A 115,343-nucleotide genomic window follows, 5' to 3' on the forward strand; every position below is an offset into this window, starting at 1 on the left:
AGTCCCGTCCAAAAAATCTATCGCCGTGTGCCGTTTACGTTACAGATGGTTGAAGTAGAAAGCGATCAGGTACAATCCGTCGTAGACAACTTCATGACACCATTCTCATTACATCAAGCACCTCTAATGAGAGCAAAAGTGGCAAAGCTGTCTGATGACAAATATGTGTTCATGATGGATATGCACCATATCATCGCAGACGGAGTGACACGCAGGCTACTTATTCAAGAATTAGCGGAGTTGTATGAGCATAAGACGTTATCGCCAGTTCAGTTGCACTACAAGGATTATGCGGTATGGCAGCAAGAGGAAGAGCAGCAAGCAGCACTTGAAAAACAGCGGCAGTATTGGCTGGAGCAATATGCACAGCCGCCAGAAGACTTGGCACTTCCGCTTGATTTCCCTCGGCCTAGTGTGCAGTCATTTGCAGGAGATCGGGTTGATAGATGGCTGTCTGCTGAAAAGGCGCAGCATATCAAAGCGTTCATGGCTGAAAAAAATGTGAGTTTGAACATGGTGATGCAAACGGCCTTTGCCATTCTCCTTCATAAATTGACTGGGCAGCATGACATCGTCATAGGGGCTGTAACGGCTGGACGTACACATGCGTCAATCGAACGGATTCCGGGCATGTTTGTGAATACACTGGCCCTTCGACATGACGTTCAGTTAGAAGAAACTGCAGAGCATCTGCTAGAAAAAATAAGAGATCACAATCTATCAGCTTATGAACATCAAGGATTCCCATTTGAGGATTTGGTCGCGCAGTTAGACCTTCCGAAAGACACGAGCCGCAACCCGTTGTTTAGTGTCATGATGACAACGGATGAGCGTGATCTGACGTTACCGGATTTGAATGGACTTACGCTGTCGCACAAACAGCAAGAAGCCGTTCAGGCAAAATTTGATTTAACGCTCGGTGTCTTTGAGGAACAAGATCAAGTGGGCTTGCGCTTTGAATATGCAGCGGCACTATTTAAAAAGAGTACCATTCAGCGATGGAGTCAATATTTTGAGCGAATCATAGACGAAATGCTTGCGAAATTGAATCAGTCGATCTCGACCATCTCCATCTTAACAAAAGAAGAAGAGCGACATCTGCTTGATGATTGGTCCGGCCCTTATCTAAATGTCCCGACAGATCAAACGGTTCATGCATTGATTGAGACAAAGTCACAAGAAGTACCTGATCAAAAAGCCGCAACTTTCTGCGGCACAAGCTGGACGTATGAAGAACTGAACAACCGGGCGAATACAGTCGCCGCAAGACTTATGTCCAGTGGCACAAAACCGGGAGACCGCATCGGCATTCTCACGCGTCCATCACTCGAGATGACAGCCGCTGTTCTCGGAGTTCTCAAGGCAGGTGCGGCATTTGTGCCGATTGATGCCGATTATCCAGCGCAGCGCATTGCCTACATGCTGGAAGATGGCGGGGCAGAGGTCCTTCTGATTCAGAAAGGGCTCACTGCACCACCTTCTTTCACAGGTCATACCCTCTTCATAGAAGAGGCAGTAGAAGGAGAAGCACACGAGATTCAGGTTCCTATCAAACCAACGGATCTCGCCTATATGATTTACACATCTGGAACGACTGGACAGCCGAAGGGTGTCATGGTCGAGCACCAGTCCCTTGTCAATCTTGCTTTTTGGCACAATGATGCTTTCCAGGTGACGAAACAAGACCGAACCGCCAAATATGCCGGCTTTGGCTTTGATGCCTCCATTTGGGAGATGTTCCCGACGTGGATGGCCGGCGCAGAGCTCCATATCATCGACGAAGCGATTCGCCTCGATATGATCAAGCTCAATACGTATTTCAATGACGAAGGCATCACCATCGCGTTCCTGCCAACACAGCTATGTGAGCAGTTTATGTCGATGGACAATCATTCTCTCCGTTACTTACTGACAGGCGGGGACAAGCTGAAACAGGTGAAGCCCGTTCCATACAAACTCGTCAATAACTACGGCCCAACAGAAAATACGGTCGTGGCGACAAGCGGGATCATTGATCCAGATCAAGGCACGCTTCCTATCGGAACAGCGATTGCCAATACTCGTTTTTACATTATGGGTTCGTTATATGACCTCTCGCCGCAAGGCGTACCGGGTGAGCTCGTGATTGCGGGGAAAGGACTGGCAAGAGGCTACTGGAATCTCCCAGAGGAAACGGACAAACGGTTTGTCCCAGATCCGTTTTATCCAGGAGAGCGTATGTACCGTACAGGTGATTTGGTGAAGTGGACAGAGGATGGCGAACTGATCTATCTCGGTAGAAAAGACCATCAAGTGAACATCCGCGGATTCCGGATTGAGCTATCAGAAATTGAAGCACAGCTCCTTGCGCTAAATGAAGTGAAAGAAGCCGTCGTGACAACGGTCAAAGACGCAAGTGATCAAGACGCTCTTGTCGCTTACGCCATCACAGATGAAGAAGGGGCCACTTTGAAAGAAAGCTTAAAGCGCACCTTGCCTGAATATATGGTGCCATCATGGATCATCAAGCTAGACCAACTGCCGATGACGGCAAATGGCAAAGTGGATCTCAAAGCACTGCCAGCACCTGATATGGAAGCGAATCAAACAGCATATGAAGCCCCAAGAGATGAAGTGGAAGCACTGCTTTGCGGTATTTGGAAAGATGTGCTTGGCGTCAGCCAAGTTGGTATTCACGACCATTTCTTCTTCTTTGGCGGAGATTCGATTAAAGGCATCCAAATGGCAAGCAGACTCACGCAAGAAGGCTGGAAGCTCGATATGAAACTGCTTTTCCAATATCCAACGATTGCGGAGCTTCGCCCATATATCGAAGAAGCGGATCTTCTCACAGCTGATCAATCACCTGTCGAAGGGGAAGTCATTTTAACACCGATTCAGCGCTGGTTCTTTGAACGTAACTTTGATCACCAGCACCACTGGAATCTCTCAATGATGCTTCATGCGCCAAAAGGGTTTGACTTGGCTGTCACAGAACAAGTTCTACAAAGACTGCTCTCACATCATGATGCACTGCGCATGGTGTTCAGACAGGAGCATGATGACAATCTGCAATACAATCAGCGGGAGCTGACAGAACCATTTTCAATTATTTCTTGTGATGTTTCAAAAGCGCAAGATGTGAAACAGGCGATTTCCACATACGCCAATGAGTATCAGCGTCAACTGAATCTTGAAAAAGGTCCATTGATGAAAGTGATTTGTTTCCATACAGAAAACGGTGATCACTTACTCATCATCACCCATCATCTTGTGATTGACGGCGTTTCTTGCCGGATTTTACTAGAAGACTTTATGTCTCTTTATCATCAGGAAGAAAAAGGAGAAACGATGGTTCTGCCGCCAAAAACGCACTCTTTCAAAGAATGGGCAGAAGCGGTTGAACGATACGCGCAGTCACAGCTGCTAAAAAACCAGAAGGAGTATTGGGCAGCGATTGAAAATAGACCGTTTACGACTTTACCTGTTGACCATGAAGTAAAAGAAAGAAAAGTCGCGGATACGAAAGCGGTCAAAATGCAGTTGACAGAAGCAGAAACCGAGCATCTGTTAACGAATATCCATCTTCCGTACACAACAGAAATGAATGATATTCTTCTATGTGCGCTCGGGCTGGCCGTTCAGGAATGGACAGGTCAATCTCATGTACATGTACAGCTTGAAGGTCATGGAAGAGAGGACATTTTATCAGGATTAGATATATCCCGCACAGTTGGCTGGTTTACGAGCATGTATCCAGTCGTTCTTGAAGCGAAACCGAATCAGACCATTGCAGACGCTATCAAAGGAACGAAAGAGATGCTGCGGCGTGTACCGAATAAAGGGATTGGTTACGGTATTTTAAGATACATGACACCATCCGAACCGTCAGTTAAACACGTGCAGCCTGAAATCAGCTTGAACTATCTCGGGCAGATAGATCAGGAAGTGACGACAGAACTCTTTGGACCTTCAACCTATGATATGGGCCGTCAAGCAAGCCCTGAATCAGAAGCTGTTTATAAGCTGAACCTCAGCGGTCTTGTTCAGCACAATCAATTCATTCTGTCGTGCTCATATTGTGCAAGTGAATATGAAGAACAAACGATACAGCAGTTCATCGCATTGTTGAAGGAGAAAATCAGATCCATCATCACTCATTGCTTAGCGCATCAAGAGCGAGAATTTACGCCAAGTGATTTCTCGGCTGCAGACCTTGAAATGGATGAAATGGACGATATCTTTGACATGCTCGAGGAGAAATTGACCTAACACCACTAGATCAGTCATGAAAAAGGAAAGGAGGAATGAAATAGATGAGTCAATTTAAAAGGGATCAAGTTCAAGATATGTACTATCTGTCACCGATGCAAGAAGGAATGCTGTTTCATACCCTCCATCATCAAGAAAAAGGCTTTTATGTAGAACAAATGGATATGAACGTGAAGGGGACACTTCGGTCTGATCTGCTTGAGAAAAGCATGAATATCATCGTGGAACGGTACGATATTTTTCGTACCGTGTTCCTCCACGAAAAAGTGAAGCGTCCTGTCCAAGTTGTATTAAAGAATCGACCTTTCCAGCTTGATATTGTGGACATACAGGATCTTTCTGAAAGTGAACAGCTTGAACGTATCGATCGTTTTAAACAAAAGGATCAGCTGAGAGGATTTGATCTCTCGAAGGATCTGCTCATGCGGGCCTCTGTTTTTCAAACGGGTCCTTCAAGCTATCGCTGGATATGGAGCTATCACCATATCCTTCTAGATGGCTGGTGTTTTGGCCTAGTTGTACAGGAATTGTTTGCGATTTATCATGCACTTTTGCATGACATCCCTTACAGGCTGGAGCCAGTCAAGCCATATAAAGAATATATTCAATGGCTGGAAAAACAAGATAAACAAGCCTCACTTGAATATTGGACGCAATCTTTGGCGGGCTTTGAGGGGCAATCGACTTTTAAAGAACAGCGAAAGCAAACAAATGAGCATGAATTAGGCGAAATCGAATGGGCTATGAGTAAAGAAGAAACAGCTGCTTTATCAGAGTTAGCCTTGCAGCAGAATGCCACGTTAAGCAGTGCGCTTCAATCGGTTTGGTCTATCTTACTCAGCAGGTATCAGCGCTCAAACGATGTGTTGTTTGGAACGGTTGTGTCAGGACGTCCGGCAGATTTGGCTGGTGTGGACCGAATGGTGGGATTGTTCATCAATGTCATTCCAAGACGAATTCAGCTGACAGACCAAATGACGTTCCGTTCTCTATTATCAGAGACGCAGCAGCAGTCTTTAGCGGCTGAACCGCACCAATATATCCCGATTTATGATATTCAGGCTAAAGCAGGTCAGCAGCAGCTCATTGATCATATTGTGGTGTTTGAGAACGTCCCTGCTGCAAAGAAAGACGAGCAGGAGTCACTGCTTGGCTTTACAGTAGAAGACATGAATGTCTATGAAAAATCGAACTATGATCTCAATTTACTTGCATCACCTGGGGAACAATTGCAGCTGAAGCTGGCCTTTAATCAGCGTGCATTTGATCCTGCATTTGTCCATAAATTAAAGGATCAGCTGACCCTTTTGATCAAAGGGACCATCAAACATCCAGATCAGTCAGTTCATACACTGACACTTGTGACTAAGCAGGAAAAGCAGCGAATGTTAGAGGAATGGAATGCACCTGAGCTGGAGCATGATCAGCTTTATTTGACAAAGTGGTTTGAACATAATGTTCGAAAACAGCCGAATGCAGTGGCATTATCAGCAGGTGATCACACGATGACATATGCGGAGCTGAACGAACAAGCCAATCGACTGGCAAGGCATTTGCAAAAAAATGGGGTCAATCATCAAACGGTGACCGCCATTTTAGCAGAAAGGACACCTGAACTCATTGTCAGCTTACTCGCTGTCTTAAAAGCAGGTGCCACCTATGTGCCGATTGATCCAGATTATCCAGAAAGCCGTATCCAATATATGCTGAAAGACAGTGGAGCGACGCATCTTCTGACTCATTCATCCTTTATCAGTCAGACGAGGTCACTCGCATTTGATGGCACGTATCTTTTTGCAGATGATCAAGAAATTTTACTGATGAGCTCAGAGAATCTGCCACTTGAAGCTGGTTTAGATGATACGGCATACATCATGTATACATCTGGAACAACCGGACAGCCAAAAGGCATCATGACGACCCATTCCAATATTGCCCGGGTGGTCAAAAATACGAATTATTTAACCATTTTAGAAACAGATACATTGCTGTCGTTATCAAATAGCGTATTTGATGGCTTTACATTTGATGTATATGGTGCGCTTTTAAACGGAGCAAAGCTTGTCCTGCCGCAAAAAGAAACCATTTTAGATATGGGGAAGCTCACTGAGCTGATAAAAGGAGAGCATATTTCTGTCATGTTTGTTCCAACGGCTTTATTCCATCTTCTCGTTGATGAAGGAACAGACTGGATGCGCAGTGTGCGTAAGGTACTGTTTGGAGGAGAGAGGGCATCGGTTCAGCATGTGAGAAAAGCCTTTGATGTGATGGGAAAAGGCAGATTGTTGAATGTATACGGACCAACCGAATCAACGGTTTTTGCCACATATTATCCGATAGATGAAGCGATCCCTTTAGAGGCACATTCTATTCCAATTGGGAAGCCGCTCAACCAGACGGGCGCTTATATATTAAGTGAGCACAGGCAGCTTCAGCCGATTGGAATGGTTGGAGAGCTTTGTCTGAGCGGCAAAGGACTGGCAAAAGGATATTTGAATCGTCCTGATCTGACAAAACAAGTGTTTATTCCTCATCCTTTCGCTTCGGGTGAGCGCCTGTATCGCACAGGGGATTTAGCTTACTTTCGAGAAGACGGTCTGATTGAGTATGCAGGCAGAGTTGATGATCAGGTAAAAATTCGAGGACACCGAATTGAACTGACCGAAATTGAAGCCAACCTTCTCATGCACCCAGGTGTAAAACAAGCTGTACTCCTAGCGGATCATGATGAAACCAATCATACAAGGCTGCTTGCCTATATCACGTGTGATGATGCATGGAAAGGCAAACTCGATGACATCAAATCAAGGCTGAAAGAGCGTCTTCCAGCTTATATGCTGCCTCATGAGCTGATTGAACTGGAGAACCTCCCACTTACGCCAAACGGGAAGGTTGATAAACGCCAGCTACCAAAACCAGAGGCACCGCAAGGAAACCGCCGTGTGAAACTGCCCGCAAATGAAGTGGAACAAAAGCTGTTGGTGATGTGGCGGGAAGTACTTGAACGAGAGGATATTAGCACAGATGACCATTTCTTTGAGCTTGGCGGACATTCTTTAAAAGCGATGTCTCTTTTGTCCAAAGTATCAAAAGAGTTTGAGGTTCAGGTGCCAATCCATTTGTTGTTTGAGACCCCGACGATTGAAGCGCTTAGTCATTATATTCAGCATCAGGACGGGGAAACCGCTGGCTATCTTGTATTCAATGAATCTCAAACATCAACAGTCTTTGCTCTTCCGCCATTACCAGGCTACGGCTTTATCTATCAGGAAGCAGCAAAAACGCTTGATGATGTCCGGTTGATCGCCTTTGATTTTATTGAAACGAATAACCGAATGGCGCAGTACGTTCAGCATATTCAGCACCTTCAGCCAAAGGGGCCGCTGACGTTGATGGGGTACTCAGGCGGATGTTACCTCGCCTTTGAGCTTGTTCAAGCGCTTGAACAAGGAGGACGGACAGTCGAGAAAGTCATCATGATCGATTCCTATAAGAAAATTGGAGAAAGTGATTTAGAAGGGCGATCCATTGATGATGATATTGAAGCGATTGTTCATCAAACGAAACAAAGCGAACTTGCTCAAGGGGAGATCGTTCAAGAAGCGCTTGCCCAAAAGACGCGCGCCTACTATGAAACGTTTGTTAAGGGGGTGAATCAAGGCAAAATACAGGCAGATATTACGTTCATCCAATCTGAAGAACAAATAGCGATCCCGGACTGGATGGAAGAGTGGACACAGGCAACGACCGGATCTTTTACCCAATACCAAGGCTATGGCCGGCATGCTGATATGTTCAAACATAAAGAATGTGCAGCTCAAAATGCAAAGCTGATCAAACATATTGTCAATCAAACAAATAGAGAACGAGTCTTGTAAACTTTAGATTAGGCAGGATGCAGCCTTGCAGTCCTGCCTAACAAAAAAGGAAAGGAACTCATATGAAACCATCAACCATTAACCAAACGAGTATACATGAATCAATGGATGCGATTTTACAAGATGTAAAGACAACCATTTTACAAACCAACGAAATCGAACGCTTCGCTGTTTTTTCACGTGAAAAAACCATTCGACCGCGGCCGTATCACCTCTCTCATTTATTTCTCGACAAGCACATTGAGCAGGAGGCCGCAGCGGAAGCGATACAGACGCAAACGGCTGTACCTGCTTTGGCCGACATGCCGCCCGCTCTTTCCTATGGAGGGGATCTCGACGTCACACAAGGCGCACAGACCTTACAGGAAGTCTTAACAGAGGCTGCAAAAACGACAAATGGGCTTACGTATATCGTGAATAGCAAGAACGAACTCACACAATCTTATGCACAGTTACAAGGAGACGCCGAGAGGGTTCTGACTGGTTTAAGGGCACTGGGGCTTAAGGCAGGCGATCCTGTTTTCTTTCAATTCTCATCGAATCATGCCATGGTCACTGCCTTTTGGGCATGTGTATTAGGCGGATTTGTTCCAACGCTTGTGTCGGCTGCCCCAACCTATCGGGAGATGAATGCTGCAGTGAAGAAGCTTCATCATGCTTGGAAGCTGCTCGAGCATCCACTCATCCTAACAGATGACTCACTGATCGAGGAGGTGCAAGGGTTAGCCTTACTGTGGCACACAGACCAATTACGTGTCGCAGCAGTTGAGCCGATGCTGACATTAGAAAGAGATACAGCCGCTCACCCTGCCGCGCCGGATGATTCCGTCTTCTTTATCTTAACGTCTGGAAGTACAGGGATGCCAAAGTGTGTAGAGCATTCCCATAGAAGTGTGCTGGCGAACGTCAAAGGAACAGTGGCAGCGAATCAATTTACACAAGAGGATGTCTCGTTAGACTGGATGCCTTTAGATCATATTGGTGGCATCGTGATGTTCCACCTTGTCAATGTGTACACAGGCTGCGAGCAGATTCGGGCAAGAACAGATGACTTTATCGCTCAGCCGCTGAGGTGGCTTGACTGGATGGACCGCTACCGTGCAACGAAGACGTGGGCACCTAACTTTGCATTTGCGATGATCAATGATTATGAGAAAGAGATTTCATCAGGGTCTTGGGATCTGTCGGCGATGACCTGCATGATCAATGGGGCAGAGGCGGTCGTTCCAAAAACCATCCACCGATTTCTACACCTGCTTGCTCCGCACGGCTTAAAGGGAGATGTGATTAGACCGGCTTTCGGCATGTCTGAAATCTCATCAGCGGTTGTGTTTTCCTTTGCGATTGAGCGTGGAGATGAAAACAGCGGGGTTCTGACCTTTGAGGAAACATCGCTGACAGAGCAGCTAAGACCAGCAGAAGCACGTGAGACAGGAACCGTCAGCTTTACAGAGTTGGGCAAACCGATTCCAGGTATCACGATACGCATCGTCAATCATCAGCATGAGCTTCTTCCAGAAGATCATATTGGCCGTGTGCAAATAAAAGGCCCAACCACCATGAAGGGCTATTACCGGAATGACGAAGCGAATCAAGAAGTATTTCAAGCGGATGGCTGGTTTCACACGGGTGATTTAGGTTTCCTGCACGAAGGAAGGCTGACACTAACCGGTAGAGAAAAAGACATGATTATCATCAACGGGAAAAACTATCACAACTATGAAATTGAAGCCATAGCAGAGGAAGTACCGGGAGTAGAAACGAGCTTTGTGGCTGCTTGTTCCGTCCGAATGGAGGCTTCTGCATCCGATGAACTGATTCTCTTTTTTACACCGAAGCTGTATGAGCCGGCTTATATTATGAGGGCAAGTCAGCACATTAAATCCCATATTGCAACAAAAATGGGCTTGTCTGCATCTCGCATCATTCCTGTCCAGAAGCATGCATTTCCCAAAACAAGCTCTGGAAAAATAGAAAGGGCACAGCTCAAGACAAGATGGCAAGAAGGCGAATTTGATGAAATGATCATGGAAATGGACATGAGACTTGAAAATGAACATACCTTGCCTGATTGGAGTTATCAAAAGAAGTGGATACCTGCTCCACTTGATGCAGCTGACAAGCAGATCATAGGGGACGTTGTGATCTTTGCAGATCCATTAGGACTGGCAGATCAATTGAAATCTTTTGCAAACAGTGAACAAACATACATTACGGTTGAACCGGGTCAAGCGTTCAAACAACTCACACACACTCACTTCATCATCCACCCGAATCGGCCGTCTGACTACGAACAACTCTTTGAGACGCTCCGTTCGTATGGCGTTTCGGTGAAACACATCATTCACCTTTGGAACTATACAAACCAAGAAGACAAGCTTTATGTGGCCAAGGCGAAACAAGCGCAGAAAACGGGCAGCATGAGTGCATTATTTTTAACAAAAGCCATTTCCGTCTATGAGGAGCAGGTGGCCATCACTTTTGTCTCAGCCCATGCGATGAATGTGCCAGGGGATCATATCCACGATGTAGAAAAAGCAACGACAGCCGGACTGATGACAGCAGTTCAGCATGAATGGCCGTTTATCAAGGTGCAATGTCTTGATTTTTCTCTAGCAGAATCGGTATCTAGTCATTCCCATGCAATGGCGATTATGGCAGAACTCACACATGACCAAGACTGTCATGTCGCTGCTTATCGTCAAGGTGTTCGTTATATTCCCTTTTTAGCACCTCTTCATTTGGAAAAGGAACAGAAAAGGAAAGAGCCGCCATTTGAATCATCTGGGCTTTATGTCATAACAGGCGGGCTAGGCGGAATTGGACGTTTAGTCAGTGAACACCTACTGACATCTTATCAAGCACATCTCGTGTTGCTTGGAAGGAAAGAGAGAGAGGCACTTTCTAGTGACCAGCAAGAGACATTGTCTTTGCTAGAAAAGCAGGCAAAAGTGCATGGCGGCAAGGTTCTGTATGAGAAAGCTGACATCACGGCTGAAAAAGAGGTGGAAGCGATCATCTCTAGACATGAGGTCGCTGGAAATCAAAGGCTGGATGGCATCATTCATTTCGCAGGTATTATTCAAGAAGAACTGCTTGCTGATATGACATCTGTGTCTCTGAATGACATGTACGAAGCGAAGGTATATGGAACGATTGCGCTCCATGAAGCTGCCTCCAAACGCAGGAATGTTTTATTTCTTTCCAGCTCGTCAGCCCGAACGCTAAAGGGTGGTATGACTGTCGGCGCCTATTGCGCTGCCAATGAGTTCGTGGAACAATTTGCTCATTATCAGAAGCTGACATCTACAGTGAAGCCATATTGCTTTAGTTTCAGCATGTGGGACGAGATTGGTATGAGTGAAGGCTCCATGATAAAAGGCATGTTAAAAGAAAGAGGTTATCTTCCAATTTCAAAGCAGGCAGGCTTCCAAACGATGCTCGCATGTCTGATGACAGATGCTCCGCTCATTTATGCGGGATTGGATCGATCGAAGAAAGAGATTCACGAGATGATCCATGCGGATGCGGAGATGCAAACAGAGCAGACCTTTTACGTCTTTTTCAAAACTGATCAAACAAAGGCGGTGGAAGAGCGGCTTTATCAATCGATTCATACATGTTTACAGTCCCGTCTATCTGGTGAATATGCCGTACATTTGTTTCCTGAGGAATATTGGAAAGAAACAGAAGATGGATCGCCAGACGAGGCATATTTTCATGAATTAATAGAGGAAAGCGGAATGGATGCAGACAACAGAGCACCTCACACAGAAACGGAGAAACTGCTCGCACACATTTGGTCAGAGCTGCTCGGTGTCCCAGATGTCAACTGCGGCGATCATTTCTTTCTACTAGGAGGTCATTCGCTGAAGGCGACGCAAATGCTGTCTGCGGTTAGGCAAAAAACAGGGTTTGACGTGCCGCTTGCTGTGTTGTTTGAACATACGAGACTCGGAGAATTAGCAGACTGGATCGATTCAAATGCCAAAGCAGATGAAGTGATTCCGATGAGAAAAATGGAGAAGGGTCAGGACATTCCGATGTCTTATGCCCAGCAAAGACAGTGGTTCCTCTATCAATTAGAGCCGGATCTGCCATTTTACAATAATACAATTTCGTTTCGGATGAATGGGCCTTTAGATATCAAGGTGCTTCAGGAAAGTCTGCATCATATGGTGGAAAGACATGAATCGCTCAGAACGTCCTTTACGATGAGCGGGGATGAACCGGTACAGGTCATTCATGAACAGATGGCCCTGCCAGAGCTTGAGGTGATGGACCTTTCAGGCATAGCGTCACAGGAAGAGAAAGAACAAAAAGCGACTGAATGGGCGAAAGAAGAGGCATCCACACCTTTTCAATTAGAACACGAAGCGCTCTTTCGAGTGAAGCTGATTCGACTTTCATCCGCAGAGCATATCTTGCTTATGTCCATTCACCACATCGTGTCAGATGGCTGGTCGATTGGCATTGTTGCAAGAGAATTATCTGAGTGGTATACAGCGGCGATCGAAGGGCGAGAGCCTCACTTGCCGGCACTGCCTATTCAATATGCGGATTACGCACTGTGGCAGAAGGAGTATTTGACAGGAGAACCATTGCGTAAGCAGCTTGCCTATTGGAAGGAGCAATTTGCGGCGCCTGTTGAAGATTTGGTATTGCCGTATGATCATCCGCGGCCGGCAGTTCAATCCTACAAAGGGAAGACGAAAACATATCAGCTGTCGAAGTCACTGTCTAAAAAGATTGCGGCGCTATCCAAGAAAACAGACAGCACACTGTATATGACCTTGCTGTCGGCTTTCTCTACCCTTTTACATCGATTGTCTTCACAGGATGAGTTTGTCATTGGCTCGGTCATTGCTGGGAGAAATCGAACGGAAATGGAGCATTTAATCGGATTTTTCGTGAATACATTGGCGCTTCGGATCGACCATAGCGGGAATCCAGCCTTTACGGAATTATTAGAGCGAGTGAAGGAGACAACCGTCGGTGCTTATGCACACCAGGATGTGCCGTTTGAGATGGTGGTCGATGAATTGAATATTGTGCGTGATGTCAGTAAGCAGCCGCTGTTTCAGGTCATGTTTGTTCTGCAAAACCTACCGCTTGAAGCTTCTCCAATGGGGGAGGCGACGTCGGTTTTAGCCATTGAAGATAATGATACAGCGAAATTTGATCTCTCCCTGTTTGTGTTTGAAGGAGCTGAAGGTCTTCAATTAAAACTGGAGTATCATGCGGATTTATTTTCTGATGACACGATGGAGCGATTCCTCGCATACTACGAGCACCTGCTTGAAAGCATTTGTGAAAATCCAGCGCAGCCGATCAGACAAGTGAATTTCCTGCCAGAGAAAGAAAAGCATCAATTGCTCTATGAATGGAGCGGAAAGACTGATCAACCAAAAGGTCCGCTGCTTATGACGGAACGATTTGAAGCGCAAGTGAAAAAGACACCTCATGCAGTGGCGCTCGAGTTCCAGGGAGATGAGTGGACGTACCAAGAGTTACATGAGAAAGTCGATCGTCTAGCAGCCTATTTGCAGCAACGAGGCGTGACGCCGCATGAACCAGTTGGACTGCTCATCGACAGATCGCCTGAAATGATTCTTGGGGTGCTGGCCATTGTGAAAGCAGGAGGGGCTTATGTGCCAATTGATCCTGAATATCCAGATGCCCGCATTGATTATATGCTGAGAGATACAGGGATTCAGCTTTTACTGACAAAAAATGAATGGCTGAAAAAAGTATCCATCCATCAAACGGAACTCATTTGTCTTGATCAAGGGTATGAAGAATTCTTACCAGAAGCAGAGGTCATGCCCGCTGCACTAAGACCTGATGGACTTGCTTATATCAATTACACATCGGGGTCAACTGGACAGCCAAAAGGAGTACTGATCCCGCATCAAGCGGTCGTCCGGCTTGTGTGTGAAACAGACTATGTCACCCTTAATGAACAAACGCGCATTTTACAAATCGCCAGCTTCTCTTTTGATGCTTTTACGTATGAAATATGGGGTGCCCTTTTAAACGGGGGAAGGCTCATACTGACGGATCGAAATACCATTTTATCAATGGATACATTAGCGGAAGCACTAAAAACTTATCAGATTACAACAGGGTTCTTGACTGTGCCGCTGTTCAACCGTTTAACAGAAGAACATCCAGAAGCTTTATCTGGACTTCATGCATTATTGGTCGGCGGAGATGCCTTATCAGCCGCTCATATCCGAAAAGCACTGCCGTATTTGCCTGAAGGGCTTTTAAATGGTTATGGACCAACAGAGAATACAACATTCTCCTGTGTGCATCATATTCGGGCACTGGAAGAAGATCAGGCGACGGTCCCGATTGGACAGCCTATTGCTTATTCACAAGCTTATGTATTAGATGACCAAATGCAGCCAGTTCCGCAAGGCGTCATCGGCGAAATTTATGTTGGCGGCATAGGGCTAGCACTTGGTTACCTTGGAGATGAAGAAAAAACAGCATCATCATTTATCCCGCATCCTTTCCAAGAAGGAGCGCGTTTATATAAAACAGGCGATATGGGCCGCTGGCTGTCAAATGGCATCATTGACTGTCTTGGAAGAATCGATCATCAAGTGAAAATTCGTGGACACCGCGTGGAATGCGGAGAAATTGAAGCTGCTATGCTGACATTTGATGACATCACAGAATGTGCCGTTATCCCGCATCAGCATGAGAGTGGTCATAAGCGATTGATCGGTTATTTTGTCCAAACAGGCGGCATGACCACGCAAGACATTCGCCATAACTTAAAAGACATTCTGCCAGATTATATGGTGCCAAGCCTATTAATAGAGCTGGATGAATTACCGCTCACGCCAAATGGCAAGGTAGACCAAAAGCGTCTTCCGCCGCCAGAGTGGAGACAAGAAGAAGTAGAAACAGCCATTGACAAAGCAGCTACTGAGGAAGAACGTGTGTTAGAAAAAGTGTGGTCTCAGCTGCTAGGCGTTCCTTCTATTGGCGTCCATGATAACTACTTTGAGCTTGGCGGAGATTCCATTATTGTCATACAAATGGTGGCACGCTTAGCACAGGAAGGCTACGTCATCCAGCCGAGAGATGTATTTGAAAAACAGACCATCTCACAACTCGCACAAGTGATGAGAAAGGCAGAGGTCTCTACGGTCTATGATCAATCACCTGTGACAGGAGAGGTTCGTCTTCTCCCGATTCAATCTTGGTTCTTTGAGCAATCGATGACCAATCAAGATTATTGGAATCTATCGGCGCATATTGAAATGAAGCGATCTGTTCCACATGAACAGTTAACACAGGTTCTTTCAAAACTGGTCGATCATCACGATATGCTGAGAGCTATCTATACAAAAGAGGCAGATGGCACATGGATTCAAACCATTCGTGAGCCTGGTGTCACACCATGTGTCACATTCTTTGATGTGACGGATGTATCTCAGGAGGAAGCACGGGAACAAATCCGCTTGGAGACAAGTGCCTGTCAAGGAACATTGTCATTAGAGCGCGGAGAAGTGATCAAAGCGATTCTTTTTCATACAGGTGAAGACACGTCTGAGCTCTTTATTGCTGCACACCATCTCGTCATGGATGGCATATCATGGCGCATGATACAAGAAGATGTACTAAATGGATTGAAACAGCTTGCTACGGGGCAGGACATCATATTTGCGAAAAAAACCGCCTCCTATAAGCAGTGGGCAGATGCCTTATATGAATATGCACAAACAGATCAATTACAAGCGCAGGCCTCTTTTTGGCAAAAAATCAAGGATCAAGAGGAAGAAGGTTCTCCTTTCCAACTGCCTGCGCTTTCTAATATAGAAGAACATGCAGAGATCCTGTCGGTTCAGCTCACAAAGGAACAAACAGATATGTTACTTAGACAGGCCTCACAAGCATACCGAACAGAGATTAACGATTTACTGTTATCAGGCCTCACGCAAGCCATTGGAAAGCCAATGCTCATCACGTTAGAAGGGCATGGACGCGAGGATTTATTTGAACAGATGGATTTGTCACGGACAGTCGGCTGGTTTACAAGCTCTTATCCTATTTTTATTCCTTTTATACAAACCGATGTTGCAAGACAAATCAAAGACGTCAAAGAAACCTTACGAGCTGTGCCGCAAAAGGGAATCGGCTATGGTTTGCTTCAATACATGACAGAATCTCGTTTACTCAAAACGGTAACGCCGCAGATGAGTTTTAATTACCTCGGTCAGTTAGATCAGGCAGATGGCGAAGCCAAGCTTTATATCGCAGACGAACGAAATGGACATGTTCACGATCCGAAAGCAGAAAGACAGCATTTGATCGATGTGTATGGATATGTGACAGATGGTCAGTTGCAGATGAACTTTATGATCAATCGGGAACTGCTGCAAGATCAAGAGGTGCGGTTGTTACCTGAACGTTTTAAAGAAAAAATGGAGATCATCTTGACGCATTGTGTTGAAACGAGCGGCGGCTTTACACCATCTGATTTTCCAATGGTTCAGCTCACGCAAAAGCAAATAGATGAACTTCCAGACAATGTAGTCGATGTGTATCCGCTGTCTCCAATGCAGCAAGGAATGCTGTTTCATGCACTGCTAGATCAAGCCTCACAAGCTTATTTTGGTCAGGTGCATATGACGCTCCAAGGCTTAACAAACGGTGATGCCTATGAACAAGCTTGGAACCTTCTTGTAGAACGTCATTCGATTTTGAGAACAAAATTCGCTTGGGAAGGGCTGAAGGAGCCTGTTCAGTTCATTCAATCAGAAGGAAGCATCCACCTCACTCAGCACGATGTGCGCCACCTGAGTGACGCGGAGCAAGAAGAGACAATCGAACACTTTTTAGTATCTGATCGTTCAAAGGATTTCAATTTAGACCATATAGATGAACCGCTGATTCGGATTGCTTTATTCCGTTGTGATGAGGAAAGATGCACGTTTGTCTTTAGTTTTCATCACATTTTAATCGATGGCTGGAGTTTGTTCAGTTTTATTCAGGAATCTTTTGCGCTGTATCGCTCTCTTGTGGACGAACGAGAGATCAGTCTTTCTACAGTCCGTCCATATAAAGATTTTATCGAATGGCTGAAGAAGCAGGATCAAGAGAAGGCGCAAGAATTCTGGCAGCGTTACATGTCAGGCGTAGAGGAAGCGACACCGCTTCCAGGAGACGGCGAAGAACATGCTTCAGACCAAGAAGCAAGCATGGCGCAGTCCAGCGTCAAATTGACGCCAGAGATGCAGCAGAAGCTGGAGAAGATGACTGGCAAGCAGAAGGTCACGATGAGCACACTGATTCAATCAGCGTGGGGATTGCTCTTGCACCTTCATTCGGGCGCAGAGGATGTCATATTTGGGGTGACCGTATCTGGCCGGCCAGCCGACTTACCAGAAGTGGAAAGCATGACAGGGCTCTTTATTAACACATTGCCGCTTCGTCTACCGATCCATTCGGACTGGACGATTGCGCGATTGCTCGCCTATACACAGGAAACCGTTTTTCAGATGAGAGAATACGAGTATACCGTACTGCCAGATATTCAGCAGATGACGGAAATTCCAAATGGAGAGGCATTGTTTCACAGCATTGTCGTGTTTGAAAACTATCCGATTGAGTCCATTGAGCCGTATGGCGTACGCATTTTAGACATCGCCAGTCATGAAGAAACAAATTATGACTTAACCCTTGTCGCAGTGCCGGGAGATACGCTGGAGCTTCGGATCACATACAACTTAAATCAATATACAGAAAAGCAAATACAAACGCTGATGCAGCAGCTGATTCACACCCTTGAAGCCATGACAGAACAAGTGGATACGCCGCTATCTTCCTTCACACTTGTGACAAGTGAGGAAAAAGAGCGGATGATCAGTGATTGGGCGAAAAACGCACATGTCAGCGTGCTATACCCAGACCAAGAAGAAGTTTATGCAGGCGTACATGATCCTGCCTATGAAACGGAAATATATGTCCTGAATGAAGAACATCAGCTCATGCCGATTGGATTTCCTGGAGATATTTTTATCGGCGCCAAAGAGATCAAAGCACTTTTTGGAGAGCTAGCCGATTGGATGGAGGCGCATAAAATTCCGCATCCATTCAAACATCAAACAGGCGAATACCTTTATCCGACAGGGGATGTCGGCGTTTGGACGGAAGAAAGCAAGATTCAGATTTTGGATTGGATGTAGGAGGAGAAGAAGAATGCTAGTTAGTAGACGAAAAGGAAATGCAGCAAATCATATTGTCAGGATCAATGGAAAACGAATCGATCTCAAAGCATTAGAGAAAGTCTTCATGCTTCACTTTCCACTAAAGGAATGTGCGCTCATCCCGAAGAAAAATCAAGAAGGAGGCCTATCGCTTGTGCTGTTTGCACAGGCGAAGGACCCTTCGTTGACAAGAGAGGATATGATGAAAGGCCCGCTTCATCCTGATGAAGTGCCAGCCGCACTCGTCCTCGTCCCTTCCTTGCCGCGAAAAGAAAGAGGAGCGGTCGATACCGAGGCGCTGCTTGCCATTGATGTACTAGATGAAGAGGAACGAAGAAAGATAGAAGAACGCACGAAAGCCATAGATGGAGTAGAGGAAGCAGCCGTTTTGATAGAGAGTCAGACAGAAAAACAAACACCCTATCATTTAGATGACCTCTTCCCAGATAGACAGCGTACAAATGGAAACGAATCGTTTTCAAAAGATGAAGTCAGCCAAACCATACAATCCTCCGTACAAGAAAAACCACCAGCCCTTGTTTATGGAGGTGATGTGATCAGAAAACCAGGTACACCAGTCACATTGACAGAGGTACTGATCCGAGCCGCCTTTATGTCACCAAATCGCGGAGTCACGTATCTCAAAGAAGGCGGTCATGAGGTGATCCAGACTTACCCGGAATTACTCACAGGAGCGGAACGTGTCCTATCTGGATTAAGGGCAGCCGGACTTTCAAACGGCGATCAAGTGCTGCTTCAATTGAAAGACCATCAAGATTTTATCACGGTATTCTGGGGCTGTATTCTCGGTGGAATCATTCCAACCCCAGTCTCTGTACCGCCTGTGTATGATGAAATGAATCAAGGTGTGAACAAGCTCAAGGGCGTGTTTCAGCTGCAAAATGAACCATTCATTATTACAAACGAAGCGAGTGCTGAGGACATTGTAGGGCTACGTAAAACGTTTGAATCAAAAGCGATTCCGATTTTAACAATCGAAACATTACTTGCCTGTGACCCAGATGAACAGCATTATGAGCCAGAGCCGGATGAGCCTGTGCTTCAGCTGCTGTCCTCAGGAAGTACGGGTGTGCCAAAGTGTATCCGGCACAACCATCAAAGCATTTTATCTAGAATCATTTCCTTTGAGCAGGCAAATGGTTTCACGCATGAGGATGTATCAATGAACTGGATGCCGCTTGATCATGTAGGGGGCATTGTCATGTTTCATGTCCATGATGTCTACCTCGGCTGCCAGCAAATTAGTCCATCCATTGATCAATTTATCGAACGGCCGATGGTGTGGCTGGATTGGGTAGAAAGATACGGTGTCACAAGGACGTGGGCGCCAAACTTTGCCTTTGCGATGATGAATGAATATGAAGACGACATTCGCAAAGGGAGCTGGGATCTCTCCACCTTGACCTATATCATGAACGCCGCCGAAGCAGTTGTTCCTAAAGTGACGCAGCGTTTCATGCACATCATGGGTGAGCACGGATTAAGCCGCCATGCGATGGTGCCGGCTTATGGCATGTCAGAAACATCATCAGCCATTGTCCAGTCAAAAGAATTCATGCGTCATGATGATCAGGGTGGACAACTGACCATTGATCAGACCTCATTAACAAGTGAGATTCAATATGTGACGCACGATCATCCGCACAAGATGACTTTTACAGAAGTCGGTGCACCAATCCCTTCTGTATGGATTCGGATTGTAGACGAGCATCACCAAGTGTTGCCAGAAGATCAAGTCGGCCGCTTGCAGGTGAAGAGTCCAACGATTATGATGGGCTACTATCAAAATGAGGAAGCCAATGAAGAAGTATTTGCGGAAAACGGCTGGTTTCATACAGGAGATTTAGGATTTATTCATGAAGGGCGCCTAGTCCTCACAGGACGGGAAAAGGATATCATCGTCATCAACGGAGCGAACTATTTGAATTACGAAATTGAAGCCGTTGTGGAAGAAGTTGAGGGGGTTGAAGTCACCTTTGCCGCTGCGTACGGCATTTACAATCCCGAATCAAGTAATGACACACTCGCTGTCTTTTTTGTCACGCAGAAGGATTCGATAGAGGATCAAATCACAATGATTCAGCAGATTAGAGAGAGCATCATTCGCAAAATGGGAATCGAACCTGACCATATCATTCCGGTGAAAAAAGACCAATTTCCGAAAACAGAAAGCGGAAAAATCCAACGTGCCCAACTAGGTGCGGCACTGAAAGATGGGGTATTTCATGACATTGAACGTGCACTTGATCTTGCTTCGGAAAATGAACAAACCCTCCCAGATTGGTTCTTTAAACGTATTTGGGTAAAAGAGAATATCGGTCCATCTCAGCCAGTCTCCACTGATCATGTACTCGTATTTGAGGATGAAAAAGGGCTTTATCAATCGCTTTATACACAATTTGAACAAATGAACCTGCCTTATGTTTCTGTGAAAAAGGGTTATGAATTTTTACGCCTGTCAAAAGGGATGTATCAGATGAACCCTCGAATTAAGGGGGATTACGTCAGGCTTGTGGCGGCGCTTGAAGCCGATGAATTAAAAATTGACCGTATGCTCCACTTGTGGAATGTATCAGACAGGGAGATGATTGCGAGCCCTGCGCAGTTCAAAGAACTGAATGCAAGCACTAGCCAATCCATTTTGTATTTGTATCAAGCATTGAGACAAGCAAATAAAGAGCCGATGCGTCTCGTTGTTGTCACAAAAGGTGGTCAATTTGTAAAACCGCAAGATGAGCTTCATGTGGAGAAAACGTCTCTTGCCGGATTATTAAAAACCATCCCGCAAGAATGGGAAGGGGCAGAAGTGTCTCACCTTGATATTGAAGCGGAGAATGTGGAACAGGATGCCAAGCATATTACGGACGAACTAGGTGCGATTCATTTGAAAGCAGAAGTGTCTTACCGGCATGGCCAGCGCCTCGTACCAAAGCTGGAAAAAGTGAATATGATGACGGCACCTCAGACAGAAGGGTTTTTAGAATATGAAGGCTTGTACTTGCTGACTGGCGGGCTTGGCGGTATTGGATTTGAACTGTCTAAGCAAATGCTCCAATTTGGCTTGAAGCTCGTGTTAATTGGACGGACATCCCTTGAAGAAGACAGAGAAAAAGAGGCGTCATTCTCACAACTGAAAGATCAGGGAGACGTTCTTTATGTACAAGCCGATGTGACGAATTTATGTGACGTCGAGCGGGCTATTTATGAAGCAGAAAAGCATTTCGGACAGTCGATCCGAGGAGCGCTTCATTTAGCCGGTGCTGGCAATGTATCTGAGCACTTTCAGCATGTGGATACGTACACACTGGCTCATACAACAGAAGAAGTTTTCGTCAAAGAACTTTCAGGGAAGGCAGATGGTGCTTGGGTGCTGCAGGAAGCTTTCAAGCATGATCCGTCAGTTCCACTCGTCTTTTTTGGATCAGTGAATGGCTTTTTTGGCGGCACCACATTTGGCGCATATTCTGCGGCAAACAGCTTTTTAGATGGACTCGCACATGCCCTTACCTATCATGAGGGAAGAAGAGCGATTTCGTTGAATTTCAGCATGTGGGATAATCTTGGTTTGTCTAAGGGACATACTGGGGCCGCGCTAACCGTTCGCAAGGGCTTTCAATTGATTGGAAAAAAACAAGGACTCCATTCATTATGTCTAGGTGTTCGGCTGAATGAAGCGCATCTATTTATTGGCCTAGATGGGGCGAATCAAGAAATCGCTGAACATCTTCAACCAGCACCAATCCCACATTTTGAAAAGAAACTGTACTATACGGTGCAATTAGGCAAAGAAGTGGGTGCTGACAAGATCACAGACATCATAGAGGGGAAATGGGACATCAGGCAAGTGGATGATATACCGAAAAAACAAGATGGCTCTATTGATCATGAAGCCCTCAAACAGTTCCATCACAAACACGCACAGCCGTTTGAAAAGCAATTGCCAGAAACGAAGACAGAGCAGGTGCTTGCGGCCATATGGGAGGATATTTTAGAGGTCGATCGTGTGTACAAAGAGGATCAATTCTTTGACCTTGGTGGACATTCATTAAAGGCCACTCAAACGATTTCTCGTATTAATCATGAGTTTTCAATAAAGGCACCGCTAAAAATATTATTTGAAAGCAAGAATCTGGCACACTTGGCACAAATGGTCGATGACATCAATGGAGCACCAACCATTCAGGAAGCCAGCATTCCAAAGCTGGAAAAACGAACAAGCTATGAGCTGTCACACGCTCAAAAGCGAATTTGGTTCTTATCTACATTAGAAAAGAGCCATCATTACAATATATTAGGTGCTTGGAAGCTGATGGGCCAATTACACATCCAAACGTTAACAAAGGCGATCGGTCTCTTAACAAAACGTCATGAAGCACTGCGCGCAACATTTCAAACCATTGGCGGCAAGCCGGTTCAAGTCATCCGTGAAGACCTTCCGCCATCAGTAACCGTTGCGAATTTCTCATTATTTAATGAAAAAACAAGAGCGAGAAGATTGGAACAGCTGATTCAGCAAGAGGCGAACCGCATCTATGACTTAGAACGGGGACCGCTTGCACAATGGACAATTGTTGATATGGGGAAAGAGGAATATTACTTGCTTTGTGCGCAGCATCATATCATTTCCGATGCATGGTCTCTCAGCCTGCTTATTCAAGAATTAGAAGTCGTGTATGGTGCGCTATTATCAGAGAGAACGCCTGAGTTACCTGCACTTGAGATTGAATGGACCGATTATGTTCATTGGGAGAATGAGCAATTAAAGAACCACCATGAGGCTCAGAGCTATTGGCTAGAAACGTTACAAGGAGAGTTGCCGGTATTAGAGCTCCCGTTTGACCGTCCTCGTCCGCCGGTTCAAACATTTAATGGGGCTACAGAGCAAATCGTGATAGATGAACCGCTTGTTCGTCGTTTACATGCCTTGTCGAGACAACAGGGGACAACACTATTTATGACGATGTTGTCAGCCTATTATGTCCTACTTCACAAGTTGTCTGGACAAACAGATGTCATTGTTGGATCGCCGATCGCTGGCCGTGATGTCGAACAATCAGAGAAGCTCGTCGGCATGTTTGTCAATACGTTGGCGCTGAGACAGGACGTTTCAAAAGCCGATACCTTTGCCGATTTACTGGCAAAGGTGAAAGAAATGACGTTAAAAGCCTTTGAGCATCAGCATTATCCATTCGACAAGCTTGTGGATGACCTTTCAATGGATAGAGACCTAAGTCGTTCACCAATTTTCCAAGTCGCCATGGGGTATGTCACTGATTCGCTGGATATCAACCTAAAAGGACTGACATCGGAACAAGTGATGGTCCATCATACCGTCTCTAAATTTGATCTCACCTTGCATGTATTTGAGCAGGAGGACAAGCTGTCTATCCATGTGGAATATAATACGGATTTATTTGAGCAAGAAACGATCCACCGTATGATGAATTATTATCTCAATTTGTTAGATGGCATGACGGCTCAGCCTGAACGGACATTTGCTGACTTTTGCGTCATGGACAAAACAGAACAGGATGCCATGATCATAGGGAAAAATCAAACTGACACGCCTTATCCAAAGCGTACGCTGCAAGAATTATTTGAAGAACAAGTGCAGCGTGATCCGCACCGGATTGCTGTATCCTATATGGAAGAGCATATGACATATCAAGATTTAGACGAGAAGGCGACAAAACTGGCTGCCTATTTACAGTCAAAAGGTGTTGGACCAGGTTCACTTGTCCCAATGCTGTTTGATCGTTCGTTTGACATGATGGTCTCAGTTCTAGGGATCGTCAAGTCGGGTGCTGCTTATGTACCGATGTCACCTGAGTATCCAGATGCCCGCATCGGTCTGATCGTTCGCGATACACAAAGCGATATCATCTTAACCCAGTCGCATCTGATCAATCGTTTAGACGATCTGAGCGGCACAAAGATTGAAATGGACAAGCCGTTACCAGAAACAGGCGCAGTGTATCAAAGGGAAAAATCGATTGTAGGAGAAGACCAGCTTGCCTATGTTAACTACACTTCAGGCTCAACAGGCACACCAAAAGGCGTGATGCTTCCTCATGCAGGAGTGGTCCGCTTAGTGAAAGAAACAAACTATATTGAGCTTGGTTCAGAAGATAAAATGCTTCAGCTGTCTAACTATGCATTTGATGCCTTTACCTTTGAATTATGGGGAATGCTGCTCAATGGCGGTCAGCTGGTTCTGATCCCGAAATATGCTGCTCTGAATATGGACGAATTAACTCGTTTAATCAAAACGCATCAAGTCACAGCCAACTGTTTGCCAACTGCATTATTCAACCGGCTGATTGAGCATGATCCAAAAAGTGTGGCTGGATACCGTACATTACTTGTTGGCGGAGAAGCCATGTCTAGTGAGCATGCACGAAAGGCATTGCCACATATGAAGGGGGTGCTGATCAATGCTTACGGTCCAACAGAAAACACAACATTAGCGACCACTTATCAAGTCACACACGTACCCGAGGATGCAAGATCAGTGCCAATCGGTGTGCCAGTCGCCAACTCAACGGTTGTCATACTTGATGATGACCTCAATCCAGTACCTACAGGCGTCAAAGGAGAAATCTATATCGGCGGAACAGGGCTGGCAAAAGGATATCTGCATGACCCAGAGCGCACACAGGAGCGGTTTATTGACAATCCATTCCCGGCATTAAAAGGGGACAAACTGTATCGTTCCGGTGACCTAGGGAAATGGCGGTCTGATGGCAGTATTGAATACCTTGGCCGAAAAGACAACTTGGTCAAAATTAGAGGCTACCGAATTGAATGTGGAGAAATTGAGACAGCCCTGCTCAAACATCCACAAGTAAAAGAATGTACCGTCATTGCTAAAACGTACGGCAGCTCAAAACGGTTGGCAGCCTACCTTGTCACAGATGGGGGAGAGCCTGTTCCCGGATGGAAAGCATTTTTACAGGAAAGCCTGCCAGGCTATATGATTCCAAGTTACTTTATCGTACTTGACGCAATTCCTGTCACAACAAATGGGAAGGTCGATCAAAAAGCATTGCCGGAGCCGACAGACGCAGTCTCTTCCTCACATGAAGACGATCAACCGGCAACAGAAACACAGCAGCTGATTGTGACAGCTTTCAGTGAAGTGCTTGGTGTCAAACGAGTAGGAATTCATGATTCATTCTTTGATTTAGGTGGAGATTCCATTATGAGTATTCAAGCCGTTGCCAAATTAAAAGAAAAAGGTGTCCGTGTTGATCCGAAATGGATTTTCATGCACCCAGCGCCAGCGCAGTTAGCGGCATATTTGGACACAGTGCCAGAAACAGGCGAGCCTGTCGAAAGAGCGCCGAAAGACTATGTGATCGAGTTGAAAAAAGGGGATCCGGCTGAACCGAGAATTTTCTTTGCACCGCCTGCTGGTGGAACGGTGATGGGGTATATCGATGTGGCCAAGCTCATGACACATGAAGGAGCTGTTTACGCCTTGCAGTCTCCAGGCTTGTATGAGGATGAAGAACCACAATTCCTTCATTATACAGAGCTTGTCACCATTTTTATTGAAGCCATTGAGACATTCTATCGACCAGGCATTGATTATTTGGCAGGGCATTCCATGGGCGGACATCTTGCTTACGGAATGAATCAGAGACTCTGTCATGCAGGAAAAGCGCCAAAAGGATTGATCATTTTAGATACGGTTCCGGTATTAAGAGATGAGGCAGATCAAGCGCTTCATGCCGATATGAACGAAGAAGAAGTGAAAATGCTGGCCCTCGTCCTGGGTATGGGGAACCTCGTCGGCATCAAACCAGAAGCATTACAAGGGCTCAGCTTCCAAGAAGTGAAGCAGAAAATCCTCAAAGAAGCAGAAAAGGATGAAGTCGTTCATCAATTTATGAATGATCACTATTTAGATAAATACTTGCAAATGCAGACTCATAATACCATCATGTCACAAGCCATTGAATTAGAAAAAGACCCATTCTCTGTGCCGTTTTATATTATACAAAGCAGCGATCACGCCACAGATTTCCAGAAGAAATTTGCCGATTGGGAAGCTTACACGAGAGAAACGTGCTCGTATTATCAAATAAAAGGCGACCATGTGACCATGATGAAAAGACCGCAGGCAGATCAACTTGCGCAGATTCTTGAAACGATCGTAAAGGGGTAAGGACGTATGAACCAATTATTTAAAACCTTTGAAAAAAAATCAGATCTCATTCAGCTTATTTGTTTTCCTTTTGCAGGCGGATATTCCGCCTCTTACCGTCCGCTCTTTGAACAGCTGAAGGACACGGCCGAAGTGACAGCAGCAGAGCCTCCGGGTCATGGAACGAACCTCATGCCGCTTGAAACAAGCATTGACCGGCTGGCTGAATTGTATAAAGAAGAACTGACAGGCAAATTAAACCGTCCATTTATTTTGTTCGGACATTCCATGGGCGGACTTGTGGTGTACAGGCTGACTCAGCTGCTAGAAAAGGAAGGCATCGATCCGGCAGCAGTTGTCATTTCTGCCATTCAGCCACCGCAAACAAAAAGACAAATATTGACCCATTTATCGAATGAAGCATTTGTTCAGCATATCGCTGAAATGGGCGGGATTCCAAAAGAATTGTTAGAGAACAAACCAATGATGGATTACTTTACACCATCCTTACGTGCCGACTATCAAGCATTAGAATCCTTCCAGCACACAGACAAAACAATCATTGAATCACCCGTTTATTTATTGAACGGAAAGCAAGATAAGAAATGCATGGAAGACGCAGACGGCTGGCTAACATGGGCAAACGCCATCGAACGCACTGATTTCGAAGGAGGCCACATGTATATCAACACACATCTCGAGCAGTTCGCAGAACATATGAGGCATGTCATTGAGCAGACAACAAAAAGGCAATTCATCAGCCAATAAAAGAAAACAACGGCCCCGTCAAACGAGGGCCGTTTTCTTTATGAATTCCCCTTCCTCACCACATTCCCGCCAATCACTCCGCCAATGACGAGCACAGCCCCGATGATGTGAAGCATATCAATCGTTTCATGTAAAATAAGGACGCCAGCGGCAATGGTAATGAAAGCAGAAAGATTGTTAAAGATACTCACCTTTGCTGCTTCAAGGTGGGAAAGAGCATAGTTTGATAAATACGCTGTGAGCAGTGATGAGAGAATGCCTAAAAAGAGCATAGACCATACAAAGGATGGCTGCGTAAACGGACTGAAAAACTGCGGTAGTGTAGCATTTACCGAGTGCCGAATGAGAGCAGCAGCATTAAAGAAGACAAATCCAAAGAATGTCATCACGAAAGTCAGTTCAATGACATGGAATCGCCGTGTCATCACCCTGGCAAATACGCTATAGGCACTGGATGATAAGGCTGAAAGTAAGATCAGCACATAACCAATGAGATGAGAATGTTTCACATCAATTCCCTTCACCACAAAGAGGAGCATCACCCCGGACACAGAAAGAATGGTAAACAGCACTTGAATCGAGGTAGGACGTTCCTTTAAACACCATGCTGCAAGCACCATTGTCAAAATAGGGATGGTCGCCTGAATAATGCCGGCCTCTGATGAAGAGGTAAACATCAGCCCCCACACTTGAAATGCAAAAAACAACACAGGATAAAGCAAGGAAAATGGCACAATGTAAATGAGATCACGCCATTGAATGGAAAAACGGTACTTTTTTCGTAAAAATGGAAATAACAAAAGAGCGGCTGCGAAAGAAACAGTAAATCGGTGTGCCAATACATCAATTGGATTCGCTGATGCTAAGGCCACTTTGACAAACAAGAATGAAAAACCAATAATACAGGCGTATGCGATCGAAGCAGCATACGCTTTTTGTTTTGACATATCCATCAGAATTCTCCTTACACGAGCATGCATGCTTCAGTTGAATTGACCGGTTCTGTCTTTTTATCGTAAACGGATCAAGTAAGGTGTACAATAAGAGTTATTGATATCTGTACCGGTACAAGGAGGGTAGTACTGTGAGGAAATATGATCAGCTTGTGTTGAATATAAAAAACAAAATCGAGAGCGGTGAATACAATGCTGGAATGAAAATTCCATCCATTCGTCACTTAGCGGCTCAATATGCTGTGAGCAAAAGCACTGTCATAAAAGCACTAGACACATTAGAGCGTGAACACTTGCTGTACTCTGTAGAAAGAAGTGGCTATTTTGTCGTGAAAACCAATCAGTCAGCCGTTAAGAAGGGCAGCACATGGATTGATTTTGCTTCCTCTGCGCCTGATCCCATTGTATTTCCATATGTCGATTTTCAGCACTGCATCAATCAAGCGATTGATCTGTATCAAAATGATTTATTTATCTATGGCACCACCAATGGATTACCATCTTTACTGCCAATCATTTCAAAGCGTTTAACGGATTATCAAGTGTTTGCCTCTCCAGAACAGATCGTCATGACTTCTGGTATTCAGCTGGCTTTATCGATTTTAAGCACCATCCCGTTTCCAAATGGAAAACAGACCATATTGGTCGAACAGCCAGGCTATCACCTATTCCTCCAATACTTAGAGAAAAACCAGCTGCCTGTCCGGGGGATTCAGCGGACGGAAAACGGACTCGACCTTCAGGAATTGGAGCGTATCTTCCGAGAGGAGGATATTCGCTTTTTCTATACGATGCCAAGGTTTCAAAACCCGCTTGGAACGAGTCTGTCGAAACAAGAAAAAATAGCGATTGCAGCCCTTGCCGAAGCATATGATGTCTACATCGTTGAAGACGATTATTTGGCTGATTTAGAATTCGATACAAAAAGAGACCCGATCTATTCATATGATCAGGCGGGGAAGGTCATTTATTTAAAAAGCTTCTCAAAAATCATTTTTCCGGGGCTTAGAACAGGTGCTGTCGTCTTACCAAACGAGCTGATTGGCCCCTTTAGTGAACATAAACGGCTTATTGATATCGACAGCTCGATGCTCTCGCAGGCTGCTTTAGAAATTTATTTGAAAAGCGGGATGTTTGAGCGTCATAGAGAAAGGATGCAGGCGACCTATAGAGGTCGATCCAAACAACTTGTGGCCTGTTTGAAAAATGATCAAGGCGCTTATGAGCTGGGAGAAGAGGAGCCAGCTACTCATACCCACGTTCGTGTCGACCGGTCCATTCCGATGAATCAGCTCATTCAGCAGCTAAAAAAGGCTTCTGTGATGGTTCAGCTGATCGACCGCCATTTCATTTCTACTTATCAAAAGGAGCCTATACTTCAGCTGAACATTTGGCATGTAAAAGAAGAGGAAATCGCACGAGGCGTCGATTTGCTAAAGTCATCACTTCAACAAATCACACGTTATTAAGGCGAGACAGCATGTTCTCACAAGTGAGTTTCTCGACATGCTCAGCCGCAGCGGGTTTTCTTGTACAAACCGCCATTTGGTAGGCAGGATCAAGTGAATATGTTTGGACAACGCAAGGGGCTTCGTGATCAGGTAATCTCAAAGTAGCCTGGCCATCCTTTGACAAGCGAGCGGTAAAGGATGAGAGACCATAGGATATTCCCTTCCCTGTCAGCTTGATAAAAGCCTCCTTCATGGACCATAAATGAAAGAAATAGGCTTCCTGCCGTTCTGCCGGCTGTGAGAGTAAATCTTGATATTCGTCAGCTGAAAAAAATCGTTTGGCAATGGCTAAATCAATCGGTTTAATCTCTTCAATATCAATGCCAACAGGCGCATCATCTACTGCGCCCACGACCCAATCACCAGAGTGAGAAAGATTAAAATGAAAAGAAGGAATTTGCCGGACAACAGGCTTTCCATTCCCTTCTGTTTCAAAAATGATCTGTTCCATAGGCAGTGCGTACATCTCATGAATGATGTGACGAATCAGTACCTCACCTAAAAGCGTTCTTCTTGCATCGATCAAAAAACGAAAGCGCTCAGCGGCGGCGCGTTTTTCAAATGACACAAAAGGCTTCAGCTGTTCTATTTGTTTTCGTGCATTTTTATCATCTAAAGGTTGTAATTGAATAGCGAAAATCTTCATAACGGACCTCAATTTTTTACATTTATTGTACCATTGGATGAACCTCTGCAAAAGAGAAACAGACATCCTGTTCAATGAAAGCACAAAATGACAGGAAGGTGCGGGCGGTTCTCGATATAGTGGAAGAGGAAGGAGAGGGAAAAATGATTCACTTGATCATGGATAGTATCAATTATATGGAAGAGAGGCTGGATCAGCCTTTGCAGATCGAAGAAGTGGCAGAGGCCGCCTGTATGTCTAAATTTCATTATCAGCGGCTATTCCATATGCTGACGGGAATTGCAGTAGCAGAATATATTCGCAAAAGACGATTAACCCTTGCGGCAGAAGAATTCATGACCAAGCAAGTGAAAGTCATTGATGCGGCGGTGAAGTATGGCTATGAAACCCCAGAGTCGTTTGCGAAAGCCTTCAAGCGGCATCACGGATATACACCGGCAGCAGTGAAAACAGGCGAGTATACAGTGAAAGCCTACCCCCGTCTCTCCTTCGAACTACAAATAAAAGGAGTTGAACCGATGCATTATCGAATTGTGGAAAAGGATTCATTTTCAATCATGGGCAGAAGACTAAAGACAACAACAAAGAATAGCCAAAACAAACAGGATATTCCCGCCTTTTGGAAGCGTGTCAATCAAGAAGGATGGACGGATTCACTGGCTCATGCAGCTGGAGAACTCGGATATATCGGTGTATGTGCGCATTTTGATGAAACGCTTGAAACATTTGACTATATCATTGGGATTGAGCAAGGTGAGGAAGAACCAGATTCGACCATGACAGTCGAGCAGATTCCGGCCAGTACATGGGCTGTATTTCAGGCAAAGGGGCCTGTCGAAACCGCTGTGCATTCAACATGGACACGTATTTTCACAGAATGGTTTCCTGCCTCAGGATATGAGCATGCTGGGGGAATGGAGATGGAAACGTACCCTTTAGATGGAGAGATACATTCTCCAGATCATGTGACATTGATTTGGATTCCAATCCGTAAACAATCATAAAAAAGGCAGCGTATCTCGCTGCTTTTTATCCTTGTTTGAGGACGTGAACACCGTTTGGATCGGTCGTATTCATCCCATGAGAATCCATCATCTTCACTTCAAGTAAAGAGAGACGTTCTCCTTTTTTCCAATGAATAGGTTGTGTCAAACCGTCCAGCAACTGATCGACCGCAGGTGTATGAGTCAAATCAGGTACTGCGATCGTCATCTCGGCAATTGCTTCTTCACCAGTTTCAATCACATCTGTCCGCCGCTGCAATTCAAGCCTTAAGCGCATCGGTGTAGAAAGAAACGTTCTTCGCTCCCCGGTCTGGATTGCCCAGTTTCTCTTTTGCGCTTGTACCAGCAGCTGATCATATTCATCATCAGTCACTAGAAAGCCGATGTGATCAAAAAGGACTTTTTTACTATAACCAAATGTGATATTGATCTGTCCCTTTCTCATCTCAATGATTCGGAAAGAGGGCTTCTTCTCTCTAAAATCATCCCATGTCTGCGGAGGAGGAAAGGAACCTTCCTTTGCGAAACGACCCTTTACTTCAAAGCCTAATGAAGTGTACGCCTGCTCCGTCTCCTCAACAAATGGTGTCCAGTAATGATAATGGAAAAGCTGCATCAGAGGATCATCTCCTGTTTTAAGAATATTTCGTCTATTTAGTTTAGCACAAAACAAGCCATTCTTTTAGTAGAATGGCTTGTTCTTATCGGGTAAGGGTTTGAACAGGTTTCTCCGCTGTTTTTGTAATGAGCAGCTGCAAGAGCCGTGTCGATTGTGGCAATGAAAAGCGAAGGACGAGTCCAGTAAAGATGGCCGTCAGAATCGTTCCAATGCCAATCGGGCCGCCGAGCATCCATGCAAATAGAAGCACGGTTAACTCAATACCATTTCGAACCCACTGTACGTTCAGCCCCGTTTTTGCTGAGATGAGCAGCATTAATGAATCTCTTGGCCCAGCGCCAAGATTAGCTGAGACATAAATGCCAACGCCATACCCAGACACAATCACGCCCGTAATAAATACATATAAAGCAGGTAAATACCCATGTGGTGCAGGTAATACTGCATTAAAGAAATCAATAAACACGCCAATCAGCACCATATTGAGAAGGGCGCCGATCTTTGGAAAAGATTTCGTGAAAACAGATGTCAGTGTCACAATGAGTGCACCAATAATGATCGACCATTGTCCAATGGTTAAACCAAAATGCTGAAACAGTCCATAATGAAAAGCGTCCCACGGACCAATGCCAAGGATCTTTCCCTTCACTGTCAGCGATAGTCCAAAAGCAAGTACAATCAATCCAACAAAATAAAAAAACCAACGTAAAAGATGTTCCCGCTTCAAAAGCTTTCCCTTCTTTCTTAAACACTCGATTTCAATCGTAACATACTCGCACGCCCCTTTAAATGGCTTTGCTCAATTGTAATCGCTTACTCGATAAAAAGAATTTTTTCCATAAAAAGAGCAGAGAACATCAAATTTTGGAGCAAGACTTTTGCCTTGTTTTTTTTAACAAAGTGAACCAATAATTAACAATTTTTATGAAAATAAGAAAAAAATTCAATATAAAATGACAAAAAAACAACCTTTATCCAATTAAAGAATATTCAAGATAAATTAGAATAGATTGTATGTAAATTGCGCCGTTAGGCCTGTTTTTATTGATAGATAAAATATTTAATACACGATAAAAAAACTTGTTTTATTGGAAAAAACATAGATGGATCAGATGTCGAAAGCTGTATATGACAAAAGGGCTATTTTTGTCGAAAATAGTCTTTTAGTCATGTTGAGGGTTCTGAAATGTTACTGATATTCTTTACCAAAGTGTGGGAGGTGAACTGGTACATACCATTATGATTTAGAGCAGGGAAAAGGGGATGTCAAAAAATGAACATATTAAAAAGAACGAGTCAATTATTTCTAATATTGGTGCTGATTGCTGGGAATTTATTAACAGTTTCGCCACCTGTTACGAAAGCCGCTGGGACAGTGGTTGTCAATAACGCAGATTCCTACATGATTGGAAATGGGAAGTTAGTTCTTTATCAGCTTGATGGGCAAAATCCAACAAACGTAAAGGCTAGTGTACAGGTGAAGGGAATTAATTCGACTGTAGTGAACGGTGTTGCTGTGAATGATCAAGAAAACACTGTGTATGCAACTACGACAGCAAGTGGAGAGCCAGTTCTTTATAAAATAAATGCGACCACTGGACAAGCAGAGCGTGTAGGTGTTTTAGGCGGAAGAGCGCCTAATGCCGTTGTTTATAACGGTAAATATATTCATTCGTATGCGGTTGATGGAGAACCCTACCTTGCAACGTACGACTTAGCAACTGGTCAAAAAACGTCCAAGAAAATTGTCGGTTATGACGTTGGCCCTGGCATTGGCGGAGACATTGGCGGAGACCTTGTCGTCGATAAGGATGGCTATCTTTGGTTCGCATCTAATACCAGTGGGTCCATTGCGCAAATGAATCCTGAAACAGCTGAAGTCATTCGAGTGATTCCAATCACAAATGCAGATGGTAAACCGATTGAGGGAGGAGTACGAGGAATTAGCTTTTTGCCCAATGGACAAATGCTATTACAATCAGGAAAAGATGACTCTATTGGTCATTCTACTCTTTTTACACTTGATGCGAAAACATTAAGTACAACATATATGGGCACTGTAGGTGATTCATTATCTTACGACTTAGCTTCAAGGGTGAAACCTGAATTCGATCCATATCCTCCTAACCTTGAATCAGAAAAATCTGTTACTTTACAGAAAAAAGCAGAAGGCAACACAGATGAAAAGCATCCAGAAGTAGGCGACACTTTGCTTTATACAATTAGAGCAAAAAATACGGTGCAATTCGGCATTCTTAAAAATCTGATCATATCAGATAATCTTCCGAGCAGCTTAACCTATGTTTCTGGATCTCTTAAGGTAGATGGCACAAGCGTAACAGATGCAAAGGATCAAGACAAAGGTGATTTTACAAACGGTACTGTGACAGGTCAAATAGGTGATGTGAAAGACACCGATTGGCACACTGTGACATTTGAAGCGAAAGTAGCAAAAGGGCAAGCTGGTAAAGATATTCAAAATACAGCGAATGTCAAAGGGGAAAACACACCGCCAGACAATCCAACAACAAACATAGAAATTTATCCTCGTGATCCGAAGCTTGAATCAGAAAAATCAGCGGTCTTACAGAAAAAAGCAGATGGGAATACAGATGAGAAACACCCAGAAGTAGGGGACACATTGCTGTATACCATTCAAGCCCGTAACGCTATTGAAGATAGTGTAATAGAAGACCTTGTGATTTCTGACAAGTTACCTCAAGGATTATCTTATGTACCAAATTCACTTCAGGTAGATGGAAATCCGGTCACAGATGTAAAAGATGACGACAACGGTGATATGACAGATGGAACTGTCACTGGAACGTTCGGTGAAGTGAAAGATACGAAATGGCATACCGTGACGTTTGAAGTCACAGTTGAAAAAGGCCAGGCAGGCAAAGATATTCAAAATACAGCGAGTGTCACAACCGGCAACACACCGCCAGACGAGCCGACAACGAATGTAGAGATCTATCCTCGTGACCCAAAGCTGACTTCTGAAAAATCAGCGGTCTTGCAGAAAAAAGCAGATGGCAATACAGATGAGAAGCATCCAGAGGTCGGTGATACACTTCTTTATACGATTAAAACAAAGAATACGATAGAAGACAGTCTCGTTGAAAATTTAGTGATCTCAGACGAACTGCCGGAAGGATTAGCGTATGTGCCGGATTCACTTCAAGTGGATGGAGAGGCAGTCACTGACGCAAAGGATGACGATAACGGAGACTTCACAGATGGTACCATATCAGGACAATTTGGTGACATTCAAGATACAGATTGGCATACTGTGACATTTGAAGTGACGGTTGAAAAAGGACAATCTGGCAAAGACATTCAAAATACAGCGAGTGTCACAGGTGAAAACACACCACCAGACGATCCGACAACAAAAACAGAAATCTATCCTCGTGATCCAAAGCTAGAATCAGAAAAATCAGCGGTCTTGCAGAAAAAAGCTGAAGGTAACAAAGATGAGAAGCATCCAGAAGTAGGAGATACCCTGCTTTATACAATTAAAACAAAGAACACGATAGAAGACAGCCTTGTGGAAAATCTAGTGATCTCAGATCAATTACCAAAAGGGCTGACGTATGTCGCTGGGTCTCTTGAAATTGATGGAGAATCTGTCACAGATGTGAAAGACGACGATAGCGGAGACTACACAGATGGAAAGGTCACAGGTTATTTTGGTGATGTGAAGGACACGGACTGGCATACCGTGACGTTTGAAGTGACAGTTGAAAAGGGACAGGCTGGTCAAGACATTCAAAACACTGCCGAAGTAACAGGTGAAAACACACCGCCAGATGATCCAACAACGAAAACAGAAATTTATCCTCGTGAACCAAAACTAGCATCAGAAAAGACAGCGAGCATTCAGAAAAAAGCAGAAGGGAACACAGATGAAAAAACACCACAGGTAGGCGATACCCTTCTGTATACGATCAAAACAAAGAATCTTGAAGAGGACAGCATCGTCGAAAATCTCGTGATTTCAGATCAACTGCCAGAAGGTCTTGAATATGTCGAAGGATCATTAAAAGTAGATGACCAAGCCGTCACAGATGCAAAAGATGACGATAACGGAGATTACACAAAAGGCACAGTGACCGGACAATTTGGTGATATCAAAGACACGGACTGGCATACTGTGACGTTTGAGGCGAAAGTAGCCAAAGGACAAGCAGGTAAAAGCATTCAAAACACAGCGAAAGTAACAGGCGAAAACACGCCGCCAGATGAGCCGACAACCGAAACAAACATTGATCCAAGAGATCCAAAGCTTGAATCAGAAAAAACATCTGAGATTGCTCAAAAAGCAGAAGGCAATACAAATGAAAAACAAGTTCAGGTAGGCGACACCCTTCTTTACACCATCAAAACAAAAAATAGTGTAGAAGACAGTGTCATCAAAGATCTAGTCATCGCAGATCAACTGCCAGAAGGTCTTGAATATGTCGAAGGGTCATTAAAAGTAGATGACCAAGCCGTCACAGATGCAAAAGATGACGACAACGGAGACTACACAAAAGGCACAGTGACCGGTCAATTTGGCGATATCAAAGATACGGACTGGCATACAGTGACGTTTGAAGCAAAGGTCGCAAAAGGCCAATCAGGTAAAACCATTCAAAACACAGCAAAAGTAACAGGCGAAAACACACCGCCAGATGAGCCGACCACCGAAACAAACATTGATCCAAGAGATCCAAAGCTTGAATCAGAAAAAACATCTGAGATTGCTCAAAAAGCAGAAGGCAATACAAATGAAAAACAAGTCCAAGTAGGCGACACTCTCCTTTACACCATCAAAACAAAAAATAGTGTAGAAGACAGTGTCATCAAAGACTTAGTGATCGCAGATCAATTGCCAGAAGGTCTTGAATACGTCGAAGGTTCACTAAAAGTAGATGGACAAGCTGTCACAGATGCAAAAGATGACGACAACGGAGACTACACAAAAGGCACAGTCACCGGACAATTTGGTGATATCAAAGACACGGACTGGCATACGGTGACTTTTGAAGCGAAGGTCGCGAAAGGATCTGAAGGTAAAACCATTCAAAATATCGCAGTTGTGAAGGGTGATAATGTTGACGAACCAGACAAACCTGGAAACTCAACAACGGTAGTACCGCCGCATGTGCCAGAGGTGCCAGCAAATCCAGAGCAGCCTTCTCATTCAGAACCGGATACACCTGGTCATCATCTTCCGAACACTGCAACAGAGATGTACAACCTTTTACTAGCAGGATTTGCACTTGTACTAATAGGTGCATCCCTTATTGTATGGAAAAGAAGAAAAAGAAACGGATAATCGTCCATGTTTCAAAAAATCATCTCAGCTCTATTGATTACAGCAGGTATTTGTCTTGTGATTGTAGGATATATGAAAATCTTTGATGGACAAAGACAAGTAGATCAATCATTCCAGTCAGCGCAAGCAGCCATCCAGCAAAAGGGGAAAATGGATTCCTCTTTTGTGCCGGAGGCTGGTGAAACCATTGGGCTCTTGCACATTCCAAAGTTAAACGCTGAGTTACCAATTGTAGAAGGAACAGCGGCGGAGGATTTGGCAAAGGGAGTTGGTCATTATCACGAGAGCTATTTTCCTAACGAACAGGGACAAATCGTTTTATCTGGGCATCGTGATACTGTGTTTAGACGAACAGGAGAACTTGTGAAAGGGGATCAACTTGTCATAGAGCTTTCATACGGTCGATTCACCTATGAAATTGAGAAAACAAAGATTGTGAAAAAAGATGATCAAAGTATTATTACACTACAACAGGAAAAGGAAGAACTTGTCCTCACCACATGTTATCCTTTTTCTTTCATTGGTCCTGAGCCAAACAGATATATTATATATGGGAAGCGTGTTTAGCCACTGGATCAGCCTGCAGCTCATTCTTTCATTAACCGATTAGAGCGCTTAATCCCTTGATAAACAGGGAATCTTCTATATCATATCTAGAGATGCAGGGGGGGTCAATTTGTTAAATAAAGAAGATGTAAAGTATATAGATAACGTTGGAAGAATTGTCCTGCCGACAGATATAAGAAAACGGTTGAAAATTCATCCACAAGATTTTATTGAAATCTATCAAGAAGAAAGTCACATTGTGATAAAGCCTTATTGGCAGGATAAACCTTGTATCGTTACAGGGCAAGTCACCTGTTCCAATAAGGCGCTGTCAGGCGGTGTAGTTGTCAGCCCAGAGGGAGCGAGACTGCTCCTGCAAGATTTACTAGCGCTGCGGCTGCAAAAAGAGATATAAAAAAAGGCTGTTCTCACATGATGAGAACAGCCTTTTTGATCATACTGGATTCAAAATTCGATTTAAGAATTGTTTTGTTCGTTCTTCCTTTGGTCGTTTGAAGATTTCTTCAGGAGGACCTTGTTCAACGATGACGCCGCCATCAATAAAAATCACTTCGTCCGCCACTTCTTGGGCAAACTTGATTTCATGTGTGACAACCGCCATCGTCCAGCCTTCTTTCGCTAGATCCTTCATGACCTTTAAGACTTCTCCGACAAGCTCAGGATCAAGCGCAGAGGTTGGTTCATCAAAAAGCATAAGCTCTGGCTGAATGGCAAGTGCACGGGCAATGCCGACACGCTGCTTTTGACCGCCTGACAGCTGGAAGGGATACAAATCTTTTTTATCCTCAAGTCCTACCTTTTGCAGAAGCTGAATCGCTTCTTTTCGCACCGCTTCTTTCGGACGGCGCTGGACTTGGACTGGACCTTCCATCACATTCTCAAGAACAGTGCGATGTGGGAACAGATGATAATCTTGAAACACCATGCCTGACTTCCGGCGAAGCTTGAGTAAATCAGCTTGTTTATTTTTTTTAGAAAAATCAATCGAGAAATCATCGAAGGTAAAGGAGCCGGCATTTGGAATTTCAAGTGCATTTAAACAGCGAAGCATCGTTGTTTTTCCTGAACCTGATGGACCAAGAATCGCCACAACCTGCCCTTTGTTGATCGTAAAATCAATCGACTTTAAAATCTCATTTTCACCAAAGGATTTGTTTAAGCCTTTGACTGTTAGCATGTCGTTCCCTCCTTACCTTGCGACATATCGATCAAGTCGTTTTTCAATTTGGTGTTGAACGAGCGATAGAATGAAGCAGAATACCCAATAGATCAGGGCTGCTTCCATATAAATAAATAAAATTTGATCCAAGTTCGCCGCAGCAATTTCTTGTGATTTACGGAACATCTCTGCCACGAGGATTTGGGAGGCAAGCGATGTATCTTTCACCAAACTGATGAATGAATTAGACAGCGGCGGAATCGATACACGCACTGCCTGCGGTAAAATCACGCGGACGAGCGTTTTGCGATGGGTCATCCCAATCGAATACCCCGCTTCCCATTGTCCTTTTGGAACAGATAGGACGGATGCACGAATAATTTCCGAAGCATACGCACCTACGTTTAAAGAAAAAGCGATGATAGCACTTGGATATGGATCAAGTGTGATATTAAATGTCGGAAAGAAATAGAAAATAATAAACAATTGCACAAAAAGCGGCGTTCCGCGAACAGCCGACACATAGATAGAAAAAATCCATCTGAGCGCTTTGATTTTAGACATTCTAGCAAGAGCTGTCACAAGCGCGATAAAAAGACCAATGATAAAGGCAATGATGGCGAGGGGAATTGTATAATAAATTCCCTGCATCACCATTGGCCAAAAAGATTGCTGAAGAAGATCCCACGGAATGACGACTCCGAGGATATTATTTTGTAACATCTTCACCAAACCATTTCTTAGAAATCTTAGCGAGTGTACCATCTTTCTTCATTTCTTTTAGTGCGCCATTCACTTTGTCAACGACTTCGCCGCTGCCTTTTCTGAAGGCAAAATACGTTTCTTGTGGATCTCCTGTTTCAAATGCAACTTTTAGGTTTTTGTTACCGCTTGTTTTCAAGTAATTCAAGACAGCCAATTTGTCATTGAACGTCAAATCAGCACGCCCTTGCTGAATCAATTGAATGGATTGTGCAAGACCTTCAACCCCTTCAATTTTAGCGCCAGCATCTGTAGCTAATTTGTTGTAGTTACTTGTTAATGATTGTGCTGCTTTTTTGCCTTTCACATCAGAAAGTTTCTTGATGTCATTGTTATCTGATTTTGTCACAACAATGGCTTGAGATGTTGTGTATTTATCAGAGAAATCATATTGATTTTCACGTCCAGTTTTACCAACTTGGTTCGCTACCACATCAAAACGTTTTGAATTCAGACCAGCAAACATGCTGTCCCATTGTGTTTCTTTGAATTCTGGTTTTAAGTCAAGACGTTTTGCGACTTCTGTGATGACCTCGACATCATAGCCAGTTAATTTATCTGTCTTTTTGTCATGGAAGGTGAAAGGAGCATATGTACCTTCTGTACCGATGGTTAATACGCCTTTATCCTGAATGGACTTCCAAAGGTCACCTGATTCCTTAGACCCAGATTGTTTATTTGCGCTGTCGTTTGCAGCTGATCCACATGCTGTGATCAATGCAACACAAGCGCCTAAAATAATGGCAAAGAACATTTTTTTCATTTTATTCCCCACTTTTCTTGTTGGTATTTACAACATATGATCTTACAGAGAAGCAACCTAAAAGTAAAGCATTTGAAACTAGCTTGAGCGAATCTCACCAACTTTATGCCTTGAACTGGTTGAACGGATAAACGATAGAACTATACCCAAAACAAAAGGTGGATAAAACCAAATGCATTCTCAAAGGATGATGAAGAGAGTTCGATTGATGAGAATGTGAGATAGACCACTTAATGGTAAAATGTGCTATGATTTTCACATCAAAAGAAGTCTATGTGGGTGTTGATCAGTCGACTTAAATGACTTTTTAAAGTACACGATCCCCCAGTGAACAAACGGAATAAAAGGGAAGTGTGATCATTTGCATACATTGAAACAAAAACCTGTCATGATTTTAGTACACGAAATATATGGAATAAATGATCATATGAAGAGTATGATCGATCATTTTGACAAAGCTGGTTTTGAGGTTTATTGTCCTCATTTATTAGGACAGGCTAAACACTTCCCTTATGCCAGTGAGAATGAGGCATATGACTACTTTATGAATAAAGTTGGTTTTGATGAATCGGTAAAGATCGTATTGAATGTGGCAAAAGAGTTAAAAACGAAAAATGCAGAGAGAGACATATGTCTGATAGGTTTTAGTGTGGGGGCAACAATTGCTTGGCAATGCAGCCAATATGATCAGTTGTTTACCGGTGTCATTGGATTTTATGGTTCACGGATAAGAGATTTTCTCGATATGACGCCTACCTGCAATACGCTGTTATTTTTCCCGGAAGTTGAAGCTTCTTTTAACCCTCGGGAGGTTGCGAATGTTTTGGAGAAAAAGGAAAAGCTATGCGTGAAAATAGTAAAGGGGCAGCATGGGTTCGCCAATCCAGATTCTACGACTTTTCACGCTGAATCTAAAAATCGCTGCTTTCAAGAAATAGATGGTTTTATCAAAGAGTGTCTACAAAAGAAAAATGACTCATGACTGTTTGAAATGAGACTCGAATAGAGGGAAATGAAACCAGTGTGTCATGTAAGTTTGCATGCTGGTTTTTTCGTGCAATTCTCTTGGATATAAGGCATCCTATCAAATGATCAGAATGACCGTATAGTTGTGCGAACATTACTAAAATAAAGACTTTGTAACAGTGACGATAGAAGGAAGCATATTTATTATAAAAGATGTATAATTAGTAGGTTGTTTTGAAAATGGAATAATCACATGGAGACATGTTTTGATAACAGAACATCTTAGAAGAAGGAGGGCATCATTGTGGATGTTGGACAAAATCAGCCCGAACAATTGAAAAGGGCGATGACCTCCCGCCATTTATTTATGATTTCTCTTGGCGGTGTCATTGGGACAGGCTTTTTTCTTGGAACAGGCTATACGATTGGACAAGCAGGGCCAGTTGGAGCCGTTCTTTCCTATATAGTGGGCGGATTGATTATGTATTTAACCATGCTGTGTCTTGGAGAGCTGTCAGTCGCGCTTCCTGTGTCGGGGTCGTTTCATACGTATGCGACGAAATTTGTGAGTCCTGCAGCAGGATTTGCTGTTGGTTGGATTTATTGGCTTGGCTGGGCGGCAACGGTCGCCCTTGAGTTCTTATCAGCAGGACAGCTGATGAGGCGCTGGCTCCCGCAAGTGGATGTGTGGATTTGGTGTCTCATATTCGGACTCTGTCTTTTCTTATTAAATGCCCGGTCAGCGAAAGCGTTCGGGGAGTCGGAGTTTTTCTTTTCCACCATTAAGATTATTGCGATTTTACTCTTTATTGGCGTAGGCGGAGCGGCGATGTTTGGGTTTATTGATACAACGAGCGGTGAACCCGCCCCTTACTTCAGTCATTTTGTGAATGACGGGCTGTTTCCAAATGGCCTGCTTGCTGTTGTGGTTACGATGATAACAGTAAATTTTTCGTTTCAAGGAACAGAGCTGATCGGGATTGCGGCAGGAGAAAGTGAAAACCCTGAGAAAACCGTTCCCCGTTCGATCCATCAGACCGTATGGCGTACACTCGTCTTTTTCGTCTTATCTATTTTCGTTTTAGCTGGTATGGTGCCTTGGAAGGAAGCTAGTGTGCTGCAAAGCCCATTTGTTACTGTGTTTGAGAGAACGGGCATTCCTTTTGCGGCAGACATCATGAACTTTGTCATTATCATTGCTTTATTATCTGTTGCGAACTCTGGCTTGTATGCATCGACGAGAATGCTGTATTCCTTATCAAAGGAAGGAATGGCAGGAAAAGCATTTAGACGCGTCAATCAGCGCGGTATTCCGATGAATGCCTTACTGCTCACCTTCCTGTTTACAGGGATTTCGCTGTTATCCGGGTTCTTTGCAGAGAAAACGGTATTTGCCTGGATCGTGTCCATTGCCGGCATGAGTGCCCAGACAGGCTGGATCACAATTACATTATCACAGCTGCTTTTCCGTAGAAAATATTTGAAAGCAGGCGGAAAGCTGGAAAACTTAAAATTTAAAACTCCTCTTTATCCGGTGCTGCCGATCATTGCAATTACACTGAATACCATCGTATTGGTCAGCCTTGCCTTTGATCAAGAGCAGCGAATCGGGCTATATGTCGGCGTACCGCTCATGATCATTGGATATATTGTCTATCATCGCTATGTGAAAAAGCATCAGGCACAAAGTGAGCCGCTGAAGCTGCAAATCCATGGAGAAGACGAGATTCGGTTTTAAAATCAAAAAACACTAAATGTAAGAATATAAGATATTTTAAAACACCTCTGATATCAATCTGAAGGTGTTTTTTTCTTGAAGTGATTCTGGAACTTCTCATATCAATAGAAGGACTATTTAACTGAGCTGTAGTTCTCAACTAACAATAAAAGTTAGTTAATATCCTGCCGTTTAAAATCTTGTTGTTCAAAATGTTGGCGCTTATTCTGATATCCTACGTTATTATTACCCCAAAGGTTTTCGTAATCCCATCCTGTTAGCGCTTTCAAAACACTTCTTGTTTCATCATCAGCCTGTTCCATTGAACCATTATTCTTTAACCTATTAATTTCATTAATCATAATGGAATGGGTTTTCTTAGATAATTTAAATCTAAATGAAATAACTAAACTAATACCGACTAGCCCTACAGTTCCGAAAAACAGAATACCTACAATCCCATTTATTGCTGTCGTAGACTGTGTCGTCGCGCTTGCAACGAATCCACTTTCCTGTAAAATAACTCCTACCAAAAATGTGGCTAAAGCTGTAGTACTTTTGCGTGTAAAAGTCATAATACCTGCAAATATTCCTTCTCTTCTTTTACGAGTGACCATTTCATCTACATCAGGAATGAAAGTGTAAATATTCCATGGTATATAATATAATCCACTCTTTCCGATGCCTAAGATAACAGAGAAAGCATACAGCGCTATAATCATATAAGTAGGTTGTGTGAAGTATAAAAATATATAACCGCTGATACATGTAATAATAGCAATATAAGATATTTTCAAAGATGGCGCAGGACCTATTTTAATCACGAGCCAACCAAACAATATTGTACATACCATTTGAAGTAATGAACCAATAGATAATAAATCGGCTGCCAGCACTGCATCTTTATTTAAAGAAAACACAACAAAGTAGACAAAGACAGCGTTTAAAATATCCATGGCCGTAAACGAACAAATATACATCGTGAGGTGCTGACGGAAACTTCTTATTCTAAAAGTAGATGTTAAGTCAATGATGACTTTTTTTATGGATTCTATAGCAGGTACTTTTTCTACACCATCAGGTTCTATCATGTCTTCTTCTATTTTACGTTCCCATGTTGTTCTATGTGTAATTAATAATGCAGCCATAAAAATAAAGGTGAAGATAATCCCATTGTAAAGAAAAACTTGAGGTGAATCTTTTCCGAATATTTCGAATAATCTGCCTGGAATAAAGGTAGCTAAAAATGTTCCTAGTCCTGAATAGATTAATCTGATTGTTGAGAGCTTGGTCCGAGCATTAAAATCATTCGTCATTTCAGCTCCAAGTGTTTCAAATGGAATTAATACCATTGCTGCAAGGAATTCTAACAAAATATAAACCGTTAAATAGTACCAGTAATTCATATCAGAAATCCAAAGAAGAGAATAAATAACCATTAAAGGGCTTCCAACTAGCAAAAAGAACCTGCGTCTTCCAAATTTTTTCCCAAGTTTTGTACGACCAAAATTATCAGTGATATGGCCCATAATTGGGCTTGCTATCGCATCAATAATACGTGCAATTGCAATAATAGATCCTGCTTCAACAGGGGTAAGGCCGCAGTATGTAATGAAAAAATATAACATCCATGCGCCTATTATAGCGAATGCTCCCCCTCCAAATAAATCCATTGTTCCATAACCAATATAATTTTTGAGTGTTAGTTTCCTGTTCTCAGTCTGCATTCTTATGTCTCCTTTCCAAGCCTACTTATAAATTTAAAAAACAGATAAAATAAAGATGTATGACAAGGAAAAAATAAAAATATTAAACACCTGAATACGCCATAAAACCTCCATCAACAGGAATTGTCACGCCGGTAACAAATGCTGACATATGATCATCAACAAGCCATAATAGGGTACCAAGAAGATCTTCTGGCGTACCAAACCTTCTCATTGGTGTATTCGAAATAATCTTATGTGACCTCTCTGTATAATCTCCATCTTCATTTAGGAGAAGGTTTTTATTTTGTGAGGTTAAAAAGAAGCCCGGTGCAATAGCATTTACTCTAATTCCTGCCTCAGCCATATGAACAGCTAACCATTTGGTGAAATTTTCAATTGCTGCTTTTGCCGCGCTATAAGCAGGCACTTTGGTCATTGGAGAAGGGGCACTCATAGATGACATGTTGATGACAACTGCTCCCTTTTGATGAACCATATGTTTAGTGAAAATTTGTGTAGGAATGAAAGTCCCCATAAAATTTAAATCAAATACATTTTGTACACTATCTGTACTTAAATGAAAAAAAGTATTTAACTTAGGATTAGTAAGGTCTTCTGTTTGAAATATTTCGTTGGTTGTATTTGCACTGGAGTGGTTACCACCAGCTCCATTTATCAATATTGTACACATGCCTAATTCCTCTGTTACAATCTTCTCGGCTTGTTCCACACTATCTTTATTCATCACATCACATTTAATCGCAATCGCTTTCCCACCCATAAGGTTAATTTCTTCGGCTACCTTTTCACCCTTTTCGACTGTTCTATTTAAAATAGCCACAGACACACCATGTCTAGCAAGTTCCTTTGCCATGGCGCTGCAAAGTACGCCACTTCCTCCTGTTATGACAGCTACTTTACCAGCTAAATTTTTATTTTCTTGTATGTTTACCATGTAGCTTCCTCCTTTGCTTCTTTTCGTACAGACTGTTTATTTTTTAAAGCATCCCAAGCTCCCCACAAATACATAATTCCAAGTGCTCTATCATAAAGACCATATCCAGGCCTACATTGTTCATCCCAAATGTGTCTTCCATGATCGGGTCTACAATAACCTTTGAATCCGCTTTCATAATAAGCGTGTATAATGGCTGAAATATCTACTGAACCATCTTTTGATCGATGCGATGTTTCAACAAAGTCCCCGTTATCATATACACGTACATTTCTTATATGAGTAAATGGTATTCTATCAATAAATTCGTGAATCATAGAAACTAAATCATTTTCTAAGTTTGCTCCTAAAGATCCTGTACAGAGCGTTATACAATGATATGGGCTACTATTTAGTTGTAAAATTTTTCTGATGTTTTTTTGGTTAGTTACGATTCGCGGTAGACCAAAGACAGGCCAAGGTGGGTCGTCAGGATGAATAGCCATCTTAATATCATGAAGTTCTGCAATTGGAATAATCTGATCTAAAAAATATTTCAAGTTGGCCCATAAATCATCTTCTGTTATATTTCTGTAGGCTTCAAAAAGTTGGTGGAGGTGATTTAACCTCTCTGCTTCCCAACCTGGCATGGTTAAACTGGAGTTCTCACTAATTTTATTTACTAAATCTTTCGGATCAATATCTTTAATTCGACTATGTTCATAAAATAGAGCTGTAGATCCATCAGCAAGTGTTTTATTTAAGTCTGTACGGATCCAATCAAAGACAGGCATAAAGTTATAACATATGACTTTAACACCCACCTTTGCTAGCTTCTGAATTGTTTTTTTATAATTTTCTATGTAGCGATCTCTAGTTGGAAGTCCGAGCTTAATGTCTTCATGAACATTCACGCTTTCAACCACTTCAATATGAAGGCTATGTTTATCAGCTAATTTTTTCATTTCTAACATTCTTTCTATTGGCCACTCTTCTCCTACGGGCACATCATGCAGTGCCCAAACAATTCCTTCCACTCCTGGAATCTGCTTTATTTGTTCCAGTGTGATCGTGTCGTTTCCTTCTCCAAACCATCTAAATGTCATCCTCATCTACCATCACCCCTAATTTTATTTAAAATAATTTGGATATTCTTTCTTCAATAATTCTTTATCAACAAGTGCAATTTTCAAATGCTCTTCCATGATTTTTTCTGCTTTATCAGCATCTTGATCTTGTATAGCTTTGAAGATATTTACATGTTGAGAAAATATATTATCCCAATTATAATCTGTTACTAGCCTTAACATGCGACTCCTATTAAAGTGTACATTCATCTGTTGAATAACTAACCATGTTTTTTCTTTTTTACACCGTTTGAAAATAGTTCTATGAAACTCCTCATCTAATTCAAACATTTTTTTATAGTCTTTTTTCTTAACGCAAATTTTTTGCATACTTAAATTCATATCTAAATCATTAATCAACTCTTCAGAAAATTCCTGACAGGATAGTCTAATCACTGCCTTCTCGAGATGTTCTCGCATAAACCGTGCTTCCTCCACAAGGTTCAAATCAATTAAAGAAACAAAAGTACCTCGTTGAGGATAGATACTTAATAATCCTTCTTGAGATAATTTTAAAAAGCTTTCTCTTACAGGAGTTCGACTCACATTAAATTGAATTGATATTTCTTTTTCAGAAATATTTGTCCCAGGTGGAAGCTTCAGGCTTAATATTTGATCTTTTAGCATATTGTAAACTTGTTCCCTTGTAGAGAGGTTTTGGTTTTTAAAATCAATATTCATTATTCTAATCTCCTTTCTCTAACATACTACCATACAAGTTCATGAGAATGGTAGACATTGATTTGATTTTTCTGAATATTTGTACTGTGAGCATTTGAGGATTCCAACTATGTAAGACCTTATCAATCATAAAAGTGTGAGATATTTAAAGGAAAATTCAAAAAAATATACAAAATTCAAAAAGATTGAGTTATAATGTTTTTGAGCTACCATACTAGTATAACTAGAATATTCATAAAACTCACGGTACTCTAATCTATCAGTTAGGTGAATCATTAAGTTTTTTGAAAGCGCTGTCTTGTTATTAGAAGTGAACATTTATCTTCTTGCAGAAGGGAAAGATGTATATGTCCAACATCGCAATTATAGGAACTGGATCGATTGCAACTGCCCATATCGAGGCTTATCTTGCAATGCCTGAAATGAGTAAAATTGTAGCTTTAGCTGATATTTATCCTGAAAAAGCAATGTCTGCAGCAACAAAATATAACCTAGAAGCACGAGTTGTCGCTAACTACCAAGAGTTATTGAATGACCCTACGATTGATGCCGTTTCCATTTGTACACCTCCTTATATGCACGCAACCATTGCCATCGATTTTCTTAAAGCAGGCAAACATGTCTTAGTAGAAAAACCCATGGCTTCTTCTCTAAAAGAATGTGACGAAATGATAAAAGCATCTATTGAAAGCCAGAAGCTTTTATCCGTTGTTGCTCAAAACAGGTTTATGACTCCCATTATGAGATTAAAACATGTCCTTGATCAAAACCTAATTGGAAAAATCGCTCATACTCAAGTTGATTCTTTTTGGTGGCGTGGTCATAGTTATTATGATTTATGGTGGCGCGGTACATGGGAAAAAGAAGGTGGAGGTTGTACACTTAATCATGCTGTCCATCATATTGATATGTTGCAATGGATGTTGGGATTGCCGACTGACATTTTTGCAGCAACTAGTAATACCTTGCATGATAATGCAGAGGTTGAAGACCTTTCTATTGCTGTACTTCGCTATGGAAATGGCGGCTTAGCACAAGTAACCAGTTCTGTGGTTCATCATGGAGAAGAACAACAACTGATTTTTCAAGGTGAAAAAGCTAGAGTATCTGTCCCATGGAAAGTAAATGCTCAAATAGCTAAAGAAAATGGGTTTCCTCAAGAGAAAAATGATGAGGATTTAGAAAATCGTATTCAGGAAGCTTTTCATCAATATCCGGAATTACTATTTGAAGGGCATAAAGGACAAATAAATAATTTTTTAATGGCTATCAAGGGTAACCAGAAGCTTCTAATTGATGGAACAGAAGGAAGAAAAACACTAGAGCTTATTACAGCCATCTATAAATCTGCAAACCTAGGTGTTCATGTGAAGCTTCCTCTTTTAGCAGACGATCCTTTTTATACACGTGAAGGAATGCTCGCGAACGTGAAGCATTTTTATGAAAAACAAAGCAGTGTAGAAAATTTTTCAGACGATACGATAACCGTTGGAGGAAATTACGAGAAAATATGAATCTAACGTTATTAAGTGATAAATATTAAAAATAAACTGGAAGCTAGCTTGAGGAGGAACAGTCATGCAGAAAAGTGATGGAATGAATTATGCTCCTAAGGGAAAAAGTGCCCCTGTCGCTACAGAAGGACAATTCGTAATGGCAGCTATAGGTCTTGATCATGGACACATCTATGCAATGTGCAATGGATTAACTGAGGCTGGGGCTACATTAAAATGGGTTTATGATCATGATCAGAAAAAAGTACAAGAATTTTGTAAAGCATATCCGGAGGTACAGGCAGCCAAAAGTGAGAAAGAAATTCTCGAAGATCCAGATGTAAAGCTAGTGGCAGGCGCAGCCATTACATCTAAACGCTGTGATTTAGGGCTGCGTGTTTTAGATCATGGTAAGCATTACTTTACGGATAAATCACCTTTTACAACGTTAGAACAATTGGAGCTTGCTCGTAAAAAAACAGCTGAAACGGGGCTTAAATGGGCTGTTTATTATAGTGAACGTTTGCACGTGGAGAGTGCCGTATTTGCTGGTCAATTGATTGAACAAGGAGCAATTGGAAAAGTGGTACAAGTTCTTGGAACTGGCCCACATCGTAGTAATGTAGAAAGCAGACCAAGCTGGTTTTTTGAGAAGGAGTATTATGGAGGTATTCTATGTGATATTGGTAGTCACCAAATTGAACAATTCCTTTACTATTCTGGCGCAAAAGATGCAAAAGTTATACATAGTAAAGTGGGCAATTATAAACATCATCAATATCCAGAATTGGAAGACTTCGGCGATGCTACTTTAATAGCTGATAATGGGGCTACAAACTACTTTAGAGTAGACTGGCTGACTCCTGATGGCCTTAGCACTTGGGGGGATGGGCGCACATTCATTCTTGGAACAGAGGGGTATATTGAAATTCGCAAATACGTAGACATAGCAAGGGATAAAATAGGAGACCATTTATACTTAGTAAATCAACATACAGAGCAACATTTTTCTCTAAATGGAGAAGTAGGATTCCCTTACTTTGGTGAACTTATTTTAGATTGTTTAAACGATACTGAAAATGCTATGACTCAAGAACATACTTTTAAAGCCGCAGAACTATGCTTGATTGCACAACGAGACGCAATCTACGTAAATACGGAGTTTGAATTAAGTAAGATCTAAAAAAGTGAGGTGTTATTTTTGTTAATAACACCTTATTTCATTTAATTGAGATTTTCTAAACAAGTATGAAGGATAAAGAAACGATAAAATGTATAGAGGTGACTATATTGTCTACATTCCTAAGCGAAGATATGATGCTTAATCACGAAAGTTCAAAAGTTCTTTATCATGATTACGCGAAAAATATGCCAATCTATGATTTTCATACGCATTTAATGGCTGATGAAATTGCTACTAACAAAAAATATGAAAATATGACTGATATTTGGCTAAATGGAGATCACTATAAATGGAGGGCGATGCGATGGTTAGGCGTAGAAGAAAGATTGATCACGGGGAATGCAAGTGACAAGGAAAAATTCTTAGCTTGGGCCCAAACTGTTCCATATACAATAGGAAACCCTCTTTATCATTGGTCACATTTAGAATTAAGTCGTTATTTCAATATCAATGAGTTGTTCTCAGAAAAAAATGCACATAAAGTTTGGGATATCTGTAATGAGAGATTAAATGAAAATAACATGTCCACCAATGGAATTTTAGAAAAATTTAATGTAAACGTTGTATGTACGACTGATGATCCAATCGATACTTTAGAAAATCATCAAATCATACGTAAAGATGTAGGAATTACAACTAGGGTCCTACCTACATTTAGACCGGATCATGCTTTAAATATTGAACAATCAAATTTTGTGAATTATATAGAACAATTAGGTGATTCAATCAACGGCGCTATTTTAACATATGAAAACTTTATCGCTTCATTACATTCACGAATTGATTATTTTCACGCGAATGGATGCAGAATGTCTGATCATGGTTTTGAAATATTTCCATTTTCACCAGCTGCTGAACAAGAAGTGTCTTCTATATTTGTACGTGCTCTGCAAGGAAAAACACTATCCCTAGAGGATATCAATAAATTTAAAACAAACACTCTTATTCACCTGAGTAAAAAATATCATTCTCTTCATTGGACCATGCAATTACACATAGGTGCTTTAAGGAATAATAACACAAGAATGTTCAAGTTAACGGGAAAAGATAGTGGGTACGACTCTATGTCTGACTTCCACCTAGCAAGACATTTAAATGGTTTTTTGAATGAATTAGACATAGACAATCTTTTACCTAAAACAATTATCTATAATTTAAATCCCGTTCATAATGCGATTGTGGCCTCTACTATAGGGAATTTTCAGTCTTCTGATGCGAGAGCAAAAATTCAATTTGGATCCGGGTGGTGGTTTAATGATCAAAAAGACGGCATGCTAGATCAAATGAAAACATTATCTAATATAGGTTTGCTTAGCACTTTCGTAGGTATGCTTACAGACTCAAGGAGCTTTTTATCGTTCCCTCGTCATGAATATTTCAGAAGAATTTTATGCAATTTATTTGGGACTTGGATAGAAAATGGTGAGCTTCCAAGGGATTACGAATTTATAGGAAAAATAGTCAAAGATATTTGTTATAACAATGCTGTAAATTATTTTAATATTGAAATAAATGAGGCAGTACCAATGAAAACGAATGAATAATGCAGTAAGATATAGAATTTCTATATGAAGACTGATTATAAATAAAGTAATAAACTGGACATGAGGTACTCATACTCATGTCCAGTTTTTTATTAATGCACGCCTTTCATCGCTTTCTTAATCACCGGTGTAAGCAGGAGCATGACACCACATAAAATGATGGCGAGCATACCGATGATCCCGAAATAAACGGTTTCTGGCACTTTATCAAACAGCTTGACCACTTGTGCATTAATGGCTTGTGCCATTGCATTTGAAAGGAACCAAAGGCTCATCGTTTGCGCTGAGAAGGCAGCAGGTGCCAGTTTTGTTGTGGCTGAAAGCCCAACTGGTGATAAGCAAAGCTCTCCGATGACGACAAGGAAGAAGCTTAGAACGAGCCATAGTGGGCTTACAAGTGTATGTGGTCCAGACATGTAGGCAGGAATGATCATGATGATAAAGGATAATCCTGCGAACAGAAGGCCAAGTGAGAATTTAATCGGGGTAGACGGCTGTTTCTTACCGAGTCTGACCCATAACCAAGCAAATACTGGTGACAGGAGCACAATAAAGATTGGGTTCAATGATTGGAACCAAGAAGAGGCTAATGTCATGCCAAGGAAATTCAAGTTTGTTCGCTGATCTGCATATGTGGCTAAAATATTTGAGCCTTGTTCTTGAATGGCCCAGAACATCACCGCAGCTAGGAACAATGGAATATAAGCGAGTACCCTCGACTGCTCCACTGCACTCGTTTTTTTACTAAAATACATCACAATAAAATAAACAATTGGAATCAGCACACCAAGGACACTGACAAACCAAGTGAATAGATTAATCGTGAGCGCTCCTGTTTGAATACCGATGACAGCAAAAACAGCAAGTACAATCACGATCAATGTACCGAAAATTTTGAAGTTCTTGCGTTCAGCAGCTGATAGTGGATTTGTGACATAAGTGCCGGCAAGTCCAAGATTCGGCTTTTTCGTGATGACAAACGTAATCAGTCCAACAAGCATACCAACGGCAGCGAGTGAGAAACCAAGGTGGAAATTCACTTTTTGACCGAGTGTTCCGACAATTAATGGGGCGATAAAACCACCCATGTTGATCCCCATATAGAAAATACTGAATCCAGAATCCCTGCGAGGGTCTGTTTTTGTATATAGGTCACCGACTATGTTTGACACGTTTGGCTTTAGGAGGCCTGTCCCAATAATAATCAGCCCCATACTAATAAAGAGCGCTGTTGCACCGCTAGGTAGTGCCAAAATGACATGACCAAGCATAATGAATACCCCGCCATAAAAGACCGTACTGGACGAACCAAATACCCGGTCGGCAAGCCATCCGCCAATAATGCCTGACATGTAGACAAGCGCACCATAGACAGACATGATCGAATTAGCGGTTGTCTGGTCGAAGCCAAGACCGCCTTTTGTCACCTCTGTGTACATATAATAAATAAGCAGTGCACGCATGCCATAATAAGAAAAACGCTCCCAAAATTCAGTGAAAAACAGTGTGTAAAGTCCTTTAGGATGTCCAAAAAACCCTTTTTGAGGAACACTTTTAACAATTTTATCGTGGTCAATTGTAGACATGGCATAGATCCTTTCTTAAAAAAAGAGATATGAGAAAAATGATATTCTTGTATAGTTCTTGTGTCAATATAAAACTATTCTAAAACAGGAAAATGTTAGTTCAATAGGCGTAAAGACTCAAAAAGATGAAAAATTCGCTCAAGTGAAAATCATCGGAAAGTTATTCCAGAAGAATTTATATAAAATTTGAAATATCGTACAAGCAAACCTTTCCCACATGCATAGGATGACAAGAGGACATGTGTAAAAAGGAGGGGTTTTCATTGGGGGATGTAAATGAATCTGATCTGAAGAAACCCATTGTCAATGTATTAGACTTTGGCGTGATTGCTGACGGGAAAACGGACTGTACAGCGAAACTGAACGAATGCCTGGAATGGACAAAAGCACAGGGCTACTCCCACGTCTGGTTGCCGAGTGGAACGTATCTAATAGATGCGGTGTACAGGGGGGATCAATTTTTTCCTTTTCGTCATGCCGGCATACGAGTGCCAAGTCATATTTGTATTGAGATGGCATCAGATGCCGTCATCAAAGTGAAACCAAATGATTCGTGGGGATATGCAGCCTTTTATATAGGAGAGGTAGAGCATGTGACCATTCGGGGCGGGCGGATTGAAGGCGACCGTGATGAGCATGTGTACAAGGCACTCCCGCCAGAAAGAAAAACACATGAATGGGGCTTCGGGGTGTGTATTGAAGGTGCTTCCCATGTGAATATCGATCGTGTTCAAATCAACAATTGTACGGGAGACGGCATCATTGTCAGTCCGCACGGTTTATTGACCCATATCGAATCGTACTCGCCTGCTTCGTCTATTCATATTTCTGGCTGCACCATCACTGACTCAAGGCGAAACAATATTTCTATTACAGGCTGTGATGGTGTCATTGTGGAAGACTGTTTGCTTGAAAGGGCAGGGGTAAACGGGGTCGAGCCAAAAATGGGCATTGATATTGAAGGATACGGAGAAAATGCGACCAACTTGGAGGAACCGCTGAATATTCAAATTCGAAACAACATAGTCAGAGGCGGCGCAGCCAGCTCTATCTATAATTTCAACGGCTATGGTGTGATCATTGAAGGCAATCAAACGGACAGCAGTATCTCCTATGGCTTCGCCACTGAAATGATCATTGCGAATAATTTGATTCGTGCAGTGAGAGGGGGCGTGACAAAAGCAGGGATTACGAGCTTAGGTGTGCCGCTTGATCAATCGGAAAACAATGTGATCATTATTGGCAATATGATTGAAGGGTTTGAAAAGGGTATTGATGTGAGGGGAGACAGCGTGCACATCACAGGTAATAAAATCAGTCTTTTTGAAGATGCGGCTGTGTCTGTCTATATGGCCAATCGTATTTTAATAGAAGGAAACCATATTGAGTCAGGGACAAACACACGGCTTAGAAGTACATCGCTGCGTATTTATCAATCAGACAGCATTGTCTTTTCAAACAATACCGTCTACTCTGTCATCGATGCGGCGATGGTCAGAGGAACGAATATCTTAATTCAGCATAATCAATTCAAGGAATTCAGCCGAGGGATATGGGTGCAGGAGGGAGAAGCGGGGATCAACGGCAATCACTTTATTCAAGAAGGACATTCACAGCTCGCATCTTCGTATACAATCAGCGTGACAGGAAATGCAAAGGCTTTCATATGGCAGAATCGTTTTAAGCACTATCAAAACTATGCCGTCTACAGCAATACGACCGCTCCTTTAGAGATTAAAGACAATTCCTTTGAAGAAACGTCCTTATATGTGGTGATGTATATTAAAAATGGCTCACCCCAAATTGGTGATAACCGCTTTTATTTAAATCGTTCAATCGGACAGCCGACAGCCGTTTTTCTTGATGAGGTTGTCTCAGCACGTGTGCTGCGGAATAACATCATTAATCTCTCTCCTCAAAAAGCGATTGCCGTCCGCACCACATCTTCCACTCATTCGGTGATTGCCCATAACGTACTAGAGCGCAGTCAATTGATGACGCACTCCACGGACCGGCTCATCGGAAATATTGAAATTGATCCACCGTAACCGCCTGTAAATCCCTTTTTTTGGAGGTTTAGAAGGCGGTTGACAATCATGTAAAAAGGGCATATAGTAATAATTATTTTTCATTTTTCACAACATTTGCCCTTTTTTTATGGATAAAACCGATTAATTCAATCAGAAAAATGTATCTTGTAAAATAATCACTTGATACAAGGAAGATATAGAAAGGATGAAGAACAAGTGTCACAGCCGAAACGGAAGCTCAAGCTAGGCGTATTCATCGCGGGAACTGGACATCATGTCGCCTCTTGGAGACATCCGAAAGCAGTACCAGACGCAGCCATGAATCTTGATTACTTTAAACAATTAGCGAAAAAGGCCGAGGAAGGGAAGCTGGATTTGCTCTTTTTAGCCGACAGCTTATCAATTAATCATACATCTCATCCAAATGTATTAACAAGATTTGAACCGCTCACCCTGCTTTCTTCGATTGCAGAGTCTACCTCAACAATTGGTTTAGCAGCAACAGCATCAACTACATATAGTGAGCCATTCCATATTGCGAGACAGTTTGCCTCACTCGATCATTTATCAGGCGGACGAGCAGCATGGAATGTGGTCACATCTTCTATTGAAGAAACAGCGAAAAATTTTAGCGGAGAAGAGCATTTAGCGCACCACAAACGATACGAACGAGCTGAAGAATTCGTCGATGTCGTCAAAGGTCTGTGGGATTCTTGGGAAGAGGACGCACTTATCAGAAACCAAGAAACAGGAGAATTCTTTGAGTCTAGTAAGCTTCATGAGCTGCAGCACAAAGGTGAATTCTTCTCTGTACGGGGACCGCTTAACGTATCACGCACCCCGCAAGGACAGCCAGTGATCATTCAAGCAGGATCTTCTGAAGATGGTCAAAAGCTTGCGGCTAAAACGGCTGAGCTTATTTTTACGGCACAAAACGATCTCGACAAAGCGAAGGAATTTTACCAAAGCTTGAAGGGAAAAGTAGAGGCTGCTGGGCGAGCTAGAGAGGATGTCAGTATCATGCCGGGCATCTTCCCAATCATTGCCGATACAGTAGAAGAGGCAAAAGCGAAGTATGAAGAATTACAAGAGCTGATTGTTCCAGAGATCGGCCTTAGCATTTTACAAAACTACTTAGGGGGTATTGATCTTTCCCAGTATCCACTAGACGGACCGCTTCCAGAGATTGATCCAAGCGCGTCAAATGCCGTGAAAAGCCGCTTTGACCTTGTGATGAATATGGCGAGAAAGGACAACCTGACCATTCGCCAGCTCTACCAATCTGTTGCAGGGTCCCGTGGGCACCATATCTTCATTGGAACACCAGAGCAGCTAGCAGATGTGATGGAGACATGGCTCGTTGAGGAAGCAGCCGACGGTTTTAACGTGATGCCGCCATTATTGCCAGAAGGACTTGATGCCTTCGTAGACCGCGTCGTTCCGGTCCTTCAGGAAAGAGGCCTGTTCAAAACAGAATACACAGGACAAACTTTACGAGAAAATCTCGGATTAAAACAGCCAAAAAATCGCTACACGACATAAAGGTGAGGTGACTAACGTTGGGATATACGTTTCGTCTGGCAACTGAGGATGATATAGAAGCGCTGCTTGAACTGACAACAAGAGCCTACGAGCCGATTCGTGAGCTCGGCATTCAGTTCCAAGCAGCACATGCAGATGTCGCCCTCGTTCAGAAAAATGTACAAAAGAACCTTTGCTATGTAATGGAAGAAAACGGAGAGCTTCTCTCCACCTTATCACTCCGTATGCCGTGGGGAGAACAGCCAGGACCATTCGGCGTTCCGCATATTTGGTGGTTTGCTTCAGAACCAGCGGCAAAAAAAGGCACAGGCTCAGCCTTGCTTGAGTGGGTTGAAACGGAAGTGCTAAGGGACACACTAAAGGTACCGTTTGTCTCTCTTGGGACAGCTGATAAGCATCCGTGGCTCATGGACATGTATGAGCGTAAAGGCTATGTCAGAGCAGGTGAAAAGGATCTAGGCAAAGGCCATATCACCATTTATTTTAAAAAACAATTAAGATCAGATATTACACAACCATAAGAGGAAAGAAGGGTGTACGAACATGAAAAACAAAAAGTGGCTAGTTGTTTTATTTGCGGCAATGCTTGCGGTGTTAGCAGCATGCGGCGGGGGTAATCAGAGTGAAGGCAAAGACGAGAAAGTGCTTAAAGTGGGCGCTACAGGCCAAAGCTATCCATTTGCTTATAAAGAAAACGGCAAACTAGTAGGATTTGATGTCGAGGTCACAGAAGCTATTGCGAAAAAGCTAGGCTACAAACTAGACTGGCAGCTGAGTGAATTCAGCGGACTGATGGGCCAGCTGACATCTGGTAAGCTGGATACCGTATCAAACCAAGTTGCGATTACAGATGAGCGTAAACAAACGTTCAACTTTACAGATACGTATGCATACGCAGGAACACAAATCATTGTCAAGAAGGACAACAAGGACATTAAAGGACTTGACGACTTAAAAGGAAAAACGGTGGCGGCTGTTCTTGGCTCAAACCATGCCAAAAACCTAGAGAGCAAAGACCCAGACAAGAAAATCAACATCAAAACATATGAAACACAAGACGGTGTCTTAAATGAAGTCGCAAATGGCCGTGTAGATGCTTACGTCAACGGACGCAGTGTCTTGTTAGCTCAAATTGAAAAAACAGGACTTCCACTCAAAATCGTCGGCAACCCAATCGTATATGAAGAAGTCGGCTACCCATTTGCCAAAGATGAAAAGCACGACAAGCTAAGAGAAGAATTTAATAAAGCGATCAAAGAATTAAGAGAAGACGGAACACTGAAGAAATTGTCTGAGAAATATTTCAAAGACGATGTCACAGTTCCAATTAAAAAATAACAACAGCGGCGGTGAAAAGCAGACATGAATCACATTGATTGGCAGTATATGGTGACGGTTTTTCCAACCTTGATTCAATACTTGCCGATAACGATCTTCATGGCGATTGTCTCCATGGTATTTGCCATTATCATTGGTGTGGTATTCGCGCTTATAACGAAAAACCGGATACCTGTCTTATACCAATTTGCCAAGCTGTATATTTCTTTTTTCAGAGCGGTTCCAACTTTGGTTCAGCTCTTTCTCATTTATTTTGGTCTTCCGCAGCTATTCCCTGCGATGACCTCAATGGATGCCTTAACAGCGGTCATTATCGGTTTAAGTATTAAAAACTCAGCGTACTTAGCAGAAATTTTTAGAGCGGCTCTTAATTCAGTGGATGAAGGGCAGCTTGAGGCCTGCTTATCTGTCGGCATGACAAGATGGCAGTCTTACGTCAGAATTATTTTCCCGCAGGCCGTCAGAAATGCCATTCCAGCGACGGGGAATACCTTTATTGGACTTTTAAAAGAAACATCGCTTGCCTTTACCATTGGGGTGGCAGAAATGTTTGCGCAAGGGAAAATGATTGCATCGGCCAATTATAAGTACTTTGAAACGTATTTAGCGGTTGGCATTGTGTATTGGGTGCTCACCATCATTTATAGTTTCCTACAAGACCTATTTGAACGAAAAATCAGCAAACCTTACCGGAATTAAGGAGGTGTGGACATGATCAAGCTCACCAATTTGAAAAAATCATTCGGCGACCTTGTCGTCTTAGACGGAATTAATCTTGACGTGCAAAAAGGGCAGGTTGTGGCCATTATCGGACCTTCTGGCTCCGGTAAATCAACATTGCTGCGCTGTCTAAATCTATTAGAAACGCCAGATGAAGGTACGATTGAAATTGGCGATGCGAAGCTGAATGCGTCTAAATATACACGTAAAGAAGCCCATCACCTGCGTCAGCAAACGGCCATGGTGTTTCAAAACTATAATTTATTCAAAAACAAAACAGCCCTGCAAAACATTACAGAGTCACTGCTTGTGACGAAAAAAATGACAAAACAGCAGGCAAATGAAATCGGTATGAAGCTATTGAAACAAGTAGGGCTAGAACAAAAAGCTGACAGCTACCCGGTTACACTATCCGGCGGTCAGCAGCAGCGGATTGGCATTGCCCGTGCGTTAGCGGTCGATCCACATGCGATTTTGCTGGATGAACCAACATCAGCACTCGATCCAGAACTTGTCTCAGGTGTGCTTCAAGTCATTAAATCCATTGCCATTCAAGAAACAACGATGATCATCGTGACACATGAAATGGCGTTTGCAAGAGAAGTAGCAGATCATGTGATTTTTATGGCAGATGGTCATATCATTGAGCAGGGAACGCCAACCGAACTATTTGACGAAACGAAGAATGAACGAACAAAACGATTTATCCAAAAAGAAGCAGCGGCTGAAGAAGCATAAGCTGCTTTTTACTCTTTAGAGGGGTGAGTATCAGTGAAATCATTAGGAAATAAATCTTTAAACAAACGTTTAATTAACATACGCCGAGCGCTTCATGAGCATCCAGAGCTGGCATTTGAAGAATATGAAACGACAAAAAAACTACGAGGCTGGTTAGAAGAGGAAGGGATCACAGTGCTCGATTTCCCAGATCTTCAAACCGGGGTCGTTTGTGAAATCAAAGGAGAACAAGAGGGACCAACGATTGCTCTGAGAGCCGATATTGACGCACTTCCAATTGAAGAAGCATCTGGCGAACCATTTTCTTCAAAGATACAGGGGAAAATGCATGCATGCGGTCATGATTTCCATACCGCTTCGATTTTTGGTGCGGCCGTCCTATTAAACGAACGGAAACATGAGCTCAAGGGAACAGTCCGCATTTTGTTCCAGCCGGCTGAGGAAGTGGCGCAAGGAGCGAAACACGTCATAGAGGCAGGCGTCTTAAATGGAGTGGATGCGATATTTGGTATGCACAATAAACCTAACCTGCCAGTTGGCACCATCGGGATAAGAGAAAAAGCGTTAATGGCGAGTGTCGATCGGTTTGAAATCGACATTCAAGGAACGGGTGGTCATGCTGGAATTCCAAATCACACAATTGATCCGATTGCCATCAGCGGTCAGATCACAAGCGCCCTACAGCAAATTGTCAGCCGCCGCATTAGTTCTTTGCATCATGCGGTTGTCAGCATCACACGTATTCAAGGCGGCACATCATGGAATGTAATACCTGATCGCGTCGAGATGGAAGGAACCGTTCGGACGTTTGAACCTGAAGTGAGAGCGATGATTCCAGATCTCATGAAACAAATCGTGAGCGGTATCGCTGAAGGATTTGGCGCAAAGGCAGATGTGAAATGGCATCCGTATTTGCCTTCTGTGATGAATGACGAGCGTATGACAAAGGTTGTGGAAGAAACGGCAGGAGCGCTTGATCTCGCAGTAGTGGAGGCAGAACAGTCACCAGGCGGAGAAGACTTTGCCCTTTACCAAGAGCACATTCCAGGCTTTTTCGTCTGGATGGGGACGAGCGGTACCGAGGAATGGCATCACCCTGCCTTTACGTTAAATGAAGACGCACTCCCTGTTGCTGCTGCCTTCTTTGCCGAGCTTGCGGTTCGGGCATTGGAGTCAAGATCATGGAACTAACGAAACAGCTCGCAGAGGCAGTGCTCTCTGCTGATCCGTTGCAAGATCAACAGGCCGTTCAAATGGCTCGAAACGGTCTGTTAGACGCTGCGGCAGCAGCGCTTGCTGCAAAAGAGGATGAAGGGATTCAGAAACTCATGGCGCTGGTGGAACAAGAAGGCGGCGCGGCTCAAATTCCCGTCATTGGACAAGGGAAGAAGGTCAGCCGTCAATCCGCAGCCATGCTAAATGGCTACCTGATTCACGCCCTTGATTATGATGATGTGCATTCTGATGTGAGAGGACACCCAAGTGCGGTGATCATTCCGGCCTTGCTTTCCCAGCTAACAGACGGGGAGGCATATGGTGATCGATTTTTAAGTGCCTACATCACAGGTGTTGAAGTGATGGCAAGGCTTGGGGAATCCATTGGCAAGGCGCATTATGAGCGGGGCTGGCACAATACGGGGACGCTCGGAGCCATTGCAGCAGTCTGTGCGATTGGTTATTTGAAACAAGTTTCACAGAAAGAGCTGGCGAAAGCGATCGGCTTTGCAGGTGCGCAATCAGCTGGAATGCGAAAGCAGTTTGGGGCTGATATGAAACCATTACAAGCTGGCCTCGCCGCTCAAACCGCCGTATGGTCCATGGATTTAGCTTGTTCAGGTTTTGGCGGGAGTGAATCGCTTCTGGATGGAGAGCTGGGCTTCTTTTCTCTCTATGGGGATCAGAAACTAGCGGAAAGACGTCTGCTAGAGGACTATGGCACTGCGTGGCGTATCGTGTCGCCAGGTCTATGGTTTAAAGTGTATCCGTTCTGTTCAGCGGCGCATCATGCAGCCGATGCGATCGAATCATTAGTACAAGAACACTCTTCCTTACAGGAGAAGATCGAACAGGTCGACGTCATGTTTCCGCCTGGCGGAGATGCCGCACTCACGGAGCGGACACCTTTGACGGGAGAAGAGGGACGATTTAGTGTCGAGTATGTCATCGCACTAGCGGTGTTTGGACAACCTTTATCACTGGATGCTTTTACGAAAAAAGCCATTTCACCAGAGCTGCGGACATGGATGAAGCGGGTAAATAGAGTATATGATCAAACGATAGAACCCCATCCAGACGCAGTGCCAAAAGGACGTTTTACGATTGTAAAGCTCAACTTATCTGACGGGTCCACCATCAGCAAACGGGTCGATATCCCTCGGGGAGCACCAGGCTGTGCGTTATCGACAGAAGACATCATACAAAAGTTAAGCAGCGTCACCAGCACATCACAGGCAAAGCAGCTTTTACAGGCGGTTGAAGAGGGGAATGACGCTGCTTATCTGAAGTTGCTCGTGTGATATGAAAAAAGCTCATCTTTGGAGATGAGCTTTTTAAATGTCCTTATTCTTATAAGAGTGAATACACTCTATGACGTCAAACTTCGTCAGGTGAACAATTGATCTACAACAATCACATTTAAAAACGACCCTATTCTATGACAGAGGCAAAACGAGTTTTATCTTTTAGGTGTATTTTTAAAGGTATTAAATCGCAAATCGACGAATTTAGTAGTACGTTTAAAGATTTAAATCATTGATATGAAGGGAGTATGAAATGTTAACGATTCGTCGTATCTATCAAAAAAATTATCCTAAAGGAAAACAAGTATATTATCAATATACATCTGAAAAATACTATGAAATTCATATGGAAACCAGTCACAATGGTTGGAACATCTCCCTTACAGAAGAAGTATTTGAAGCGCCAGTTAAAAAAAATTTAAAAGAGGAGATTTTCGATCCATATAAAGAGGGTTCAGAGGTTTACGTGTCAGAGATGAATGGTGAAGAAACTGGAATTATAGTCATTCAACACATGAAATGGAATAATACATTACTCATTCATGATTTATATGTGGATAAACAATTTAAAAGAAAAGGTATTGGCAGCACTTTCATTAAAATGGCACAAAAACGAGCTCGTGAATTGAGAGTTAGAATGATTGTATTAGAAACCCAATCTTCCAATTTTCCAGCTATCCAGTTTTATTTGAAAAATGGCTTTCAACTGATTGGATTAAATGTCAACTCTTATTCAAATGAAGATATAAAGAAAAAGGAAATTCGCATCGAAATGGGGTGCCTTATAGAAAATCACAATTAGCTTCGTTAGGACACACCGCCCTCGATATGCATGACCAGTTCCAAACTGTTTTATATAGACCATTTATAACGATCAGGAAGCGTGTCATTTCATTCTTTTACTACATGGGAGACTTCTTCATCTGAAAGAACGTAAATGACACTGTCCTCATCTTAGACTATCCTCTACAATTCCTTCATTTTTCCATTCTACTATATTAAAAAAGAACAATGTGATTCCCCAAAATGTCAACTCCATTAAAAAGTATGAATAAAAGATGACCAAAGCATGATAAGTTCATGAAATCGTATCAATCCAATTGAGATTTGAGAAGGAACATGTAAAATAAAGCTACATAAAGAAAAACAAAGGCAACAGCGGAGGCTGATGATGAAAATATTAATGATTGAAGATAACCAGAGTGTTTGTACAATGACGGATATGTTTTTTCAACGAGAAGGATTTCAAGCGGAATTCGTCCATGATGGATTAGAAGGATTGAATCGATTTAAGCAAGAGGAGGATTGGGATCTGCTCATCTTAGATGTCATGCTTCCTTCAATGGATGGTCTGACCATTTGTCAAAAAGTACGCCAGATCAGTGATGTTCCGATTATTATGCTGACAGCAAAGGAAACGGAATCTGATCAGGTGCTGGGCTTCGATCTTGGGGCAGATGATTATGTGACAAAACCCTTTAGTCCGCTCACCTTAATGGCAAGAATCAAAGCAGTGAAACGACGTTTTGCTCAAACAACATCTACTCAAGAAGGAGCGAAAGAGGATGAACGGCTAGAGACCGAACATTTTCAGTTAGATAAAAAAACGAGAGAAGTGTTTCTAGAGGGGAAACGGATCGAAAATTTAACGCCAAAGGAATACGATCTGCTGTGCTTTTTTATACAGCATCCTCGGCAAGTATTTTCACGAGAACAATTGCTTGAGCAAATTTGGGGATACCAATTTTATGGTGATGAACGAACAGTTGATGTTCATATTAAACGATTGCGCCAAAAAATCGGAGACGGACCTAAGCCCTTTCTGTATACAGTATGGGGCGTAGGGTATAAGTTCGATGAAGATTAAATATTTTTACCAGTTGCTGATTAGTCACCTTGGGTTATTGCTCATTGCCATCATTATTATCAGCACCCTCATGTCTCATTTTGTAAAAGATATTGCCTATCAAAATAGGGTAGACGAAATGAGTTCGTATGGGAATGAAATTTTGGAGAATTTTAAACAACTGTCGAAAGCCGAGATGAACTTCCGTTTGCGTCCATTTGAAGACATTCTTTCGACAAGACAAATCCGTTTTTTCGTCTTTGATGAAAAAGGGACTGTGCTGTCTCAGCAGCAAGAGATGCCACCGCATGAAGCGTTACTCACAAAAGATTTGTGGGCCAAGCTTGCAAAAGGAGAAGAAATCATTGTCAAGCGAAGTGATTCGCGCCGGCTTGATCAAGAAGCATCACTTGTGGCACTTCCTGTCATGGAAGACGGAAAGCTGAAGGGCGGGGTGGTGCTCATAGCTCCTATTCAAGGAGCAGAAGAGCTGATTGCTCAAATGAACCGGTATTTATATATCATCGTGTTTGTGGCATTGACGATTACCTTTATTCTTAGTCTGTTTCTGTCGAAGTTCCATGTGAATCGTATCAAAAAATTGAGAGAGGCAACTGAGAAAATTGCGCATGGTGACTACAACATTCATCTTGAAAACAAACACCTTGATGAAATTGGCACACTAGGTGAGGATTTTAATATGATGGCCAATCGTCTTCAACGGTCAAGAGAGGAAATTGACCGGCTTGAAAAACGGAGACGCCAATTCATTGCGGATGTGTCTCACGAATTGAAAACACCGCTGACGACCATTCGAGGATTGGTCGAATGGTTGAATACTGCGGATGTGCCGGCAGAAGAGAAAGAGAAATGCTATGCGCTCATCACTGATGAAACAAAAAGAATGTTGCGTCTCGTCAATGAAAATATGGATTATGAGAAAATCAGGTCGAATCAAATCACCCTTCAAAAATTTCACTATCCACTCATTGATACGTTTGAAGTGATTAAGGAGCAGCTGAGCCGAATGGCTGAAGAGAAAAACAATCAGCTCATGGTAGAGGTTCACCCTGAACAAAAGGTATACGCAGATTATGACCGGCTCATTCAAATCCTCGTCAACATCACAAAGAACGCCATCCAATTTACAGAAGGCGGCCGTATTTCTTTGAGAGGGAAAGAAGAGAACGGGGAAACGATCATTGAAGTAGAAGACACGGGAATCGGCATTGCACCTGAAGAAGTCAAACACATTTGGGAACGTTTTTATAAAGCGGATATTTCGAGAACGAATACACCATATGGAGAATACGGACTTGGCCTGTCGATTGTCAAGCAGCTTGTGGACTTGCACGACGGACATATCGATTTAAAAAGTGAAAAACATAAGGGAACAACATTTATCATTCGATTGCCGCTACCACAGGAAAAGGGCTAAACTCTGTTTAGCCTCAGCGTGTAGACAAACCCTCGCATTCGGTGTCAGTCCTGCGTGCCGGTGCTCACGAATGTGACATTCGCTCCGCGCCGGTACTCGTCTTTCCTAGACTGCAAAGGTTTTCTATCACGCTGAAAAGAAGAAAAAGGGCTAAACTCCGTTTAGCCCTTTTTGGTGTATCATCACTTATTCTGTTTTGGAGAACGTTAAGCCGATATGAGCAAGTGCCTGCGGTAAATCCTTACGAATGGTGATGTCTTTAAATGAAATATTCGATTGAATCGCACTCAGCGCAAGGTCTTGCTTAATTCCTGTTAAAACAGCTGAGATGCCTAACAGTCTTAACGTTTGCGCATAGCTGACCAAGTATTGAATGCTTTGTTCATTGAGTCGTTTTGTCCCTGAAACATCAATGACCAAATGAGAGAGCGACAGCCTGTAGCTTTCCTGTAAAATGGTTTCTAAAATATGCTGCGCACGTGTCTCTTCGATATCACCAAGAAGAGGGAGCACGGCGACACCGTCAACAACAGGTACGATCGGTACAGATAATTGCTGAATCTGCCGATTGGCCTGGTCGAGTTCTAAGACGTAACTCAACAAAGATGCCATCGTTTCAAACATATGAACATGCTCTTCTGTAAATTGCTGCGGCCTTAGGTCAAGTCCGCAAATTGTTCCATAGTTCGTACCATCAGTAAAATCGATGGGAACCCCAATAAATGAGCCGCCTTGCAGCTGTTTCGTGACGTCTAAGTTTTTTGAACGCTCGTCCAAGCGGATATCAGGGATCAACAGCGTATCGCGATGATCGACCGCCAGCTTGCAAAATGTCTTCTCGTAAGGATTTTCTTCTCCTTCTTCAAGAAGCTGCTCGTCATGATTTAGCACCTTCACAATCTGATTGGTGTTTTGATCATTTTTAGCAATAAACAGTGTATTCATATGAATGAATTGACTCATCATGTTTAAAATACTTGTAGAAGCATCATGAAAATTGCGAAACTGTTTTAATAGTTGTTGACGAGGCATGGATTAGGACTCCTTGTAGCTCCGATCAATGGCCGGAACAATAGTTGATTTGTCTCTATCATACAAAATCAAACGAGAAATAGATATACTTTAATGCGCAAATCGTGTGAGATCAAAAAGACTGCCGATCCGGAGATCTGACAGTCTGCTGATTAAATGGAGACAGGCACCGTGGACATAGAGAAAAATTCCTCATATAAGGCTTGAACGGCTTCTTTTTCTTGAGCCGCTTTGACGCCAAACATCATGCTCACCTCTGAAGAGCCTTGGTTGATCATTTCAATATTCACTTTGGCTTTTGACAGCGCTTTTGCCGCTCTTGCTGTTGTACCAACATTATGACGCATCGCTTCTCCTACGACCATAATAAGCGAGAGGTTCCGCTCTAAAACCACTTCATCTGCATCAAGCACAAGCTTTAATCGGTCTAAAAGCTCTTGTTCAATCTGCTGCTCCTCCAGCTGATCCTGCCTTAAAATAATGGTCATATCATCAATGCCAGAAGGCACGTGTTCATACGTAAGTCCATATTCCTCTAACGTTTGCAACACCTTACGTCCAAAGCCCACTTCTCGGTTCATCAAATACTTAGAGATATAAATACTGCAAAATCCATTGTCTGACGCGATTCCCACAACAGGGCCATTCGTATGATCCCGTTGATTTACAATTTTTGTGCCTTTTGCAGTTGGATTATTGGTGTTCTTAATCTGAACAGGAATGCCTGCCCGAAAGGCTGGAATAAGTGCCTCATCATGAAATACAGAAAAACCCGCATAGGACAATTCACGCATTTCTCGATACGTCAGCTCTGTGATTTCCTTTGGCTCATGAACGATCGTTGGATTGACGGCGTAGACTGCATCCACATCCGTAAAGTTTTCATACACATCTGCCTTTAGTCCATTTGCCAAAATGGAACCGGTAATGTCTGATCCACTACGGGAAAAAGTGACGATATCACCCGCTAGACTAAAACCGAAAAAGCCAGGAAACACAATAATGCCAGAGCGTTCTCTTAATTTGTACAAATGATCATACGATTCTGGAAGGACTTGCGCTTGACCAGGCTCGTCGCTGACAAATAGACCGGCTTCTTTTGGATTCACATAGTGCGCTTCGACGCCTTGATGCTGAAAGTAGGCTGCAATCAGCTTTGCGTTATTATCTTCACCGCTTGCTTTAATCGCATCAAGATACCGCTCAGGATGAGAAGAATCAGCCTGTAATAACGTGTTTACATCTTGCCGGATGGTGTCAATAATGTCTTGACCTAATCCCAGCTCATCCGCAATCGAGGCATATCGCTCGATGACAGCTTCTTGTAAATCGTGTGCTTCACCTAAACGTAAATATTGTTCACCGCAACTAATTAATAGATCGGTGACCTTCGTATCCGTTGAATGCCGTTTTCCTGGTGCGGAAACAACGACTGCTTTTCGAGCTGGATCTGCTGTGACAATGTCAAATACCTTTTGCAGCTGCTTGCCAGAAGCAAGAGAACTGCCACCAAATTTAACGACCTTCAATGCATACATCTCCTATAGTAAAAATTTTCTCACAAATTGAATAGTTTCTATTATCAACTCTTTTCTTCAAATTATCAAGGTTTTTCTTCTCTGAATGAACAAATGTATTTTTGGGGAGGACGTTATGTGTGAATAGATGAAAAAAGAGCCGGCGTTATGCCGAGCTCTTTGTCTTTATGAAGAAGAGGACGAAGAAGATAGCTCCTGCTTCATCACTTTGTTTTCACGTTTTTCTTTTAAGAAGAATGAAAGGACGAGTCCAATGACCGCAATAGCACCAGACACGATAAATGACGTATTCATGCCATGAACGGCTGACTTCATTGGATCGGATAATGCTGCATTGGCAGCAGAGCTGCTCATAATGGAGACAAGCACAGCCGTCCCGATAGAGCCGCCCATTTGTCTCATCGTATTATTCATTGCTGTCCCGTGCGGAATCAAATGCGGTGGTAACGAGTTAATACCTGCTGTTGTCAGCGGCATCATGATCATCCCAACCCCGATTAAGCGAAGCGTGTAGGCCACTGTAATGAGGGTAATCGATGAATCAAGGCTCAGCATCATAAATGGCAGGGAAGTGACAGCTAATATCGTAAACCCGCCTAGAGCCAGCCCTTTACCGCCTACTTTGTCAAAAATTCGTCCGATAATCGGTGATAGGAATCCCATAAAGAGAGCCCCTGGCAATAAGATCAGCCCTGTATCAAGGGCAGATAACCCTCTGACATTCTGCGTATAGAGCGGCAAAATCGTCTCTGTTCCAATTAGTAAGGCAAAGACGAGCATACCGAGGAAGGTCGTTAAGCTAAAGATCGCAAACTTAAAGACGCCAAACTCAAGCATCGGTCTTTTCAAATTCGACTGACGCAGGATAAAGAAGAACAAGCTCACAGCGCCGACAATGAGTGAAATCAGAACGGTCGCACTCGTCCAGCCATACGTTCCGACACTTGAAAATCCGTACAGCAGTCCGCCAAATCCGAAGGAAGACAGGATTACCGATAAGACATCGATACGAGTGTCTCTTTGCTGTGTGACATTTTTCATTAAGAAGAAAGCAAGAATGAGATCAATAATACCGATTGGAAGAACAATATAGAATAAGAACTTCCAGCTAAAGGAATCGACAATCCAGCCGCCAAGTGTTGGTCCAAGCGCCGGTGCGAATGAAATCACTAGTCCGACCATACCCATGGCTTGCCCGCGTTTTTCTTTTGGGAAAATGGTTAAAAAGATCGTTTGCATGAGCGGCATCAAAATTCCTGCGCCGGCTGCCTGCACGATACGTGCTGCAAGAAGCACCGGGAAATTCGTGGCGAACGAAGCAAGAATGGTACCTGCTGTAAAAATGCTAAGAGCCGTTAAGACTAAGGAACGGCTTGAAAATTTCTCAATTAAAAAGGCCGTAATTGGGATGAGAATCCCGTTTGTCAGCATAAAGGCTGTGGTCAGCCATTGGCCTTTACTGACATCAATATTGAACTCTTCCATGATATGCGGGATCGCTGGAATGAGAAGCGTTTGGTTTAAGATCGCAACGAACGCCCCAACGAGGAAAATCCCAACAATCACAGACCGGTTATACGATGTTGTTGATTGGTTCATATTATCCCTTCTTTATCTATAAAATAATGCTTTTCAGCTGTGACACGTTTTGAGATAAAACGCTGTGTTTGCCTAAATAATCAAGCAATGAGCTGATTAAAAAGGTTCTCGGTTGGTCCTTTGACAGTTCTTGACTCAGCAGTTCAAACGCAGAGAGGAGATCGTCCTTTTCTTCTCCGTTTGATAGTGTGTGAAGCTCTTGTTTTATTTTTGTTAAGTACGAGATGACAAGCTTTTCTTCATCATATTCTTCCTGTGTGGAAAGCAAATAAGAGTCCATCAGCTGATCTGTTAGCACAGGCTCAATGGAGCAAGGCTTTATTGATACACGATCCATCACACCGATGATCATTTCGGCGGCATTTTCTAATTGGATGTTCTTGTGCTCGATCGCCAACATCAAGATGAATTCTCTCATTAATCCGTTGAGGACAATCACAAGATCCCACACATAAGGCGCAACAGATTCACCATATGTGCTTAAAATGATGTCTCTGTGTCGCTGCATGATAATGGAGCGTGTCTCACGTAAATGCTTAATGACGATGGGCGAATGCTGTGAAAAAGCTTCAAAGGACAGCATATTCAAAAATTTATGATTCTCTTTAAACTCTTCAAGCTCAAGCTTAATCTTTTTTGTGAATTTTTCCTTTTTGGACAGCGTCGTTTCGGAATGAATGATCTGAGAAATCTCTCTCATTTTGCGCTGATTGTATTTAATCAGTTCCAATAGAAGAGCTTCCTTTGAATCAAACAGTTTATAAATAGACGCTTTTGATATTTTACAGGCATCAGCAATTGACTGCATGGAGACACTCATATAGCCTTTTTGAGAAAATAATTTCTTCGACACCCGCAAAATCTCTTCTTGCTTTTCGTTCATCTTCATAAGTCCTTTCCGAATCGGCAAAACCATATGGTCACAATGGAAACCGAGTGGTCACTTTTGCTATGATAACAAAACCAATGGCACATGACAAGAAAAGAAACTTAAAAAAACACCTATCTGATGACAGGTATTTTATCCTTCCGCATGTGCGGCATATATGATGATCTGTCCGTTAAGTTCGGCGATTAAAAGGTCTTCTCGCTCCTTTACAGAGTAAATCGCTGTCCCTTTTTTCAACTTGGAAGCTGTGCCGTGATTAAAATGTTCGGCAGCTGTTTTCTGAATCACACCTACTTGCTGATGTTTTGTTACATTTAATGATTTTGTCCAATCTATGTTTGTTTCATAGATCGTTTCTTCCCATTGAAATAAATCTGCCTGTGGATCGAGAGCTAATAACTCTTCTGCACTAGGTGGTTTTGACTCAAATTGCTGAACAGATTGGCAGGCGCATAAGCTCGTTGCCAATAAGAGCATGAATAAGCAAGTCCATATTGTACGTGTCAAATAAGGTTCTTCCCTTCAAAATAGTGTCTATGAGTCATAGTCGTTTCCAAAGGTTGTCGCGTTACAATGTCATAGGCGAGTAACGAGATTGTATGTTAGAACAAAATACGATACATTTATCGTATGAATAATCCAAATCATCCAACCCAAGAAAACATGAGACTCATTTCTGTGCTGCAAGCATTGGCTGACCCTGTTCGGCTGGAGATTGTCCGCTGCTTAGCAGAAGCGGGTGAGAGAACATGCGGTACGTATCATATGAACATTGCCAAGTCCACGCTGTCGCATCACTTTAAAGTACTAAGAGAAGCAGGCATCGTGAAAGTGAGAATTGACGGGAAGCACCGTTACTACTCTCTCAGAAAGGACGACATTGATACCGCTTTTCCAGGCCTCTTGTCATCCGTATTAGCTGTAGGCAAGGAGCGGTGGTAAGAGAATCTTGCATCAACAAATGACAAATCCCCAAAGCATTGTAACCTTGGGGATTTGTGATGCGTCTCGTGTAAAACGGAATTAGGCCATTGAATGATCCATAGACAGATGGACAATCTCATAAGTGTGAATTTGCTTCTCTATATTCACTGGCAATGAGTCTAGAAAAGAATATTTGACGCATTTCCATTTATCGGGGTTATATACGATGACTTCCCCCTTATTGTCGTTAAAATGGGAAAAGAGATGGGCGATATCTAGGTTTTCCAGGCAATCAGTAGGATGAATTGTCACATACTCTTCAAGAACGAATGTGCTACGATGAAAATCATCTGTTAAATGAACGGAATACGTGATGCCAATATTGATTTGTTTCCAGCCAAAAGAACGTAAAATCTGATCAAATGACCCCTTAAACACAAAATCCGTCATCCCCTCAGATTGTTTCCAAATATACAATGGGCAATAGCCGTTGTGTAAACTCCTATGTTTGTCTTTTTCAGTGATCAAATAAGCTTTAAATAATAAATCCTGATATCCATCTGTTTTCCATCCATTGTTTCGTACTCTTTTTCTAATGATAGTCATATCATAATCCGCAGGCAGATCCACATGATATTGCATGGCATGCATAGAAACACTCCCTTTCAATAGCCATCATAATGGACTTCAAACCAGTTGAATAATACATATTTGTGTTATTGTTATCACAAAATGTGATAGGTGATCATGATGAATATAAATGATTTGATTATTTTTATAGAGGTGTATCAAAAGGAATCGATTAATCAAGCGGCTAAAGCTTTAGGGTATGCGCAATCCAATATTTCACAAAGAATCAAAGCGCTTGAAACTTTATATGATGCAACATTTTTTATCCGGCATCATCATGGAATCAGTTCAACAGGACAGGGGGATTTATTTTATCAATACGCTCAAAAAATCGTAAAAGAAACGAAGGCCATTCAACAAAAATTGACTTCAAAGAAAAAGACCGTTTTATGCTCTGAGCTTCTATTTAACGTTTTATACGAGCAGCATGTTTTAGAGGATATTCAAGCCACTGATTTTATCATTGCTTCATCAAGTACGATCAACAAAAAGTTAACAGAGGATGTGTATGATCAAATTATTTCTTTTAATCAAATGGAAAAAGCGGAATATCAATTAAAAGAGGTAAAGAGCTTGGCATTGAACGTATATGGAAAATCTAAAGAAATATACGATGATAATATTTCATTGGTCGTGAATCGTGATCAGCTTTGCCCATTAAGACATGAGGCCAGACGTATGCTGGGTGATCGAACCCTATTTGAGTTAGATTCGTTTGAAGGAATGATCAAAATCGTTGAACAGGGAGATGGTATTGCGTTACTGCCAACCAACTTAAAAAGCCTTCAAACACTCGTAAAATTGCTAGAAAAAAATATTCACATCAACTATTACGTTTATGAAAGAATGTGATCGTAACACTCCTCTATGGGTTTAGTCCCGTCAAAGGAGCGCCACGATTCATCTACATGAGCTGTTTCATTTCCCATAAATCGAGTCATACAGGCGTTTCACCGCTGGCTTAATATCCTCTGGCCGCATATGCGAGAAACCGAGGACGAGCGGGACAAAGCCTTCTTTGTGACCAGGCACATGCTCATCAAGGGTAAAACGGTCCATCCCGTACATTTTCAGCTTTCTTTCTTTCGCTCGCTGTAAAATCTCATGTTGCGTACGATCTGAGCGGAATTCTGCGATAAAATGAAGCCCTGCATTTTCCCCGATAATCCGTACGTTGTCACGAAAGACAGTGTCGAGCTCTCCAATGAGCTGTTTTCGTTTTTCCTCATATAGCCCATTCATTCTTTTAATATGCCGCTGATAGGTGCCATCTTTTATAAAATAAAGAAGGGTGTATTGTGTAAAAAGATTGGCCGTTTGAATAAAAAAGTGCTGTTCTTCTTTATAGCGTCTTAATAAATGCTGCGGCAGCACCATGTAGCTGATCCTCAAGCCGGGCAGCAATGATTTCGAAAAGGTCCCCATATAAATGACTTTGTCATATCGATCAAGGCTCTGCAGCGCCGGTATGCTGTCTGTGCCATACTTAAATTCACTGTCATAATCGTCCTCAATGATATAGCGGTCTGGCTGATCAGCCGCCCAGTTTAACAGCTGTATCCGCCGGGAAATCGGCATGATCACCCCTGTTGGGAACTGATGAGAAGGCGTAATGATCAAGACATTTGGCTCTTTCTTCTGAATATCGCTCATCCGCACCCCTTTTCGATCAATGCCAATCGTTTCAATCCGGTGATGATTGTTTTTCAGCATTTGATACAGTCTGCGATAGCCGGGGTTTTCTAATCCATATATTTGATCAGCTGGAAGGATGCTAGATAACGAATGAATGAGTGATTGTGTACCCGCACTTAAAATGAGCTGTTCAGGGTAGCATTTGACCCCTCGTGCAAGTCCAATCAGCCGGGCAATCGTTTCCCGTAGCTCATATACGCCTTGTGGGTGCGGCAGCTCACCAAATGCTTCTTGGTGGAGACTGATCGCCTTTTGTTCACTTTTCAGCCAGCTTTTAAAAGGAAAATTGGCTGTATCAACAGAAATATGTGAAAAGGAATACCAGTCATCTCGCTCAATCGGATTCTCTTTTAAATCCGCTGGAAGGGAAGAGGGTTTCAGTTGACCTGATTCATGAAATGTTTCCAGTGATTCCACAAAAAAGCCTTTCCGTTCAACTGAATATAAATATCCCTCGGCAAGCAGCTGCTGATAGGCGCCATTCACTGAATTGACGCTGACGTTTAAAGTATCTGCTAACTCTCGTTTAGACGGTAATTGATCGTGTGGTTGCAGGTTGCGGTTTAAAATTTCCTCTTTAATTTTCGTGTAAATTTGATGATAAATAAACCCGTTTTCCCCTGTTTGATCTAGTTGAATTGTCAGCATCTCGTCATTCCATCCTCTCTGGTACCATGAAAAAAATGATATTGGTACTTTCTATCATACCAAAAAATATTCAGAATAATAAAAAAGACATAAAGGGGATGGATGACAATGAGTCAAACGACAACAAACCGTTTTTCAACAGAGGAATGGCAGGGGAAAAGAGATCAATACGTCGCAAGAGGCGTAAGTAATGGCAACCGTCATCTTGCAGCGAAAGGGAAGGGAGCCGAGCTTTTCGATATTGATGGCAATCGTTTTATCGATTTTGCAGGCGCCATCGGTACATTAAATGTAGGACACTCCCATCCAAAGGTTGTGGAAGCAGTCAAAGCACAGGCAGATAGCCTGATTCACCCAGGATTTAATGTCATGATGTACGAATCCTATATCGAATTGGCAGAAAAACTATGCCACCTCACACCAGGCGACCACGACAAAAAAGCCATTTTCTTAAATTCAGGTGCCGAAGCAGTTGAAAACGCAGTGAAAATTGCCCGTAAATATACGAAAAGACAAGCGGTTGTCTCTTTTACAAGAGGGTTCCACGGAAGAACGAATATGACGATGAGCATGACAAGCAAGGTCAAGCCTTATAAATTTGGATTCGGACCATTTGCGTCAGAGGTGTATCAAGCGCCGTATCCTTATTACTATCAAAAACCTGAAGGATTAAGCGATGCAGCCTACGACGAATACATCATTGATCAGTTCAATCAATTCTTTGTCGCAACCGTTGCACCAGAAACAGTCGCTTGTGTGGTGATGGAGCCAGTCCAAGGGGAGGGCGGATTCATTGTACCATCGAAGCGTTTTGTCCAGCACGTCGCTTCATTCTGTCAGCAGCATGGAATCGTATTCGTGGCAGATGAGATCCAAACAGGATTCGCAAGAACAGGGAAATATTTTGCGATTGAGCACTACGATGTGGTGCCAGACTTAATCACTGTGTCAAAATCACTTGCAGCTGGCCTGCCGCTGAGCGGTGTTGTTGGCAGAAAAGAATTACTTGATGCAGCGGACCCAGGGGAGCTAGGGGGGACGTATGCTGGCAGTCCATTAGGCTGTGTGGCGGCATTGGCTGTACTTGATATTATTGAAACAGAACAACTGAATGAACGATCTGAACACATTGGACAAGTCATTGAGGACAAAGCGAATGAGTGGAGAAGTAAGTATTCATTCATCGGGGAAGTCCGGCGATTAGGGGCAATGGCGGCCATTGAAATTGTGGAAGATCAAAAAACGCGTACACCAGATAAGAAGACAGCCGCTGCGATTGCAGCCTATGCAAACAAGCACGGACTACTCTTATTAACGGCAGGGATCAATGGGAATATTATTCGCTTTTTAACACCACTTGTCATCACAGATGAGCTGCTGCAAGAAGGATTAGGGATTATCGAAGACGCCTTCACAGCACGCTAAACAACAAAGGGGGATGGTTGTATGCAAAAACAACAAATGGCTAAAACCATGTCGCAGTCAGACGTACTGTTTTTATCCATTGGTGCAATGCTTGGCTGGGGCTGGGTTGTACTTTCGGGAGATTGGATTTTAACAGCTGGATTTTTAGGAAGTGTGATTGCCTTTGTCATAGGGGGCATTCTCGTCATCTTTATTGGACTAACGTATGCAGAGCTTTCCTCTGCGATTCCAGAAACAGGCGGAGGACTCGTCTTTGTCCAGCGGGCATTTGGGATCAAATCAGCGTTTGTCTCCGCATGGGGCGTATTGTTCGGTTATGTGTCCGTGATTACGTTTGAAGCGGTCGCACTTCCGACAGTCATTGACTATGTCATTCCAACACAGCATGTTGGTTTCCTATGGAATATAGGAGGATGGGATGTTTACTTTACATGGGTATTGATTGGATCTGGCGGTGCGCTGTTTTTAACAGCTCTGAACTACATTGGCGCAAAGCCTGCTGCCATTTTTCAATCGGTGTTCACAGTGGCCATTATTCTGACAGGTTTTCTTCTATTAGGCGGAGCTACATTTAATGGAGATTTTGCAAACCTTGAGCCGATGTTTCAAGGCGGGGTTGGCGGTCTGATGGCTGTGTTAGTGATGATTCCCTTTTTATTCGTTGGGTTTGATGTCATCCCACAGGTAGCGGCGGAGATTAACGCACCGAAGAAAATCATCGGGAGAATTTTGATTATCTCTATTGTGAGTGCGGTTGTATTTTATCTACTCATTGTCTTTGGAGTAGCGGCAGGATTATCAAAAGGTCAGCTTGAGGCTTCATCACTAGCAACAGCAGATGCCATGGTACAGCTTCTTGGTCATCAGGCGTTTGGGACTGTGCTTGTCATTGGCGGTGTAGCAGGTATTGTGACGAGCTGGAATGCATTTATTATTGGTGCAAGCCGTATCCTCTACGCAATGGCGGAAAGAGGCATGATTTCCAAATGGTTTGCGTATATTCATCCGAAGTATAAAACTCCGACAAATGCCATTTTGTTCTTAGGTGCATTGGCCTTTTTTGCACCATTACTAGGCCGACCTGCCCTCGTGTGGATTGTCAATGCAGGGGGTGTGGGCATCATCGTTGGGTATTTGATTGTGTCCATTGCCTTTATGAGACTTCGCAAGACAGAACCTGAGCTTGAGCGTCCATACCGCATTAAATATTGGCGGACGACCGGCGTTTTTGCCATTGGACTCAGTCTCCTTTTTCTTTCATTTTATTTTCCAGGCATGCCGGCTTCCTTGTCATGGCCAGCTGAATGGATTTTGCTTTTAGGTTGGGCACTCATTGGGTATATACTATATGTAATGAATCCAAGAACGAAGGAGAAGATAGAGCATGACAAACGAACTCAAAGTGTATAATCCTGCAACCGGAGAAGAAATTGCCTCAGTTGCTCAGCATACAAAAGAACAGATTGAAGATGCGATCACTCGCTCACACAAAGCATTCAAAACATGGGCAAAAACGTCAGCCCATGAACGTGCAAATATCATTCGCAAATGGTTTGATCTCATGATCGAGCATAAAGAAAGACTTGCAAAAATCATCACAGAAGAAAACGGGAAGCCGTATCAAGAAGCATTAGGAGAAATTGTCTATGCCGCTGGATATATCGAATGGTACGCAGAGGAAGCAAAGCGGATTTACGGCAGAACGATCCCGTCTCATACGACAAACAAACGCCTATTTGTCACAAAACAGCCAGTCGGTCCTGTTGCCGCCATTACACCATGGAATTTCCCTGCGGCGATGATTACAAGGAAGGCGGCACCAGCGCTTGCGGCGGGCTGTACGTTTATCGTGAAACCTGCTGAAGACACGCCGCTTACGGCCATTGAGCTTGTGAAATTAGGCCATGAAGCCGGAATTCCAGAGGATGCCTTGCAATGGGTGATTGGAGATGGAAAAGAAGTGGGGGAAATCTTCACAGATAGTCCATTGATCCGCAAGATCACGTTTACTGGCTCAACACCAGTTGGAAAACATCTCATCAAAAACAGTGCGAGCACGGTGAAACACGTTTCTATGGAACTTGGCGGTCATGCCCCGCTGATCGTAGATAAGGACGCCAACCTTGAATTGGCTGTGAAACAAGCAGTGGCATCTAAATTCCGTAATGCAGGCCAGACGTGTGTTTGTGCCAATCGCTTAATCGTCCATGAAGAAATTCATGAAGCATTTGCGCAAAGCTTCAGCAAAGAAGTAGAAAAGCTGAAAGTAGGAAATGGGTTTGAAGAAGGCACGTCCATCGGACCGATTATCAATAAGCGAGGCTTCGATAAAATTGTCGACCAAATTCAAGATGCCGTGGATAAAGGGGCGAAAGTTCTTGTCGGCGGCGATACACATTTTGACGAGGAGAAGTCGTATTATTTTGTTCAGCCGACGGTGCTAACTCATGTCGACCCTTCAATGAACATTATGCATGAAGAGACGTTTGGTCCAGTTGCACCAATTACGACATTTAGCACTTTAGATGAAGCCATTGAATTAGCAAATGATACACCTTTTGGACTTGCGGCTTATTTCTTTACAGAGAATTACCGCAATGGTCTCTATATATCTGAGAATCTAGATTACGGGATTATTGGCTGGAATGACGGGGGACCATCCGCTGTGCAGGCACCTTTCGGCGGTATGAAAGAGAGCGGTATTGGCCGTGAAGGCGGCATCGAAGGCATCGAACCTTATTTAGAAACGAAGTATGTGTCAATTGGTTTAGACGAATAACATGTGAAAAAGACTGTCCGAGAAGTCTCGGCAGTCTCAGCGTGTAGACAAACCCTCGCATTCTTTGTCAGTCCTGCGTGCTGGTGCTCACGAATGTCAAATTCGCTCCGCGCCAGTACTCGTCCTTCCTAGACTTCAAAGGTTTTCTATCACGCTGAAAAGAAGACAAAGGGCTAAAATCAAGTTCATTTTAGCCCTTTGTCAACAATCTGTGACTGTCCGAGAAGCCTCGGCAGTCTTTTTTATGTTAAACAGCCGGTGGGAAAAGTTGATCCACCGTTTCTTTTGTTTCTTTGAGAATCTCGTGGATGTCGTCTGCAGATGCTTGTTCCATGCTGCTGAACAAGAGCCGTTCGACTGGCTCAACGCCGATCAGATCGAAGGCGGCTGTATCTGTCGTCATGTGATGGCTGGGGGTGATGATCATATTTGAATCAAGAAAGGTCCTCGGTGCATCATGCGTATTAATAATGACCCCTTTTTTGTCTCGAAGCAGATTTTTCACCACTCCGTTTTCATTGATCTCATACGCAAACCCCTCTGAAAAAACGCGCTCCACATAACCCTTTAGCATCGCCGGCAAGCCTGTCCACCATATTGGAAAGATAAATGTGAGGACATCGGCTTGCTGAATCAGCTTCTGCTCTCTTTGAACCGGTATCGGCACATGCCCATTTTTCATGGCAGCCTTTTCTGCTGTTGTCAGCTCTGGCGGAAAGCCAATGGCATACACATCACGAACTGTCACATCATGACCATTGTTCAAAAGAGTGCTTACAACAAGATCTAATAGGGTTTGATTTAAGCTTTGCTGGGGATGAGCAAATATGATTAGATGGTTCATCTCATAGCCTCCTAGGTGGTCATGTGTCTCATTATGGCATGCACGAGTATCCTATTCAATCCTATATTGGAAATGATAGGTTGGGAAAATAAAAAGCGACCGCTTGAAAAAACGATCGCTCATGTAAGGTTTATTTCTTTCTGAAAGCAAGCCCAAGTGCAATCAATGCCACAACTAAGGCTGCAATGGACAGACCAAGAACAACTGGTGAAGAAGAAGCAGAGGCTGTTTCAGATGCCTTTTCTTCTTTTGGTTTTTCTTGCCCATGTGAATCCGTTACGGTATTAGACGCAACAATGTTTGTGATCGAATGAGGCTTATCAGCGTCCTTGTCGCCAGTCCATTCAACTACTGTTCCATCCTTATAATATTGATACGCATCCCATGCCGCTTCGCCGGCTTTTTCAGGGTTTTTTGCGACAAACACGAATTGCTGGAACTGCCCAGCAAGGACACCATCGCCAGTTGCTTCCCAAGTGACTCTTGTGACTTTTCCGTTTTTCTCTTCAGTTGTTGTTTTCCAGCCAGGCACTGGCTCGTATTGCTGGAATTCTACGCCTTTAGGCATCGTGATGACAACCTTTGTTGTCGGACTGTCGCTTTCAGAAGGTACTTTTAACGTATAGGTTTCCCAAGCATTAGTTGCAGATGTATCAGGTTTGACTGTCACGTGTGCACTTACAGGAATCGCCAGTAAAAATGAAGCGAGAAGCATTGGTAATAAAGCTTTAACGTATTTTTTCATATCATATAAACTCCTTTTAGTTTCTTCTAATGAATGTCGTATCGATGTTGTCAAAAGAACCAGTTAACGCATGAATGTTAATTTTCCAAGTGCCTTTTTCATTTAGTAAGAGGTTTTCAGCCGAGAAGTGTCCATTCTTTAATCGTTTCAGCTGAAACTCGTTAGGCGTTTCATCACCGAACAAGGAGACTTTGTGGATCTTAGCTGTCACAGATTGAATGTCTGTGATCGTTTGTCCATCCTTCTTCGTAAATGCCACCTCGAACGTGTTTTTACCAGGAGCATTCGGGGTAATGCTCAAAGACACAAGGTCACGATGCTCCACCTGATTGGCTGCAAAGAATGGCTCTGGTGCAGGCGGCGGAGGACTTGGGATATTGGTGAATACGGCTGTTAATAGTAAAATAGCGATCCCAATGATCCACTCTGCTCGTAAAGATACGTTTCGTTTCTGCTTCTTTTCCCATCTCAGCATCAAATAATGGACGAGCCCAAGAAGACCCATGATGATAAATAAACCAAGTTTGATTAAGAAGGTGCGTCCATAAGCTGATTGGAAAAGGGCATCAAATGATTGCAAAATAAAGATCGCATTCACAAATCCTGAAAACACAATGAGCCCAACTGAGAGCAGTGCCCACGGATGAAAGGCTGTCAGGGTGCTGCGAATGAGCGGCTGATCTTCATTTGGCAGTTTCTTCATCAAAAGAAGGACAATGGCTGTTAAGCCGCCGACCCAAATGGATGCAGAAACGAGATGAATGAAGTCAAGTGACGTTGTCAGTATTTTATTATCTGTTGCGGCTGGATGACCGATTTGTGCTTTCAGCCAAAGGAGTACGATGAAAATGAGCAGTGGAAACAGCCATACCCGGAAGGAAGTGAAGTTTCCTTTTTTCATCGCCACAATCGTCCAGATCGTCAGTAGAATAAATGACGCCATTAGCATCATCCACAGACTCCCGCCCGAAGTCGACGCAATGGTTTCTTGTAAAAGCGATGGTTGAAATGCCCCTAAAAAGGACACGTCTGCCGCTGATTTAGTTTGAATCGGCAGCTGGAACAAGAGTGCTCCGCCCATCATGATCAGTGAAACAGTTAAGAGTCGCTTCATTCGCCGGGCTAAAACATCTGTTATGGCCGCTTTAAACCATAGAAGCCCAAATAAAATGGTTCCAAGAAATAAGCTAAATGACGTATACAGAAAGGCTTTGTCAATGGTTGAAGCCATATCGATGGATTCACTCGACTGTCCTTGATCTAATTGATCAAATCCTCCATCCGCTTTTCCGATACTAAAAGGAATCATGCCAGACACAGAGTGTCCATCGGCTGATACCGCATTCCATTGAATGGTGTAAATTCCTCTAGGTAAATTCTTTTTTAAAGCTGCTTCCATGATCTTTTGCTCTTTGATGACCGTATCTCCTTGATCGACACGATCCCCTTTTGCATTGAACACCTTAATGGCATGAAATCCACTTTCGATTCCTTCACTAAAGGTGATCGAGACTGCAGGAGGCTGCTGATCCAGCTCTTCATTTGCCACTGGATTTGAGCTCACTACATATGCATGAGCAAATGCCTCTTTTGGCATGAAGAAGGAGAACATGAAGATGAGCAGCAAAAGCCACTTACTATATTTCAACAATGTGAATAACCGCCTTTCTACCTATGAAAATGTCTCATGTATCAGAAAGAAAGCGGCAGTAAACTGTGAGTCACAGAAAAACCGCTCTTTCTATTGTACCGCCCACTCTAAAAGGTAAACGAAACAAATAGCAAGATGGTTCACTTTTTCTGTGTCATGTCTTGTCTGCGCAGACGTTTCTTGAATGTTTGATCAATATAAGCCTATTCGATTTAAGTAGAGGAAACAAGAAGTGACCATTTGAAAGTTGTGAAATTCCAATGAATTTTGCGCCAAAACAACAGTAGATTCAACTTTTACCCCGCTATCATCTATGGTATGCCGAGAGGTGTCACATTATTTTTCAATTTTGTCACACACTAAGTGACAAAGTGACATTTAGTTTCAATTGAAGGGAAAGTGAAAGCGTTTTACGATAGGTATAAGGGCTTCACTGACTCTTGTTCTTATATCTTTTGACCTATAAAGCCCGAAATAAAGGGAGAGAAGAAAGGGGTTTTCACAGATGCAGGAAAAAAGCGGATTCCGCGTGAAAGTACAGCGCTTTGGAAGCTATTTAAGCGGCATGATTATGCCGAATATTGGTGCATTTATTGCATGGGGACTGATTACAGCTTTGTTCATTCCAAGTGGTTATCTTCCGAATGAGCAATTAGCTACACTCGTTGGACCGATGATTAACTACTTACTGCCGCTCTTAATTGGTTACACAGGCGGTAAACTCGTCTATGACCATCGAGGCGGAGTGCTCGGTGCTACGGCTACGATTGGGGTCATTGTTGGCTCAGACATTCCAATGTTTTTAGGTGCCATGATCATGGGGCCGCTGGGCGGTTATCTTATTAAGAAAATCGACCAGCTGTTTAAAGATCGAATCAGATCAGGTTTTGAAATGCTTGTGAATAACTTTACGGCAGGTATCCTCGGTGCCATTCTTGTTGTCATTGCATTCTATGCCATCGGCCCAGTGGTACTAGGTCTGAATAAAGCCCTTGCGGCAGGTGTAGATATCATTGTCAATGCTCATTTACTGCCACTAGCAAGTATCTTCATTGAACCTGCAAAAGTATTATTCTTAAACAACGCGATTAACCAAGGTATTTTAGGTCCGTTAGGGGTCGAGCAAGCAGCGAAGACAGGGCAATCTGTTTTGTTCTTGCTTGAAACAAACCCAGGGCCAGGCTTAGGGGTTCTTCTTGCGTATATGTTCTTTGGAAAAGGAAATGCGAAACAGTCTGCACCAGGTGCCATTGTCATTCAGTTCTTAGGAGGAATCCATGAAATTTACTTCCCGTACATCTTAATGAAACCAAAACTCATTTTGGCTGTCATTGCAGGGGGAGCAAGTGGTGTCCTGACGTTCACATTATTAAATGCAGGATTAAAAGCTGTGCCGTCACCAGGAAGTATTATTGCGCTTATGCTGATGTCTCCAAAAGGCGGTCACCTTGCCGTTTTAGCAGGGGTTGTGGTAGCAGCTATCGTATCGTTCCTTGTCGCATCGGTCATTTTGAAAGCATCTAAAGAAGTTGACGAAGATTTAACAGCAGCAACAGAAAAGATGCAGGACATGAAAGGCAAGAAAAGTGCAGCAGCCGCTGCTCTTACGGCACAAAAAGAAGACGCTCAAGCAAACGAGCAAGCAGCATCTCCAAGTGACGTCAATCCAGATGACGTGAACAAAATCATCTTTGCCTGCGATGCAGGGATGGGTTCAAGTGCAATGGGTGCGTCCATTCTGAAAAACAAAGTGAAAAAGGCAGAGCTTGATATCGATGTGACAAACACATCTATCAGCAACATCCCAGACGATGCGGATGTGGTCTTTACTCATAAAGATTTAACAGACAGAGCAAAGGCAAAGCTGCCAGGCGCTGTGCATATCTCAGTGGATAATTTCTTAAACAGCCCGAAATATGATGAGCTGATTGAGAAATTGAAAAAATAACATGACGAAACGGGTTGAGTCCAATTTTTCCTAATTGAACTCCCCGTTTTGGTTGTTTTCCTGATTTTTATTCTAAAAAAGGTGTGTGATCATGTATGAAACAAGTACTTTCTAAAGACAATATTTTTCTAAACGAACAAGCAGGTTCTAAAGAAGAAGCCATCAAAAAAGCAGGCGAAGTCCTCGTAGCAAACGGCTATGTCACAAGTGATTATGTCGACAAAATGTTTGAAAGAGAAGAGATCTCTTCTACATTTATGGGGAACGGCATTGCAATCCCTCATGGAACAGAGGATGCGAAAGCGGCAGTCCTTCATTCAGGGATTTCGATTATCCAAATTCCAGATGGTGTTGAATATGGTGAAGGAAATGTGGCGAAAGTCGTCTTTGGGATCGCTGGGAAAAACAACGAGCATCTTGATATTCTGTCTCAAATTGCGATTGTCTGTTCAGAAGAAGAAAATGTAGAACGGATCATTCATGCAAAGGATCAGGATGAACTGATCGCCATCTTTAATGAGGTGAACTAACATGAAGGCACTTCATTTTGGAGCAGGGAATATTGGCAGAGGGTTTATCGGTTCTTTGTTAAAGGCATCAGGCTTTGAACTTGTCTTTACCGATGTGAATGAAGCGGTCATCAATGAGCTGAATGAAAGAGGAGAATACACGGTTGAACTGGCAGCACCAGGGCAGAAGCAAGAAGTAGTCGGGCCCGTATCAGCGATCAATTCTTCGCAAAATCCAGCAGCATTAACAGAGGCCGTTGCCACAGCCAATTTGATTACAACAGCTGTTGGACCAGCCGTATTGAAGATCATTGCCTCATCGATTGCTGAAGGATTAAAACAAAAAAAGCCTGACCATATCATCAACATCGTGGCATGTGAAAATATGATTGGGGGAAGTGCTCATTTAAAAGAAGCGGTGTTCTCTCATTTAACAGCAGATGAGCAAGCAGCGATATCACAAACCGTTGGCTTTCCAAACGCTGCGGTTGACCGCATTGTTCCGATTCAGCACCATGAGGACATTCTCAAAGTGTCAGTTGAACCATTTTTCGAGTGGGTCATTGATGAGACGGGCTTTATTGGAGATGTTCCTCAAATTGACGGAGCGACCTTTGTCCAAGATTTGACGCCGTATATTGAACGGAAGCTTTTCACCGTTAATACAGGACATGCACTAGCGGCTTATGTCGGGTATCAGCAAGGCGTAAAAACCATTAAAGAAGCTGTTGATACACCAGACATTCGTCAAGTTGTCGAAGGTGCCCTTCATGAAACGGGCAGTTATTTAATTGACGCGTATGGCTTCCGAAAAGAAGAACATGATGCGTATATTCAAAAAATCATCAAGCGATTTGAGAATGCGTTTATTTCCGATGAAGTGACTCGTGTCGCACGCTCTCCTCTTAGAAAGCTGGGAGCAGATGACCGTTTAATCGGTCCAGCGAAAAAGATCAAGCAGCCAGTGTACTTAATCAAAGGGATCGCTGCTGCTTTGGCTTACGACTTTGCAGAAGACGAAGAAGCGGTTCGCTTGCAGGCATTAAGGAAAGAAAAAGCAATTGAAGGTGTGCTTCAAGAGGTATGTGGACTCAAACCTGAAGACGATCTCTATCAAGCCATCCTCAAAGAAACCGAGCGATAATCAAAAAATCCCTTTCTAACGTGAAAGGGATTTTTCTATGACTTTTTTAATACTTTCCCCTGCATGACGATATATGTAGTAAGGGGGAATTAGAACATGAAAAAGAAAGCGTTTGCTTCAAGAAGTGTCTTTTTTCAATTGATGTCAGCTATTATCGTTATTACAATTTTAACAGGCGGACTTGTAGGAACAACGGGGTATTTTTTAGCGAAAAATGTCTTAATTGATGCAGGGAAAGCAGATTTAAAACACATCGTAAATGGAGCGATGGCCACTCTTGAACAATTGAACGACCGTGTGGAGAACAAAGAACTGACGCTTGAACAGGCGCAGGAACAAGCCCGTATTTATTTGAACGGGCCTAAAAATGACGACGGCAAAGGGTACCAATTTCAAAAATCAGATTTCATCTATAAAAATAAAGGCTACCTTGTCGCATATGGAGCCGATTATTCATCACAGGTTCATCCGGTTAACGACATCGGCGTCATCCCAGATAACACGACAAATCGTCAAAAAATGGTCGCTGGCGCTACAGCAAAAGGCGAGGATGCACACTATATCACCTATATGGATAAAGACGATGCCACGGGGGAAGAAAAGCAAAAACTCGCTTATATGAACCAGTTTACACCGTGGAATTGGAGTATAGGAATCGCCGTATTTCAGGATGAATTTTATAAAGAACTAGAGCAGATGAAGCTCTATATTATTCTCATTACAGCAGGTGTCGCTCTTTTAAGTATGGGTGTCTTTTATTTGGCAGCCCGAGGAAAAGTGAGACTGCTCAAGCAAGTTACGGCTGCTTCAAAAGAAATTGCGGCGGGCAATATTGAACGCACCAGCTTAAAAGAAACCTCGGATGAAATTGGACAGCTGGCAAAAGGCTTTAATCATATGTCAGGAGAGCTTAGAGCACTTGTGAGCGGTTTGCAGGAAACGAGCAGCCAGCTCGTCGAATCTGCGACAGATCTATCCGCCATCTCTGAAGAAACATCCGCTAGCAGTGAAGAAATTGGCCGAGCGATTGGAGATATCTCAACTGGGACCCTTCATCAAGCATCAGACCTTGAGGTAGCCAATCAACAAATGACTCAGTTCAATCAATCCATTGAAAACGTCAAAGAACAAAGCGACCAGATCAAACGAATTTCAGACCAGTCGAACCAATCTTCCCAGCAGGGTCAGCAAATTGTCCAGCAATTAAAACAATCAAATGAGCAATCCATTCAGGCATCTCAAGGCATTCGATCAGGGATTGAGCAGTTAAGTACAAAAGTACAAGATATTTCTCAAATCACAGATACCATTGAAAGCATTTCAAATGAAACGAACTTACTGGCCCTGAATGCGAGCATTGAAGCAGCTCGAGCAGGAGAGCATGGCAAAGGATTCTCGGTTGTGGCGAGTGAAGTGCGGAATTTAGCTGAACAGACAAAGCAATCAGCCGTTCAAATCCAGCAGATGATTCAAGGCATTAAAGAAGAAACGACGGCTACAGCTGGCATGATGTCCAAAACAATGGATCGTTTTGCCGAGCTTGATGAAGCGGTTCACGCAACAGAACAAGAATTCAATTCCATCTCTACATCGATTTCACAAACCATCGTTGAAACAAATGCGATGGCAAAAGAGCTGAACACATTACTGGAACAAAACGACCTCATCACAAAAGCGATGCATGGTGCAGCCCATATTTCTCAAGAAAATGCCGCAGCGATTGAAGAAATCACTGCATCTACAGACGAACAAGTCACCGCCATCTCCAATGTGGCGAAGGCAGCAGAAAGGCTCAATGAGCTAAGCATGCGATTGAATCAAGATATTGCACGTTATCGTTTATAATGTATGGTCAAACGGACGTCGAGAAGTCGATGTCCGTTTTTTTATTTAGACGACTTTCGTGCTTATTACCCGTCGCTTTTGATTTGTTTGGTACGTTCGATAGGCTTTCCAAGCATTGGCACATAAAAGCCCTGTGAGTAAGTAAGATAAGCTGTTAAATAAATAGAAGTCCACACACGAAACGACAGCACACAGGATACCAAAGATGATTTGATCACGATTCTTTGCTGGTGAAGTAGGTGGATCAGTCAACATAAAGAACGCAAGAAACAAGACAGCATTCAAGTAGGGTGTAATAAAAGCAGATGAAGCATCCGTTAAGCCAATGAATCCCAATATGAGGTGGATCAGGCCGTATGCTGCTAGAAAGGCGAAAACTTGCGGGAATTTTTGTACGCGGCTGGTCACCAAATAACCGCCGACCAGCACAAGGAATAGGGTCCACCAAGGTAGAAGAGACATACCGCCCCACCAGCTTTGATTGGAAGAAAATAAAATGACTGAGAGCCATAAACCAAATGCGGCTGGATTCAAAATTGGTTTCTTTTGATAAGTGATGACATGCTTAGATAAAATGGCTGCTGCGGCTGTGAAAACAGAAACAGCAAAAGAAGTAGCTGGACTTAGAACAATGCCAATAATCAGCCCTGTGAGCAGAGCTCCATCAGGGAATGTGTGTTTATTGTTTTTCCAAATCACTCTTGAGATGAAAGAGTCAAGAATTAGTGCTGTCCCGATGCTGGTAGCAACTGTAGCGAGACCACTAAGAAAACCAGCGTGCAGACTCCCGGCGGCTAAAAGGACCAAAAGAATGGCGATGACATACCGTTTTGGTGTCCGAATGTAGGCTTTTAGTGAGGGTGATGGTTTCAAAGATGTTTGGTTTGTGATAGGTGCTGGTTGTGATTCCATGAGTGAACCTCCTTCATCTCCGGTGTTACGATCATATCAGCGGTTTGATCTACCATCACGGCAGGTATTTCATGTTCGGCTAAAAATGAATAACCCTCTTCTCGACCTAATAAAAAAGCAGCTGTGGATAGACTATCGGCGAGCATACCGAGTGGTGCAATGACGGTACAGCTTAACAAGCTTTGTTCAGACTGTTTCGTTTGAGGGTGTATCAAATGGTGCGTATGAGGATCATAACGACTGATCCGTTCATAGCTTCCAGATGTACAAATCGCACAATTGGTGGTTTGAATGACCGAGATGTTGGTCTGTTTGTGAATGGGATGCCGAATCCCGATTGTCCACTCTTCTTGTTGTTCGTTAAATCCAGATACCAACACATCCCCACCAGCATTCATCATAAAGCCTTCCCATGCTTCAAGCTCTTTTGCGGCAAGATCGCACGCAAATCCCTTTGCAATAGAACCAAAATCCAAAATCAGCGGTTTATTCAAATAAATCGTCCGATTCGTCTCGTTTAACTGGACGTCACGATAATGAACGGCTGCATGTGGAACGTCATCTGATGAAAAAGTTTGTCCTGTCGTATATAAACGATCGAATCCTTTTTGTTCCATGACTTTCCCGATGGTTGGATCATACTTGCCATTTGTTAATTCAGCTAACTCTAGCGCATAGGCTGTTAAATCGAAAAGCATTTCACTGACTAATACCTCTTGCTTTGAACGATTGGCTAACTTCATGACTTCAGAATCAGAGCGGAAACGGCTAAAACGATGCTCGATATCGTAAAAAATGGAAAAGGCACGGTTGATGTCTTCTAAAACAGCCCGTCGATCTTCTTCATAGGCAACCACTTGAATATTGATAACAGTTCCCATAGCCAGCATGGATTTTTGAAAAGTAATGAGTTTTTGTTGTCCTAACCATTTCATCTTGGTGTCTCCTCTCTATGCCTTTGCCTGCTCTAAAGCCTGAGCAACAGCTGTTTCAAAATCCTGAGTACTTAATGTTGCGCCGCTCACCGTATCTACATCAGCACTTTGTCTGATGACCACTTCATTGGGTAATGAGGAAATGGAGCTTTGTCCGTATCTAGTGTTATCACTCGTAATCTCGACAGAAGTGATATTTCCTTGTTTGATGGTAACAGATACACTAATAGAGCCAATCTCATTTGATCCAGTACCAGAGAAAGTACCATCCTTGAGTTCAGTTTCTGAAGTGGTATCTTCTGTTTGAGTGGCGGTAGTATCTGATGTGAGAGATGTATTATTAGAAGCGTCTGTTTGTGTATTTGATTGTGCTGTCTGAACGGCTTGCGCATGATGGGTAGTTGCATAACCAGTGATGTATAAGCTGCTGATAGCTGCGGTGCAAAGACTAATCATTTTCTTATTTATTTTTGCCATGATGTATCCTACCTCCTATTACGATCTACTATATAGAAGAAATTTGAACAAACCATGAACAAGAAAAGAACGATTTTAGATAATAGGCAATAAGAATCAAGATATTACACGTTATCGTTTATTTTTGACTGTGGTTCATTTATCAGGTAGGATGAAATGAATCTAAACCTTGCTCACGCAATCAAAAAGGAGTGTTTCGTCCATGAAAAAGAAAATATTGATGTTCTTACCTTGTGGCTACGGATACTCCGCTGCTGTTTTCTTTTAGGATAGACAAAAATTGGTGAAGTCTGTCTACAGGAAGAAAAACACGCAGAAAAATCATAGTGAGTGAGGGATTTACATGGAGAAAATCACGAGAAAAAATCCAGAAAGTATGCCGAAACCCGTTGGCAACTACAGTCATATCACAAGGGTGCCAAAGGGTGCGGGGTTATTTGTGACATCAGGTCAAGTAGGGACAGGAGCGGATGGACAGATCCCATCAAGCTTAAACGACCAAGTCACCAATACGTTTGAAAATATAAAGAGAATCCTTGCATCAGAAGGGTTGAATGAAGAACACGTCATCAAAGTCAATATTTGGGCAACAGAAGAAATTGATTGGGATCATCTATACCCACAGTGGGATGCAATCTTCAAAACGGCATATCCATCAATGACCGTTGCCTATGTGACTGCATTAGGGTGGCCAGAGCTGAAAATCGAAATAGAGCTATGGTGTGCCGATATTTAATCAAAAAAAGAACAGTGCAAACTGTTCTTTTTTTTGATGAGTATTTATGAAACAGCTTGGAATCGCTTTGTAATGAATGCACCGAGAAATGCACAGACTGTGTAGACGATGACCCAAATGAGAAAAGATTCATTTCCACCAATAGAGGTGAACATCAGAATCACACTCGCAACCAGCACAATCAAGGTAGGAAACCAAATGTTCTTTAAAAACAATGTGCCGAAAATACCAATCAGCACAGAGATCATAGGGAAACCAAATACAACGAATAAGACAAAAACAGCCATGTTAATTACTCCTTTGAACCAAATTAACTATTTACATAAAAACATATAACAGTGCTACACCCATATGCGGAAGAGCAAAGATGATGAAAAGAAAAGCCGTATCAAGACGAAACATCCGGTGTTCTTTTGTTTCAGAGTGATAGGCCGCTCGTGCATCTTCCCCGTTGGTCCATGCACCCATAAGAAATCCAGATGCAACGAACGCAATAATAGAGATTCCACCACTGACGAATCCAATCCATTCATGGTGCTGTAATATGAGCGCCGCACTGCAAATCACCAGCATTGAGCAAACACCAGCAAAAAAAGCATGTTTCTTTCTCATTATGCTTCACTCCTTCAGACAGCTATTAGGAGACCGCATCACATATTTCAATGAAATGTCCATCAGGATCAGACACATAACTGACCGTTTGTCCCCACGGCTTCTTGGCAGGTTCCTTGATGACAGGTACTCCTTTTTCCTTCAAGGACGCAATTGTTTCATTCACATCATCCACAACAAAGCCAATCTCAAACGTTTGTGACGAGCTAACTGCCTCTGGAACAGGCAGACCAAGTGCCTCTTTCACATCTTGGCGTGAATTAATCGATAAGGTCACTTCTCCTGTATCAAACTCAACATAGGATTCAACTCTTAATTTAATCGGGAAACCGAGGATATGATGGTAGAACTGAATACTTGCTTCAACATCGTTTACATATAGAATGGTATATTTCATTTTCATATGGAAAGCTCCTCTCTTCATATACGTGTCAAAACCGGAAAGGTTTCCCACTCATTTTACCACATAGGCAATAAGATTCATTTAATTCCAAAAAAACCAATATTCCTACCTCATTCATCTTGAAAAACAAAATGTGGTGACATATGATAAAAATGTAAAATGAGAAAAAATAGGGGGGAACTTACATGTTGAAAAAAATCATGGTGGCTGTCATATCTTTCGGTCTTTTACTTAGCTTTACACAAGTTGACACTCACACAGCGGATGCAAAGACAGTCAAGTACAAAAACTGCAAAGCGCTCAACAAAGTGTATAAAGGCGGCGTGGCAAAAAGCAAAAATACGAAAAACAAAGGTGGAAAAACGAAGTACAAGCCTTATGTATCAAAAGCACTCTACTTAAAAAATAAACACCTTGACCGTGATAAAGACGGCATCGCATGTGAACGTTAAGAAGAAGAAAAAAGACCTGTCACAAGGTCTTTTTTCTTTGGGATCAAACTCGTCCCTTTGTGCCATCTTCATCTTTATATTAAAATAAAGATAGATTCAAAAAATGATACAAAGTGGGGTACTCAATTTGTCAACACAAGCTGATAAGAAAGACATCCGATTGATTGCCATTGATATGGATGGCACGCTGTTAAACAGTGAGCACGTCATTCCTGAGGAAAATAAACAAGCCATTAAAGAAGCAGAAGCCAAAGGGGTCCATGTGGTGATTAGCACAGGACGTACGCTGATGACATGCCAAGAGCTGGTCGAGCCGCTGAAACTCTCTTCTTATCTTGTCACAGCGAACGGAAGTGAAATTTGGGATTCAAACTTCCAGTTGATTGAACGGGAACTGCTGCATCCCGATCACGTTCAGATGATGTGGGATCTAAAAAACAGATACGAAACCGATTACTGGGCATCTACTGTGGATAAAGTGTGGAGAGGAGAATTCCCAGAACGCATTCATGACCACGAATGGTTGAAATTTGGTTTTGATATTCATGACGATGCCGTTCGTGAGGAAGTCCTCCATACATTAAAAACAAATGGACAGCTAGAAATCACGAATTCCAGTCCAACCAATATCGAAGTCAATGCAGCAGGCATTAACAAAGCGGCAGCTCTTGCAAAAGTAGCAGAACGCATTGGCTGCACAATGGACAACGTCATGTCACTTGGCGACAGTCTGAATGATATGGCGATGATTCAAGAAGCCGGATTAGGCATTGCAATGGGCAATGCACAAGAAGTTGTGAAAGAAGCGGCTGATTGGATTACGGCTCCTAATACAGAGCACGGGGTAGCAAAAGCCATCCAACATTGGGTGCTGTCTAAATAAACGAGTAGAAAAACAGATTGTTGACAAAGGGCTAAAATGAACTTGATTTTAGCCCTTTGTCTTCTTTTACGTGATAGAAAACCTTATTAAAAACTTACAAAGAAACCAGGTAATACAGGGAATCTATCCCCAAAGGAATCTTCTGCACTTCCTGTTAGAAAAACCTTTCCGCCTTTGTTTTTATTAATATCTACAACACTTGAAAAACCAACCCCGGAAACGCCAAAGCCTCTAATAGGAACATCTCTTTTAAAACCACTTTTATATCTTAACTTTAATTTTCCATGAAAAACCCACGGACCTTTTGCGGCTGGCTTAACACTCCAATAAATATGCCTACGATCGCCAGTTACACTTAATGAAGCCGTTCCACCCGGTCCCCATTGTGTTGTGTTAGTGGAAACTTCCCCGGCTTTCTTTTGTAAAGCAAGTTCGCTTATTGAGGTGTTAGGCAATGTTTTTATAACAGAATCATATTTCCCACCAAAAACGACTTCTGACTCACTTGCTGAAACGGAACTCGAAAAAACAGTTAAAGCTAGAACAGAAACTAAAGCAAGGCTAATCATTTTTTTAACCACTATTTACACTTCCTTACAAATTATTTTTGAGTTATAATTCATAGAAAATCTAGGAGGTAATAAACAAAGATGATTAAACATGCGAATAAATTGAAGACTTTTCTAGACTTAATGGTAAACCCTGAAAAAACTGAAAATGCAATTCAAGACTTCCACACTTCCGGGGGGAAAATTATTTTCCGAGTTGATTATAAAAATGTCGATATTGCTTTAAAAATAGCCAGTTTACTTGGTGAAAACACATCAAATTATAGTATCCAGTTATTTAATTTCCCCGACACTGATGATATAGATTTTATTCAATTTGCAATATCAGAAATTCATGAGCCCAAGCTGCTAAATTTTTTAGAGGAAATGCCCGAAAAGTGGTCATAGAGCTGCTCGTTTACCATCTAATTCCATTATATTTAATTACAAATGTACATATAAAAGGAATTCAAAACAAGGTGAGTTACCTTAAAATTCCCTTAATTTAGACAATTCCCCTTCAAGTTAACCATGATTCCACTTTTTTTCATTTTCATATGTAGACATAAATTGCGGTTTGTTTTCGGTGTGAATTATTCGGGAAATGATAATATATGTCATTATAGGGAATAGCAAGGAAGGGGTAGGGTCTTATGGAGATAGTTCTATCTTCTCATGTCGGTTTGAAAATCAATGAATGGTATTATCATATTCAAAGATTTAACGTACCGGACGCCGAAGCATATAAAGAAGAAATAAAATCTTTGCTCGATGATATGGAAGAAAATCAAGATTTATTATTGTATTTCTCACTCATGGAGTTCCGACATAAATTAATGTTGGATTATTTGAACCCATTGGAAAATGGGAAAGAGCGCGCCAACTTTAGAGAGTTAGCAATGAAAATAAAAAAGGATCAAGAGAAATTAACAGGCTTGCTAGATTATTATTTTAACTTTTTCTACGGCATGTACGAATTTGAAAACTATGAATACCTCAACGCTATTACCTTCTACAAACGAGCAGAAAAAAAGCTATCTCTTGTAAGTGATGATATTGAACGTGCCGAGTTTAATTTTAAGATAGCGGAAATCTATTACCACATGAAACAAAACCACATGTCTATGCACCATATAGCCCAAGCAATAGATTGTTACAAAGAAAAAAACACTTATACTGTTAGGCAGATACAGTGTTCTTTTGTTATTGGATTAAATTATATTGATATGGGTTGCCCCGAAAAAGCAATGCCTCATTTTGAATACGCACTAAAAAAAGCTTCTGACAACTCAACAAAAAGATTACAAGGATCGGCGCTTTATAATATAGGATTAAGTTATTTCCACAATGATGAACTACTAATGGCTATCAAATACTTTAACGAATCAATCCATTCATTTAAAGAACAAGGATACGAACATTTAAATAAAATTCTTGATCCGATGGTTATGTTGACAAAGTCATACTTTAAAACTGATCAAAATGATTTAGGGTTATACGCTTTAAACGAGGGAATAGAATTGGCTGGAAAATTGAAAGACGACATATTTTTAAATACATTCACTCTATTGAGATCATTGTATTTAGAAAACAATGTTAGTCGTTTAAAAGAAGCAATGGCTTATTTGGAGTCAAAATTTCTTTATGCGAATCTTGAAGATTTATCGAAAGATGCGGCGAAGCATTATAATAAGGCAGGAGATAAAGAGCGTGCAAACGAATTTTATGAGAAGATTCTTTATTTCCAACTCCAAATTAAGAGAGGGGATTGTCTTTATGAAATTTAAGTCAGTAGCAGCCGTATTAATTATTGTCAGTGTGTTAGGTGCTTTTAGTTATGTTTCATCTAACGATATCCATAATGAAGCCCAACGGGGACATACAACAAGTATCGGTTATTTTGCTTAATTAAAAAAGCCCTTTTCGGGGCTTCTTTTTTTATTTGAATCTCCATTCCTGCTTCTCCTTATCCCACGCCAGTTCATTTCTAGACATAAGGTTTCTAACGGCTTTTCTAATGGACTGTTCGTCTTTTCCTGATCATATTATATATGATCCTGTAAAGCTCCCTCTCAAGATCATTCATGAAATCACTACCGTGAACTATTTTATTTGAATATCTTTTTCATTAGCTTGCCGGTTGTTTTACCCGCAGCACGTCGCATGATACGTTTTCCGATAGTACCCTTTTGAACGGCATTGACGTCACCCAGGTATTTTGATGTCTTATAAAAGAATGATCTTGTATTGTTTATGTTCATTTTACGCTCCTTTTACGTCTGTCAATTATTAAAAAACTCCCCCCAATACTCCCCCAAATGAATGCTTTTGTCTGCATTTATTTGCAAACGTTTGTTCTTTTTTAATGTTCAAAAAGGTTGATAGAATAACCTTTTTGAGAATGAGACCGAAAGTTTGCAAGAGACACATTCTACTAGTTCTATTGTTATATTTTCTGACAATTTCATGTGCAGTCTATCCAAAGTTGGTATAATCAATATAAATTCGAATATTCGGACTTTCTATTCCGCAATTCGGAACGACAAGGAGGGGTCCTATGTATCAAGTGGATATTAACTGTGATTTGGGAGAAAGTTTTGGTCAATACACCATCGGTTCAGATGAACAAATTCTTGAATATGTTACCTCAGCCAATATTGCATGCGGTTTTCATGCGGGAGATCCAACTGTGATGAGAAAGACGGTTAAAATGGCACTGGATAAAGGGGTTCAAATTGGTGCACATCCAGGTCTGCAAGATTTAGTCGGTTTTGGCAGACGTCCAATCGCTATCTCAGCAGAGGAAGCCTATGATCTTGTGATCTATCAAATTGGTGCATTATCAGCCTTTCTGAAAGCAGAAGGCGGCATGATGCAGCACGTCAAACCACATGGCGCCCTTTACAACATGGCGGCTAAAAATACTGAATTATCTGAATCAATTGCGAAGGCTGTGTATGATATTGATCCTAACCTTGTGTTATTTGCGCTGTCAGGCAGTGAACTTGCGTCAGCAGGGGAAAGAATCGGTCTTCAAGTGGCACATGAAGTTTTTTCTGATCGCACGTATCAACCAGACGGGACACTGACATCCCGCCGTGAACCTCATGCACTTATTGAAGAGGATGAAAGGGCGGTTCAGCAGGTCATCCGTATGGTAAGAGAGGGAAAAGTGCGGACAGTGCAAGGGGAAGATGTTCAGCTCAAAGCAGATACGGTGTGCATCCACGGGGATGGCAGTCATGCGCTTCAATTTGCAAAAACCATTACAGCGAAGCTAAAAGAAGCCACTATTCAACTCAAGGCCTTTCGATAAATCGTCATCAAAGGGGGAAACAGCATGAAAAGAGAGAAAGCCAAACAGATGAAAGCTCCAAAAGGGAACCGTTCTATGCTGATGGGCGCAGCCTTTTTAATGGCAACGTCCGCCATTGGACCGGGATTTTTAACACAAACAACGGTGTTCACACAGCAGCTCGCAGCTAGCTTTGGGTTTGTCATCTTGATTTCCATTTTGCTAGACATTTTTGCGCAAACAAATGTATGGCGTATCATTGCCGTCTCGGAAAAAAGAGGACAGGACATTGCCAATATGGTTCTGCCGGGTCTTGGATATGTGTTAGCCTGTTTGATTGTCATTGGGGGTCTTGCCTTTAATATTGGAAATATCGCTGGTGCGGGTCTCGGTTTTCAGGTCATATTCGGCGTCGATCCCCGCATAGGGGCTGGGGTCAGTGCAGTCATTGCCATTCTCATTTTTGTCATTAAAGAGGCAGGAAAAGCGATGGACCGATTCACACAAATCGCTGGTTTTGTCATGATTGGTCTGATGCTGTATGTGGCTATTTCCACAGCACCGCCAGTTGGAGAAGCGGTCATGAGAACTTTTGTGCCAGAGAAAATTGACATGTTATCAATTGTCACACTTGTCGGCGGAACGGTTGGCGGCTATATCGTTTTTGCTGGTGGCCATCGTCTGCTGGATGCTGGCATTAAGGGGAAGGATGCATTGCCGCAAGTGACGAAAAGTTCCATTTTCGGTATTTTGATCACATCCGTGATGCGTGTGGCTTTATTTTTAGCCGTTCTAGGAGTTGTCTCAAAAGGCTTACAGATTGATCCGTCGAACCCGCCTGCGTCTGTTTTTCAATTAGCATCTGGAAATGTTGGATATAAAATGTTCGGGATTATTATGTGGGCTGCTGCCATTACCTCAGTCATTGGAGCAGCATACACCTCCGTTTCCTTCTTTAAAACCTTCTCACCAAAAATCGAGAAAAATCAACGAGGCATTATCGTTGGATTCATTGCGCTCTCGACCATTTGTTTTATAACGATTGGAAGACCTGTGAACATATTGATTTTGGTTGGGGCCATCAATGCATTGATCTTGCCGCTTGCACTCGGAACATTGCTGATTGCTGCCTATAAAAAAGAAATTGTCGGTGATTATCGCCATCCATTCTTTTTGACCGCAACAGGTGCGTTTGTTGTTGTCATCATGGCAATCATGGGCGGATATACCATCATGAATGAAATTCCAAAACTATGGAGCTGATCACATGAAAGCATATCAAACCTATAAGCCGTCACAAATAAGGGAATTGATTCGTAAGCAGAAGATCACAGGACCAACGGCTGGCTTTGCTGAGGGATTTGCGCAAGCCAACTTAATGATCGTCAAAAAAGAGCTGGCCTTCGATTTTCTTTTATTTTGTCAGCGGAATCCGGCTTCGTGCCCTTTGCTTGATGTGCTCGACCCAGGTGATCCAGTGCCAAGGCGTTCAGCACCTGATGCCGATATTCGAACGGATTTCCCTAAATACCGTGTTTACAAAAAAGGGGTTCTTCAAGAAGAGATAACAGATATTTCTTCCTATTGGGAGGATGATATGGTGGGCTTTCTCATCGGATGCAGCTTTACGTTTGAGCATGCACTCATGCTGAATGACATTCCTGTCCGCCATATTGAAAATGGACATAATGTCCCAATGTATCAAACGAACATTCCATGTGAAAGGGCAGGTGTATTCCATGGTCCGATGGTTGTCAGCATGAGGCCGATCCCAGCGCATCAAGTCACAAGAAGTGTTCAGGTGACGTCTAGATTCCCATCGGTACATGGTGGTCCTATCCATATAGGTGATCCAGCTGTGATTGGCATTGAACATGTAGATCAACCAGACTTTGGAGAACCATCTGTGATCAAAGAAGGGGAAGTTCCGGTGTTTTGGGCATGTGGTGTGACGCCGCAAGCCATCGTCATGCACACTAAGCCAGACATTGCGATCACCCATGCACCCGGTCATATGTTTATCACAGATGTAAGAGATCAAAAGCTCGGTGTCCTGTAGAAAGAGAGGTGTCATAAGAGTGACATTTTCAACGATAAAAGATACGATCACGTTCCACCCGCTAGGAGACGCAGCCGTTGTCATCCAAGCCGGGACTGATATAAGTGAAGACATTCATGAGCGTGTGAAGCAGCTGTTTTCGTGTATTGAACAGCATCCATTTGAAGGATATGTGGAAGCTGTTCAAGCTTTTACAAACGTGACCGTCTTTTATGAGCCCTATAAGGTGTATCAATCTGCTCAGCTTAAGCAACGTGCGATCTCTCCGTATGAATGGGTCAAAGACTATATTGAAAACCTCCTTGAAGACAACTGGCAGGAGGGGAATCAGGCAAAGCGCCGGATCGTCGACATTCCTGTATGTTATGGAGGAGAGCTCGGCCCTGACTTAGAAGAAGTCGCCCGTATCAATGATTTGACGCCTGAAGAAGTTGTACGCATTCACACCTCCGGGACGTATCTTGTCTATATGATTGGGTTTGCTCCTGGGTTTCCGTTTTTAGGCGGACTTTCTGAAAAAATTGCAGCTCCGCGCAGACAAACACCAAGAATGTCGATTCCAAAAGGGTCTGTGGGTATTGCGGGGAAGCAGACAGGGGTTTATCCGATATCTACACCCGGAGGCTGGCAGCTCATTGGACAAACCCCTTTGTCCTTATTTCGGCCGAATGCTGAGAGACCTAGTCTACTAAAGGCAGGGGACGAGGTTCGATTTGTTCAACTGTCTGAAAAGGAATTTTTCAGCATGAAGGAGGAAGATCGTTGAGTATACATGTCATCAAGCCAGGAATGTTCACCACCATTCAAGATAAAGGGAGAATAGGCTATCAGAAGTACGGTGTGTTAACGAGCGGCGGCATGGACCCGCTCTCGTTCCGAATCGCCAACATCCTCACCGGGAATCAAGAAAACGAAGCGGTGCTGGAAATCACTTTAATGGGGCCCGGCCCAGTGTTGACATGTCAGAAGGATCAGCTGATTGCCTTGACCGGTGCTGATGTGGAGATTGAGATTGACGGGGAACAAGCGCCTCTATGGAAACCACTCTTCATTCGAGCAGGAAGCACGATCACCTTTGGCCCTTGTAAGAGGGGATGCCGCTCCTACCTCGCTGTAGCCGGTGGATTTGATGTTGAGCCGGTGATGAAAAGTAAAAGTACGTACGTCAGAGCGAAGATAGGCGGGATAGAAGGGCGTCCGCTAGAAAAAGGAGACGTCCTGCCAATTGGAGAACCGTCATCACTGGCGGAGCGCCTCGTTCACATGTTAAAAAGCAAAGGGGAACGTGCGCCAGACTGGACAGTCAATCATGCGCATTTTTTGCCTCTCGGGAAATCACCAGTCATTCGGGTGCTGGCGGGCAGACATCTATCTCATTTTCAGGAAGAATCGCAGCAAGCTTTTTTCGAACGGTCTTATCAGGTCACTCCCCAATCTGATCGTATGGGATGCAGATTGAAAGGGGAACCGATTCGTTTAAAGCAAAAACTTGAATTGATTTCAGAAGCGGTTGCTTTTGGCTCTATTCAAATTCCTCCTGACGGCCAGCCGATTATTCTGCTCGCAGATCGTCAAACGACAGGTGGATATCCCCGAATTGGTGAGGTGGCAACAGTCGATTTGCCGCTCATTGCGCAGGCGATGCCTGGAGCGAATCTCACGTTTCAACAAATTGACCGCCAAGAAGCAGAGAAAGCCTTATTCACACAAGAAGCAGAGATGAAGGACCTGACGGCAAGATTAAAACTCGAAGCATTTTCATTTTAGAAAAGGTGAGGAACATGCAGAACACAAATAAAACCGTTGTGAAATCAATGGAGATATTACGGCTTTTTATCACACACGAACAATTAACGTTAAATGACATGATTGAGCTCTCGAGCATGCCCAAAACATCTGTACACCGAATGGCCAACTCGTTAGCCGATATGGGGTTATTAGAAAAGCATCCTTCAGGTGTTTACCGATTAGGAATGATGTTCCTTGAATACGGTCAGCTTGTCGCAGACCGCCTCGATATCCGTAGAATTGCAAGGCCCTTTATGGAAAACTTGCGTGATGAGGTAGGTGAGGCTGTTCAGCTCATTATTCGTGAAGGAGATGAAGCCATTTATGTGGAGAAAATGGAAGGAACGCAGCCTGTCCGGCTCTATACCGCTGTCGGAAGAAGATCCCCATTATATGCGGGAGCTTGTGCGAGAAGTATTCTTTCCTTTTTGCCAGAGGAAGAGAGACTTGCCTATATTGATTCGGTAGAGCTAGGGAAAATCGGGATCGGAACCATTACCGATAAAGATGTCCTGCGAAACATGATCGAAGAATCAAACAGGCGTGGATATACGTTAAGCTATTCAGAGCTTGAAAACTATACTGCGGCTATTGGAGCACCCATTTTCAATCATCATGGAGAGGTGGCAGCAGGCATTAGTATTGCGGGGTTTGAGGCCGGCTATCAAAAGGAACGGCTTCCTTATTTAATTGAGCAGGTCAAAAAAGCGGCCAGCGGCATTTCAAAAGAATTAGGTTTTACAACTGAACAAATAAAAAGCCAATGATCGTTAAGATCATTGGCTTTTTGCGTGTTCATGATTAGAAAGTTTTACCTAAAGCTTTTGCACGTTCGATCGCATCTGCTTTAATTTGTTCTGCTTTTGCAGGCTCAGCATTGTGACCTTCAACAATAAGACCTTCGAAAGAAGGAATACCGAAGAAGTTTGCAATTGTTCCAAGGTAACGGTGACCTGCTTCTAGTTCAGCAGCAGGACCTTCAGTGTAGTATCCGCCACGTGCTTGGATGTGTAGCGCTTTTTTGTCTGTTAGTAATCCAACAGGACCTTGCTCAGTGTATTTGAATGTTTTACCAGCTACAGCAACAGAGTCGATGTATGCTTTAAGAACTGGTGGGAATGAGAAGTTCCAAAGTGGTGAAACAAATACGTATTTGTCAGCAGAAACGAATTGATCGCTTAATTCGTTTAGGCGAGCAACTTTCGCTTGCTCTTCAGCTGAAAGTGTATCGAAGCCAGCACCAGATTGAAGCTTGCCCCATCCAGCGAATACATCTGCATCAATGTGAGGAATGTTTTCTTTGTACAAATCGATATGTACAACCTCGTCACTTGGATTTGCTTCCTTATAAGATTCGATAAATGCTTTAGCAGTAGCCATACTGTAAGAAACTGTTTCATCATGCGGATGTGCAGTGATGTATAAAACTTTTGCCATGTTCATTCAATCCTTTCTGTTTCAATGATTTTTTTTAGCGTATCCCAAAGATACACTGAATATGTGGCATCTTTAATCATATTGGAATGCTATGAAAAAGATGTAACAAGCACAGTTACATAAAAACTGATATTTTCATTGTAATCACTATATAGTTTGAAGTCAAGGTATAAAGTCTTGAAATCAAGATAAAAAGTTTGTAAATTTTTCTGAAACGCTTCAAGTCCGCGATTTAAGCAAAAAAACCCTACTCCCATTGAACAAAAAATGGATCGATATCGCAAGTAAAGTGTTTGTAAATGCGCTCATCCTGCATTTTTGAAAAAAAGGTGGATGCCTTTAAGCCATCTGCTACAAGCATTTCTTCTTCTTTTTCGTATATATAAGAGAAGGCAGGAGAGAGTGAGGGATAAGAGTGGGACGATCCTATGTTGCGATTGGAGATTCCTTAACGGTTGGGGTGGGGGCACGTTTATTTGGCGGCGGTTTTACGGAGCGATATGCGGCGAAGCTTGAAAAGAAGTTGCATATACCGGTGAAACTGTCCGTATTTGCGAAATCAGGGTTAACAACGGAAGAGATCTTGCAGCTTTTTCAGCGGTCTGATGTAAGGCGGGCGATTGCTCATGCTGACATCATCACCATCACAGGCTGCGGGAATGATCTTGTTCAAGCTGTTCTGCAGTATGAAAAAGGTGAAGATGAAAAGACACTGCTGCAAGCGTCTATGCATTGTCAGGCGAATTTTAGCAAAATGGTTCAAGAAATCGCCCTGATAAAAAGAGGGCAGCATCAACCATATTGCGTATATTTATTGAATTTATATAATCCTTTTCCTGAGATTCCGATCGCCGAGAGATGGCTGAAGCAATACAAACATCACCTTCGCCAGCTTGCTACGAATCCACATGTAGAAGTGGTGGATATTTACGGTGTATTTGAAGGTCATCAAAGCGCATACTTATCGATTGATCAATTTCATCCAAACCACAGAGGATATGAAGCAATGGCAGAAGCGCTGTTTCAAAAATCCGCTAAGCAACTGTGATCCCGCGGGATTACAGTTTTTTTTCATTCTTTTAAATGAAGGGCTGTTTCGATATGATAAAAGAAACAAAGACAAAAGAGGTGGATGCATGCAGGAGATGAGTGCGTATTTTCATGAATTGAAAGGAACAGCTTATGAGGTAGGAAAGCAGCAGGCTATTTGGCTGAAGGAACGCCCTTTGCTTAAGAAACAATACATTCAATCAGAACCGTTATCAAAAGAGGCTGTGAAGGAAACAAAGCAGCTGATTCGACCGTTTCTTCCTCAGTTAGAAGAAGAGCTCTCGGGATTTTGTGATGAAATGCAAATAGATGAAAGCGATTTGACCTTTTTCTATTCTTCGTATCTTCAGCCAGGCTGTTCCCATTGTGTGATGCAGGGGAATGAGGCTGCCAATCAACAGACGGTGATGCTTCGCAACTATGATTTTTCTCCGCTGTTTGATGATATGCGTCTTGTATCTACGCATGTGAAGGGCTCAGCAGTCCATACAGGCTCATCATTAATCTTATTTGGTCGATCGGATGGGATGAATGAGCATGGTCTATCGGTAACATTTTCTGCATGCGGTCCGCCTGTTGGCAACGAACCAGGCTTAAAGCCGCCGGCTGTTGCTGGCTTGCAAGTATATCATGTCATTCGTGCTGTGCTAGAGCCCTGTAAAACGGTGGAGGATGCCGTCCGTTTGGTACAGGAAATGCCCGTCGCGTCTAATGTTCACCTCATGCTTGCTGACCGGAAGGGAGAGGCGGCTGTGATTGAAATGATAGATGGGCAAAAAAAGGTGAGAAGGCCGGAGCGTGGATTTATTGCGGCTACGAACCATCCGCTCGCTGATCACACGGCAAAAGGGTTGACGAAACATCATTCTGTTGTCAGGTACGACATGTTAATTCAAGCTTTAGAAGAACAGCCGTCAAGCGAGTCTCTTACGGAACTATTTCAGACAGAATACCCTGCTGGTCTGACTGTGCACAATTATGAAGAGCTGTTTGGGACGATGCGAACCGTCATGTTTCGGCCGGAGGAAGGGACGATGGAGTATTGCTTTGGCTCTCCCGTCTATAACCCTACCTATTCATTAAAGGTCGGGGGCACACTGCCATTTCATGAACAAACGATTCAATTTCATCAAAAGGATTATGGACCTTCCTTTTGGAGAAACGTGTGAGTCTTTCATTTTGTCACAGCCTGTGTGCCAAATTTAGATCAACTTCAGGTTGCATCGATCAGTGAAAGCGTTTTATATTAAAGTGTGACAATAGACCTATTTAAGCAGAAGGAGGCATTTCATGTACATAACGGCACGAGAACAGAAAGTGATCAAATATATGATTCAGCAAAATCGTTATGTCACCATTCGTGAGATCGCCGATTCTGTTCAGGTAAGTACAAGAACCATTCATAGAGAACTTAAATCCATTAAACCTATTTTAAAGAATTACAACCTATCACTTGATAAACAGCCGGGGAAGGGCTTGAAGGCGGTCGGTGAACAGGAAGACAAACAGCGGCTTCTGTCTCATATTTCAAATGAAGATCAAATTGAATATAGTTCTGATGAACGGAAGCTCTTAATCCTGTGTGCCCTGCTTGAAGCAAAAGAACCGGTGAAATTATATACACTTGCAGCCGACTTGCAGGTCACAAATGCGACCATCAGCTACGACTTAGATGAACTGACGGACTGGATCGCTCCTTACGGTTTACTGCTTATCCGCAAGCGTGGGTACGGCATTGAATTAAAAGGACCGGAGGAAGCCAAACGAAAAATTGTCGGGAACCTGATCGTTGACCGTCTCGACATTCAATTATTTCTCGAAACGATTGAGATGAATATTAAACATCGAACGAAAGCGACTGAAAAGGTGTTTGGGGTAGTCAGTCGAGGACAGCTGCTCAAGGTAGAAAGGCTGCTCTTTCATTTGAAAAACAGACTCTCTCTCTCGTTGTCAGATAGTGCCTATATTGCACTTGTCGTTCACTTAACCTATGCCATTGAACGCATTCAAATCGGTGAAACCATTCGGATGAAAGAGGAAGAATTGCTTGAATTAAAGCGGACGAAGGAATTTGAATCTTCACTCAGAATCGCACGAGCATTAGAACGCATGTTTAATGTAGAGATTCCTGAAGCTGAAGTTGGATACATGACCATCCATTTGCGCAGTGCAAATCGAAGCTTTACGGCAGAATACCGCATTGATGAGATTGAGTTAGATATCGCGCTGAGAACGAAGAAACTCATTGACTTTATTTCTCATAAAACAGGCTATCATTTAAATGAAAACGATTCATTGTATGAGGGACTCGTGTCTCATCTTGAACCAGCTATGAACCGATTAAAAGAAAAGATGCGGATTTACAATCCGCTCACACAACAAATAAAAAAAGACTACTTCTTGCTGTTCATGGCGATTGAAGAAGGTGTGGAGCGCTTCTTTCCTGAGATCGAATTTCCAGAGGATGAAATTGCCTTTATCGTGCTTCATTTTGGTTCGGTGCTTGAAATTAAAAAAGAAGAAACCAAGATTCATGCATTGGTCGTTTGTTCAAGCGGTATCGGTTCGTCAAAAATGCTCGCATCACGATTAAAAAAAGAATTGCCTGAGATCGCCAAATTCGATCTATCTTCCTTAATGGAGCTAAAGGAAATCGACGCTGCGAGCTATGACATGATCGTATCAACCGTGCCGATCCCCTATGAGCACATTGATTACATTATGGTCAGCCCGCTCTTAAACGAGGATGACGCAGTGCGGGTCAAGTCTCATATTAAACGAAAAATTCCTTATCTGATTGAGAAAAAAAGAGCGCAGGAATCTGCAAAAGAATCGGTGGAGGAAACGGTTGATATGATAGGAATGGCAGAGCAAATCACGAATTATATGTCAGTGATTCGCAGCATCTTGTCCCATTTTACAATCGAAAAAAAGAAGACGACAGAGCAGCATGAGTCAACTATGAGAGCGCTGATGCGTCAGGTTGAAAGTCAAGGCTATTTAGAACGTGCAGACGAAGTGACAGCCGGTTTACTTGAGCGTGAGCAGCAAGGTGGTTTAGGCATTCCAGGAACCGAGTTTGCTCTTTTTCACTTAAAGCATGATCTCATTAAGAAACCGGTCTTTCATATCTATGATCTTGATGAGGCATACGAGATCAAAAGCATGGATGGCGGGCAGCAGCTTATGTCCAGAATGCTCCTCATGCTGGCGCCGCTAGAGCTTGGCAAAGAAGGGTCTGAAATGTTTAGCCTGATCAGTTCATCCATCATTGAAAGCGAAGAAAGCATGGCACTTTATGGACAAGGAACAAAGGAAGAGATTGAACAGAAATTACATCAACTTTTTTATCAATTTGTCAAAGAGGCAAAATGGTAAGAAAAAAGCCGAGAGCTTATTCGCTTCTCGGCTTTTTTGCTGTGACACAGACAGCGAGGGTGGGACGAATCTCCTCATATTCAACAGAAAACTGATCAAATCCAGCAAATTCTAAATCATTGAGGATGCTTTCGCTCATTTCTTTTGTTCGATTGGCGTCCGCTCCTTTTTCTCTTGGTTGCATCACAATGACGAGTGTTCCGCCCGGTTTCAAGGTGTGATAAAGGTTGAGTGCGCCAGCCTTTGGGTCATCCCAAATCGTATAATTGTTAACAGAAAGTACTTTGTCATACTGATCCGCCGGCAGGCGTGTTTTTTCAATTTTCCCGACATACAGCCGGACCTGCTTCTCTTTGGATCGTTTCTTTATACGCGAATGCGCCTGTTCCTTCATAGTTGAAGAAGCATCTAGTCCATCAATGTGAAGATCGTCAAAATGCTTGAGCATATGTTTGATGCTATAGCCGGGGCCATAGCCTATTTCCAATATGTTTTCACCATCTGATAAATCTAAATGCTGGATCGCCCATTGATTCAGTGCCTTATTTTCATTTGCCATAATAAAACCTGCGATGCTTCCGAGCCAGCCTTTTGGTCTGCTAAAGGTTTTAGAAATGGTTGACAGCATGTGAGAACGCTCCTTTTTTATGTTTATGTAACCGATTTTCCCCATCCTGAAACCTGTCAATTTTCAAAACGCATCGATGACGCATAGGGATGTTTGAGTGAAAAAATGAAGTGGTAATGAAAGGATACATCAACAAATCAAGGAGGAGCTTACACATGGATTTACGTGAATACTTAACAAATGGCATTCCGCGCCAAACGCAGGATCAGCAGCCAGGCAGTGAAAGAGAAATGAATCCTGCGCCGATCTATGAGGATGAATCGTATAAAGGGTCTGGTAAGCTAAAAGGAAAAGTAGCGCTGATTACAGGGGGAGACAGCGGAATTGGACGTGCCGTTTCTGTCGCGTATGCCAAAGAAGGAGCTCATGTCGCGATCGTATACTTAAATGAACATGAGGATGCAGAGGATACGCAAATACGTGTAGAACAGGAAGGCGTCAAATGTTTAACAATTGCAGGGGATGTCGGGGACGAAGCCTTTTGTGAGAAAGCGGTAGAAAAGACAGTTGAAGCCTTTGGACAGCTGGACATCTTAGTCAATAATGCGGCCGAACAGCATCCGAAAGAACGTATTCAAGATATTTCTAGTGAACAGCTTCACCAAACCTTTAGAACCAATTTCTATTCTTATTTTTATTTTACGAAGAAGGCACTCGATTACTTAAAACCGGGAAGTTCCATTATTAATACAACATCTATTAACCCGTATCGAGGCAACAAAGTGCTCATTGATTATACGGCGACAAAAGGGGCCATCAACGGCTTTACTCGTTCTATGGCACAGTCGCTTGTGAAAGATGGAATTCGGGTAAACGGTGTAGCACCCGGTCCAATTTGGACGCCGCTCATTCCATCTACATTTGATGAAGACAGTGTCGAAAGCTTCGGGGCCGAGACACCAATGGGAAGACCAGGACAGCCTGTGGAGCATGTAGGCTGCTATGTACTGCTTGCTTCGGACGAATCGTCTTATATGACGGGACAGACACTTCACGTCAATGGCGGTTCCTTTATGAATACATGATCAATAGCACGCCGCCCAGATTTGATTGGGCGGTATGTTTAGTATTTCTTCCGATTCTTCTGTACAGATGAGACAGACCATATGATAATGCCCACAACAACCGCTGCAATAACAAGTGAACTCAAATGGAACATCGTTTCATGATGCATATTCAACTTCCCCTTTCAAAGTATCCGTTTTTTATAGCATCAGCTAGAAGATGTCTTTTTATGAAAAACACATTTCTTTGTTTAATGAATGGATTGTCGTGGAAACCTAAGAGTACGGATGACATTTTGAAGGAGTGAAGATACATGTCACAAGAAGAGTTAAAGCAAAAGGTAATGAACTTATTAGACGAACAAAAAGTGGGAACATTGGCGACTGTTGAACAAGATAAGCCGCATACCCGCTATATGACTTTTTTTCATGAAGGGCTGACATTATATACACCAACAAGCAAAGAAACACATAAAGCGGATGAGATTGAAAAAAATCCGAATGTTCATATTCTCATTGGTTATTCAGGTGAAGGATTTGGGGACACATATGCAGAAATCGCAGGTAAAGCCACATTGACTGATGATCCAGAACTGATCGACCGCCTTTGGTCAGATGAGATGGAGAAATGGTTTAAAGGAAAAGATGATCCAAACTTAGTGATCCTTAAGATTGACCCAACCTCCATTCGTTATATGAACGAAGGAAACCGGACACCAGCAGAATTATCACTTTAACACTTGCGTAAGTTGGGGGAACGTGTTATAGTTTTATATTAAGTGTTGAAATAGCAAATAAATAAAGAAAGTAAACTTTCTTTTTTCTATGACATAATGAGAAGCAATAGAGCTTCTACTTGATAAGAACGAGACGCTGTCAAAGCGAACAAACTTATTCTTTTCCTTCTGCAACCGCCCCCTATAAAAGCGGAAGAATGGAAAAAAGACGTTTTGATTTACAATTCACACTGGCACGGCTTCGGAGCCGTAAGGACGAATGAGAGGTAGGGCTTTCGTTGTCTTGTTATCCAGAACTTCCATGGCGTTTACTTTCAAACGTAGGTTCACTCGGAACACATATGACACACTGATATGATCGAATCTTAATTCATACACTCCGTGAAGGAGATTAAACATTGATTATTTATTTGCATGAAAAGAGTAAGAAACGGGCTGCCATCTATTTGGCAGCCTTTTTACGTTTTAAACAATAAAATAGGAAAAAGGAAGATAAAAGCGGACACCGTCCGCATGATATCTCCTTCAAAAAGATCCGTCGCCAACAATAGAACAACGAACACGCATCGACAGAAAGAGGAAATGCTTCATCATTACTCACTTCGCCCTTTCTTCTGATACCTCCAAATCCGGCCAATAAAAAAGAACATCACCGTAAACAAAATAGAGAAGATCAACATGTCCAGCAGTGTCACGCCTCTATCTGGATGCACAACCCCAAACCAAACCCATTGAAGAACAAAAGAGATAGCAAAATAAAAGATGGATTCTTTCATGAAATTCTCCTTTTTACTTGTTTTTTTGACTGTTTAGCCACACCAACCAGATGAAAAAGGAACAAATGGCGCATGCGAGCAAAGTGACAGGCGGCAAGGTGTGCCAGCTAGTCAGCCCCTTTACAAAGCACATATAAAAAAAGAAAATGGTAATAGATACGAGCACCCCTTGCTTGAACCAACGGGGAACACGCAGCCAAGCCGCTAGAATGATCGATGATAGCTTATCCATTGAGATAACATCCTTTTTTTGAATCTGATTGGATTTTATCGTAAACAATCAAATATGTAAAATATGGATTTAGAAAGTTGGAATGGTATTCTTCTAGCATGAAACATTCTCGCTGCACTGACGTATAAGAAAAAGGAACTCCATGAAAGGAAGCGATCAAGTGAAAAGAATACCAGTGATTTTCCTCAGGTATATTGTCTTCTTTATTCCAGCAATCATTCTTAGTGTATTGGTGTGGAACCATTACCAAGATGATTTGTCAGCAGGGAAAGCGACGCAGTATGACGTCAAACGAATATTTACATTCGATGAAGGAAAACGAGTGGTGAGTGCTGTATCAAAAAACCAGCAGCTCCATTTTGCAATGTATGATCCTCAATCAGGAAAAAGAATCAGTGAATGGACCACGGAAAGCGATACGTTTAATGAAATGCTGCCATCTATTCAAGGGAACCATCTCTTACTTGCTTTAAAAAATAAAGACGAGCAGCTGTTGATCGAGAAACTGTCTCCAAGCGGAGCAAAGAAAGAACTCGTCAAGCAAAACTTACAGATTCCCTCATTTTTAAAAACGAATACATATCAATGGAATGGACGACTCTTGTTTACAGGAGAAAAGGAAGGCGCTGCTGCGGTCCTCGGTGAGCTAAAGAATGGTCAGTTTCATGTCCACAATCTCAACGAGCTGAAGCTGCCAGCAAGACCTGTTTCCATCGATGTCGTCATGAATTCTTTTAGAGGGCAGACCCCATTCCCTATGTTTGAATTGACTTTGAAAAATGACCAGAAGGCGTATGTCAGCGGAATCTCAAACGAGAAACATCAGCTTGGGGTCTATGTCTCCAAAAGTGCAGAACCGTTCAGCCTCATTGAAGATAAAGTCGTGCAGCAGCTGCAAAAAACGATCGGATCATCACAAAACGTTGCTGTCGCTGTCGAATCCACCTATCCAAAAAGACCAAGGAAAGTGGATGCAGAGGGAAGGCTTGGGGAAGTCGTCCCAACACCAAAACCGATTTACCAAACCTTTATCTACCAGCTGAATGAAGAAGAAGTTCTTCTTGCAGGCTCTACAGCAAAGGATGAAGCAAAAGGCAAGCTGACTGGTTATATTTATAATCATCGCACGAATAAGGCGACGTCTGCCAGCAAGCTTTTTCAGTCGTTGTCATATGAATCATTAGAAAAAGAAGATCTCTCTTTTCATAAAAATGTGAAGAGCAATTGGCTCTATTATTCACTTGGCAACCAATTAACGGGGGCATTTGAGGCGAAAAGCAAACAGCTAAAGGAATTCCCTTTGCAAAAGGTCATCTCAATCGAAAATGCCAGTCCAGCCCACCAAACGTCTGTTGACACCTTTATACAATATGTCATGAAGGGCGGACCACTCATTCTCAACTGGGCGATATGGCTCTTTATCCCACTGCTGTTATTTGTGCTAGCGATCTTCCTGCCGCCGATTTTGAGACTGGTGAGAAAGAACAAGATCAAGGACAGTGTCACATTAGAAGCCAATATTGTATCTGTCAAAGAAACGGGTACCTACATCAATGAACAGCCGCTGGTCAACATGCAGCTTCAATTTCAATATGATGGGGAAAATATCGAGAAGGCGGTTAAAACGGTTGTATCCTATACTCAGATACCGCAACCGGGTCAGCGTATCGCCATTCTCTACAATCCGAAAAAGAAAAAAGCGATGCTCTTAAAAGAGGGTGACTTCTCGCAGCCGAGCGAGCCAAAGTTCATCAAAGGCGCTATTTTAAGAAACATAGAATCATATGGAACCGTAGGACGAGGCACCGTCTTATCACTTACATTTGAAGCAGATCAGAAAAGGTATACCATTCCGATGATTCAAGCCGCTGGTTTTGAGTTTAGAACAGGAGAAAAAGCCGATCTCGTTGACATCAGCGGCCAGCTCAAAATGGCAGCCTATGGGCATGAAGTGCGGAATCGTGCGGGGAAAGATGTGACGTTAACAGGAACGATCCAGCGGGTGAAGCAATATCCAGTCACAATTCATGATCAGAAGCCTATTATGCTGGATGTGACGGTTTCTAGCGGAGATCAATCCATCACAAAAACGGTCAGTCAATTCATCCCTGACCACATGGAGGTCGCGCCAGGAACTCAAATCACGATGCAGACAAAACAGGAAGAGCTGGATAAAGAAATCAGTCTTATGCAAGAGAAACAAGGAAGTGCAAAAGTGACCCATGTCACATTTTCCGGTGTCATCGGCAACCAGCCGTTAGCGGTCATTCAGATTGAGAGAGATGGCGTGATGTATGAAGTGAAACAGCCAATCGATCCGATCACTAGCGTACTGCCAGGTGATGAATTATGGGTGGCATATCACGAAATGACACGTCAAGCAGCCATTGTGAAATATGCATCGATTTAAAAAATACGTCAGCGTGTAGAAAAAGGGCTAAAACGAATTTCGTTTTAGCCCTTTTGATTAAGCTTTTGTATCATACTGGCGAAGCACCTTATCATAGGCGAAGTTGCCGAAAGGAATGAATGCCGCAAAGAATCCGGCGATGGACCATTTCAAATGCCAGCGAACTTTAAAGGTCACATATGCCAAAATGAGCATATAGATCACAAATAATGCGCCATGAAGAGAGCCTACAATGGTGACCGCCATCGGAATATCCGCAAAATATTTTAGAGGCATGGCAATTAAAAGAAGGGTTAAAAGAGACATACCCTCAATAAAACCCGCCTGTCTCAGACGGCTAATACTTGTATGCATATACAAATCCTCCTGTATAAAAGCTAGTTTCTCATCTTCTAATATAAACGAAAGACCGCCTGAACATGCGATAATCTACGAAAAATTCAAAATATGTTCATGGAATGCTTAAAAAATGGGAAAAGTCCTTTACTCCTTGTTTGTTTCAGAGAGTACTTGCTTTAAGTGCATCACATCATGCAATAAATGCTCCGTCATTGCTTGAACGGCTTCTGTGGAGCGGCGCTTTTTTATTTTAGAATAGATGGCTGCATGCTCTCTTTGAATGGTTTCAGCACGAGCCCCGCCGCTAAAATGAAAGATGCGGCAATAGTGAATGAGTGCATTTACGTGATTCAATTGTTTGGATAAGCGGTCATTGTGACTCGCCAAAATGATTTTTTGGTGAAAGGCTTCATGTAACTGGACGATCTCTTTAGAGGGCAGCTGCTGCTTGATCGCTTCGTCCGCCTGCGTGAGAACCTGCTCAATTTCATCCATTTCTCTTTGCACGGCTTCCTTACAGGCAAGCTCAACAGCAAGTGTTTCTAAAGCTACCCGAATTTGATAAAGCTCCTCGACATCTTTTTCTGTTAACGTATAGACGGAATAGCCTGATCGATGATCCGCGATTAAGAGCTCGTCTTTTTCTAACAGCCTCATCGCCTCTCTTACCGGTGATCGGCTTACGCCAAATTGTTTGGCAAGCTGTGTTTCATTGATGCGCTCTCCTGGCTGAAACTGGCCATCAAAAATCATTTGCTTCAGATGTTCATAAAATTGCATGTGATACGGTGTTGGTCTTTCCATCTCGAATGAATTCATGCCATCATTCCCTCTTTTATACATCATCTTTTGTCTCATGTTATCCAAGTTTTTCCCTCTAGGCAAGCCTGCATCAAAAAGTCAATATCGTACAATCCAAGAGAAAAGGGGTGTGCTACACTTATGATCAGTTCAGCGAAAAGAGGGATCGACATGAACACACAAGAGGAACGAACTGTACATTTTGATCAAGACTTACAAATAGAGGCATATCGCTTTCATGGCATCATGCAAAAGTTCCCGAATCATTTTCATACATATTATGTGATTGGATTTATTGAAGACGGTCAAAGACGTTTGGTCTGCCAAAATCAAGAATACATCATTGAAAAAGGTGATATCCTTCTTTTTAATCCGTATGATAATCACGCATGTGAACAAATTGATCACAGGACACTCGATTATCGCTGCTTAAATATTGAAGCAGGTGTGCTAGAGAAGGTCTTTCAGCACAAACCGCATTTTAAAGCCCCTGTGTTTTCACAAAGTGAACTAACAAAGCCATTATATGATCTACATCAAATGATCACAGAAGAAGCTCCTGCTTTGAATAAACAGGAAACCTTCTATTTCTTTATGAAACAATTGATTGAAGCCTATGCTGATACCTCAGAGGAAAAAGCATCAGCCACACGTGCCAACGAACAAAAAGTCCGAGACGTACAGCAATATATCGAAACACACCTCACGGAAAATATATCGTTAGATGACTTAGGCGAGCTTGTGTCCATGAACAAATATTCATTGCTACGTGCTTTTACAAAGTTTAGAGGCATCACGCCGTATCGTTATTTACAGACAGTCAGAGTGAACTTTGCGAAGGAGCTTCTCGCCCAAGGAGTGAAGCCTGTAGATGCGGCTGCCTCCGCTGGATTTTCTGATCAAAGTCATTTGAGTCATTTCTTTTCAGAATTTATTGGGCTCACGCCAGGGCAGTATCAGCAAATTTTTGTAAAGCAGGTAACAGCTGATGAAAAATAAACAGCTGCTCGGTCATTTAGCGGCCATGTTCACCATTTTTTTATGGGGATCTACCTTTATCTCTACCAAAATATTATTAACGGCTTTTTCTCCAACAGAGATTTTATTTTTCCGTTTTTTTATAGGGTACTTGGCTCTGATGATCATCTATCCGTTTACGATGAAGGTGCAAAGTAAAAAGCATGAAGGGATGTTTGCGCTGGCAGGTTTATGCGGTGTGGTCTTATATTACTTTTTAGAAAATGTCGCACTTACTTATACGTTCGCTTCGAATGCAGGTGTCATCAGCTCCGTTGTCCCATTCTTCTCTTTTTTATTGGCTTATTTTTTATTAAAAGATGAGCCGCTGCACAGCCGGTTTTTCATAGGCTTTTTCATCGCGATGACGGGAATCGTGCTGATTAGCATGAATGGAATGACGACGTTTCAATTGAATCCACTCGGTGATGCCTTAGCATTAACAGCAACCATCGTCTGGGCATTCTATTCCATTTTATCGAAGATGATCAACCAATATGGCTACCATATCATTCAGGTAACAAGGCGTGTCTTCTTTTACGGACTGCTATGGATGATTCCACTGATCTGGCATTTTAAGGTTCGTTTAGACTGGGAGCGGTTGACCAATCCATCGTTTGCCTTCCACTTGCTGTTTTTAGGCGTCTTTGCATCTGCTATTTGTTTTCTGACATGGAGCTTTTCCGTGAAGACGATCGGTGTGGTGAAATCAAGTGTGTATATTTATGGAGTGCCTATTATCACGATGATCATTTCAATGATCGTTCTTCACGAGAGCTTGACCTTCATGTCTGGGCTTGGAACAGCACTGACCTTAGGAGGTTTGCTGCTTTCAGATAAAAAAAGTGCGGGAAGAAAGAAACAGAAGCCCCATATAC

General features: G+C 42.7%; 90 protein-coding genes (2 of these 90 running past the window's edge). 55 read left to right on the top strand and 35 right to left on the bottom strand.

What is annotated here, in order from left to right; translation table 11 throughout:
• The 5 genes from NST24_RS02030 to NST24_RS02050 form a co-directional block, all read left to right on the top strand.
• Positions 1-4,251: the 3' portion of an amino acid adenylation domain-containing protein gene (locus NST24_RS02030; protein ID WP_342462239.1), read on the top strand. It extends 6,444 nt beyond the left edge of the window; only the last 4,251 of its 10,695 coding nucleotides appear in the window; its start codon lies beyond the left edge, outside the window; its stop codon occupies positions 4,249-4,251.
• A 44-nt stretch (positions 4,252-4,295) separates the two neighbouring features.
• Positions 4,296-8,129: an amino acid adenylation domain-containing protein gene (locus NST24_RS02035; protein WP_342462240.1), complete on the top strand. Its 3,834-nt coding sequence runs from the start codon at positions 4,296-4,298 to the stop codon at positions 8,127-8,129.
• 62 nt (positions 8,130-8,191) lie between these two features.
• Positions 8,192-18,334 (top strand): amino acid adenylation domain-containing protein, encoded by a 10,143-nt coding sequence (locus tag NST24_RS02040; RefSeq protein WP_342462241.1) that lies wholly within the window; start codon positions 8,192-8,194, stop codon positions 18,332-18,334.
• A 13-nt stretch (positions 18,335-18,347) separates the two neighbouring features.
• Positions 18,348-26,546: an amino acid adenylation domain-containing protein gene (locus NST24_RS02045; RefSeq protein ID WP_342462242.1), complete on the top strand. Its 8,199-nt coding sequence runs from the start codon at positions 18,348-18,350 to the stop codon at positions 26,544-26,546.
• 6 nt (positions 26,547-26,552) lie between these two features.
• Positions 26,553-27,293 (top strand): alpha/beta fold hydrolase, encoded by a 741-nt coding sequence (locus NST24_RS02050; RefSeq protein ID WP_045035152.1) that lies wholly within the window; start codon positions 26,553-26,555, stop codon positions 27,291-27,293.
• A 38-nt stretch (positions 27,294-27,331) separates the two neighbouring features.
• Here the strand turns inward: NST24_RS02050 and NST24_RS02055 are convergent, their stop codons facing one another.
• Positions 27,332-28,246, bottom strand: a complete 915-nt coding sequence (locus NST24_RS02055) for a DMT family transporter (protein ID WP_342462243.1) — start codon at positions 28,244-28,246, stop codon at positions 27,332-27,334.
• 131 nt (positions 28,247-28,377) lie between these two features.
• Between NST24_RS02055 and NST24_RS02060 the strand changes: the two genes are divergently transcribed.
• On the top strand, positions 28,378-29,715 hold the full coding sequence (locus tag NST24_RS02060; RefSeq protein ID WP_342462244.1) for a PLP-dependent aminotransferase family protein: 1,338 nt from the start codon (positions 28,378-28,380) through the stop codon (positions 29,713-29,715).
• Here NST24_RS02060 and NST24_RS02065 read toward each other — a convergent pair.
• Positions 29,702-30,403 (bottom strand): 4'-phosphopantetheinyl transferase superfamily protein, encoded by a 702-nt coding sequence (locus NST24_RS02065; RefSeq protein WP_251211022.1) that lies wholly within the window; start codon positions 30,401-30,403, stop codon positions 29,702-29,704. The genes NST24_RS02060 and NST24_RS02065 overlap by 14 nt on opposite strands.
• 143 nt (positions 30,404-30,546) lie before the next feature.
• Here NST24_RS02065 and NST24_RS02070 point away from each other — a divergent pair, with 143 nt between their 5' ends.
• Positions 30,547-31,407: a GyrI-like domain-containing protein gene (locus NST24_RS02070; RefSeq protein ID WP_017358534.1), complete on the top strand. Its 861-nt coding sequence runs from the start codon at positions 30,547-30,549 to the stop codon at positions 31,405-31,407.
• A 25-nt stretch (positions 31,408-31,432) separates the two neighbouring features.
• Here NST24_RS02070 and NST24_RS02075 read toward each other — a convergent pair whose 3' ends face one another.
• Positions 31,433-32,023, bottom strand: a complete 591-nt coding sequence (locus tag NST24_RS02075; RefSeq protein ID WP_041508242.1) for a hypothetical protein — start codon at positions 32,021-32,023, stop codon at positions 31,433-31,435.
• 85 nt (positions 32,024-32,108) lie between these two features.
• The gene (locus NST24_RS02080) at positions 32,109-32,753 is read right to left on the bottom strand and encodes a YitT family protein (RefSeq protein ID WP_007498187.1); all 645 of its coding nucleotides are present in this window, start codon (positions 32,751-32,753) and stop codon (positions 32,109-32,111) included.
• A gap of 546 nt (positions 32,754-33,299) precedes the next feature.
• Between NST24_RS02080 and NST24_RS02085 the strand changes: the two genes are divergently transcribed.
• The 3 genes from NST24_RS02085 (at position 33,300) to NST24_RS02095 (ending at position 38,310) form a co-directional block, all read left to right on the top strand.
• Positions 33,300-37,349, top strand: a complete 4,050-nt coding sequence (locus tag NST24_RS02085; RefSeq protein ID WP_342462245.1) for an isopeptide-forming domain-containing fimbrial protein — start codon at positions 33,300-33,302, stop codon at positions 37,347-37,349.
• A gap of 6 nt (positions 37,350-37,355) precedes the next feature.
• Positions 37,356-37,916, top strand: a complete 561-nt coding sequence (locus NST24_RS02090) for a class D sortase (protein ID WP_342462246.1) — start codon at positions 37,356-37,358, stop codon at positions 37,914-37,916.
• A gap of 109 nt (positions 37,917-38,025) precedes the next feature.
• Entirely contained in the window at positions 38,026-38,310 is a 285-nt protein-coding gene (locus NST24_RS02095) for an AbrB/MazE/SpoVT family DNA-binding domain-containing protein (protein WP_041508244.1), read from the top strand.
• A gap of 39 nt (positions 38,311-38,349) precedes the next feature.
• Here the strand turns inward: NST24_RS02095 and NST24_RS02100 are convergent, their stop codons facing one another.
• The 3 genes from NST24_RS02100 to tcyA are packed head-to-tail and all read right to left on the bottom strand — an operon-like array spanning position 38,350 to position 40,600.
• Positions 38,350-39,093: an amino acid ABC transporter ATP-binding protein gene (locus NST24_RS02100; protein ID WP_007498183.1), complete on the bottom strand. Its 744-nt coding sequence runs from the start codon at positions 39,091-39,093 to the stop codon at positions 38,350-38,352.
• A 12-nt stretch (positions 39,094-39,105) separates the two neighbouring features.
• Entirely contained in the window at positions 39,106-39,798 is a 693-nt protein-coding gene (locus NST24_RS02105; protein ID WP_008347286.1) for an amino acid ABC transporter permease, read from the bottom strand.
• On the bottom strand, positions 39,785-40,600 hold the full coding sequence (gene tcyA, locus NST24_RS02110; protein ID WP_007498178.1) for a cystine ABC transporter substrate-binding lipoprotein TcyA: 816 nt from the start codon (positions 40,598-40,600) through the stop codon (positions 39,785-39,787). Before tcyA ends, NST24_RS02105 begins: the two co-directional genes overlap by 14 nt.
• A gap of 361 nt (positions 40,601-40,961) precedes the next feature.
• Between tcyA and NST24_RS02115 the strand changes: the two genes are divergently transcribed.
• Both NST24_RS02115 and NST24_RS02120 read left to right on the top strand, forming a co-directional pair.
• On the top strand, positions 40,962-41,582 hold the full coding sequence (locus NST24_RS02115) for a dienelactone hydrolase family protein (RefSeq protein ID WP_135010135.1): 621 nt from the start codon (positions 40,962-40,964) through the stop codon (positions 41,580-41,582).
• 330 nt (positions 41,583-41,912) lie between these two features.
• Positions 41,913-43,304, top strand: a complete 1,392-nt coding sequence (locus NST24_RS02120) for an amino acid permease (protein ID WP_342462624.1) — start codon at positions 41,913-41,915, stop codon at positions 43,302-43,304.
• 152 nt (positions 43,305-43,456) lie between these two features.
• On the opposite strand, the gene NST24_RS02125 is transcribed toward NST24_RS02120, so the two are convergent.
• From NST24_RS02125 to NST24_RS02140, 4 genes are all read right to left on the bottom strand, one after another.
• A complete protein-coding gene (locus tag NST24_RS02125; RefSeq protein WP_342462247.1) occupies positions 43,457-45,010 on the bottom strand; it encodes an MFS transporter in 1,554 nt (517 codons plus the stop codon).
• Between the two features lie 82 nt (positions 45,011-45,092).
• Entirely contained in the window at positions 45,093-45,947 is an 855-nt protein-coding gene (locus NST24_RS02130) for an SDR family oxidoreductase (protein ID WP_342462248.1), read from the bottom strand.
• Positions 45,941-47,038, bottom strand: a complete 1,098-nt coding sequence (uxuA, locus tag NST24_RS02135; protein WP_342462249.1) for a mannonate dehydratase — start codon at positions 47,036-47,038, stop codon at positions 45,941-45,943. Before uxuA ends, NST24_RS02130 begins: the two co-directional genes overlap by 7 nt.
• Before the next feature lie 18 nt (positions 47,039-47,056).
• Positions 47,057-47,734 carry a GntR family transcriptional regulator gene (locus NST24_RS02140; RefSeq protein WP_342462250.1) on the bottom strand — a complete coding sequence of 226 codons (678 nt, stop codon included), beginning with the start codon at positions 47,732-47,734 and terminating at the stop codon, positions 47,057-47,059.
• A gap of 347 nt (positions 47,735-48,081) precedes the next feature.
• Between NST24_RS02140 and NST24_RS02145 the strand changes: the two genes are divergently transcribed.
• From NST24_RS02145 to uxaC, 3 genes are all read left to right on the top strand, one after another.
• Complete coding sequence (locus NST24_RS02145) at positions 48,082-49,248, top strand: Gfo/Idh/MocA family oxidoreductase (RefSeq protein WP_342462251.1); 1,167 nt, start codon at positions 48,082-48,084, stop codon at positions 49,246-49,248.
• Between the two features lie 64 nt (positions 49,249-49,312).
• Positions 49,313-50,410: a Gfo/Idh/MocA family oxidoreductase gene (locus NST24_RS02150; protein WP_342462252.1), complete on the top strand. Its 1,098-nt coding sequence runs from the start codon at positions 49,313-49,315 to the stop codon at positions 50,408-50,410.
• Positions 50,411-50,517: 107 nt separating this feature from the next.
• The gene (gene uxaC / locus NST24_RS02155; RefSeq protein ID WP_342462253.1) at positions 50,518-51,954 is read left to right on the top strand and encodes a glucuronate isomerase; all 1,437 of its coding nucleotides are present in this window, start codon (positions 50,518-50,520) and stop codon (positions 51,952-51,954) included.
• Between the two features lie 92 nt (positions 51,955-52,046).
• Here the strand turns inward: uxaC and NST24_RS02160 are convergent, their stop codons facing one another.
• A complete protein-coding gene (locus NST24_RS02160; RefSeq protein ID WP_039166246.1) occupies positions 52,047-53,540 on the bottom strand; it encodes a peptide MFS transporter in 1,494 nt (497 codons plus the stop codon).
• Positions 53,541-53,803: 263 nt separating this feature from the next.
• Between NST24_RS02160 and NST24_RS02165 the strand changes: the two genes are divergently transcribed.
• From NST24_RS02165 to NST24_RS02215, 11 genes are all read left to right on the top strand, one after another.
• On the top strand, positions 53,804-55,588 hold the full coding sequence (locus NST24_RS02165) for a right-handed parallel beta-helix repeat-containing protein (RefSeq protein ID WP_039166244.1): 1,785 nt from the start codon (positions 53,804-53,806) through the stop codon (positions 55,586-55,588).
• Positions 55,589-55,786: 198 nt separating this feature from the next.
• Positions 55,787-57,112 (top strand): LLM class flavin-dependent oxidoreductase, encoded by a 1,326-nt coding sequence (locus tag NST24_RS02170; RefSeq protein ID WP_268418395.1) that lies wholly within the window; start codon positions 55,787-55,789, stop codon positions 57,110-57,112.
• 17 nt (positions 57,113-57,129) lie between these two features.
• Entirely contained in the window at positions 57,130-57,633 is a 504-nt protein-coding gene (locus NST24_RS02175; RefSeq protein ID WP_024720188.1) for a GNAT family N-acetyltransferase, read from the top strand.
• A gap of 22 nt (positions 57,634-57,655) precedes the next feature.
• A complete protein-coding gene (locus tag NST24_RS02180) occupies positions 57,656-58,450 on the top strand; it encodes an amino acid ABC transporter substrate-binding protein (protein ID WP_008347268.1) in 795 nt (264 codons plus the stop codon).
• Positions 58,451-58,474: 24 nt separating this feature from the next.
• A complete protein-coding gene (locus NST24_RS02185) occupies positions 58,475-59,149 on the top strand; it encodes an amino acid ABC transporter permease (protein ID WP_007498163.1) in 675 nt (224 codons plus the stop codon).
• A gap of 12 nt (positions 59,150-59,161) precedes the next feature.
• On the top strand, positions 59,162-59,908 hold the full coding sequence (locus tag NST24_RS02190) for an amino acid ABC transporter ATP-binding protein (protein ID WP_007498162.1): 747 nt from the start codon (positions 59,162-59,164) through the stop codon (positions 59,906-59,908).
• 33 nt (positions 59,909-59,941) lie between these two features.
• Positions 59,942-61,099 (top strand): amidohydrolase, encoded by a 1,158-nt coding sequence (locus tag NST24_RS02195; RefSeq protein WP_342462254.1) that lies wholly within the window; start codon positions 59,942-59,944, stop codon positions 61,097-61,099.
• On the top strand, positions 61,090-62,424 hold the full coding sequence (locus NST24_RS02200; RefSeq protein ID WP_342462255.1) for an MmgE/PrpD family protein: 1,335 nt from the start codon (positions 61,090-61,092) through the stop codon (positions 62,422-62,424). Before NST24_RS02195 ends, NST24_RS02200 begins: the two co-directional genes overlap by 10 nt.
• A gap of 256 nt (positions 62,425-62,680) precedes the next feature.
• Positions 62,681-63,229 (top strand): GNAT family N-acetyltransferase, encoded by a 549-nt coding sequence (locus tag NST24_RS02205; protein WP_058336813.1) that lies wholly within the window; start codon positions 62,681-62,683, stop codon positions 63,227-63,229.
• Between the two features lie 369 nt (positions 63,230-63,598).
• The gene (locus tag NST24_RS02210; RefSeq protein ID WP_024720193.1) at positions 63,599-64,294 is read left to right on the top strand and encodes a response regulator transcription factor; all 696 of its coding nucleotides are present in this window, start codon (positions 63,599-63,601) and stop codon (positions 64,292-64,294) included.
• Positions 64,284-65,711, top strand: a complete 1,428-nt coding sequence (locus NST24_RS02215) for a HAMP domain-containing sensor histidine kinase (RefSeq protein WP_096881003.1) — start codon at positions 64,284-64,286, stop codon at positions 65,709-65,711. The genes NST24_RS02210 and NST24_RS02215 overlap by 11 nt, the downstream gene beginning before the upstream one ends.
• Before the next feature lie 186 nt (positions 65,712-65,897).
• On the opposite strand, the gene NST24_RS02220 is transcribed toward NST24_RS02215, so the two are convergent.
• The 5 genes from NST24_RS02220 to NST24_RS02240 form a co-directional block, all read right to left on the bottom strand.
• On the bottom strand, positions 65,898-66,743 hold the full coding sequence (locus NST24_RS02220) for a GAF domain-containing protein (RefSeq protein ID WP_024720194.1): 846 nt from the start codon (positions 66,741-66,743) through the stop codon (positions 65,898-65,900).
• Between the two features lie 152 nt (positions 66,744-66,895).
• Positions 66,896-68,272: an aspartate kinase gene (locus tag NST24_RS02225; RefSeq protein ID WP_017358521.1), complete on the bottom strand. Its 1,377-nt coding sequence runs from the start codon at positions 68,270-68,272 to the stop codon at positions 66,896-66,898.
• A gap of 174 nt (positions 68,273-68,446) precedes the next feature.
• Positions 68,447-69,880: an MDR family MFS transporter gene (locus NST24_RS02230; RefSeq protein WP_047946163.1), complete on the bottom strand. Its 1,434-nt coding sequence runs from the start codon at positions 69,878-69,880 to the stop codon at positions 68,447-68,449.
• A gap of 16 nt (positions 69,881-69,896) precedes the next feature.
• Positions 69,897-70,763 (bottom strand): TetR/AcrR family transcriptional regulator, encoded by an 867-nt coding sequence (locus NST24_RS02235; protein WP_008347242.1) that lies wholly within the window; start codon positions 70,761-70,763, stop codon positions 69,897-69,899.
• Positions 70,764-70,901: 138 nt separating this feature from the next.
• The gene (locus NST24_RS02240) at positions 70,902-71,276 is read right to left on the bottom strand and encodes a hypothetical protein (protein WP_274660787.1); all 375 of its coding nucleotides are present in this window, start codon (positions 71,274-71,276) and stop codon (positions 70,902-70,904) included.
• A 123-nt stretch (positions 71,277-71,399) separates the two neighbouring features.
• Here NST24_RS02240 and NST24_RS02245 point away from each other — a divergent pair, with 123 nt between their 5' ends.
• A complete protein-coding gene (locus NST24_RS02245) occupies positions 71,400-71,711 on the top strand; it encodes a metalloregulator ArsR/SmtB family transcription factor (protein ID WP_342462256.1) in 312 nt (103 codons plus the stop codon).
• Positions 71,712-71,792: 81 nt separating this feature from the next.
• Here NST24_RS02245 and NST24_RS02250 read toward each other — a convergent pair whose 3' ends face one another.
• On the bottom strand, positions 71,793-72,344 hold the full coding sequence (locus NST24_RS02250) for a DUF4865 family protein (RefSeq protein ID WP_342462257.1): 552 nt from the start codon (positions 72,342-72,344) through the stop codon (positions 71,793-71,795).
• Between the two features lie 99 nt (positions 72,345-72,443).
• Between NST24_RS02250 and NST24_RS02255 the strand changes: the two genes are divergently transcribed.
• Positions 72,444-73,175, top strand: a complete 732-nt coding sequence (locus NST24_RS02255; RefSeq protein WP_342462258.1) for a LysR family transcriptional regulator — start codon at positions 72,444-72,446, stop codon at positions 73,173-73,175.
• A gap of 66 nt (positions 73,176-73,241) precedes the next feature.
• Here the strand turns inward: NST24_RS02255 and NST24_RS02260 are convergent, their stop codons facing one another.
• The gene (locus tag NST24_RS02260) at positions 73,242-74,666 is read right to left on the bottom strand and encodes a PLP-dependent aminotransferase family protein (protein WP_342462259.1); all 1,425 of its coding nucleotides are present in this window, start codon (positions 74,664-74,666) and stop codon (positions 73,242-73,244) included.
• Positions 74,667-74,774: 108 nt separating this feature from the next.
• Between NST24_RS02260 and gabT the strand changes: the two genes are divergently transcribed.
• The 3 genes from gabT to NST24_RS02275 are packed head-to-tail and all read left to right on the top strand — an operon-like array spanning position 74,775 to position 78,870.
• Positions 74,775-76,091: a 4-aminobutyrate--2-oxoglutarate transaminase gene (gene gabT / locus NST24_RS02265; RefSeq protein WP_024720201.1), complete on the top strand. Its 1,317-nt coding sequence runs from the start codon at positions 74,775-74,777 to the stop codon at positions 76,089-76,091.
• 21 nt (positions 76,092-76,112) lie between these two features.
• Complete coding sequence (locus NST24_RS02270) at positions 76,113-77,501, top strand: APC family permease (protein WP_039166214.1); 1,389 nt, start codon at positions 76,113-76,115, stop codon at positions 77,499-77,501.
• Positions 77,476-78,870 (top strand): NAD-dependent succinate-semialdehyde dehydrogenase, encoded by a 1,395-nt coding sequence (locus tag NST24_RS02275; protein WP_045035017.1) that lies wholly within the window; start codon positions 77,476-77,478, stop codon positions 78,868-78,870. Before NST24_RS02270 ends, NST24_RS02275 begins: the two co-directional genes overlap by 26 nt.
• 247 nt (positions 78,871-79,117) lie before the next feature.
• Here the strand turns inward: NST24_RS02275 and NST24_RS02280 are convergent, their stop codons facing one another.
• The 3 genes from NST24_RS02280 to NST24_RS02290 form a co-directional block, all read right to left on the bottom strand.
• The gene (locus tag NST24_RS02280; protein WP_039166209.1) at positions 79,118-79,714 is read right to left on the bottom strand and encodes an NAD(P)H-dependent oxidoreductase; all 597 of its coding nucleotides are present in this window, start codon (positions 79,712-79,714) and stop codon (positions 79,118-79,120) included.
• 130 nt (positions 79,715-79,844) lie between these two features.
• Positions 79,845-80,459, bottom strand: a complete 615-nt coding sequence (locus tag NST24_RS02285; RefSeq protein ID WP_342462260.1) for a DUF1775 domain-containing protein — start codon at positions 80,457-80,459, stop codon at positions 79,845-79,847.
• Between the two features lie 16 nt (positions 80,460-80,475).
• A complete protein-coding gene (locus NST24_RS02290) occupies positions 80,476-82,110 on the bottom strand; it encodes a copper resistance protein CopC (RefSeq protein ID WP_342462261.1) in 1,635 nt (544 codons plus the stop codon).
• Positions 82,111-82,615: 505 nt separating this feature from the next.
• Here NST24_RS02290 and NST24_RS02295 point away from each other — a divergent pair.
• The 4 genes from NST24_RS02295 to NST24_RS02310 all read left to right on the top strand — a co-directional run bounded on the left by NST24_RS02295 (position 82,616) and on the right by NST24_RS02310 (position 87,556).
• Positions 82,616-84,058: a PTS mannitol transporter subunit IICB gene (locus NST24_RS02295; protein ID WP_326242450.1), complete on the top strand. Its 1,443-nt coding sequence runs from the start codon at positions 82,616-82,618 to the stop codon at positions 84,056-84,058.
• 95 nt (positions 84,059-84,153) lie between these two features.
• On the top strand, positions 84,154-84,588 hold the full coding sequence (locus NST24_RS02300) for a PTS sugar transporter subunit IIA (RefSeq protein ID WP_019743148.1): 435 nt from the start codon (positions 84,154-84,156) through the stop codon (positions 84,586-84,588).
• A gap of 1 nt (position 84,589) precedes the next feature.
• Positions 84,590-85,711 carry a mannitol-1-phosphate 5-dehydrogenase gene (locus NST24_RS02305; RefSeq protein WP_342462262.1) on the top strand — a complete coding sequence of 374 codons (1,122 nt, stop codon included), beginning with the start codon at positions 84,590-84,592 and terminating at the stop codon, positions 85,709-85,711.
• A gap of 96 nt (positions 85,712-85,807) precedes the next feature.
• Positions 85,808-87,556 carry a methyl-accepting chemotaxis protein gene (locus NST24_RS02310; protein WP_061417937.1) on the top strand — a complete coding sequence of 583 codons (1,749 nt, stop codon included), beginning with the start codon at positions 85,808-85,810 and terminating at the stop codon, positions 87,554-87,556.
• 45 nt (positions 87,557-87,601) lie between these two features.
• On the opposite strand, the gene NST24_RS02315 is transcribed toward NST24_RS02310, so the two are convergent.
• The 3 genes from NST24_RS02315 to NST24_RS02325 are packed head-to-tail and all read right to left on the bottom strand — an operon-like array spanning position 87,602 to position 89,880.
• Positions 87,602-88,468, bottom strand: a complete 867-nt coding sequence (locus tag NST24_RS02315; RefSeq protein WP_342462263.1) for an RnfABCDGE type electron transport complex subunit D — start codon at positions 88,466-88,468, stop codon at positions 87,602-87,604.
• Positions 88,426-89,403 carry an FAD:protein FMN transferase gene (locus tag NST24_RS02320; protein ID WP_342462264.1) on the bottom strand — a complete coding sequence of 326 codons (978 nt, stop codon included), beginning with the start codon at positions 89,401-89,403 and terminating at the stop codon, positions 88,426-88,428. The genes NST24_RS02315 and NST24_RS02320 overlap by 43 nt, the downstream gene beginning before the upstream one ends.
• 15 nt (positions 89,404-89,418) lie before the next feature.
• Complete coding sequence (locus NST24_RS02325; RefSeq protein WP_113747479.1) at positions 89,419-89,880, bottom strand: FMN-binding protein; 462 nt, start codon at positions 89,878-89,880, stop codon at positions 89,419-89,421.
• Between the two features lie 343 nt (positions 89,881-90,223).
• Here NST24_RS02325 and NST24_RS02330 point away from each other — a divergent pair, with 343 nt between their 5' ends.
• Complete coding sequence (locus tag NST24_RS02330; protein ID WP_007498112.1) at positions 90,224-90,616, top strand: RidA family protein; 393 nt, start codon at positions 90,224-90,226, stop codon at positions 90,614-90,616.
• A gap of 44 nt (positions 90,617-90,660) precedes the next feature.
• On the opposite strand, the gene NST24_RS02335 is transcribed toward NST24_RS02330, so the two are convergent.
• From NST24_RS02335 to NST24_RS02345, 3 genes are read right to left on the bottom strand one after another with little or no spacing between them, the layout of a single operon-like run.
• Entirely contained in the window at positions 90,661-90,903 is a 243-nt protein-coding gene (locus tag NST24_RS02335) for a DUF2651 family protein (RefSeq protein ID WP_056408094.1), read from the bottom strand.
• A 31-nt stretch (positions 90,904-90,934) separates the two neighbouring features.
• Positions 90,935-91,228 (bottom strand): DUF5316 family protein, encoded by a 294-nt coding sequence (locus tag NST24_RS02340; RefSeq protein WP_326111137.1) that lies wholly within the window; start codon positions 91,226-91,228, stop codon positions 90,935-90,937.
• A 25-nt stretch (positions 91,229-91,253) separates the two neighbouring features.
• A complete protein-coding gene (locus NST24_RS02345) occupies positions 91,254-91,631 on the bottom strand; it encodes a VOC family protein (RefSeq protein ID WP_008347199.1) in 378 nt (125 codons plus the stop codon).
• A gap of 185 nt (positions 91,632-91,816) precedes the next feature.
• Here NST24_RS02345 and NST24_RS02350 point away from each other — a divergent pair, with 185 nt between their 5' ends.
• Together NST24_RS02350 and NST24_RS02355 are read left to right on the top strand one after the other, a co-directional pair.
• Entirely contained in the window at positions 91,817-92,083 is a 267-nt protein-coding gene (locus NST24_RS02350; protein ID WP_080964896.1) for an excalibur calcium-binding domain-containing protein, read from the top strand.
• A gap of 127 nt (positions 92,084-92,210) precedes the next feature.
• Positions 92,211-92,966, top strand: a complete 756-nt coding sequence (locus tag NST24_RS02355) for a Cof-type HAD-IIB family hydrolase (protein WP_342462265.1) — start codon at positions 92,211-92,213, stop codon at positions 92,964-92,966.
• Positions 92,967-93,052: 86 nt separating this feature from the next.
• Here the strand turns inward: NST24_RS02355 and NST24_RS02360 are convergent, their stop codons facing one another.
• Positions 93,053-93,547 carry a hypothetical protein gene (locus NST24_RS02360; RefSeq protein ID WP_041091136.1) on the bottom strand — a complete coding sequence of 165 codons (495 nt, stop codon included), beginning with the start codon at positions 93,545-93,547 and terminating at the stop codon, positions 93,053-93,055.
• Between the two features lie 69 nt (positions 93,548-93,616).
• Here NST24_RS02360 and NST24_RS02365 point away from each other — a divergent pair, with 69 nt between their 5' ends.
• The 9 genes from NST24_RS02365 (at position 93,617) to NST24_RS02405 (ending at position 101,423) form a co-directional block, all read left to right on the top strand.
• Positions 93,617-93,922 (top strand): hypothetical protein, encoded by a 306-nt coding sequence (locus NST24_RS02365; protein ID WP_056408083.1) that lies wholly within the window; start codon positions 93,617-93,619, stop codon positions 93,920-93,922.
• 245 nt (positions 93,923-94,167) lie between these two features.
• The gene (locus NST24_RS02370) at positions 94,168-95,301 is read left to right on the top strand and encodes an aspartate phosphatase (protein WP_342462266.1); all 1,134 of its coding nucleotides are present in this window, start codon (positions 94,168-94,170) and stop codon (positions 95,299-95,301) included.
• Positions 95,291-95,422 (top strand): hypothetical protein, encoded by a 132-nt coding sequence (locus NST24_RS02375; protein ID WP_255816864.1) that lies wholly within the window; start codon positions 95,291-95,293, stop codon positions 95,420-95,422. The genes NST24_RS02370 and NST24_RS02375 overlap by 11 nt, the downstream gene beginning before the upstream one ends.
• Positions 95,423-96,071: 649 nt before the next feature.
• Positions 96,072-96,830, top strand: coding sequence for a 5-oxoprolinase subunit PxpA (locus tag NST24_RS02380; RefSeq protein WP_007498099.1), 759 nt, complete (start codon positions 96,072-96,074; stop codon positions 96,828-96,830).
• A 24-nt stretch (positions 96,831-96,854) separates the two neighbouring features.
• A complete protein-coding gene (locus NST24_RS02385) occupies positions 96,855-98,072 on the top strand; it encodes an NRAMP family divalent metal transporter (RefSeq protein ID WP_008347191.1) in 1,218 nt (405 codons plus the stop codon).
• A gap of 4 nt (positions 98,073-98,076) precedes the next feature.
• The gene (locus tag NST24_RS02390; RefSeq protein WP_061417959.1) at positions 98,077-98,868 is read left to right on the top strand and encodes a putative hydro-lyase; all 792 of its coding nucleotides are present in this window, start codon (positions 98,077-98,079) and stop codon (positions 98,866-98,868) included.
• Positions 98,869-98,887: 19 nt separating this feature from the next.
• A complete protein-coding gene (gene pxpB / locus NST24_RS02395) occupies positions 98,888-99,634 on the top strand; it encodes a 5-oxoprolinase subunit PxpB (protein ID WP_342462267.1) in 747 nt (248 codons plus the stop codon).
• Entirely contained in the window at positions 99,631-100,635 is a 1,005-nt protein-coding gene (locus NST24_RS02400; protein WP_342462268.1) for a biotin-dependent carboxyltransferase family protein, read from the top strand. Before pxpB ends, NST24_RS02400 begins: the two co-directional genes overlap by 4 nt.
• A 14-nt stretch (positions 100,636-100,649) precedes the next feature.
• The gene (locus tag NST24_RS02405) at positions 100,650-101,423 is read left to right on the top strand and encodes an IclR family transcriptional regulator (RefSeq protein WP_338704656.1); all 774 of its coding nucleotides are present in this window, start codon (positions 100,650-100,652) and stop codon (positions 101,421-101,423) included.
• 34 nt (positions 101,424-101,457) lie between these two features.
• Here the strand turns inward: NST24_RS02405 and NST24_RS02410 are convergent, their stop codons facing one another.
• Positions 101,458-102,093 carry an FMN-dependent NADH-azoreductase gene (locus NST24_RS02410; protein WP_024720223.1) on the bottom strand — a complete coding sequence of 212 codons (636 nt, stop codon included), beginning with the start codon at positions 102,091-102,093 and terminating at the stop codon, positions 101,458-101,460.
• A gap of 415 nt (positions 102,094-102,508) precedes the next feature.
• On the opposite strand from NST24_RS02410, the gene NST24_RS02415 reads away from it, so the two are divergent.
• The 3 genes from NST24_RS02415 (at position 102,509) to NST24_RS02425 (ending at position 106,521) form a co-directional block, all read left to right on the top strand.
• Complete coding sequence (locus NST24_RS02415; protein ID WP_342462269.1) at positions 102,509-103,141, top strand: GDSL-type esterase/lipase family protein; 633 nt, start codon at positions 102,509-102,511, stop codon at positions 103,139-103,141.
• An 88-nt stretch (positions 103,142-103,229) separates the two neighbouring features.
• Positions 103,230-104,312, top strand: a complete 1,083-nt coding sequence (locus NST24_RS02420; protein WP_342462270.1) for a C45 family peptidase — start codon at positions 103,230-103,232, stop codon at positions 104,310-104,312.
• Between the two features lie 121 nt (positions 104,313-104,433).
• Positions 104,434-106,521, top strand: a complete 2,088-nt coding sequence (locus tag NST24_RS02425) for a BglG family transcription antiterminator (protein WP_342462271.1) — start codon at positions 104,434-104,436, stop codon at positions 106,519-106,521.
• Positions 106,522-106,537: 16 nt separating this feature from the next.
• Here the strand turns inward: NST24_RS02425 and NST24_RS02430 are convergent, their stop codons facing one another.
• On the bottom strand, positions 106,538-107,149 hold the full coding sequence (locus tag NST24_RS02430) for a class I SAM-dependent methyltransferase (RefSeq protein ID WP_024720226.1): 612 nt from the start codon (positions 107,147-107,149) through the stop codon (positions 106,538-106,540).
• A 155-nt stretch (positions 107,150-107,304) separates the two neighbouring features.
• On the opposite strand from NST24_RS02430, the gene NST24_RS02435 reads away from it, so the two are divergent.
• On the top strand, positions 107,305-108,174 hold the full coding sequence (locus NST24_RS02435) for an SDR family oxidoreductase (protein WP_342462272.1): 870 nt from the start codon (positions 107,305-107,307) through the stop codon (positions 108,172-108,174).
• 293 nt (positions 108,175-108,467) lie between these two features.
• Positions 108,468-108,890: a pyridoxamine 5'-phosphate oxidase family protein gene (locus NST24_RS02440; RefSeq protein ID WP_008347166.1), complete on the top strand. Its 423-nt coding sequence runs from the start codon at positions 108,468-108,470 to the stop codon at positions 108,888-108,890.
• A 593-nt stretch (positions 108,891-109,483) separates the two neighbouring features.
• Here NST24_RS02440 and NST24_RS02445 read toward each other — a convergent pair.
• Both NST24_RS02445 and NST24_RS02450 read right to left on the bottom strand, forming a co-directional pair.
• Positions 109,484-109,666 carry a hypothetical protein gene (locus NST24_RS02445; RefSeq protein ID WP_008347162.1) on the bottom strand — a complete coding sequence of 61 codons (183 nt, stop codon included), beginning with the start codon at positions 109,664-109,666 and terminating at the stop codon, positions 109,484-109,486.
• Positions 109,667-109,679: 13 nt separating this feature from the next.
• The gene (locus tag NST24_RS02450; protein ID WP_144668130.1) at positions 109,680-109,898 is read right to left on the bottom strand and encodes a hypothetical protein; all 219 of its coding nucleotides are present in this window, start codon (positions 109,896-109,898) and stop codon (positions 109,680-109,682) included.
• A gap of 160 nt (positions 109,899-110,058) precedes the next feature.
• Between NST24_RS02450 and NST24_RS02455 the strand changes: the two genes are divergently transcribed.
• The gene (locus tag NST24_RS02455; protein WP_342462273.1) at positions 110,059-112,308 is read left to right on the top strand and encodes a hypothetical protein; all 2,250 of its coding nucleotides are present in this window, start codon (positions 110,059-110,061) and stop codon (positions 112,306-112,308) included.
• Positions 112,309-112,365: 57 nt separating this feature from the next.
• Here the strand turns inward: NST24_RS02455 and NST24_RS02460 are convergent, their stop codons facing one another.
• Positions 112,366-112,662 carry a DUF3817 domain-containing protein gene (locus tag NST24_RS02460; RefSeq protein WP_008347156.1) on the bottom strand — a complete coding sequence of 99 codons (297 nt, stop codon included), beginning with the start codon at positions 112,660-112,662 and terminating at the stop codon, positions 112,366-112,368.
• 129 nt (positions 112,663-112,791) lie between these two features.
• Entirely contained in the window at positions 112,792-113,466 is a 675-nt protein-coding gene (locus tag NST24_RS02465) for a GntR family transcriptional regulator (protein WP_342462274.1), read from the bottom strand.
• Between the two features lie 153 nt (positions 113,467-113,619).
• On the opposite strand from NST24_RS02465, the gene NST24_RS02470 reads away from it, so the two are divergent.
• On the top strand, positions 113,620-114,447 hold the full coding sequence (locus NST24_RS02470) for an AraC family transcriptional regulator (RefSeq protein WP_138278123.1): 828 nt from the start codon (positions 113,620-113,622) through the stop codon (positions 114,445-114,447).
• Positions 114,437-115,343 carry the 5' portion of a DMT family transporter gene (locus NST24_RS02475; protein WP_342462275.1) on the top strand. 26 nt of this gene lie beyond the right edge of the window, so 907 of the gene's 933 nt are visible here — the first part of the coding sequence; the start codon lies at positions 114,437-114,439; its stop codon lies beyond the right edge, outside the window. The genes NST24_RS02470 and NST24_RS02475 overlap by 11 nt, the downstream gene beginning before the upstream one ends.

It is taken from the genome of Bacillus sp. FSL R5-0286, from assembly GCF_038593245.1.
In the GTDB taxonomy this organism is placed as follows: domain Bacteria; phylum Bacillota; class Bacilli; order Bacillales; family Bacillaceae; genus Bacillus; species Bacillus altitudinis.

Bases quoted from the DNA above. Each gene is read 5' to 3' on its own strand.
- NST24_RS02310 (WP_061417937.1), top strand. From the start codon at position 85,808: ATGAAAAAGAAAGCGTTTGCTTCAAGAAGTGTCTTTTTTCAATTGATG.
- tcyA (WP_007498178.1), bottom strand. From the start codon at position 40,600: ATGAAAAAAATGTTCTTTGCCATTATTTTAGGCGCTTGTGTTGCATTG.
- NST24_RS02335 (WP_056408094.1), bottom strand. From the start codon at position 90,903: ATGGCTGTTTTTGTCTTATTCGTTGTATTTGGTTTCCCTATGATCTCT.
- NST24_RS02435 (WP_342462272.1), top strand. From the start codon at position 107,305: ATGGATTTACGTGAATACTTAACAAATGGCATTCCGCGCCAAACGCAG.
- NST24_RS02040 (WP_342462241.1), top strand. From the start codon at position 8,192: ATGAAACCATCAACCATTAACCAAACGAGTATACATGAATCAATGGAT.
- NST24_RS02470 (WP_138278123.1), top strand. From the start codon at position 113,620: ATGAACACACAAGAGGAACGAACTGTACATTTTGATCAAGACTTACAA.
- NST24_RS02130 (WP_342462248.1), bottom strand. From the start codon at position 45,947: ATGGTAAACATACAAGAAAATAAAAATTTAGCTGGTAAAGTAGCTGTC.
- NST24_RS02255 (WP_342462258.1), top strand. From the start codon at position 72,444: ATGAATATAAATGATTTGATTATTTTTATAGAGGTGTATCAAAAGGAA.
- NST24_RS02185 (WP_007498163.1), top strand. From the start codon at position 58,475: ATGAATCACATTGATTGGCAGTATATGGTGACGGTTTTTCCAACCTTG.
- NST24_RS02365 (WP_056408083.1), top strand. From the start codon at position 93,617: ATGATTAAACATGCGAATAAATTGAAGACTTTTCTAGACTTAATGGTA.
- NST24_RS02035 (WP_342462240.1), top strand. From the start codon at position 4,296: ATGAGTCAATTTAAAAGGGATCAAGTTCAAGATATGTACTATCTGTCA.
- NST24_RS02260 (WP_342462259.1), bottom strand. From the start codon at position 74,666: ATGCTGACAATTCAACTAGATCAAACAGGGGAAAACGGGTTTATTTAT.
- NST24_RS02090 (WP_342462246.1), top strand. From the start codon at position 37,356: ATGTTTCAAAAAATCATCTCAGCTCTATTGATTACAGCAGGTATTTGT.
- NST24_RS02045 (WP_342462242.1), top strand. From the start codon at position 18,348: ATGCTAGTTAGTAGACGAAAAGGAAATGCAGCAAATCATATTGTCAGG.
- NST24_RS02160 (WP_039166246.1), bottom strand. From the start codon at position 53,540: ATGTCTACAATTGACCACGATAAAATTGTTAAAAGTGTTCCTCAAAAA.
- NST24_RS02125 (WP_342462247.1), bottom strand. From the start codon at position 45,010: ATGCAGACTGAGAACAGGAAACTAACACTCAAAAATTATATTGGTTAT.
- NST24_RS02215 (WP_096881003.1), top strand. From the start codon at position 64,284: ATGAAGATTAAATATTTTTACCAGTTGCTGATTAGTCACCTTGGGTTA.
- uxuA (WP_342462249.1), bottom strand. From the start codon at position 47,038: ATGAGGATGACATTTAGATGGTTTGGAGAAGGAAACGACACGATCACA.
- NST24_RS02210 (WP_024720193.1), top strand. From the start codon at position 63,599: ATGAAAATATTAATGATTGAAGATAACCAGAGTGTTTGTACAATGACG.
- NST24_RS02420 (WP_342462270.1), top strand. From the start codon at position 103,230: ATGCAGGAGATGAGTGCGTATTTTCATGAATTGAAAGGAACAGCTTAT.
- NST24_RS02370 (WP_342462266.1), top strand. From the start codon at position 94,168: ATGGAGATAGTTCTATCTTCTCATGTCGGTTTGAAAATCAATGAATGG.
- NST24_RS02085 (WP_342462245.1), top strand. From the start codon at position 33,300: ATGAACATATTAAAAAGAACGAGTCAATTATTTCTAATATTGGTGCTG.
- NST24_RS02200 (WP_342462255.1), top strand. From the start codon at position 61,090: ATGGAACTAACGAAACAGCTCGCAGAGGCAGTGCTCTCTGCTGATCCG.
- NST24_RS02220 (WP_024720194.1), bottom strand. From the start codon at position 66,743: ATGCCTCGTCAACAACTATTAAAACAGTTTCGCAATTTTCATGATGCT.
- NST24_RS02390 (WP_061417959.1), top strand. From the start codon at position 98,077: ATGAAAGCATATCAAACCTATAAGCCGTCACAAATAAGGGAATTGATT.
- NST24_RS02340 (WP_326111137.1), bottom strand. From the start codon at position 91,228: ATGAGAAAGAAACATGCTTTTTTTGCTGGTGTTTGCTCAATGCTGGTG.
- NST24_RS02100 (WP_007498183.1), bottom strand. From the start codon at position 39,093: ATGCTAACAGTCAAAGGCTTAAACAAATCCTTTGGTGAAAATGAGATT.
- NST24_RS02065 (WP_251211022.1), bottom strand. From the start codon at position 30,403: ATGAAGATTTTCGCTATTCAATTACAACCTTTAGATGATAAAAATGCA.
- NST24_RS02190 (WP_007498162.1), top strand. From the start codon at position 59,162: ATGATCAAGCTCACCAATTTGAAAAAATCATTCGGCGACCTTGTCGTC.
- NST24_RS02105 (WP_008347286.1), bottom strand. From the start codon at position 39,798: ATGTTACAAAATAATATCCTCGGAGTCGTCATTCCGTGGGATCTTCTT.
- NST24_RS02295 (WP_326242450.1), top strand. From the start codon at position 82,616: ATGCAGGAAAAAAGCGGATTCCGCGTGAAAGTACAGCGCTTTGGAAGC.
- NST24_RS02465 (WP_342462274.1), bottom strand. From the start codon at position 113,466: ATGAATTCATTCGAGATGGAAAGACCAACACCGTATCACATGCAATTT.
- NST24_RS02150 (WP_342462252.1), top strand. From the start codon at position 49,313: ATGCAGAAAAGTGATGGAATGAATTATGCTCCTAAGGGAAAAAGTGCC.
- NST24_RS02070 (WP_017358534.1), top strand. From the start codon at position 30,547: ATGATTCACTTGATCATGGATAGTATCAATTATATGGAAGAGAGGCTG.
- NST24_RS02440 (WP_008347166.1), top strand. From the start codon at position 108,468: ATGTCACAAGAAGAGTTAAAGCAAAAGGTAATGAACTTATTAGACGAA.
- NST24_RS02285 (WP_342462260.1), bottom strand. From the start codon at position 80,459: ATGAAAAAATACGTTAAAGCTTTATTACCAATGCTTCTCGCTTCATTT.
- NST24_RS02280 (WP_039166209.1), bottom strand. From the start codon at position 79,714: ATGAACCATCTAATCATATTTGCTCATCCCCAGCAAAGCTTAAATCAA.
- NST24_RS02380 (WP_007498099.1), top strand. From the start codon at position 96,072: ATGTATCAAGTGGATATTAACTGTGATTTGGGAGAAAGTTTTGGTCAA.
- NST24_RS02305 (WP_342462262.1), top strand. From the start codon at position 84,590: ATGAAGGCACTTCATTTTGGAGCAGGGAATATTGGCAGAGGGTTTATC.
- NST24_RS02245 (WP_342462256.1), top strand. From the start codon at position 71,400: ATGAATAATCCAAATCATCCAACCCAAGAAAACATGAGACTCATTTCT.
- NST24_RS02320 (WP_342462264.1), bottom strand. From the start codon at position 89,403: ATGAAATGGTTAGGACAACAAAAACTCATTACTTTTCAAAAATCCATG.
- NST24_RS02230 (WP_047946163.1), bottom strand. From the start codon at position 69,880: ATGAACCAATCAACAACATCGTATAACCGGTCTGTGATTGTTGGGATT.
- NST24_RS02055 (WP_342462243.1), bottom strand. From the start codon at position 28,246: ATGGATATGTCAAAACAAAAAGCGTATGCTGCTTCGATCGCATACGCC.
- NST24_RS02460 (WP_008347156.1), bottom strand. From the start codon at position 112,662: ATGCATACAAGTATTAGCCGTCTGAGACAGGCGGGTTTTATTGAGGGT.
- NST24_RS02235 (WP_008347242.1), bottom strand. From the start codon at position 70,763: ATGAACGAAAAGCAAGAAGAGATTTTGCGGGTGTCGAAGAAATTATTT.
- NST24_RS02075 (WP_041508242.1), bottom strand. From the start codon at position 32,023: ATGCAGCTTTTCCATTATCATTACTGGACACCATTTGTTGAGGAGACG.
- NST24_RS02450 (WP_144668130.1), bottom strand. From the start codon at position 109,898: ATGGATAAGCTATCATCGATCATTCTAGCGGCTTGGCTGCGTGTTCCC.
- NST24_RS02375 (WP_255816864.1), top strand. From the start codon at position 95,291: ATGAAATTTAAGTCAGTAGCAGCCGTATTAATTATTGTCAGTGTGTTA.
- gabT (WP_024720201.1), top strand. From the start codon at position 74,775: ATGAGTCAAACGACAACAAACCGTTTTTCAACAGAGGAATGGCAGGGG.
- NST24_RS02410 (WP_024720223.1), bottom strand. From the start codon at position 102,093: ATGGCAAAAGTTTTATACATCACTGCACATCCGCATGATGAAACAGTT.
- NST24_RS02330 (WP_007498112.1), top strand. From the start codon at position 90,224: ATGGAGAAAATCACGAGAAAAAATCCAGAAAGTATGCCGAAACCCGTT.
- NST24_RS02270 (WP_039166214.1), top strand. From the start codon at position 76,113: ATGCAAAAACAACAAATGGCTAAAACCATGTCGCAGTCAGACGTACTG.
- NST24_RS02140 (WP_342462250.1), bottom strand. From the start codon at position 47,734: ATGAATATTGATTTTAAAAACCAAAACCTCTCTACAAGGGAACAAGTT.
- NST24_RS02345 (WP_008347199.1), bottom strand. From the start codon at position 91,631: ATGAAAATGAAATATACCATTCTATATGTAAACGATGTTGAAGCAAGT.
- NST24_RS02275 (WP_045035017.1), top strand. From the start codon at position 77,476: ATGACAAACGAACTCAAAGTGTATAATCCTGCAACCGGAGAAGAAATT.
- NST24_RS02180 (WP_008347268.1), top strand. From the start codon at position 57,656: ATGAAAAACAAAAAGTGGCTAGTTGTTTTATTTGCGGCAATGCTTGCG.
- NST24_RS02205 (WP_058336813.1), top strand. From the start codon at position 62,681: ATGTTAACGATTCGTCGTATCTATCAAAAAAATTATCCTAAAGGAAAA.
- NST24_RS02405 (WP_338704656.1), top strand. From the start codon at position 100,650: ATGCAGAACACAAATAAAACCGTTGTGAAATCAATGGAGATATTACGG.
- NST24_RS02250 (WP_342462257.1), bottom strand. From the start codon at position 72,344: ATGCATGCCATGCAATATCATGTGGATCTGCCTGCGGATTATGATATG.
- NST24_RS02430 (WP_024720226.1), bottom strand. From the start codon at position 107,149: ATGCTGTCAACCATTTCTAAAACCTTTAGCAGACCAAAAGGCTGGCTC.
- NST24_RS02385 (WP_008347191.1), top strand. From the start codon at position 96,855: ATGAAAAGAGAGAAAGCCAAACAGATGAAAGCTCCAAAAGGGAACCGT.
- NST24_RS02315 (WP_342462263.1), bottom strand. From the start codon at position 88,468: ATGGAATCACAACCAGCACCTATCACAAACCAAACATCTTTGAAACCA.
- NST24_RS02445 (WP_008347162.1), bottom strand. From the start codon at position 109,666: ATGAAAGAATCCATCTTTTATTTTGCTATCTCTTTTGTTCTTCAATGG.
- NST24_RS02145 (WP_342462251.1), top strand. From the start codon at position 48,082: ATGTCCAACATCGCAATTATAGGAACTGGATCGATTGCAACTGCCCAT.
- NST24_RS02300 (WP_019743148.1), top strand. From the start codon at position 84,154: ATGAAACAAGTACTTTCTAAAGACAATATTTTTCTAAACGAACAAGCA.
- NST24_RS02350 (WP_080964896.1), top strand. From the start codon at position 91,817: ATGTTGAAAAAAATCATGGTGGCTGTCATATCTTTCGGTCTTTTACTT.
- NST24_RS02425 (WP_342462271.1), top strand. From the start codon at position 104,434: ATGTACATAACGGCACGAGAACAGAAAGTGATCAAATATATGATTCAG.
- NST24_RS02120 (WP_342462624.1), top strand. From the start codon at position 41,913: ATGACCTCCCGCCATTTATTTATGATTTCTCTTGGCGGTGTCATTGGG.
- NST24_RS02325 (WP_113747479.1), bottom strand. From the start codon at position 89,880: ATGGCAAAAATAAATAAGAAAATGATTAGTCTTTGCACCGCAGCTATC.
- NST24_RS02050 (WP_045035152.1), top strand. From the start codon at position 26,553: ATGAACCAATTATTTAAAACCTTTGAAAAAAAATCAGATCTCATTCAG.